The following is a 93,200-nucleotide window of genomic DNA, read 5'->3' as shown; positions in this document are numbered from 1 at the left end:
CACAAATGATGTAATCGAATTCTTTAGCAAGCTCTTCGAGAACCTCCTGAACCCCTTCAATCGTCAGTGCATCTTTGTCACGAGTCTGAGACGCTGGCAATATAAACAAATCTTTCGTGCGCTTGTCTTTAATTAACGCTTGAGACAACGTGGCTTCTTTATTAATAACGTTCACAAAATCATACACGACACGACGTTCGCAGCCCATAATCAAATCCAGATTACGCAAGCCCACGTCAAAATCAATAATAACGGTTTTATGTCCTTTTAACGCAATTCCAGTCCCAATAGCAGCACTGGATGTTGTCTTGCCAACACCACCCTTGCCTGAGGTGACTACTATGATCTTTGCCAATGCTATATCCCCCGATAAACTCACCTGAGTTTATCCAAATAATAAAATAAATAATGAACCTTAAAGCGGTACGATTTCTAAGCTATCGTCAACTAATAACACTTGCGCGCTGTCTTTCCAAACGATATTTTGCAGCGCATCACTCAACATAAAATTACCCGCAATGGAAACCAACTCGGCCTCCATGCTTTTACAAAAAATTCGTGCGTCCACATCGCCTTTCACACCCGCTAAAGCTCGGCCTCTTAACGCACCATAAACATGTATATTGCCGTCTGCCAATACTTCAGCGCCCGCACTGACTTGCGCCAGAATAATCAAATCGCCTTCGGCATAAACTTGCTGACCCGACCGAATAGGTTTTGTGATCACCTTAGTCGCTTGTGGGACTAAACGCTCTTCAACAACCGTTTTTACTACCACATCAGGGCTAGCTTCTTCTTTCACTGTCGGCGCCGCGTTGATAGACCTCGCTTTGCTCGCGGGCAAAAGCGGAATAGTCACGGACGATTTCCATGCAGGAAGATTATCGGGATCGCAACGCCAACCAATCACTCCTAACCCAAGAGCACTGACGGATTGAATCAACGTTTCGAACTCATCAAGGATAATGCCTCTTTTCATTTTCGAAATATCGATAATGATCGGCGCTTGATGAAAGAAATGCGGCACTTGCTCAATCTTTTCTTTGAGATGAAACACAATGTCATCCAATGAAAACACCTGAACTTCTAACAAAACCGTTGTAACGACACTTCCTTTAAGCCGGAAGCCTGAGTCTGTCATGCAAACTGTCCTTTTTTAATACCTTAAATGGCTCTAAATACAACCAAGCCGTGCCAAACTTTCATCAACAGCAACGAAAAACCATTCTATCAAGCTGAACGATTAATGAAAGTCAGCACAACACTCTCTTTACAGTAATGAAAAGCAGTCACCTGCTCCCTTATAGTGCTAAGGATAACGTAAAATGCGCAATAATGAACGAAAGATTAACCATTTGATTTAGTTAATATTTTACAACTTACTTACATACTTGTTCCCATTAATCTGGGGAAAACTTTTGCACCATAACTAACCAGCAAAACACGCTTCAAAACAACCTACTCCTCTGCAGAACGCACCGCAAATTCAGCGGCAAGACGGCTCACCCCCAATCCACTCTGCTTGGTCAGTTTAATCTGCACCGGAATGCGCTCTTTAAGCGCACTGATATGACTAATAATACCAATGGTTTTACCTGAAGAATGTAAATTATCCAAGGCATCAAGAGCGGATTCCAACGTTTCGCTATCCAAGGTGCCAAAACCCTCATCCAAAAACAAAGAGTCAATGCTGGTTTTGTGGGACACCAAATCAGACAGCGCCAACGCCAACGCCAAACTTACTAGGAAAGACTCCCCACCAGACAAGGTTTTTGTGTCACGTGAAGCATTGGCTTGCCACGTATCCACCACCAACAAAGACAAAGCCTCTTCGTTTCGAACCAATTGATAGCGACGATGCAAGATATCCAAATGTTGATTGGCCAAATAGACCAAATGATCCAAGGTCAAACTCTGTGCAAAGCGGCGAAATTTTGCGCCATCCGCCGAACCGATCAAATGGTTCAAACGCTCTAAATGTATGAAAGCGTCTCGACGTACCTCTAACGCTTCCTTAGATTTCGCCACTTGCTCCCTGCGTTGCGTCTCCTCTTGAACCTGCTGAGTAATCACCCCCCACTGACGATGCAATGCCTGACGTTCTGTATCAAGTTGGGCGTATTTCTCTTCTAGTTCTTCAAGCGAAAACTCACCAAAGGACAAACACTCCGCGCGTTTTTCAATATGCTTCGACAAAGAATCATCAGACTGAGTAAACAATGTCTGCAACCTAGAAACCGCTTCCTGAAGGTGTTTAAGCGTTGCTTGGTGCTGAGCGATTTTTTCTGTAGGCAAACTCGCCTGCTGCCAAGCCGAATCACTCTCGAACCCTTTCTCAGTCAGTAGTTTTTGCCAATGAACAAGCACAGCATCGTATTCTTCCGTCAACGCCAGACGGGTCTTATTCAATGCCTCTAGTGTTGCTTGGCTCGATGCCAACGCTTGAGCAAGCTGCAGTCGTTCCGCTTCGACTTTCTCTAACTTTTCCTGAGCATGATCCGCCAGATGCTGCGTTTCTTGACGAAGTTCGCTAACACTCTTATCGCCTAGCAAGTGATACAACTGCTGAGCAATATCCGCCAGGCTCGCATCCAGCTCAGTCACCTTACCTTGCGCATCATCGCGTAACTGCTGATTCTCTTTGAGCGTGCTTTTTAAATTATTTCTTTCATAGCCAAACTGCTCACGCTGCTGCAACAAAGCATCATAACCCGCCTTGCTGTCACGCCATTGCTGCATCGCTTCTTGCAATTGCACTAACGACTCAGCCAGCGGCAAATCAAAATAGCCATCTGGCACACCTGCCTTTTGCATGTCGTGACGTAAATGCCCAATGATTCGTTCTTGCTCACTTTTCCTAGCAACCAAATTTTGTTGATTCGCTTCTAAGGTTTGCCAGAGCAATTGACATTGATTCTGATCTTGCGAAACCTGCTGTTGTGTCATTTGCTGCTGAGCCACTAGCTCCTGTAACTCAGCTTCTAAAGCCACACGAGACTGGTGTAAGGCTTCGAGCTTAGGCGCAATGTCTTGCAGCGCCAGCCAATCTTGCTCAACCTTTTGCACCAGAGCAGAGATCTGTTCTCTGTCAGACAAATTAACACCCTGATCTTGATTTAATGACGCCAACCATTCTTTCAGATCTTTTTCGGTTGCCAATAAACCCTCTATTAATGGCTGTCGTCGCGCTTGACCAGACGCCAACTCGCGTTGCATGGATTCCAAGTCAGCCGCCAACTGCATACCTTGAGCCTTCAAATTATCCAGCTCTTTGCCCAATACAGCGAACTCTTCTTGGCTGCCAGAATCTGTCTGATACAAGGCATTGGCAAGATTGTGCTCTTCGGCACCGCACAACGGACAAGCATCATGCTCACCTAACTCGTTACGCAGCTGCGTTAGCGCGACAATATGACGCTCCGCCTCAGCGAGTTTTTCAATTGTTTTTTGATGACGAAGCTTGTCTTTGTATGTTTGTCTTTGTTGCTCTAACTGGCTTTGCTGTTGCTCAATACGACTTGCCATTGCAGTCAAATTCGCATCCAGCTCGGCCAGTTGTGACTGCTGATCTTGGTAGTGATGAAACTGCTTCCAAAGAGATTTCGCGTTATACTGAGCACGTTCAGTTTGGTGATAACCTTTCTGCCAATCGGCATACTCACGTTGCGATGACATTTGCATGAAAGCACCCACTGCGCTTTGCAATGCTTGCTGGCGCTCACCTATACTGGCTTGCTCCTGCTCTAACTTGGCCTGATTATTTCCATGGACAGAGCGAGCGGCCTCATAGTTTTTTGAGCCTTGATCAATGCTCACCTCAAGCTCGGCAATAGCGCGTGCATTCACCTCTGTGCTTTGCACCTGATGCTGCCAATTTGCTAATTGAGCTTCAATTTTTTCGGGCGATTCCCAACGATTCAAAATGGCTTTGGTTTCGTCACACGCCTTATCAATGTTCGCTTGCTTCTCAGTCACGGCTTTTAGCTGCGCCTGCTGATTATCGGCTTTTTCTGCCGCTTGCTGTAATCGAGCCACCCCATCCTGATGCTGAGCTTTCACACTTTCTTGGCGAGATAAGATAGGCTGAATGTCATCATTGATCTTATTATTCAAGGCCTCCAAATCCGCTCGCGCTCGCGACAATTTCTCTTTTGCTTGCTCAACGGACTCGGTCAATATCTGGCTTTGCTTCAGCTGTGCCTGTTGTGTTTCGGTGTATTGACTGACATCCGCCTGATTCTGATCCAAACGCGATTTTAAGCTCTGCTGCTTGTCATAATCTGGCTGCAAAACCTGCGCCGTGAGCGCTTGTTCAAGCTGCCATTGCAAAGGCGAAAAATCCGCCAACGCTTGCTTAGCCTCATCAACCTGTTGCTGATATTGAATCACTTGCTCTTGCAGTTTCTTTTCTGTACGCCGCCACTCTAATGCCGCTTGGTGTTGCTTTAACGCGTCAGCATTGGCTTTTTCATTCGATTCAAAACTCAGCTCGGCCTTTTTTAGCTCAGCAAAGGCATCTTCGGTTAATAGTTGGGTTTGCTCATTAAATTGCTCAAGTGACGCGATGGCTTGCTTCTCGAGCTTGTGCTTATCAAACACCCACTTGGATACATCACCATAAATTTCTGTGCCAGTGAGCTCTTCTAACAGTTCTGCCCTGTCATTGGCAGAGGCATTCAAAAAGGCCGAAAAGCCACCTTGAGCCAGCAACATAGACTTGGTAAAACGCGAAAAATCCAAACCTGTGAGGTCGGCTATCTTATCGATTTTCTCGTTGATTTTGGTGGTAATGATGGTGCCATCACGCTCGCACAATTCACACGTCATTGGCTGCAACTTACCATCGCTTTGGCCGCGAGCACGTCGCTGACTCCAAAAAGCACGATAGCCTTTGCCTTTTATTTCAAATTCCACTTCCGCCAAACATTCCGACGTGTGGCGCGTCATCACATCGTTCTGGCTTGGTGACACTTTTAAACGCGGTGTTTCATGGTACAAAGCCAAACAGATTGCATCCAACAAAGTCGACTTACCCGCGCCCGTCGGCCCGACAATGGCAAACACCCCAGCGTCGTCAAACGGCGCTTTGGTAAAATCAATTTCCCATTCGCCTTTTAGGGAGTTCAAATTCTTCAGGCGCAGTTTGCAAATTTTCATGGTTGCTTCTCCTCGCCGTTTTGCTGATGCTCTTTCAGCTCCACCAAGCACGTATTAAACAGCTCGGTCAGAGTTTTAGATTCGTCTTCGTCCAGCTCTAAGTTAGATTTAAGACTCTGCTCAAACACATCACCAACGGTCAATTCCGACAAGGTTTTACGCGCCTCAAAGCCTTCATTCTTTTTCTCGATCGCACTGCGGCGCATCACGCGCAGTAACTCAATAGGTTTGCCGTCAATGACCTCCAGCAAGCGCTTATGCACATCACTCAAATACTCATCGGCAATCACAGTGACTTCCAACCAAAGGGTTTTGTCTTCTGCCAATTCCAACGCTGAAATCTGCTTGATTACCTCTTTCAAATTCCCCTTCATACTCGCCATAGGCTGAAAATTCGGAATCGTTACCAACTGAACTGGGTCCACAGACTCAGCAAACAAATCTTCAACAAAAGTGTCTGCATCTAACAAAGCGGTATCGAATATCACCACGATTTTGTCACGCCCTAATTCGTCAAAACTCAATGGAATCGGCGAACCGCTGTAACGGAATCGACCACTTTTACTGATTGGCTGAGCACGATGAATGTGCCCCAGCGCCAGATAATCAAACGCCGGAAACACCGATGTCGGCAAGGCTTCCAAAGTGCCAACGTAAAGGTCACGAACCGACTCGCTCACTTGTCCGCCAACTGCGGTTAAATGCCCAGTACCAATAATCGGCACCGGTGCTTTCAGTGCGTTATTTTTCTCGCAGGCAGCGTCAAACACTCGCTGGTAAAAATCGCCTATCATCTGCAGCAAACCAAGTTTCTTATCTTGTTCGGATTGCCCTGCAACGCTTTGCATCACGTCTTTTGGTCGTAAATACGGCACAGCACAAACCCAAGCGGAAACCTCGCCCTTCTTGTCTTTTAACGGAATGACATGTGAGTCGATATCGTCAAGATTGGCTTGGCTAGACACTTGAGTATCGAGATAGGTCAGCAAGCTCTTGGATTCGTTTAGCATACTGACCGAATCGTGATTCCCCGCGACAATCACCAACTGGCATTGGCGCGCTTTCATATCCAATACCAGCTGATGGTACATTTCTCGCGCGTAGCTTGGTGGCGAACCGGTATCGAAAACATCCCCCGCGATAATCACCGCATCAATAGACTCTTTGTCCACCAGCGCCAATAACCAATCAATAAAGGCTTTGTGCTCATCACGTCGGGATTTCCCCATGAAATGCTGACCAAGATGCCAGTCTGAGGTATGTAGAATTTTCATTTATAGAATCCGTTGAATATAAAAATAGACATAAAAAAAACGGTCAAACTACCGAACAAAATGCAGCTGATTCGGATGAATCCGCAAAGGACGCAACACCCTATTCCAATCCTTAGCAGACACGTTTTGACCATGATAAATAAGCTGTAACGAAGCACCGCCAGAATTAGCCAGCGCCGTTTGGAGAAAAGCCGTCAACGCATCATCCGCCAAACTCTCGGCTAATGTCTCATTCGCCAGCAAGGTAAAATGCCCGAGAAACTTCGCCGTGTAATCCAACAAAGACTCGCGCCAATAAGATTCCAGCAAGGCATTGTCAGGAGAAGCGATCACCACCACGGGCGCATCGGCGATGTCCATTTCAAACAACAAACGCCCCTTTCTAATGCCCTTTGATAGCTGAACCGCCAACGGATCACCCGCAGACAACATCAAGGCTTGCAACCAATCCTCATCGGAAAGGCGTTCCTTCTGAAGCACAATTTTCAACGGCGCTCCCGCCGAGTTTAGAACCATGCACTCATAAACATTCGATGACTGGCGAAATAGATTTCGAGAGGATTCACAAAACGAAAAAGACACAACAACACGATCGCCAAACGATTCATCGCTAGGCCCTAAAAGAGTCAACTCGATAGAATCGCCATTAAGAGAAAGAGTGTTTAACACAGAAAAAGTAGAAGTCTCAGCCGGGATTTGCCGAGTTAATGACATAGACGAAGAAATCGCGGTTTGGCAAGGACAGGATCGACTCGCCATTGCTCGTATCATAAAGACAACACGCCCCACACACGCCAGCACAACAACCGTAACGAACATCCGCACCCTGAGAAAGCAACGACGACAACAAATTGTCACCCAAAACCGCCTCAAACGGCTCATCATCCAATTCTATTGTCAGCGACTGTGAATCCATCATTCCACCTCATCTTTGATCAGGCTATTATGACATATTCTAACGTTTCACCCTCGCCCTTTATTAAAATGCATCCCCAAAAAGAAAATCACTGTTTCACAGCATTTAAAACACGTTTGGCAGATCGTTCCATCTTGTTGTATAGGCTGGCGATAAATGCTCGCGCTTCATGACCCATTGCGGTGAAACGCCTTGCGAAGCAAAAAAACACTCCCAAGACCACTATGATTGATTTGATCCACCACATTCATGAACGCTTTTGATTTAATTTGGTGTGCCGCTGGCCGAAATAAATCTTCTTGGACAGCGCCATGTTCATAGAAGTCAGTGAGCATGACTCCTGCTTTCATATAGCGAAAACCATCACGCCAGAGTCGCGAAAACAGCACGCCAGCGACTTCTAATAAATCTCGCGTGTCATCGGTTGGACTAGGAAGTTCTGCAGAAAGCGTTTGCGAGTACTGCGGTTCGTTTGGGATAAACGGACTAGTACGAATAAACACACTCACTACTCGGCAAAGACGTTTTTCACCGCGCAATTTCTCGGCAGCGCGCGTTGTGTACTTGGCGATCGCTTCCCGTAGTTCTTGCTTATCCGTCACCTTATGACCAAAAGATCGACTGCAAATGATTTGTTGTTTGGTTGGCCTGACTAATTCCAAATCCAAGCACGACACGCCATTCAATTCTCGAATGGTTCGCTCCAACACCACAGAAAATTCGCTACGAATGAATTTCGGATCAGCATTAGCAAGATCCAATGCGGTATGGATTCCCCTCGCCTTTAACTTCACCGTTGTTCGACGGCCAACGCCCCACACATCCCCCACATCCAACAAAGCCAGCAAGCGTTTTTGTCGCTCAGGGTCCATTAAATCAACCACCGAGCCGGTTGCAGGGTATTTCTTCGCGGCGTGGTTGGCGAGCTTCGCCAATGTCTTAGTGGGTGCAATGCCCACACCAACGGTAATGCCCGTCCATTGATCCACCTTGGCCTTTACCCGCTTACCAAACGCCAATAAGTCCGTCACATGATCAACGCCGGTTAAATCCATAAAAGCCTCATCAATGGAATACACTTCCAGGCGTGGTGCCTCCTCCTCCAAGATCGTCATCACCCGATTCGACATATCCGCATACAAAGCATAGTTGGATGAAAAGCACACAATGCCGTGTTTTCTTATCTCATCCTGCACCTGAAACATCGGCACCCCCATCTTAATTCCCAGCGCTTTCACTTCCTTAGATCGCGCCACAATGCAGCCATCGTTATTCGACAACACAGCAACAGGCGTATGCTTTAAATCTGGACGAAACAACTTTTCACAACTGGCGTAAAAATTATTACAATCAACAAGCGCAAAAACCGAAGCCATCAGCCACGCTCATACTTTCTAATCACACTGGTAACAACACCAAAAATCTCAAACTCAGACTCTTCCGTAATCAAAATAGCCTTGTAGGCTTTGTTTTTTGGGCGCAATAGAACATTGGGCTTCAGCTCCAATGTTTTCACCGTCATCTCCCCATAAATACAAGCAATCACAATATCCCCATGACGAGCCGTCAACGACTTATCCACCAACAAAACATCACCAGATAAAATACCAGCGTCCATCATAGAATCGCCTTGGGCACGCACATAAAAGGTCGATGCCGGGTGAGAGACACAAAACTCATTAAGATCTAAAGTACGCTCAACAAAATCTTGAGCAGGCGATGGAAAACCAGCAGAAACGCCTTCAACATAAAGAGGAATGCGGACACTGTTTGCCGCAATAAACGAAGCCGACTCAGAAACACCAAGATAAGAAACACGCATAAGCCACCATAAATACTGTATATTTATACAGTATAGTTTTAAGCGACACGAATGACCAAGTGAATTTTTGTAAGAAGAGCATTCAACGCAAAACAGCTGCCTATTCGGCAAACATAAAAAAACCACCCGAAGGCGGTATTTAAAAGGTATATAAGATTTTTCAGTTATTTCACTTAAGTGTTTTTGTACATCCGAAAAAGGCAATAAAGGCGACCATAACACCTTTGACTCGCCCAATGATTTGGTCGACCCATGCGAGTTTGGTTGGGATTCTGGCGAGTTGTTGGTAATTCAGATGGTTTAAATCATTTATATGGTATCGATGACGGGTACAACGGTGATGCTTTCTGCTATGAAAAAGGGCTTGGCTGCATCGTTCACAATCAATTTTTCATCTGACCCCAAATTCACATAAAAGAAAGCTACGCTTTCACGGCAGATTACGCTTCGCTTATCCTGCCCTACAAGTGATGTTGTTTATGTTCAGCAGCGAGGGGCAAGGCAAGTTCGAGTCTGTGTAAAGGCACTAGAGACGTGACGGCACATCGTGAAAATATTTATAGAAAAACAAAAAGAATGAAATAAGTATTGGTGTAAAAAAAGAGATTTTAGAAATTTAGGGGAGATTAAGGTGGCATCTCTACCAGCCGCACCTCGGCACACAAGTCCACCGCTGTGGCTGCTTCCTTCCGGACCTGACCAGATTAACGGTTTATCGTTGCGAGGGGACCAGCAGAGACACCATAAAGGAGGCCTGTTGACCTTGGGGCGCAATTATACGCAGCCAATACGAAATATCAACCGCCTTTCTTATGTATTTTCAAATACTTAAATCTTTTTGCTTATCAAGCGCCCTTTCCTACACTTGCTCCTATGCTTCCGTTTTCCGTATCACCTATAACGATGTCTATATTTACGGTAAGATACGCGCCATTAAGAATCATAGGAGTAGCGAGTTGAAGCTATTTGTAAAAAACCTAACCCACGTGGATTTTTCCTACTTTGACGCCAAGCGTGGTTTGTTGGGTGAAAGCTGGCAAACCGACATTGTACTGACCGGCAAGTTAAACGATGAAAGCATGATTTGTGATTTCAGTATCGTGAAAAAACAAATCAAGAAATGGCTGGATGACAATATCGATCACATGCTGGCGATTCCTGCCGTGCACAACGGATCTACTCTTACGTCATTGGCTAGTGATCGTGTTTCTTTTCATTTTGATCACAGTAAAGAAGCCGCTGACGACAAGCGTGTGTTTCAATGCGACGCACCGACTCAAGCCATTTGCGTTTTGCCAATGACAGAAATTACACCAGAAGCGGCGGCTAAATGGGTTGAGTCACAAATTCTTAATCTGCTGCCAGCGGAATTAGAAGCCGTTAGCGTGCGTTTTACACCAGAGCACATCGCTGGCGCGCAGTATCAATACAGCCATGGTTTGAAGAAGCACGCAGGCAATTGCCAGCGTATTGCTCATGGCCATCGCTCTACGGTGGAGATTTACGCCGATGGCGTTCGTAACGCTGCCATGGAGTACGATTGGGCACAGCGTTGGGAAGACATTTATTTAGGTACACAAGAAGACTTGATAAGCCAAGCGACTGAAAACGGTGTGAATTATCACTGCTTTAGCTACATAAGCCAGCAAGGATTGTTTGAGCTTAAAATCGACAGCAATCAAGTCTACATGCTGGATTGCGATACCACGGTTGAGTCACTTTCCGCACACATTGCTGATGTCTTGGCAGAAGAAAACCCAGGCACACACATTGAAGCTCACGGTTTTGAGGGTATTGGTAAAGGCGCAATTTCAGAAAAAGTAAAGGCAAGAGTATGAGCTTAAAAGAGTACGAGAACCTCGCTCAAGGCGAAAAGTTATCGCTAGACACGGTATTAGCCAATTTAAAAACAGACGAACATGGTTTGATCGCCGCCATTGCGCAGCAGCACGATACTGGTGAAGTGTTAATGCTTGCCTACATGAATGAGAAATCCATTCGTGAAACATTAGAAACGGGGCAAGTGTGTTACTGGTCTCGTTCACGCCAAACTTACTGGCGCAAAGGCGAAAGTTCTGGGCACCGCCAAACATTAGTGTCTATGTCATTTGATTGCGATGGCGATGCCATCTTGATAAAAGTTGATCAAAAAGGCCCTGCCTGCCACACCAACCGTCGGGATTGCTTCTTTTTTACCGTTGATGGGAAAGATGTCGTTATCAGTACTGCCCCAGAAAAAAACAAATAGTTGCAAAAAAACGCACAAAAATAGAGCATCCCAACAAAATAGCACTAGGCTTTTGCTAACCTTTCACGCTATCTTAAGAGTAGACTTCTTTTCTTGCACATTAAAAGCAGGAAAAGCGGTCAATAAAATAACAAAATAGATGACTCTTTCTGGAGCACTCTGCACTATTGCCAACATGCTCCCCCAAAAGCTCACGCTTTCTAAGAGCTATAAATAAATGTTATTTCCGTAAAGTAATGTAACTTAATTGGCATAACTATTGCTGATCAATAGCCATTGACTTCCACTCTTATTCATTGGATTAGCTATGTTGAATCTGTCCGTAAGAACAAAAATACTTTCTCTCATTGCTCTGTTTTCGCTAGTGATCATCGGCGTGAGCGTTAGCTCTGCACTAACCAGTAAATCTGTTTCGTCCGAGCTACAAAGCCTTTCTTCGCAAAGCTTACAACTCGTCAAAAACCTAGAAAAAAGCCGTCAACTTCTTTTACAACAATCCGTAGAGTTTGAACGCGGTTTTTTCCAAGTATCCATTGCTAAATCCATTGGGGGATATGGCGTTGAGCAAATCACAGAATCCTCCTATAAATTTACCACTTATACCGCAGAGCTTCTTACCAGCATTGAAAATGTCAAAAACATTTTAGCCACTATGCCAGTGCATGATGGGCTGGATAATCTATTTACTCAGATCACGGCTCTAGAAGAGCAGCAAGCCATCTTCCTAGAGGCCAGCACCGAAACGTACAGCTGGTGGGTTAAATTAAATACATTAAAAGCCAACAAATCTCGCCGCGCGGCAGACGAAAGCCTGATAGCGGTTAATAAACAAATGGAAGACATTATTGCAGCCATTAATGATTACAGCACCGCCGTTGCTGACATTCAAAACCACAAATTAGACCAAACCATATACGCTAGCGGTGGACTTGCTGCGGCACTTATTATCATCGGCATTATTGTCAGCATTGTTATTGTTAACGGCATTTGTCGTCCGCTCATTCGCGCGGTTCGCAGAGCAGAAGAAATTGCGTCAGGCGACTTGGTCAAATCAAAAGTAGCAAGCAAGCGCAAAGATGAAATCGGCATGCTAGAAACAGCCATGGACAAATTAGTGATCCAGCTAAGCAGTATTTTGCATGATGTTGCCGAGTCCAGCACCATGCTGACCAAGGCAGCCAATGACCTAAACAAAATAACAGATGAATCATCTGAAATGGTCGAACGCCAACAAGAAGAGACCAATTTCATTTCGCAGGCAATACAAGAAATACAATCCACAGCGGTACACGTTTCAGAAGCGACCACGGACGCAAGTCAAGCGGCGCACAGTGCCGAAAGTGCTGCAAATGAAGGCACCGCCATTGTCACGAAGACGATCAACAGCATCCAAGAACTAGCATCTGAAATTGCCAGTTCAGCGTCCACTATTAACGAATTGCAATCTAACACCAAAGAAATCAGTAACATTTTGAATGTGATTTTGGGCATTGCAGAACAGACAAATTTACTCGCATTGAACGCTGCCATAGAAGCCGCTCGAGCAGGCGAACAAGGGCGTGGCTTTGCGGTAGTGGCAGACGAAGTCAGACACCTTGCACAAAACACACAAAATGCGACCCAAGAAATCGAAAAAATGATCACCCTATTGCAAAGCGGTACCAGCTCTGCGGTGAAGGCAATGACCTCCAGTCACCAGCGCTCAACCGATGCGGTAAGCCAAGTGAAACACGAAGAAGAGTCATTGCGAAACATCAATCAGTCTGTCACTAAAATTCGCGATATGAACGACCGAATCTCAGCCACAGCAGAAGAACAAGCGTCGGTTACGGCGGACGTCAGCCGCAATGTGGAAAATATTACCGAGATCGCGTCACGCACAACAAAATCCATCCATTCTATTAGCAACTCCGCTGGACAGCTGGCTTCGTTAGCCACACAATTGTCGGAGAAAATCAGTTACTTTAAAGTATAGTAACTGCATGGATTACCACCTTAAGGGGGAAGTCTTTACTTCCCCCTTTTTTATGACTGCTTTCATTTTTAGGAGAAAATCATGTGTCGTTGGATGGCGTATCAGGGTGATCCTGTTTACCTTGAATCGTTGCTTTTCAAACAAGAGCATTCTTTAATTCATCAAAGCCTGAGCGCAAGAAAATCCGAAGTCACGGTCAATGCCGATGGCTTTGGCTTGGGCTGGTACGATGAACGAGAAGAGCCCGGCTTATACCACGAGGTGTTACCCGCTTGGAGTGACAGCAACTTAAAAAGCCTAGCCAGACACATTAAAAGTGGCTTATTTTTCGCGCACGTTCGCTCTTCTACAGGAACAGAGACCAACCGCTCGAACTGCCACCCTTTCAGTTACAAAAACTGGCTATTCATGCATAACGGTCAAATTGGCGGTTACGAATCGTTGCGCTGGCAACTGGATCGTTTGATTCCAGAACACCTTTACAACCATCGGCATGGCGCAACCGATTCGGAAGTCATCTTCCTGCTCATGATCGCCAATGGATTAGAGCAAAAACCAGAACAAGCCATTGAAACAACCTTGGCACAAATTCTCGACATGATGAAACAAAAGAAAATACAAGACCCCTTGCGATTTACAGCGGTATTTTCAGACGGCGAAGAAATCACGGCCATTCGCTTCTCCAGCGACGAACACGCTCCTAGCCTGTACTGCAAACAGTTTGAAAAGCACATTGTGATTGGTTCAGAGCCTCTCGATCACTCGAGCGACAGCTGGACGCAAGTGCCAGCAGGACACATTGCGAAGATAAAAGGTCAAGAGTATCAAATTCAACCTTTGACTGAATTATTAAAAATGACCGCCTAGCGGTCATTTTATGCTTTAAATAATAAAATTATCTTTTATATCATTGAGCAACATCGTTACGCCCCTTGCCCGGTCGCTTTAATTAAACAGGCTCTTTCTCTCTGTAAGCATACGTGGCGTCAAAACGAGACTGAATCCAGTCACCGCTCAAGATGGCATTGTATTTTGCTGGTGCATCAGCAGTAGCACAACTCGGCACACATTCAACATTCGTTTCGTAATCCGGCTCCACAAAAAAGGGAAACGAGTAACGATGCACGGCAGGCAATGAGGCTCGCACTCTGTGTGCAGTGGAGACGTATTCATCATTCGTCCAGCGTTGCATCAAATCACCAATATTTACCACCAAAGCATTGTCGATTGGCGTCGCATCGACCCACTCGCCTTGGCGATTTTTGACTTGCAAGCCACCAATCTGATCTTGTAACAACAAGGTGACACAACCGTAATCGGTATGCGCCCCCGCACCATTATCATGGTCATTGGCTGGACGTGGTGGATAATGAATCATGCGCAAAACCGTAACGTGATCTTTAAAACAGCGAGTGAAGAAATCGTCTTCCAAAGACAAAGCCTGCGCCATAGCAGTCAACAATTTTTGAGCCACCTGAAAAGCTTCAACATAATAATCCTGCAACACTTCAACGGTTTTAGGGTCGCTTGGGTTCTGATTTGGCCCATACATGGTTGGGTATTTTGCAACCAAAGGATGGTCTTTTGGAAAATCCAAGGCCATATCAAAAGTTTCTTTCCAATCTGCATGGCCGATTTCATCCAGTTGCTCTTCACCGATATTGCCATACCCTCGATGATTCACACTGCTTTTAATATCAATGGCGTTTTTCGCGTCTTGTGGCTGATTAAAAAAGCGCTTGGCTTCTCGCATCAGTGCGGCCATCAATTCGCTCGAAATGCCAGTATTGGTCAAATAAAAGAAGCCAATTTCACGACACGCTTTGTCTAACGCGTTAATTTCACTTTGACGAATGGCACCGCTGTCATGGGTCAGTTTAGATAAGTCGATCAATGGAATAGACATTCATGCGTTCCTTAAGCTCTGGAAGATATTTTTATAAGTTGTGTGTGCTTAGGGTTGAAGCGTTTTAAACCCACCTCACCAAAATCCACAAAGATCATTTGTTTATCGTCACGCTCTTGTCGGACAACAATACCTTGCCCAAATTGATCGTGGCGCACCTTGTCTCCGGGCTGCAATGCACTTTTTCCTTCAACTCGATGACGAAAGGTCAAGGACGGCGAAGGATCAACGGCACGCAAATAACGCTGAAACACGGCGCCTTTTTCCGTAGCAATTGGTGTGCCAATGTCTTTAGCATACCACGCCTCACAGATACGACTGACGGCATACGGCTGAGCTTCAAAAACAAAACGCGACAAAGACAAACTCTTTAACGCAGCACGAGGAATATCGCCTTGCTTCATGCGTTTATGCTCGTCAGTGCTTGGGGATTCGAGCAAGACTAACTTCTGTTTGGCACGGGTAATCGCCACATAAAACAAACGCCGTTCAGAAGCCAAATCACTGGCGGCTTGCTTATCAATGGCGCTTAAATCCTCGTCATAATACGGAAAACGCCCTTCCTGTAAGCCAGACAACAACACCTGATCAAACTCCAAGCCTTTCGACTTGTGAATCGTCATCAAATGCACGCCATGACTGTCGTCTGTTTGCTTTTCATTTAAGGTCGCCAGTTGCTCCAAAATCGATTTCGCGTCACCGCCAACACCTCGTACATACGCCATAAACGCATCGCAGGTCGCGATTTTTTCTTGGGTCTGAATGTCTTTGCTGCTGGTGCTTTCGAAGTAGCGATAAATGCCCAACTTTTCCAACGTATGCGCCAAACCTTGCCCAGGATCAGTGCGATACTGCTTATTATAAGCGTCAGCTAAACTGCGTAACCAATCAGCACGTTCGTAGAGTTTTTTCGCTCGCCAACCTTCAGTAGCGTCCGCAACCGATTCAATAATTTGCGGCAATAAATGCGGAGATTGTTTGGCTTGTTGAATCAAGGTTTTACGCTGCGCCATGGAACCACCAAGACTCGGCACCGTCAGCAAATACTCAATGTCATCTGGATGAAAAAAAACACTTGGACTTTCCAAACCACCAGCAATCACGGCAAGGTACGCCATTAGCATGCGAATTTGGCGATTTTCCAACAACGGAGAATCGCCATGCAATTGATACGGTACGCCTTTGTGCATCAAGGCGAGTTGCACTGGCACCATGTCGCTGTACAAGCGCACTAACACCGCGGTGTCGCTCAATGCACGACCTTCATCAACCCAAGATTTCAGCTCGCCCAACAGAGCTTTGCCCGTCTTCGGAGCGCGAGCAAAAGACACTCGCGTACGCTCACCCGCCCCGATTACTAAGGCGTCAGGATCGTTTTCGCTAATGACACTCGACGCCATGAGACCAACCGCATGGCCAAAACGAAAGCTGGTGCTTAATGGATACGTCGCCACGTTGGCAAAGTCTTGGTCAAATTGCGTGGACATAATGTCTGGACTGGCGCCGCGCCATTCGTAAATACATTGCTGCACATCGCCGACAATCATCCATTGGCAAGGTGCAGGATAAAGCAATTTGAGCAATTCATATTGGCAAGGGTTAATGTCTTGAAATTCGTCAATCAACAGGTAACGAAAATCCGGCACCAAACCACGCACTCTCACGCGCTCCGCGTCATCTAATTCGCTGATTAATTCGTAAGGATCGCTGAGTAAATCGGCAAAGAAACGTATGTTATTGCGCTTGCGCAGCTTCTCTAATTCGTCATAAAGGGCAGGGAAAAACTTACGTTCTTTCGACCACCCCAAAGCCTCAAAAACGATTTGTGCTGGTTGATCGGAGGCTTTGACTTGATCAACAAATAACAGCACGTCTTCAAGCCACTCTTTCTCGTCCAAAATCGCAATTTTCTCGCCACTTCGCACCAAACGTTGCAAGGCTTCGCGCAACATCTTCACCAAGCTAAAATCGTCGGTAACCAACTTCGCAGAAGTCAGCCAACCTTGCTGTTCCAGACGTCGACAGAACTTCATACCAAAGGCATGAAAGGTCATCACGCTCGGAGAACGCAAATACCCCGCCGCCATGAGTCGCTTACTTAAACGCTCAGAAAACTCTTCTTGGGCGCTTTTGTTAAACATAAACACGCCAATGTGAGACGGGTCCACGCCTTGTGCTAACAAATGCTCAATACGAGAAATTAACGTCGTTGTTTTACCTGCCCCCGCGACCGCAATGACTTTTGCTGGCGAAATAAGGTCATGAGCTACCACACAGTGTTGTTCGTCTGTTAACGAGGTGGTTGACTCGATGTTAGGTTGTGCTTGTATCAAAATAGTCTTGCCTTATGAATCTTCGAAGCACTAGTCTTCAAATAAATGGCCAATTTCACGAAACGCAAGATGCTCTCTGCCAGCGATCTTGGCTATCGATTCTCCACATACGACTAAACGTCGTTGCACTCGCGCAAAAAAGACGCCATTGGTGCGCGCAATCAGAGGGTAACTGGAGGTTTCCACGTCATCGTCCATTAGGTTCACGACTTCGCCAATCACTTCGCCCGCCTCCACTTCGTCGCCAATGGCTTTGTGATAACAAACAATGCCAGCGCACGGCGCTTTCACTAAATCCATAGCGTCTAATGGGTAATATTCGACATCGCTGTCATCAATCACTGGCGCTTTCCCAGAAATCACATCACGCAACACCAAATAATCAAACAGCGCTTGCGCGTCTTGTTCTGCAAAGTCGTTGGAAATGTCGTTTTCACCGCGCAACTCAAGTGTCAATGAACGGCTGCCCCAAGGAATTAAATGGGCATAATGGGCTTTTAAATCGCGCCACACACTGACATTGGTTTCGTCAAAAGACGCTGCGCCGGTTTCCAGTTCAGACAAACCGACTTTCGCCCCTAATAACGCCAATAATGGCTTAAAGTGGCTTTCAAATTCTTGCGCCACATAAGCGTGCATACTGGCTTCCCCAGAACAATGCAGGTCGAGCACTTCATCGGCGTCCATAGACAAAGCCAGTAGCGTTTTCTTCATGCCTTGCAGCTCGGTGGTTTCTGGCAACAACACCAACTCGTCGTGAATCGCTTGGCGAACCAGGTCAATATTGCTTTCAATATCCCCCGTCACATCCCCTTTAATGCGCTTCTCAACTTTTGCGCCTAACTGTGGCCAGTTGCGGTTAAAATTGCCACCGCCATCAGAAAACGCAAAGCGACCAGGAATATAGCCATGAAAGTTTTGCGCCAAACCAATCGGGTTTGCGACAGGCACGATCACAATTTCACCTTGAATCAAGCCTGCGTCATCGGCTTTCTTCAGCTTTCTCAACAGGGTATTCAGTACCAAAAGCCCGGCCATTCGTCGGCGTGCAATCCCGCCTGAAAATACACCTTCGGCCGCGCACCAGTCTCGCCAAAATGGTGCGCCTTTAAAATTCGCTGGGTGCCCGGTGTCGCGCTTGGTAAAACATGAGAATAAATTTGATAAGACATAACACCTCGCATAATCCACTGAAACACTCGCCCAATTTTAGCCAGCACATGGTACGCTAAAACCCATTCTTAATAAAAAACAATTCCTTAAAGAAAAGGTTCTGTAATAAATTGCTATTAACTTACGTCTAATAACGACAACCCCACCCTAGCCCCTTGAAAGACATAAGGGGAGGGAAAACATACTAACTCCTCCCAAGCTAAATAAGGGAAGAGGTTAAATTGTACTTAGCTCCTCCCCCTGGCAAGGGGGAGGCTGGGAGGGGGTAGATTGAAAACAAAACATTAGGAGAAAGGAATGAAAAAATCGTTAATCGCGGCGACGGTTGCAGCCAGCTGTATGCTAGCTAGCGTTTCTACCCAAGCCAGCTCGCTTCAGACGTGGCAGGACACACTTAATAAAGCCAAGGGCCAAACTGTGTATTTCAATGCATGGGGTGGAGCCGACAACATTAACGATTACATTCAATGGGCCGCCGATCGTATTAAAGAAGAGTACGATGTGACGTTAAAACAAGTAAAATTGACCGACACATCAGACGCAGTCAATCGCGTATTGGCTGAAAAAGCCGCAGGGAAAAACACCCAAGGTTCGATTGACCTTATCTGGATCAATGGCGAAAACTTTCGCGCTATGAAAGACAACAATTTGCTGTTCGGCCCCTTCTCAGAAACACTGCCTAACTACAAAACCTACGTAGACGCCTACGCGCACAAAAGTCTCACTCGTGATTTCGGTACATCCGTCGACGGTATGGAATCGCCTTGGGGAATGGCGCAAGTTATCTTTATGCATGACACCGCCACGTTAGACACGCCACCTAAGTCCATTGCCGAATTACTAAGCTACGCGAAAGAACACCCGGGACGCATCACTTACCCTGAGCCTCCGCAATTTCTTGGATCGACTTTTCTAAAACAGGCACTGTACGAATTAACACCGCATAGAAAAGCGCTGGCTCAACCGGCCGACAGTGTCGACTTTGACAAGATCACCGCCCCTTTATGGGCGTACTTAGATCAGCTTCACCAAGTTGCATGGCGCAATGGCCAAACCTTCCCCTCCAGCTCAGAAGAAATGATGCGCTTGTTGGATGACCAAGAAATAGATGTTGCACTGAGCTTTGACGTGTCCGCTGCATCGGTTCAGATAGACAAAGGCAATTTACCCGACACAGTTCGCTCTTATGTGTTTACTGGCGGCACCATTGGTAATACGCATTTTTTAGCGATTCCCTATAACAGCGGGGCGAAAGCCGGCGCTCAAGTCGTTGCCAACTTTATGTTGTCACCAGAAGCACAAATCAAAAAACAAACGCCGACCATTTGGGGCGATTTAAGTGTTTTATCTTACACAACGCTGAGCGCGAAAGATCAAGCAGCGTTCGATGCCTTGCCTCGCGGCATTGCCACCTTAAGCATTGAGCAGCTGGGTAGAACATTACCGGAACCACACAGTAGTTGGGTGGATGCTCTAGAAAAAGAGTGGCGTAAGCGTTACGCACAATAATTAGCCAGATAAGAAGTAGTATGCCGTTAAAACACGCGAAATGGATCACTGGGATAATTAGTCTGTTATTGGTACTTCCCATTGCCATTGGTTTGATCGGCACATTACTTCCTGCGTTTGCGTATTTTCCGCCCCTTGGTGAATACGACCTTTCTCTCTCCCCTTGGCGTGACTTGTTTAGCCAAGGGAATTTTACGCCAGTGTAAAACTCACTCTCATAACGGGAATTGCCGCGCCTCTGCTCACCCTTTGGTTCGCTCTGTCGCTATTGGCTTGGGGTTATCAACGACCGTTTTTCCGCAAAATTGAAGCACTGCTGTCGCCAATTCTGGCGATTCCCCACGCCGCTATTGCCATTGGCTTGTTGTTTCTATTAAGTCCATCGGGCTGGTTGGTGCGTATATTTAGCCCTTGGCTGACAGGGTTTGATCGGCCGCCTAATTGGATTACTGTGCAAGACCCTTATGGGATGTCGTTGATTCTTGCCTTGGTCGTCAAAGAAATGCCTTATCTTTTATTCGTCATGCTCGCCACGATGAAAAGCATCAAGGCGCAAGAAAGCTTACAAGTCGGCCAAGCCCTCGGTTACAGCCGCTTTACCTTGTGGCGCAAGGTGTTAATTCCTCAGTTATATCCAATTATTCGTTTGCCTATTTTCATCGTCATTGCCTTTAGTTTGACTGTAGTGGATTTGGCTTTGGTGATCGGCCCCAACACACCGTCAACGCTGGCGGTGACATTATTACGATGGTTTAACGATCCTGATTTATCCATGCGATTAATGGCCAGCGCTGGCGCAGTTACTCTTATGCTAGTCATTGTTGTTGTATTGGCGGGCTGGGAACTCTCGCACTTGTTGTTTAGCCGCTTAACTCGTGCCGAACGCAGTAATGGCAAGCGCTTTGGTTTAACTGACAGCGTGCTCAGATTGGGAGTTGTTCTAGGTATATTCGCCTTGCTAAATGCCTTTGTGGCTCTGGCTTTGCTGCCGATTTGGTCGCTTACTCGTCGCTGGCGTTTTCCCGGTGCATTACCAAGCCAATGGACATGGGATAATATCGACCGCGCCACACCACTGCTGATGGAACTCACATCAAATACGCTAACCATTGCCTTAGTGGCAACTCTCATGGCGTGCGTGATTAGCCTTGTGATGCTGGAAACCAAACGCCATTCTCACTCCGCCGACCATGGCAAACAGCACGTATTCGATTGGCTGATTTATGTGCCTATTCTTTTGCCCCAAATTGGCTTTTTGTTTGGTTTGCATGTGCTGCTGATTTATCTGAACCTCAATGGCGACCTGTGCGCCATTATTGCCCTGCATTTAATGTACGTTTTGCCTTATGTGTATCTAACCCTAAAAGGCCCCTATTTGGCCTACAATGAAGAATACTTATGGCAAGCCAATCGGCTGAATAATCGACCTTGGCGAAACTATCTCTCGGTCAAAATCGCCATGCTAAAACCCGCTATATTCACCGCCTTTGCAATTGGTTTTTCCGTCAGTATCGCCCAGTATTTACCAACACTGATCGCTGGTGAAGGCCGTTACAGCACCCTAACCACAGAAGCCGTAGCACAAGCTGCATCGGGCGATAGAAAACAAGTCGGCAGCATGGCCATGCTGCAAGCGTTCTTTCCCATCATGGTATTTTGGCTCGCACAGTTCATTCCGCCACGCTGGACAAAATGGCGACTGGCATTAAAAAAGGTGTTTAGCAGAAGGAATACATCGTGCTCAGTGTAAACGCGTTCTCTCTGTCATTGGACGGCAAGACATTCATCAAAGACCTAAGCTTCGAGATTGCCAATGGCCAAGTCTTGTCCATCATGGGGCCAAGCGGCATTGGCAAATCCAGTCTATTGCACTTTCTCAGCGGCTCAATGTCACCAAATTTGACCATCACAGGTGAGGCCTTTTTAAACGACCACGCCTTACACACAAAAGCCACCCAAGATCGAAAAGTCGGTTTATTGCAACAGATGCCCTTGTTGTTTCCACACATGAGCATCATGGAAAATCTACTCTTTGCCATCCCTGCCGACATCAAAAAATCGGCACGAATAGACATGGCGCAACACGCCTTGGAAAAACTCGGCATTCCCGACAAAGCCAACGCTTTACCGAAAACGCTTTCCGGCGGACAACAAGCCCGCGTTGCCCTGCTCCGCACACTTCTCTCCAAACCCGACTATCTGCTTTTGGACGAGCCTTTCAGCAAGCTCGACCCAGCCCTACGACGTGACGTAAGAGCCTTCGTACTTAGTGAAATACAAAAAGCCAACATACCCGCGCTGCTGGTCACACACGATCCTGAAGATGCGAAAGCCATGGAAGGGGACTGTTTGGAATTAAAAAAAGAGGCTATTTAACCAAACCCAAAAAAACAATAGTGAAAAACGCATCACCAGATGCGTCCACATTGGAACAACATTCACAAACGATGTATAAGGAAAATCACCTACTGCCTTCATGGCCAATCTGAAAAATCAGGGGGATTTTCGCCGTTTTTAATGACGTCTTTTTCTGTGTGATTACGCTTGAACTGGCTAGGTGAAATGCCCGTTTCTTTCTTAAAAAAGTGACTAAACTGACTGCCGTCGCTGTAGCCCAAATCATTTGCAATGGCTTGTATCGACCCTGCTGATTTTTTTAGCCTCGACGTGGCTTCAATTAACACTCGGTTATTAATCAGTTGTAAAGGCGACTTTTTCAGGTTGCGCTGGCAAATGGCGTGCAGCCGATCGTAGGTCATGATCAATTCCTGACAATAGTAAGATACCGATCTTCTATTTCGATATTCCACTTCAACAAGTTGACGGAACTGTTGCAACACCAGCTCATCAGGAGAATGCGTCAATCGAATGGATTCGATATTACTCAGTCGATAAATGCCAATCAGCAACACACGGATAATCGAACAAATCACCGTACGTGAGCGCTTATTGGCTGAAGAGATCTCAGCCTTTAACAACCTCAGCAGCGGCAAAAACTCGTCATCTATATCGTGCTTTGAGCAAGATGTGATGGTGAACTGTCGCATCAAGGTTTCTAATTTAGCGCTGTCCAAGTCCGAACCTGTCACCAAAGAACCAAGCTCATCTCGATAGCCTAACAACCACACCTGACTGCCTGCAGGCACCAATACCTTGGCGTTTTTTTTATGCGGAATACAGAAAATTGAAGATTCTAATACCGGATGCCTTTCTTCCATCAATACGGTCGCCTCGCCTCTCTGAATGAGGCCGATCAAATTGAAGTCAGAAAAATTGTCATTGCCCGTACTGAATACTCTAGATTGTAAACCGGGCTGAATAGACTCAAACCGCACCATCGAGCCAATGATATTCGTCAACATCGTATTCCCTTATAAATCACCAAATAAACCAGAATTTAACAAGATTAAGCCATAATTTAACATGTTGATAGGAAAGATAGCTGTTAATCTCTTAAAGGTTACTCATCGACCGATAACAAATCTAATAACGGCAAGGTGAAATTTTGAGCATTATGTACAACAACACAGACCTATCGATAACCCCTGAGGTGAACTTATTCATTGGTGGCGAATTCACCCCAGCCATGGCTGGTGGCTATTTTGATAGGTTAGACCCAAGTACCGATTTGGTAGCCTCTCGCGCGGCATCCGGTCGTGCAGAAGACGCTGAGCACATGGCAGCCGTAGCGGCGGCTAACTTTTCAAAATGGTCAACTACCGACGTCACCGAGCGTGCTAACATTCTGCGTCGTGCTAAACAACTCATGCCAAAATACAGAGATCGCTTTGCTCAATTAATGCTCAAAGAAATTGGCGCGGTTAATGACTGGGTCGATTTCAATATCAAAGTAGCGGGCGAAGCGATTGAAGCCGCGGTGGCGCTCGCACTGAAATACCCGACCATTCGCCCTATCGATGAAGCATCCGATTCTTATACTGTCCGCCAACCCGTTGGCGTATGCCTTGCTATTGCGCCTTGGAATGCACCAATTGTGCTGGCCATGCGTGCGGTCGTCTTCCCATTGGCCTTTGGCAACAGCGTTATTCTTAAAGCCTCTGAATTGTCCCCTGCAACGCATTCGCTAATAGCGGAAGTACTGAACGAAGCTGGCGTTCCAAAAGGGGTTATTTCGGTGATGACCAATGCGCCAGAACATTCAGAAGAAGTGATTGCGAGTTTGATTGCCAACCCATCAATACGACGCGTTAATTTCACAGGCTCAACTCGCATTGGGAAAGTCATTGCGGGGCTGGCGGCACAACATCTCAAGCGTTGTCTCTTAGAGCTGGGTGGTAAATCGCCGCTGATCGTATTAAAAGACGCCGACTTACCATTAGCGGCCAAAGAAGCCGTTTACGGTGCGTTTTTAAATCAAGGTCAGATCTGCATGGCAACAGACCGAATTATTGTCGAACAAGCCATCGCTGAAGAATTTATCGGCATTTTAAAAGGTATGGTTGCAGAGCTGGTCTCAGGCGACCCTCGTCGAAAAGGCGTTAAACTTGGCCCGGTTGCCAGCCCTTCTATCGCATCGCGGTTGTCTGCACTGATTGAAGATGCGCTAGACAAAGGAGCCACTCTCATTTCAGGCACCCAGCGTAGAGGCCAGTTTATTGACGCAACGCTGCTAGACCACATTACTCCCATGATGCGAATTTACTCGGAAGAATGCTTTGGGCCCATTGCAGGAATATACCGAGTTGATTCACCAGAAGAAGCCATTACCGTAGCGAATAATTGTGAATACGGCCTTGCGGCTGCCATTTTTACTCGCGATCTGGCGCTTGCCAGAAGCATGGCAAATCAGCTGGAATCCGGCATGTGCCACATTAATTCCGCCACCGTCAAAGACGACCCCGCGATGCCGTTTGGCGGGCTTAAATCCAGTGGTTACGGCCGCTTTGGTGGTGACGCATGCGTGGACGAATTCACCGAAGTGCGCTGGATCACGGTCGCCCCACCCTAACACTCACTCCACTCCCTATCATTTAAAACCACAACAATAAAAAGAGGTTCTTATGAAAGCACGTCTACTAGCTCCGTTCGCGCCAAATTTGGCGAAGTTAGCCATTTGCACAGCCATCGCAGGCGGTGTCATCTTGTCTGGTCAGTTATACGCTGCCGTAGACGATGACACCATCCGCATTGGGTTTATTAGCCCAAGAACCGGCCCATTGGCCAGTTTTGGTAAAACCGATGGTTTTATTTTAAAGCAAGCTCGTCAAGCCTTAGCCAGTGGCATGACCGTCGGTGGTAAACATTATCAGGTTGAAATCATTGATCGTGATAGCCAATCGGATCCAGCTCGTGCCTCGCAATTGGCAAAGGAGTTAATTAACCAAGATGTCGACTTGATGTTGGCCATCTCGACTCCTGAAGTCATCAACCCCGTAGCGGATGCCAGTGAGGCTGCAGGCATTCCATTTATGTCCACAGTTATGCCTTGGGAAGCTTGGTACTACGGTCGAGGAGCAAAACCAGGTGAAGCAAGTCCATTCAAATGGACGTATCACTTTGGCTTCGGTGCGGGGGAGTTTTATCGCACTTACATTTCCCAGTGGTCTCTGATCGACACCAATAAAAAAGTGGGCGTTATGTATCCTAACGATGCCGACGGAAATGCGATTCGTGCGGTTCTTGCTCCGCGTCTTGCAAACGCCGGCTACACCATCATCGACCCAGGCGCGTATGAAACCGGCACGTCTGACTTTTCGAGCCAAATAGCCTTATTTAAACGAGAAGGCGTTGAGATTATTAACTCTTTCCCGATTCCACCGGACTTTGCTGCTTTTTGGCGACAAGCCGCGCAACAGGGCTTACACCGCCAAGTCAAAATCATTCAAATTGCAAAAACCGGTTTATTCCCTGCGGATATTGAGGTGCTAGGCTCACTGGGACCGAAAATTGCCTCTGCCGCTTATTGGCATAAAACCTTCCCATACACCTCTCCCTTAACTGGATTGAATGGCGAACAATTAGCCAACATGTGGGAGACAGAAACCGGCGAACAGTGGACACAACAGTTAGGTGCCACCTTGTCGCTGCTTGATGCAGGCACAGAAGCGTTGAAACAATCGACCAATCCACTATCGCGCACCTCAGTACGTGACGCCATTGCCAAACTGAATGTAACGACCATTGGCGGTCAAGTGGATTTCACTTCTGGCCCAGTTCCGAACGTCGCCTCCGGCCCAATTATTGGCGCCCAGTGGGTTAAAGGAACAGGGAAATTCAAGCTTGATTATGTGATTACAGAAAACGTCACTGACCCTAACGTTCCCGTCACGCACAAGTTGCTTCAGTACAATGCTAAATAGGAGCAACAACGTGATACAAACACCATATTCACAACTACAAGCAACCGGGATCCACAAATCCTTCGCGAGCGTGCAAGTACTGAATGGGATTGATTTTTCTATGGACACCAACGATGCCATTGGCATCGTTGGACCCAATGGCGCAGGAAAATCAACACTCCTCAGTGTTTTGTCTGGCGCTCAAGCTCCCACAAGCGGCCAGATCATTCTCAACAACCACGACATTACCTCATTGCCTGCTCGTGAAAGAGCCAAGCAAGGGTTGGTCAGAACACATCAAATTCCAAAACCCTTTTCGGGCATTAGTGTCTTCGAGAATGTCTTCGTAGCGGCGATTCATTCGGCGACAAACAATCGTGAAGCGGCCTATGACATTGCCCTTGAATCCATCACCTTATGCGGCATGTTGCCCTTAGCAAACCGTGAAGCCGACAGTATCGGACTGCTTGATCGCAAACGATTAGAACTCGCCCGCGCGTTAGCTACGCAGCCAACACTGCTGTTTCTGGATGAAATTGGTGGAGGTCTTACTGATGCTGAAGCCTTGCAGCTCGTTGATACCATTCTCACCCTACGCGAACGTGGCATTGGCATTGTCTGGATCGAGCACATTGTCCATATCCTGCTCCGTGTTGCAAAAACACTCATTTGCATGGACAGCGGTCGCATTATTGCTCAGGGCGACCCTCACGACGTGATGTCAAATCAACAAGTAATGAAAGCCTATATGGGAGGTACAGACCATGCTGTCGGTGAGTAATTTAGACGTGCGCTACGGCCAGTTTCGTGCTGTACAAGGCGTGTCAATGAACATTGACCAAGGTGATATTGTGTCACTTATCGGTGCCAATGGTGCGGGGAAATCCACTTTACTAAGAGCCATAGCAGGCGCACTGCCGATCCATTCAGGAAGGGTGTCATTCAAACAACACGATGTGACCACGACCTCGTCCAGTGCGCTCGTAAAACAGGGGCTGTCATTGGTGCCAGAAGGCCGCCGTTTGTTTGCAGACATGACGGTGGAAGAGAATCTCTTACTAGGCACCACGGTTAAGCGTTCAGGTGATTGGAGCATAGAACGGATTTTTGCCACCTTTCCCAATCTGGTCAAACGTCGCCATGCCAAAACAGGCAACCTCTCTGGCGGCGAACAACAAGCCACTGCCATTGGCCGTGCGCTTATGTCGAACCCTGACTGTTTGATTTTAGACGAAGTCAGTCTAGGTCTTTCGCCTCTGGTCGTTGATCAGGTCTATGCCTCCATCGACAGTCTGAAAGACGCAGGTACGACTATTTTGCTGGTAGAACAAGATTTAGAACGTGCTATTCGTTTTTCTCACCGAGCGATTTGCATGTTAGAAGGCAAAATTGTCCTCGACAAACTGACAAACGATACCAACAAAGAAGAAATTACCCACGCGTATTTCGGTCTACAGCAATCGAAACACCAGGAGGCATCACAATGATGAACAGTCTGGTACAAGCCATATTGCTCGGCGGTTATTACGCTTTAATCGCCTGTGGACTGGCCTTTATGTTCCAAGTTATGCGCATCATTAATTTAGCGCATGGGTCATTGGCAATTTTGAGCGCTTACCTAGTATGGGAAATCACCGATGCCTTAGCGCTGTCGCCTTTTATCAGTGTGTTGATGATTCTTCCTATCATGGCCATCATCGGATTACTGCTACAACGGGTAATCTTAGAAAGAGCCACCAAAGGCGGAGAGTTACTTCCCGTATTAACCACCTTTGGCCTCGCCATCGTCATTGATAATTTATTGTTCCAACAATTTGGGGCGAATACTCGTTCTTTGTCGCCTTATCTTGGCGATTTAAGCTGGGAATCGTATGAAGTATTCGGCTTATGGATTGGCAAACTGCCCGTTATTGTCTTGATAACGGCTATCGTGATCATTGGTGGATTGGATCTTATTCTGCGCTTTACACCGCTTGGCCGCCAAATAAGAGCCACCGCATTTGATCCTGACACAGCGGGATTGGTTGGCATTGATGCTCGGAAAATAGCCGGTATTTCCGCCGCCATCGCCATGATGACAGTGGCCATTTCTGGCACAGCACTGGGGTTAAGAGGCACCTTTGATGCTTACGCTGGCGGACCCCAACTCTTGTTCGCTTTCGAAGCCACCATCATTGGCGGCGCAAGCTCCCTATGGGGCGTATTTATGGGCGGAATCATTCTTGCCATTGCACAAAGCATCGGGGCGCTTATTCATCCTCAGGGTTTTTTACTGGGTGGCCATTTCATGTTTTTGATCTTTTTGTTTGCTCGAATTTACTTCAATCGTGATGTTTTTTCGTTAAAACATTGGCTCTCTAAACGCAATGAAAAGGAAAACGCCGCATGAAAATACAACGCTCTAATGCTTATTCAAAAATGACGTTATCTGTTGTGGTCATCGTTTTCATTGTGCTGATCCTAGCTCCTTTTATTGCTTCCGATAATGCAATAGAAAGGCTTACGGTACTGTTCATTTACATCATCATGGCCGCCATGTGGAACACACTGGCTGGCTTTGGCGGTCTGATATCGATTGGCCAACAGTTGTTTTTTGGTTTGGGCGCGTACGCCACAATTCGCATCACTAATATGGGCGTATCCCCTTTTATCGCGCTGTTGATGGCAGCCTGCTTAGTTGGGTTGCTCAGTTGGCCGATTTCGAGCTTTATGCTGCGGCTGAAAGCTGGTGAATTTGCGATCGGCATGTGGGTACTTGCTTCCATTGGGCATTTGTTGGTTAACCTAGACCCCTTGATTCAAGGCGAAACAGGCATCTCACTGATCGCACTCAACCAGTATTCCATAGAAAATCGCCGCCAGTTTATTTACTTGGCCGCGTTAATCGGCATGTCAGGACTATTACTGGGATTATTTTACGTACTGCGCTCTAAGGCTGGTATCGCCATGCAAGCCATACGAGACAATGAAGAAGCTGCTGATTCGATCGGCGTAGACGCTGAAAAAGTAAAAAAATGGTTCTTCATTTTCGCCGCATTTGGCACCGCATTGGCGGGTGCTTTTATGGCTAGCACAAGCTTCATCCTTTCAACCTAAAACCTACTTTTCAGTGCAATGGACAGCCTACATGATTTTCATGGTGCTGGTTGGTGGGTTAGGTCGCTTTGAAGGTGCCATTTTAGGCGCTCTGCTGTTTTTCGCCGTGGAAACTTGGTTTGCGGCCACAGGGGTTTGGTACCTCGTTGGTTTAGGTGCGGTTGCTATGTTGTGCTCTCTATTCCTGCCAAAAGGTATTTGGGGAGCGATTGAAACTCGTTTAGGTATCACCTTAATTCCTGTGGGTTACCAGGTCACAGGGTTGATATCTGACACTCACTCAAAACACAAATAAGGAGATCATTATGCTATTTGGTAAAACCATCGTTGTTACGGGTGTCGCCAGTGGAATTGGCCAACGCACCGCAGAACTGGCCGCTCAAATGGGCGCTGATGTTATCGGTATTGATGTGGTAAAGCCTGCTCACCATATCGGCACGTTTTTACAAGGCGATATTTCAAACCAAAGCGGTGTTGATCAAATTATCAACGCCCTGCCTAATGGTATTGACGCGCTATGCAATGTCGCGGGTGTATCAGGAACGGCTGGCGCAGCGGTTACGCTTGCTATTAACTTTTTTGGGCTGAAAGCACTCTCTGAAGGCTTAGCAACCAAGATTCGTACTGGTGGAAGCATCATTAACGTAGCGTCCATGGCCGGATTTGGATGGCGACAAAACGCCCAACGCGCCGCTGCAATCGCCAAGTTAAATGGCTTTCCAGATTCCACACAACTATTAAAAGACTTTTCTATACCAAACGAGCTTGGCTACCCTATTTCCAAAGAAATACTCTTGGTTTGGACCATGCTCGCGGCTCATCAACCCATGTTTAAATCACGCAACATTCGCGTCAATGCCGTGTCACCGGGCCCTGTCGAAACGCCTATTTTGACCCAGTTCCGTCAGGTTCTTGGTGATAAACGGGTCAATTCAGACGTAGAGCGAGTGGGTCGCGCGGGTACCGCCGCCGATATTGCGCCGGTTATTTTGTTCCTCTGCTCAGATGCTGCACGCTGGATTAACGGAAACAACATCGCAACAGATGGAGGATTAGAAGCCTCCGTAACCATTGAAGAATTGAATCTATAAAAACAAGGAGAAATACCATGACTGTTTTATTAAGCCTTGGTGGAAATGACCTAACAGCCAGTAACCAAAAAGAATATCATCGACTTGACCCTGTCACAGGACAAGTCGCCTCGACCTCAGCGGCCGCCACGCTGGAAGATGTCAAGACAGCGACCAAAGCCGCGCACAACGCTTTCCCTGCTTGGGCGCAATCGGGTCCGGCTGAACGTCGCCACTTACTCAACAAAGCGGCAGAAATTATGGAAGCTAAACAAGAGGAGTTTATTGCGGCCATGATCACCGAAACCGGAGCAACTGGACCTTGGGCTGGTTTTAACGTGATGCTGGCCGCTGGGCATATCCGTGAAGCCGCCGCTTTAACCACACAAATGGGAGGCGAGGTGATCCCATCGAACAAACCGGGAACATTGGCCATGTCAGTGAATAAACCCAAAGGCGTGTGTTTGGCTATGGCACCATGGAATGCACCCATTATATTAGGCGCCAGAGCCATTGCGACACCTTTAGCCTGCGGCAATACTGTGATTCTAAAAAGCTCGGAGTTTTGCCCCCTTACCCACCGCTTAATCATCGATTGTTTTTTAGAAGCGGGCTTCCCCGCTGGCGTTGTAAATCTTATTTCGAACGACCCAAGCGATGCGGCTAGCATCGTCAAAGCGTTAATAGAAGCGCCTGAAGTGCGTCATGTGAACTTTACTGGTTCTAGCCCTGTTGGCCGCATTATCGGCCGCCTTGCGGGTGAAAACCTGAAACCCGCTTTGCTGGAACTTGGAGGCAAAGCACCGCTTGTCGTACTGGCGGATGCCGATATAGACGGGGCGGTCAATGCCGCTATTTTTGGTGCGTTCATGAACCAAGGTCAAATTTGTATGTCCACCGAACGCGTCATTGTTGATGAAGCGATAGCGGACGAGTTCGTGGCAAAATTAGTCGCTCGCGCATCAACACTACCATGGGGAAACCCGAGAGACACCGTGGTTTTAGGCTCTCTCGTCAACCCAGAAGTGGCCGATAAAATGCACGCTCTGATCGATGACGCTGTCTCTAAAGGCGCCAAACTGGTGTGCGGCGGTGAAAACGACGGCGCGATATTCTCAGCAACACTGTTAGACGGTGTAAACCAAACCATGCGAATTTACACAGAAGAAAGCTTTGGCCCCGTCAAGTCAATCATTCGCGTCAATGGCGATCAAGAAGCGATCAAGGTGGCTAATGACAGTGAATATGGCCTATCCGCGGCGGTCTTTTCACAAGACATTAATCGAGCGCTGGCCTGCGCCAATGCTATTAAAAGCGGTATTTGCCATATCAACGGCCCAACCGTCGGCGATGAACCACAAATGCCATTTGGCGGTGTCGGTGATTCTGGCTATGGTCGTTTTGGAGGGAAAGCGGGCATCGCCGAATTTACCGATTCACGCTGGATAACAATAGAAGACCCAAAGCAGCATTATCCAATATAAAAACACCGTTTTTTAATTAACTCTAAGCCAGTCTATTACTTAATGGACTGGCATTTTTATGCTCAATTAAAAAAACAGCTCTATATAAAACCTTAGATATATAATCTTTATCTCATCCAATCCTTGCGTTACTAATCATTAGACATAACAAGGGTTTCATAAAATAAATTTGACGGCGAAACGCTTATTTTTAGGACGTTTACGCGCTTTTTTAGCGCGCAAAAAAATTCACATTATATTGATTAAATTAATGTTTTTTAATGGCCATACCGCGACTCTGTTGGCAACAGCGCGGTGGCTAAAACAATTTGAAGCAGAGTTACCTCAGCCCGTGGTACTTATCTTTCAGCCAGCCGAAGAAGGTTTTCACGGTGCGCGTGAATGAAACAAGGTAATTCGGCGATGCTAAAAGCCGTTGCGGTTTCGCTACGGGAAAACAAACAGGAACTGGCCGATTTAATGGCGCTGGAACTAGCAAACGACACCGAATACGGACTTGGCGCGAGTATTTGGACCAGCAGCCAAGTGACCATAGATAGAGCCATTGAAACCCTAGAATCCGGACAAATCGCCGTAAACGGCATAGTGAAAAGCGATCCAAGGCTGCCATCTGGCGGAATTGGTAAGTCTGGTTATGGTCGTGAACTTGGCCCGCAAGGCATACGGGAATTTGTCAACGTTCAATAGATTTGGATTGCGTAGCCATTCGTGCCTTTCACAGATACCAAAAGAGCCTCATGTGAGGCTCTTTCTTCATATCAAAACCTAAAAAAACCGGCTGTATTTTATTCGCTAGGCTTTTAAAGTGTGGCGGTAAATACTTTAGAGAAACTGGTTTTTTCTTGAATATCGATATTGAGACGCAGTCTGCGCGAAATATCACTGGCAGAGAAAATACCGCGAATCTTGTGATTCTCACGATCCATAACAAGACAGTGACGTTCACCATCATTTTTAAGGGCGGTGATGACATCAGAAATACTGGCTTTGGAAATGTCCTGCCAATCCAATGCTTTTAGATTCTTTTTAGCTGTCATTAGGTCAGCAACGACGATTTCAGATCGCTCTAAGCCTTCCGATACTTTTTGAACAATTTTTCGTTCGATCAGGTCATCAGCACTAACAACACCAATAAAATGCTTATTCTCGTCAATGACAAATTTTAAGCGCACATGCTCTTTTTGCATCAGCTCTTTTACGTTTAATACAGACCAAGTGGACTCAACAATCAAAGGTTTGTTGTTTTGAAAATCAGTAAAAAAACTCAGTGCTGGGGAATCAATAGTAAGGTCGTAATTTTCTTCAGGCCAAGCCAATTCGTCGATGTCAGTTGTTGGGTAAAAATCTAATGTTTTCATATAAAGGCACTCCGTAGCGCGGTCTTGTCGTAAATCTAAAAGGCAATGAGACTGCTAATAAGCATATCTAATCATTTTACATAGAGTAATAGATTGGTACTAAAAATAACAATTACAAGGCTAGGAAGTACACCAATTCCATATTCCGTGCTGTTTTCCTCGGATACCAATTCGTTCTTTCTCAACAGGCACACTGCCAAAATTGCCATAGGAAATTGCTAGTGGAAAACAGTCGAGCTCAAGCACCGGCTAATGCTAAAGTGACCCACAATAAACAGGGCGACACCAAGATAACGGAGAGAAAATGAACGCTGCAAAAAAGCAATACAAGATGAAAGGCATGCTCATTACTGAATTCGAATTAGAGGTTCCTTTGGATTGGCATTCCTCTGACAGGAACCATAACGCCCCCATTAAACACCGTCCAACGATCTCTGTTTTTGCGCGTGAAGTGGTAGACGTGAACCACGCGAGTGATGAGCTGCCTTTATTGCTGTTTTTACAAGGTGGCCCCGGTGGTAAATCCCCTCGCCCAATGCCGGGCTCTCCTTCTTGGATGGCGGAAGCGTTAAAAACCCATCGCATCATTTTGATCGACCAGCGTGGCACTGGCCGCAGCAGCCGGATCGATACGAACCTCATCAGAAAAATGTCTGCCGAAGAAGGCCGAGATTATCTACTTAACTTTCGTGCCGACAGCATTGTCGCCGACTGCGAACATTTAAGAAAAACCGTTTATGGCGGCCGTTTGTTCGAAACCTTAGGACAAAGCTACGGTGGCTTTATCACCTTAACGTATCTATCCCAAGCACCAGAAGGCCTAGCGGCGTGCTATGTAACAGGCGGTTTAGCGGGATTGGAAGAACCCGCACAAGAGGTGTATCAGCTAACCTATCAGCGCGTGATCGAAAAAAACCAAGACTATTATGCGCGCTATCCAGAAGATACCAGCGTCATGGCAAAAATTGCTGACTGTTTAACCAACAACAAAGTGCTGCTGCCTGATGGCGATCAACTGACTCTAGAACGATTCCAAAGTATTGGCATTCTCTTGGGCATGGGGCCTGGAATTGACCAAGTACATTGGTTAATTGATGAGGCCTTTGCGGGCAGTGATAAGACACAACTCAGTGATGTGTTTTTGGAGCAAGTGATGAACCTCACAACTTACCACGAAGGCCCACTTTTTGCGGTAATTCATGAGAGCATTTACGGCCAACCAAACAAAAGCACCGCGTGGTCGGCTCAACAATTGCGTGCGCAATTTGGTGAGTTTGACGCAACACACTCGCCTTTGATGCTTACTGGCGAAATGATCTATCCATGGATGTTTGAGCAAATCGCTTCATTGCGTCCTTATGCTGGGGCGGCAAACGCCCTAGCGGAATACCAAGACTACGCGCCACTTTATGATCTTGAAAAACTTGCTAAAAACAAGGTGCCCGTCGTAGCCGCGGTATATCACAACGACATGTACGTGCCGCGCGAGCTGTCATTAAAAACAGTGAAGCAAGTTGCCAACACACAAATTTGGCTAACCAACAGCTACGAACACGACGGCGTTCGTCAATCGCCAGAAGTCTTCTGTAAATTACGTGAACTATTGCTAGACCAAGGCGGCCCATTAAAAGTCTCGAAATAATACAATCACAATGTTATGCATTTTTTCCGCATTGTTTAGACGACAAACCGCTAAGATCGTCGAATCGAACCTACATTGATAAGGAATTTTTATGAGCCATCCATTGAACCTAACCGTTAATAACATCCAAGGCAAAAGCGTTGATCTATCAGCCTACCAAGGCAAAACCGTTTTGGTGGTTAACGTTGCGTCAAAATGTGGTTTAACACCACAGTACGAAGGCCTTGAAGCCTTGTACAAAAAATACCACGAGCAAGGCTTGGAGATTTTAGGATTCCCTGCCAACGACTTTGCAGGTCAAGAACCAGGTAGCGATGAAGACATTCAACAGTTTTGCAGCCTTACCTACGATGTAACCTTCCCCATGTTCAGCAAAATTGTTGTGACGGGTGAAGACAAGCATCCCCTGTACAAAAACTTAATTGAAGCAGCGCCAGTGACACCCAATCGAGATGCTATGGTTAACATGTTGGCAGGTCATAAAATCGAAGCCACAAAAGCACCAGAAGTGGTTTGGAACTTTGAAAAATTTTTGATCACCAAAGATGGCAAGGTTGAGCGCTTCTCTCCTGATGTGACACCAAAAGACGATGCACTGGTTGCATCGATTGAAGCCGATCTATAAGCGTTAAAGCAAAGCCTAGACAAAAAAGAGTCACGCCAATAACGTGACTCTTTTTTTTGGTTATGAAGACCGGATTTGTCTAAATATCTTCATGCGGTTCCATTTCTGTCGATTCAGTTTTTTATACATCCACAAACAGCCAATATCAAACCCAAAGTAAAACACACTAATACCACTCGGCGGATTGCTACTCGCAATGAAAGGCACCTTACCGAACCAAGTGTCGGGCCAAAACCAGCACTGGTAATAGGTTCCCAACAGTTCCAAATACACCACCATGAAAAACATAATCAGAAAAAACAGCTCGTTACCGGTTTGCTTTCTTAATAGCAATACAATCACCAGCGTACAAAGAAAGCCAAAAACATCCTGATCGAACAGCAGCCAAAGGCTTGAATAGCCAATCATTGCCCAATATAAAATCGAAATGACACGCGCCTTGTTACGCTGAATGATGTTTTCCTTTTGAATATAAAACACAGCAGCGTAGATCAGACTGTGACCAAGCGGCACATAAATAGGGACATTCTCAAGCCGATATTCGTACATGCCCAAAAAAATGGAAAAGATCACCTCCCCAATCAGCGCCAGCGCAACACCATAAAGCATCAGCTTTTTTATTTTTGCGGTAACACGCAAATAGACCCAAACAAAGCAGATCAATACCAAGAAATTAGTAGTCCACTGATTAAACAGAATGTGCTCGGCCACCATGCTGCTATCGAGAAACAAACCAAGCCAGAGAACCATAAAGACAGGAAAATAAATCGATGAATAACGAAGTGTCGGCATTGTCACAAAAAGCAGTCATTGGATGAGGAGAGAGTATTAAAACGGAAAAAACGAAATAAAACACGCTTAGCGCGCTTTATTTCGTTTTGAAAAGGGCAATCTTTATCAATCAGCGAACAAACTGTTCAGCCCAAAACGCCACGGGCGAAGCGATGAGAATCGTTAAGGCCACACGCTGATACCAAACGATCAGCATTTGTTTAATACTCAGTGGGATCTCGGTCGACAAGATACACGGGATTGAAGCAGAGAAAAAAAGTATGGATGAAATAGACACCACACCAACCACGAACTTCACAACGAAGACGCTTTTCGCGGCGATTAAGGCTGGCAAGAACATTTCAGCCAAACCCGTTGCCGAGGCCGTCGCCACCATCATTGGGTCTGGCAATTGTGCGAGCCATGCGAACGGGTAAAACAGGTAACCAATCCATTCAAACACTGGCGTGTACTTCGCCAATAACAAACCACATAAACCCACCGACATAATAGAAGGCAAAATACTCATTGCCATTAACATGCCTTCTTTGATGTTTTGCAGGATATTCCGACCAATGGGCGCGGCGTTGCTTGCAACTTCAAGCCCTTCCAACGCAGCATGTTTGAAGCGCGAATGCTCGAATTTTTCGACTTCACGGCTTTCTGCCGTGTCGTCCATTTTGCTAAGCGGAAAAATGCGTACTGTGATTGCCGTCACCACAAAAGTGATCAATAAAGTGGCCCAGAAAAAAACATTCCAAACATCCATCAAACCCAGTGTTTTCGCCACGATAACCATAAAAGTAGCCGAGACAGTAGAAAAGCCAGTCGCAATAATCGCCGCTTCTTTTGCGGAATACTGACCCGACTTATACACTCGGTTGGTGATCAACAAACCAATAGAATAACTGCCAACAAAAGACGCAACCGCATCAATTGCTGATTTACCTGGCGTTTTAAACAGAGGCTTCATAATCGGCTGTAAAAGCACGCCAGCAAATTCAAGCAATCCGTAACCAATCAAAAAGGCAAGAAACACCGCGCCAATCGGCACGATCAGACCAACCGGCACCACCAATTTACTAAACAAGAACGGCAACATGTCTTTTTCGAATAAAAAAGCCGGCCCCACTGAGAAAAATGCCATGACAGCGGTTACCACGCCCAATACTTTAAAAATAGACAAGACGGTTTGGGTTTTACTGGCACGCCAGTTACCCGAAACGAAAGGGTAAGCGCCACCCGCCAGAACAACTAAAATCGCGTACACCTCAGCCATTCCGGCAAAGTCTTTACGTAACCAAGAAACAATATGATCCAGCGGGATTGTCGTTTTTCCGCCAATATCGATCGGAATGAAAAAGACAAAAATACCAATGCAGCTATAAGCAATAAGTTTGAGAAGAGACAGCGGCGTGACAACGCCAGTCTTTGAGTCTGTAACGTTCATATTAGGCTTCCTATAAGAAGGTGAGTAGTCAAAAAGAGAAAAAGCAAAATACATACCAACATGTATATACATATAAAAATGGGGCAATAAGCTCTTTTATCTGATGACTTCTCGTATGTTGTTTTTATTTTAAAGCACCTGAATCGCCAATATCGCACAGAATAAGCGCAATATAAAGCCCTCAGCACGCATTTAGGTCATTCTGATAGTGGGGAATTAAAAGACGGTTAAGAAAAAACGTTTAGGAAGAAGTTCCACTCAATCGAACAGCTTGTATATACATAGATTTTGATTTATTCATAATGAACTCAACAGCGTATCGTACTGGTCAAGTAAGTTTTCGGCATAAAATGCTCTGACTGAGGGCGCTTCGGTGTTTTCTGTCGCATGTCGCTGAATCAAATTCACCGCGTATTTGGCTTCATTTTCAATGTTCTTTAAGTCACTCTGATACAGATAAGACTTTGCGCTCAACGACTCACCAAACAATTCAGGATACACCTGTCGATTAGGAAGCACAGGCACGCAACCCAAGGCCACGGCTTCGAGAACGGCAAGACCTTGAAACTCATGCAGCGCAGTCGACAACACCATATCTGACGAAGCCAGAAAAGCCAAATAATCCGCTCGGCTTGGGGCAAAGCCAAATTGCGTGATTCGATGAGAAAACTTGGCTTGGATCTGATCAAACTCTTTTGGAACAGAGCGAAACTGCTCACCAAGGATGGCAATTTCGTAGTCTACATCGCGGCGCTCTAGTTCTTCTAAAATAGCCAACAGTCGATCAGGCCCTTTGTCGAATTCCCAACGCGCAGACCAGACCAATTTGATTCGTTTCGACGCTTTTGTATTCACGCCCTCTTCTGGCATGAAAACCTCAATTGAAGTGGACATTTCTAATGGCACAGTAAGCACTTGAGCGTTGGATTCTGTGCCATGCAACCAATCTGGTGAGACATAATCAGGCAGCTTTTTTAGTAAAGCACGCGCGCCACCAAAGAAAGTGTCCTTATTAAATTGGCTATTAAATACACAGACATCTGCAGCCAATGCGCTGTACATAGTCACCATCTGCATCTCGATCAAGCCTTGCTGCTTGTCGCTGGCCGGATAGGCAAATTGATTTTCGTGGAAATACAGCAGCCAAGGAATGTTCTGTAAGTTTGGGCAAAAGGCTTTCAGCCCAACAACGTCTGTCATAGACGTCGCAATCACGACATCGTATGACCGCTCTATCACGGACTTAAATTGCGGATCAAACGCAAAACTCATGGCGTTACCGCGAATCCGCCACGCAAAGTGTCGAGCAGGCAAAGACACATACTCCCAATCATGCTGACTCATTCCGCTCATTAAAGTCTTCGCCCACGCTTTATGGCTGCTGGCTTCGTAAGCACTGATCAATAAAATTCGCACGATTGAGGTCTCATTTGTTGGTTTAATTTGGTCTTTGTCGCTGGCTCAACGGCCATGGGTCGAATATCATGTAGGAAAATAACGAATCCTTTAAGGAATAACATGATCATTCAACGTCACGATCAAGATATTAACACGCCAACAGGCCTGATGCGCTGCACCGTTTACCGCCCTCAAGCAGAAGGTCGCTTTCCGTGTGTCTTCTTTTATTCTGAAATTTTCCAACAAACTGCTCCGATTGCTCGCTCCGCTGCCATCATGGCAGGACACGGTTTTGTGGTTATTGTGCCTGAAGTGTTTCATGAGCTTAACCCGATCGGTACCGTATTAGGTTATGACGACGAAGGCAAAGACAAAGGCAACGCAGACAAATTCACCAAAACACTGGAAGCCCACGACAGCGACACGGTTGCGATGCTCGAATACTTTGAACAACAAGAGTATTGCACAGGACAATTTGGCAGTATGGGCGTTTGTTTAGGTGGTCATTTGGCGTATCGTGCGGCGTTAAACCCTCGCATCCAAGCGTCCTTTTGTTTGTACGCAACAGACATTCATTCGAATACCATTCCATGTAACGAAGGCAATGACTCTTTCACTCGCACCAAAGAGATTCAAGGGGAATTGACCATGGTGTGGGGCAAACAAGATCCGCACGTATCAACAGAAGGTCGTCAGAAAATTTACCAGCAATTAATCGACACTGACCGTTTATTCACTTGGCATGAATTCAACGGCCAGCATGCGTTTATGCGCGACGAAGGCGATCGTTACGACCCTGCCCTAGCCTTAGAGTGTTACAACAAAGCGGTTGCGCTGTTCCAACGCACCTTGCATAAAGCCTAATACGCTAATTTTTCGTTTCGTGGTCGTCGGGGTGAGCTTATTGCTCGCCTCGCCACATTGGCGTCATAGCACACTCGCCTAGCTCACCAGAGATCCACATTTCGCTGTCTTGAATAGTCACGTTCAATTGCATAGAACGAGTGCAGATTTTTGCCAAGGCTTCGACTTGAGACTCAGGGAATTGCAATACTCTTAGGTTATCGAAACGACTATTCTTGCCTTTGTTCTGTTCCCACCAGATGTCGGATTTGTCGTTGTAATTCACAACGATCACTTGTTGAGCTCGACCGCAGGCTTTGCGTAAACGCTTTTCATCGGGCTGACCTAACTCCACCCAAAGCAAAATTTCATCGGAATAATTCTTTTGCCAAAGATCCGGTTCATCTTCTGTGCTGATGCCTTTGGTAAAACTTAATTGTTCGCCGCCTTCTTTTTCATCAGCTAATAGCGCAAACGCTGCCAAACGCACCATCATGCGCTCTTCGGTTTCAGAGGGATGTAACGCCAAAGTTAACTCATAACTTTGATAATGATTTCGATCCATATCAGACACTTGAACCGATGCTTTATAAACTGTTGCTTTCGTCGCCATGAGCTCACTTACTACGTTATTGCCTACAAAAAATTAACCACAAGAGTTAACTGCAAAAAATTGACTACAAAGCTCTCTAAAAATAAGCCAAGAAAATCGCGACGAATTGTACAGCAAAAAACACTCACCATACCCTTATATGCAGACTGTTTTTCGTCATTATGCAAACGGCGTAATGTGTGCAAAAAAAGAATGATTATTTCGATATAAGCAATTGACATAAGACACGAAAAAAGGCTCAATCAAGAAGCTCATTCGAGCAAATATTACACAATTGACACCAAACAACGTTAAGGAGAAGCACCATGATCACATTTATTCGCAATCATTCTACTTACTCCATGACGACTCGCTGTAATAACCGAGTTCGTGCAACGTTGCCTGCGCGTTCAATGCCTGTGTAATTCACCATTGACCGCGGAATTTACGCGGTCACCTCTATTAGACACAACCCCGTAAGTTCCGCCAAAAAAGCACCATTAAAACGACTATTTTGGAGAAAACTTATGAGTATCATCGCCCTATTCAACGCCGCTAAAGAATATTTTGAAGCACGCCGCACCAATCAACTCTTTCGTCAATTGGACGACCATTACCTAAAAGACATTGGCTTCTATCGCGACAACGGACACATTCGTCCATTGGCAGGGAAAAAAGACCTCGAGAGCCAACCTTTAGAACACGCTTACATACCGCCGGGAGAACAACCGAGCGACGGGTGACCCGATTGTCACCTTAGATGGCTCTAAGGTGACGGTAAACAATGGGTAGGATAACCACAACGCCTTTCATTACTCAGTAGTGAAAGGCGTTTTTGTAGGAATGTTCACGTTGGAGTAAATGGCTTGGACTAAGCCAATGGAAAATTAAGGCAATGAACATTGGTTAAATTCACAACCTATTTTCATCCAACCTATTTTCATCTGACCCCAAATTCGCCAAATTCGAACTTTAATGTTCGATCAGACGCTTAGAAATCTTGTAATTTTATGACATAATGTTGCGCATCTGTCGCAGAGCGTTTTAGCTCTTTATCGCGGCGCTTTTTTGAACTTATTCGATAGCATAACAATGTCACTAGATAATGGGGCTGCCCCAGTAAATTCAAGCGCTGAGCTTGATCGTCGATTCTCCATCGCACCCATGATGGATTGGACCACCAGCGATTACCGTGTTTTTGCGAGAACGTTAACTAGGAATACGCTGCTTTATACCGAGATGGTGACAACGGGTGCTTTGCTGCAAGGCAATCATCCTGAAAGATTCTTACGATATGATGGTTGTGAACACCCTATTGCGTTGCAGTTAGGTGGATCTGACGCGGTTGCGTTGGGTAAATGCGCAAAAATGGCGCAGCAAGCGGGCTTCGATGAGGTTAACCTTAATGTGGGTTGCCCAAGTGACCGAGTACAAAACAGTTTAATCGGTGCGTGTTTGATGGCTTACCCAGATAAGGTAAAAGACGCCATGCGAGCAATGCAAGATAACTGCGATATTCCAGTAACAATCAAACACCGCATTGGTTTAGATGACCAAGAAGATTACAGCGTGGTGCGCGATTTTGTTGGTGATGTGGCGACCACGGGCGTGAGTACTTTTATCGTCCATGCTCGCAATGCGATTTTGGAAGGCTTAAGTCCAAAAGAAAACCGTGAAGTACCGCCACTGAAATACCACTATGTCCACCAACTAAAGAAAGATTTCCCAGACCTTGAAATCATTGTGAACGGTGGCATTAAAACCCTAACAGAATGCAAAGACCAATTAGCTCACGTGGATGGCGTTATGGTTGGCCGCGAGGCTTATCACAACCCTTGGTTATTAAGCCAAGTGGACGAGCAACTTTTTGGTAACCCAGCGTTAGTGACGAGTCGCTACGAAGCACTAGAGGCTTTCGTTCCGTATGTGGAGCGCAAGCTAGAAGAAGGCGAACGATTATTGCACCTCACCCGACATATTTTGGGTATTTTTCAGGGGAAGCCGGCGGCAAACAGTTCCGTCGTTATCTTTCTGAAAATGGTCATAAAGCCGACGCAAAGATAAATGTATTATTAGAGGCCATCGATTTGGTCAAACATCATCAACACAAAGGATAAGAGCAATGAGCAATAAGTTATCTCAGTTAAAAGAGTTCACGACCATTGTGGCCGACACCGGTGATATCACAGCCATCAAAGACTTTTTACCAGAAGATGCAACGACCAACCCATCTTTGATGCTAAAAGCGGCACAAATTCCTGAATACGCGCCTTTCCTTGACCAAGCGGTTGCTTGGGCAAAAACACAGAGCGATGACAAAGAGCAGCAAATTCTAGACGCTGGCGACAAGCTTGCGGTTATTGTTGGTACGGAAATTCTAAAATACGTTCCAGGTCGCATTTCCACTGAAGTCGATGCGCGTTTGTCTTTTGACAAAGAAGCGACTCTGGCGAAAGCCCGTAAATTGATCGCACTTTATGAAGAAGCTGGCGTGTCTCGTGACCGCGTTCTAATTAAAGCCGCGTCTACTTGGGAAGGCATTAAAGCCGCAGAAGAGCTAGAAAAAGAAGGCATCAACTGTAACCTGACTTTGCTGTTCTCTTTCGCTCAAGCACAGGCTTGTGCGGAAGCGGGCGTTTACCTGATTTCTCCATTCGTTGGTCGTATTCTTGATTGGTACAAAAAATCGACTGGCCAAGAGTACACGGCAGAAACCGATCCTGGTGTGGTTTCTGTGACTGAAATCTACAACTACTACAAGCAACACGGTTACAAGACTGTTGTGATGGGCGCGAGCTTCCGTAACATCGGCGAAATCGAGCAGCTTGCTGGTTGTGACCGTTTGACGATCAGCCCTAACCTGCTTGAAGAATTGAAGAAAGATGAAGGCAAACTAGAGCGTAAATTGACGCCAACAACGGATGTGAAACCTGCGCCGGCGGCGATCACTGAAGCGGCGTTCCGCTGGGCGATGAACGAGGACGCTATGGCAACTGAAAAGTTGTCTGAAGGCATTCGTAACTTCGCAGCGGATCAACGCAAACTAGAAGTCACTTTGGCGTCTATGCTTTAATCGTACCACCATAACGATTTAACGCTTCGGCGTACTAAAAAACGCGGCCTTGGTCGCGTTTTTTTTAGTTTCCACAAAAAAGAACGCATTATGACCGAAAGAACAGAGTTAGAAAAAATGATCCAAGGCGAGCCGTTTAACGCGATCGACCTCGATCTTCGCCTACGCAGAGAAGCGGCTCGTCTTGCCTGTGCTAAATTCAATGCGCACCCAAGCAAGGGCAACCTTCGCCATGTGACTCGTTTGTTTGCGGAGTTTGGCAGCGTGGTGATTGAACCCGGCTTTCAATGCGACTATGGGTCACAGATTCACCTTGGTGAACGTGTCTTTATTAATTTCCAATGTATTTTCTTAGACAGTGCCAATATCTATGTTGGTGATGATGTATTAATTGGCCCCGGCGTTCATCTCTATACGGTAGATCACCCAAGGGATGCAGACCAACGCGCGTCTGGCGAATGTTTTGCACGCCCTATTACCATAGGCAATAAAGTCTGGATTGGCGGTGGTGCCAAAGTTCTCCCCGGCATTGAGATTGGCAATAACGCCATTATCGCCGCTAATGCGGTAGTAACGCGAAATGTCGCGGAAAACGAACGCTTCTTCGGCTAATCTATTGTCACTTTCTGTCGGTAATATTTGTGCATAATTCCATCAATATACACGCGTTGAGACCTTAATTAAGGCCTATCTGAATACTTCATCCAACTAGGCAAGCATTCCGCAATTGTTGTGGAAATAGCCTCGCACATCCTCTTCTTTCGACTATTTTGTATATACTGCACGCAAATTCGCGAGAATGAGGTAGCCTTATGAAAACACTAATTTTATTTCTAGCTAGCCTGTTGGCGCTCAATGCTAGCGCCTCTGATACGGTCGTGGATGAAGCATTAAGCATCAAAAACATCACACAGTTTGACGGTATCCCTTGGGGGATCGCCATGATCAATGATAACGAAGCGATTATTACGATCAAAAAAGGCACAGCGTTTAAAGTCAATCTTAATAATGGACAGAAACAACCGCTTTTGGGCTTACCAAAGGTTGATAATCGAGGCCAAGGTGGCTTGTTGGATGTGGCTAAATCGCCACAGTTCAAAGAACACAATTGGCTGTATTTTACCTACGCTAAGCCAACTGACGACGGTTCAAAAACCACACTAGCCAGAGCCAAATTGCTCGGAAATACACTCGCTGACTGGCAAGATCTGCTGGTCACTGACTCTGCCACAAAAGAGTCCAAGCATTATGGTGGACGCATTGCCTTTGACGATAATGGCCATGTTTTTTTCTCCGTGGGTGATCGTGGCGTTCGAGAAAATGCACAGGATTTAACCAATCACGCAGGGAGCGTCATCCGCCTGAATGTAGATGGAAGCATCCCTACAGATAACCCATTTGTGACCCACGCTAATATCCGAAATGAAATCTGGAGCTACGGACATCGTAACCCTCAAGGATTATTTTACGATACAAATAGCCACACACTGTGGTCCAATGAACATGGCCCACGAGGCGGTGATGAGATCAATTTGATCCGCCCAGGCGCGAATTATGGTTGGCCTATTGTGTCCTATGGTAAAGAGTATTGGGGGCCGATTAGTGTGGGAGAAGGCACAGAAAAAGACGGCATAGATAACCCGGCCAAGGTGTTCATTCCATCAATCGCACCCAGCAGCTTAATTCGCTATAAAGGAATGCTATTTTCGAACTGGAACGGTGATTTTTTGTCTACTGCGCTGGCGTTAAGGCATCTAAACAGAATTAAAATCGAGAAAGATGGCGAAACAACAGAAACACGTTACTTGCAGCATTTGAATGAACGCCTTCGATCGATTGCTCAAGACTCTGAAGGCGCTCTTTACATCGGGACAGATTCTGGAAAACTTTTAAAGATAACGCTGGATATCTTGCCTGAAGAACACTAAAACCGTCGCGTCAAAGATTGCCTTTATTGCTGTAAACATAATACCAATTTTCCAGCTCATCCAAGGTCATTGGTTTCGATAACCAATAGCCTTGGAAGAAATCACAACCTGCCTCTCTTAGATTCTTATACTGAGAGGTGTTCTCTATGCCTTCCGCGGTCACAACAATATCTTGCAAGTGACACAGCTCGATGAGTGCAGGCAACAACTTTGCGTATTCGGGGTTGGTTACTCTTTCGGTGAGAACCTTGTCTAGCTTAACCTTATCGACTGGATAATCGATCATATGAAGAAGCGGCGTATAGCCTACCCCAAAGTCATCTATCGCAATACTGAAGCCCGCCTTTTGCAATCCATTCAATACATCAAATACGGAACTGGTTTGCACATAACTGAATGTTTCGGTCAACTCAAGTTCAATACTTTTGTCTTCAATGCCATATTGTTCCTTCAGCTCAATAAGGCGGTCTAGTACAACATGATGACCCAGTTCAGCCGCTGAGATGTTAATCGATAAAACACACTCTTCACCGAAAATATCACGAATTTTGGGAAGGCTTTTAAACGCGGTTTCAAACACCCAATGGTCTATTTTAGCGTAGGTTCCGGTTTGCTCTGCAATGGGAATAAATTCATCCGGATGAATCTCACCTAGCTCCGCAGAATGCCAGCGAATCAGCACTTCAAAGCCTTTAATTTGCATGTTCGCCGACGTGTAAGGCATGTACACAAGTGAGAACTCTTTATCGCAATCGATCATTTTCAGCTGTGTTTCGATGCTTTTGGTACGGCGCGCAGCGGAAGCGATGTTTTCGGAATAATGTTTGTAGCGATTTTTTCCTGAACGTTTTGCGTTGTACATCGCCATGTCTGCATTAGCGATCAACTCTTTTAAGTTATGGCCATCTGCAGGGTAAGTGGCAATACCCATGCTCGCAGAAACAGGAAAATAGTAATGGTCTGACTGGTAGCCCCTCTCGAAAAGAGCGACCACAGACTGAGCCAAGTCATCCGCCTCATCCACGGCAACTTTATGAGTCAGCACAATGGCAAACTCATCGCCAGACAAGCGAGACACCATGCAACCACCTTGGCTTTGTAAAATTGGTTTAATCAACCGCTGCAAATCGTTTGCTAAAAAACACAAGAGGTCATCGCCCGCTTCGTGACCTAACTTATCGTTTACAAATTTAAAGTTGTCTAAATCAATGTATATCAAGGAGACAAATCGTTTGTCTTGCTCTGCTTTAATCAATGCACTTTTTGCATACTCATAAAAACGAAAACGATTTGGTAAGGACGTCAAGGTATCCGTAATGGCCATCTCGTGGGTTTTTTTCAAGTTATTTTGCAACTGCTCAAATAACACGTAAAACTTCTTACTTAACTGGCCAATTTCACTTCTACTTTCGGTGGGGGAAATGTTTTCTTTTTGGTACTCCATCACCTGCGTGAGTTCGTTATCAAGAGCGCTAATCGGCGCGGTGATGAATCGAGAAATCAAATATATTAATAATCCGTAAGTTATCACGCCAAGAAAAAATGCGACAAATATAAGCTGTATCCGTAAATTCAATAACGGCCTTGCCAATACCGAAGCATTTGGCTTAATAGTAAGAAACTGGTTAGGCGAAAGCTGTATCGAGTGAGCGAATACATTCTCAACGGGTAAAATCTGATTGGACCAAACAAGCGTTGCGTTGTACGACTGTTCCAGCGTCGCCAAATACTCGGAAAACTGATCCATACGAACTGCAAAAGACAGCTGAACACTGTCATTAATATCACGACCTTTAAATGGCAGAAGCGCCACCCTGTCCAATAAGCGCCCCTTCACTACGCTTATATCTGAGCTGTTATGAAACAGCTCCCAGCTAGACGTTATGTGATGAGCAATCATTTTTTGGGTTACCCCAAACTGCTCATTACTTATAGTGGCAAAAGGGTCAGCGCTTCGCTCATAATAAAATAATTCGTCGCCACTTCCGTTGTATAAAGCAAACGAAAGTCGGCTATTGGGTTTATTAGACAAAATCTGGGAGGTCAGTACATTCAACCCCTGACTGAGTGCAATATCACGATAACTAGAAGAAGCCGAGGTTAAAAAGTCCGATAAATACCCGCCCTCCAAAAAGAGGGCCATTGCATTGTCTACAGCAGAAGATTCTTCTTTAAAGACACTTTGCAGCTGAAACATGCGTTGCTCTAGTTTCGCTTGTTCTAACTCAATTACGCTGCTTTTTTGGTATTGATACACAAAAAAAGTAGCGATCCCGTACCCAAATAGAATGATTGGGAAGAGTAAAAGAACCAGTCGCTTATTTAGATTCATGAATAACCTTGATCGCTTCTTGTATTCGAATGCGTTTTCTTATGTTCGCGTCTGATAACATTTGAAAAGAATACAAGCCATCTAAAACCTCTTGTGATGGATAAATTAATTCATCTTCTCGCATTTCTGAGCTTTGTAATTGGTAAGCTCTTAGGTCTACTGTGGCAACGCCGATGCTTTCAGAGTTCGCAGCGGCAACATCAGCTCGGCCAATATAATCAATAAATGATTGAGCTAACACCTTTTTTTCGGAGTTAGCGGGAATCACCCAGCAATCCAACCAGAGAAAAGAGCTTTCTTTGGGTAGCACATACTTCCAAACGTCTTTTCCAATGCTGTCGTTCATGGTGTATTGATCACCACTGTAAACAACTGCTGCGTACATATCGTCTTTGTTTTCCGCGTCCAGTAGATAGGAAGGAGCGTAATCATAGGTGAGAACATCATCACTTTGCTGCTTTAAAAGTTCATACATTTTTTTTAAATCTTGTTCTTTGTCTGTATAAGGCGACAAGTTCAAATGTATTAAAGCGGGTGCGCTCAGTCCGTAATAATCGCCCAACATTGCGATATGACCTTTTAGGTCTTGTCTAGAAGAAAACAAGTCCGCCCACGAATCGACAGGAGAAGTGACTTTATCGGTTCGGTATGCAATGCCTAACGTTCCCCATAAATACGGGACAGCATGATCACCACATGTTTCGAGCCATTTCGGTTCGATATTGCCTTTAAACTGCGCAACATTCAGATCAAACAAGTAGCCCAAGTTCGCTAATTTATTGGCGGATTGAACATCCACAATCGCAAGGTCAATTTGATGCTGTTTGGTGTCCGTGAGAAGCAAATCTCTCATGTCTTCATTGTCATACGTTATTAGTCGTATTTTTGAATCATTGAGTTTTTCCCATTCGTTGATGGTTTGCTCTGAAAGATAGTCATCCCAATTCAAAATATTCAGCGTTGGCTGCTGACTGTGGGCGTCAAACGATAAAACCAATGAGGTATACAGAAAGAAAGAACCAAGATGTGATGTCGCGATCATACGTAATTTCTTCATGGGTTCTCTCAAAAATATAAAGTAAAAAAGTATCGTATCTAGATCAGATTAAATACACAAAAAGGGTAAACCTTTGTTAAAAATCATACAATCTTTCAATAACAATACATAAACCTCACCCATTCATGGTTTTTCGATCACAACACAGCGATCAATAATCGGCTTCCTCACCCCAGCTAGAACCACTGTCCGCTTCCTCACCCCAACTGTCTTCCGCCCAGCTGTCATCGCCCTGATTCGCATCCTGAGCCACGGGTTTGCTTGGGACATTACCATCATAGACTTCGTAAGCGCGATTTTGCAGATAGATATCACGAATAAAGCTATAGCGGTCCCCGACTATCATGCCTTCAGCATTAAGATAGCGAGCCCGCGTATCAATCACTTTCAGCCCTAATAAGCCCAACTCTTCATCACTATTCAAATCCAAAAAGCCCCGTTTCATCCACGTAAGTGTATTCCACAACAAAAGCAGAACCATCCCGTACTGTGGACGGGCCAAAGAACGGCATGACCAGGTAAGGGCCAGACGATACCCCCAATAACCTAAGGTTTGTCCAAAGTCTTCATCGTACTTTTTCAGACCCATTTCACTGGCCACATCAAAAATGCCAAACCAACCCGCGGTACTGTTTATCAAAAAACGAAAAGTCGATGACGCCGTACCATCCCACTTCCCTTGCAATAAGTTATTGGCAATATTGCTTATTTCCCCCAAGTTAGAGAAAAAATTACTCACGCCTTTTTGCACCGGCGTGGGCGTGATCGCCTTGTACCCTTGCGCCACGGGTTTAAGCACAGCGCCATCGATGGTGTCATTAAACGCGAACATGGATCGGTTAAACCCTTCCCAAGGGTCTTCTTCTGTCGCTGCAAAGACCGACTGAGAAAACAAAAAACTCATACTTAGCAACCATGTAGCCATTACTTTCAGCATTCTTCACTCTTCCTTATTATCTATCATCGAATACCAGACAGCCGCCCGATCCAATCACTAAACCAGTTTTTTCACTTCGCTCCATTGTTTCGCCAAGCGCTTTTCAGAAATGGGTTCCAAAGTGCCCACGGACTGCGCAAACAAGGAGATGCGATACTCTTCTAACATCCAACGGTACTTCACCAATTCTGGATCATACAATGCTTTGTCTTCGTGTGCCTTTCTCTGTTGGGTATATTTCAACCAAAGTGCTTCCAATTCAGACACAGCGGCATTTTCTTTGTTCAAATGATTTTGAAAACGCTCCAACCGCACTTCGATGCCTTTAAAGTATCGTGGCAATTGCCCCAACCAAAAAAGCGGCGTATTGCCAATAAAACCGGGGTAAATAAGCTGCTCTAATTGCACCTTTATGTCCCCATACACTCGCGTCCAAGGCAGTGGAATAGTGCCCTTCATTTTTTTCGCAACCCCTTGATAAGAGGATAAGACACGATACAGCTGCTCTGCCATTTCGTTGGCAACACTGATTAATCGAGGTTTATGAGTGCTAACGCACGATTCAAACTCCGTTCTGGTACGCGGCAGCGCACGACCTTCCAGAAATACTTTTTCTAGTACTGCATTAAGCAAATCCTCTAGCAAGGTTTCTTTCTGCCCCAACGGGGAAAAGATCAGCATAGATTCTTTTAGGTGAGGTAAGTTTTTCTGCATGTAACGCATGTCTTTGCTGAGCGTCAATTTCAGTAACGTCACCACGCCTTTACGATGCGTGTCCAGCGCGGTGTTCAGATCGTCAAACATTTTAAGAGACACACTGTCACCTTGGGAAACCAAGGCAGGAAACGCGGTCACTTTGATGCCCGCTTGCTTGATCTCCTGACGCTCTGGAATGTCTTGATCCGGCCAAGCGCTTAGCCCTTCTTGCTCATGCTGCTTCGTGCCAAATTTGGCAAAGCTCTCTTCCACCAGATCGCTAAACTGCGCCTGTAGCTGCGCTAGATTCTTCCCAACACCTAAGATTTTTCCGCGCTCGTCCACCACTTCTAAATTGAGTGTCAAATGCGAATCCAGTTTTTCAGCATTCCATTCGTTTAATGGAATATCGATTAAGGTTTCGCGCTTAATCTGCAAACTCAGCTGTTCGAGCAAATCGCCTTTGTCTTTCGACAAATTGGGGTACACACGCTCAACAAACTGCGGAATTGGCACAAACCGACGACGCAACGCTTTTGGGAGACCACGCAATAACGCCTCACAACGCTCTTTAATAAAACCGGGAACCGCCCATCCCAAATCGTCTAAGCTCAACTGGCGCAACAAACCAACAGGCACTTTTAAGGTAGCACCATCACTGGCTTGGCCGGGGTCGAACTTATAATCAATCGGCAAAGCAACGCCATTCAAACCAAAAGAATCTGGAAACGCAGCCGCGTCGACATTTACGTCTTGCTGAACCAGATCCTCACGAGTCATGAGCAGCGCTTCAGGCGAGGTTTTTACAAAGTGCTCTAAACTTTTTAGATTGCGCACATGATCAGGCAGCCTAGCGTGATAAAACGCAAAAACTGTCTCGTCATCCACCAAAATATCGCGAGTCCGCAGCTTGGCCTCTTGCGTCTCTAGCGATTCAATCAAGGCTTTATTCTTACGAAAAAACGCTTGCTTCGTTCTAAGCTCGCCTTCCACCAGCCCAGAGCGGATAAATATCTCACGCGCGTCCTCTGGGTTGACGTGGCCATAATCCATACGACGTTTCGCAACAATCACCAAGCCATACAAAGACACTTGTTCATTGGCCATGACACGACCTTGATTCCGCTCAAAATGCGGATCGAAGTATTGTCGTTTTACAAAGGGCGCGGCGTATTCTTCAATCCAAGCAGGATCAATACGAGCGGCAACGCGCGCGTACAGCTTGCTGGTTTCCACTCAGCTCTGCGGCCATGATCCATTGTGGTGGTTTTTTAAATAACATGGAGCCTGGAAAGATAGACAGCTTACGAGATCGACAACCCAGCATGTCTTTACTGTCTTCCATTTTATTCGCCACGTGCGTAAACAACCCCGCCAGCAATGAACGATGAATGGCTTCGTAATGACGTTCTTCGTGCTGAACTTCTTTAAAACCAAGCTGCTTACAAGCGATCATGATTTGTCGATGAATATCTCGCCACTCACGCATGCGCATGAAATTCAAAAACTGTTTTCGACAATACTGACGCAGCTGATTCTGCGACAAGGCTTGGCGCTGCTCTTCAAAACGTTCCCACAAGTTTAAAAACACGGCGAAGTCTGAATCTTCGTCTTTGTCGACGGCATGCGCTTGATCAGACTGGGTTTTCTTATCTTGTGGGCGCTCACGAGGATCAGGAATAGACAAGGCACTGACAATAATCGCCACTTCTTTGAGCACACTGTGTTGTTCAGCTGCGATCAAAATCCGCCCTAATTTTGGGTCAATTGGTAATTTGGCGAGCTGACGACCAATCGGAGTCAATCGGTCTTTGTGCAACGCGCCCAACTCGGTTAATGCGCGATAACCGTCATTGATCATGCGTTTTTCGGGCATTTCAACAAATGGAAATTTTTCAACTGCGCCCAGTTTCAAGTTGGCCATTTGCAAAATAACCGACGCTAAGTTGGTGCGGAAAATTTCCGGATCGGTAAATTCTGGTCGATTGTTAAAATCGTTTTCATCATACAAACGAATGCAAATACCGTCGGCCACACGACCACATCGCCCCGCTCGCTGATTGGCACTGGCTTGGCTGATTTTCTCTATTGGTAGCTGCTGAACTTTGGAGCGCACACTGTAGCGGCTAATTCGCGCTAAGCCAGGGTCAATGACATAGCGAATGCCCGGCACCGTTAACGAGGTTTCCGCGACGTTCGTCGATAACACAATCCGACGACCTGAATGGGATTTGAAAATGCGTTGTTGCTCGCTGGCGCTCAAACGCGCATACAGCGGCAGCACTTCAGTGCCACGTAGCTCAGCTCGTCGTAGAATCTCCGCTGTCTCACGAATCTCTCGCTCACCCGGTAAAAACACCAAAATATCGCCCGCTCCGCGATATCCTGACTGCCGTTCTTCGGCAATAAGCAGCTCAACCGCATCTAAAACGCCTTGCTCCATGCTTTGGTCTTCGTCTAACTCCTCTGAGTCGGACTTGCTTAACAAGGGCTGGTAACGGATTTCAACCGGATACGTTCGACCCGATACTTCAATGATCGGCGCGTTTTCAAAATGCTGGGAGAAACGTTCAACATCAATGGTTGCCGAGGTCACAATCACTTTTAGATCTGGGCGTGCGGCCAAGACTTGCTTTAAATACCCAAGCAGGAAGTCAATGTTCAAACTGCGCTCATGGGCTTCGTCTATGATGATGGTGTCGTATTTATACAGGCGTTTATCTTGTTGAATTTCAGCCAACAAAATACCGTCGGTCATCAACTTGATCAGTGTTTCTTCGTTACTTTCATCACTAAAACGAACCTGAAAACCCACTTGTTCGCCAAGGTTAACCTGCAACTCATCACTGATACGTTCCGCTACGCTGCGCGCCGCAATACGTCTTGGTTGCGTATGGCCGATCAGACCCGCGATGCCTCGTCCGGCTTGCAAACACATTTTCGGCAACTGCGTGGTTTTACCTGACCCCGTTTCACCCGCAATAATAACGACTTGGTTTTCTTGGATCGCTTTGATGATTTCATCCGCGCGTGCGGCAACAGGCAAACTTTCGTCGTAGGTGATCTTTGGCAGACGAGACAAACGAGCTTGGTGTAGTGTCTCCGATTTTTCGATAAGTTCGTTCAATTCAGATTGCATGCGATCAAATGGCAAACCGTCTTTTTGACGTTGTCTCAGTTGACCTTGTTTTTGATGGATAAGATGACGATCGCGCGTCATTACAGCATGTGTCGGCATGATAGCTAAACTAGTATCCTTTTGCTTGTCGCAGAGAAAGTATGGGCAAGCACAATTGTTGTGCAAAGGTCTCTATCTATATAGTTGTAAATTCTAACATCAATCCCAACCTAAGGGTTATAGTGAACGACATTCGCAAAGTGTCTTATACGGCGCTATCACTCAAACAGACCAAAAAAAAGGAAATGGTATGTCTCATCAAGTCTTTGAAGATAACTCTCTTACCATTGGCAACACGCCACTTGTACGTTTAAACCGCATTGGAAATGGGAATATTTGGGCGAAACTTGAGTCTCGCAATCCCGCTTTTTCCGTTAAATGCCGTATTGGCGCCAACATGGTGTGGGACGCTGAAAAACGCGGCGTTCTTAGCAAAGGAAAATCGTTGGTTGAACCATCCAGTGGCAACACTGGTATTGCCTTGTGTTTTGTTGCGGCTTCTCGTGGTTATCCGATCACCATTACTATGCCATCAAGTATGAGCGTCGAGCGTCGTCAAGTGATGAAAGCCCTGGGTGCAAACATCGTCTTGACGGAGCCTGCCAAAGGCATGAAAGGCGCAATCGAAAAAGCACAAGAAATCGCCCAAGATGACAATTTCGTTTTATTGCAGCAGTTTGATAACCCAGCCAACCCAGAAATTCACGAAAAAACCACGGGACCAGAAATCTGGCAAGACACCAATGGTGAAATCGATGTATTCGTAGCAGGCGTTGGCACTGGTGGTACCATTACTGGCGTAAGTCGTTATATTAAAAACACTCAGGGCAAAGCGATTGTCAGTGTGGCGGTAGAGCCAACCAGCTCTCCGGTTATCACGCAAACACTTAACGGTGAAACACCCGCCCCTGCCCCACATAAAATCCAAGGCATTGGTGCGGGATTCGTACCAAAAAACCTTGATCTTTCTATCATAGATCGCGTTGAGCAAGTGTCCAATGAAGACGCGATAGCTATGGCGAAACGTTTAATGCGTGAAGAAGGCATTTTGTGTGGTATTTCATGTGGCGCTGCAGTCGTTGCGGCTGAGCGTTTAAGCCAACTTGACGAATTTAAAGATAAGAAAATCGTTGTTGTATTACCCGATTCTGGTGAACGCTACTTATCTACTGCGTTGTTTGAAGGTGAATTCACCGACAACGAATTGGTACAATAAAAACACGCGACACCCATAGAAAACAAAATCCCCGCTTAGGCCACAACCTAGCGGGGATTTTTTATGCCTTTACTCTCGCTTTTCTGAATGAGAACGGAGAGGCACCTCATTAGTTAGATGATTAATGCGGTTTTTTCGCGCCATAGCGCACGATGTCTTTGCCATTTTCAAACACATCGGCCGTTACCCAACGCCCCAGTACTAACTGCTGGTTGTCGTCCAAAACCGCGACAAAAGGGCGACCATTCGCATTGTTGGTTGCCAGTGCCACACCCGACACGTTATCCAGACCTAAACCGCCCATTTCAACCAAACGCAAAAAGGTTTCTAGTTCATCTAAGGTTTCGATCACATCATTATCATTAATCATTCATTTTACTCTGTTACACCAATAATGGCCTTAGAATAACAGGTCTCGAAGCCAGTGAAAAATACCGTGACCGCCAAACCTAAACTGTACAGATACGCTAAAGCCGAAAACGAGCATAACCTACACGAGCGTAGCCTACAAAGCGGTGGCTAAATGCGCCGCTTTGATCTGACAAACCACTTCGCCGCCTTCAAACACACAAAGTTCACCCTCTTCCATTTGCTGCCACTGTTCATCATGCGTCAGTGGCTGGGTTGCAATGACGGTCACAACGTCTTTGTCTGTGGTGACTTCTTTAAAGTCGACGATCACATCTTCATCGGACAGGGTGGCCTTTTTAAACGGCGCCCGTCGGGTAATCCAGTGCAATTTTGTGGTACAAAAGCAGTATAAACGCACGCCATCAGACAACATCATATTGAAGACACCACGCGATTTCAGCTGTAATGCTAAATCTGATAACGCTTCTGACACCGCGACGACGCTTGGCTCTTGATCACCAAAACGAATTTGCAATTGCTCTACAATCCAACAAAAAGCACGCTCTGAATCTGTACTACCTAATGGATGGTAATGTTCGATTGGCAACGACTCCGATGACTCAAGTTGCCCATTATGGGCGTAAGTCCAAGTCTTGCCCCACAACAAACGATTAAACGGGTGGGTGTTTAATAGACTTACCGCGCCGACGTTTGCTTGACGAATATGACTGATCACAATGTCACATTTTAGTGATGTGTTACTGATGACTTCTGCCATGTCCGAATCGGCACTTGGCCTTGGATCGTGGATCGCCCAGACATAGCCATCACGGTACATGGCCATTCCCCAGCCATCTTTATGGGGACCTGTGCGACCACCGCGGGCTCGCAGCCCCGAAAAACTAAAACAAATATCCGTTGGCACATTGGCGCTCATGCCTAATAACTCACACATCGTTTATATCGTCTCTGTCTGTGGATTTATGTTTTAAGCGACGATATAAGAAAATACCGCCCGCTATTGCGATAATGCCGCCAACGTTTAACAAGGCGTACAAGATCCATTCTTGCTCTGATAAATTGCCCGTATTCTCTGTCACTGGCGAGCTTTCTTGATCGGGTTTTAATCCCTCTGATTGTGTTTCTATCTGTTCTTGGGCATCCGTCACAATGGAAATAGCCGGTGGAACCATGACCGGCATCGCGTCTTTTTCTAAAATGGGAGCCGACAATAAAACAGCACCCACACTAGAAACTTGCCCTAATCCAACTTCTAACGAGTTATCCGCTTGTTTATTAAAATGCCAAAAAGGCGTCCAGTATTCGAACTCAGATCCGGTTTGTGTAACGCCAGATAACTGTGCACGAACCTTGACGGTATCGCTTGTTTCAACGGGTATTATTTTTTCCCAATAACCTTGCCCCACTAAGGGCATCTCTTCCATTTTGGTGGTGCCATTATTGTAGGTAAACTCAAGCATGATGTGCGAACTCAGGACATCCAATCGCAAATTCACAGGCTTAGCTGAAAAAGCAATCAAGTTCCCACTCGGGTTCGTTCCGCTAAATTCGATCGCAGGATTCACGGTAAAAAACTGACTCATCTGTCGAGAAAACGTTTTACCGTCCACCAAACTAATCAATTCATAATTGCCTGGCTCAGAAATGGCACCAATGGTCTGAACAAACGTATCGTCTTTAAGCGCCATGTTATGAATAAACACTGTCTCCTTTTGCTCCCCACTTAGACGAACCAAGGTCTGTTCTACGTTAAGCAAGCCAAGCACGTCTAAATCTTGAATAAGAGCATTTTCTTGAAACACGCCAACCGAGGACGCTGTTGCCTCGCCTTGAAATACAATCGGCGGAATAGTCGAAGCCTGTATGCCTAAATCCGTCATTACTCTGACACTGCTTCGCTCTAAATCCACGTTACTGACCGTCCAATTCCCAGAGGCTGGACGACGCACCGTGAGCAATGTGTAATGCTCAGCCGCCGATACAGACACACTATTACTGTTCACCAATGCCAACGCACTACCGTCTGGTTTGGTGATACGAGGTTGACGCCCTCCGTCATGAAACACGACCAAAGTCAGCTCATCGATTGCGTCATCAACTAAAAAGTGGTCACCATCAAACGGCAGCTCATCAGAAGGCGATGCTTGTGAAAAAATACGATCAAAGGTATCGAGTAAATCTTCTGGAATGGCCACTTCCGTATGGGTCGCGTTGGTTCTAAGTGACAAGGATTCCAGCAGCGCTTTGTCTGTGTAACCCGTCATAGAAACGGTATGAAGATGAATCCCTCTGTCTTCCAGTTCAGAAGTAAGTTGATTTAAAATTCGATCTCGCGAGGCTTTATTAACGCTGTCTTCTAAGCTGATGTCCACCATGCCATCGGTTACCAATATCCAGTGACGGCTGAAACCAGACGCCAAATTACCACTATCGGGTGTTTTCAAAAGCAGCTTAATAATGGCTTCCAAGTCGGTTTTCACGTCTTGTGTAACGTAACTGTTCACGTAGCTTGCTAACTTGGCTTTCGTGGCTTTATTGACAGTGGATTCGGGCAATAAGACTCTCGGCTCCTCACCAAATAGCCAAATGCCGAGCGTAGCTTGCTCTTCTGGGGCGAGATTTGAAATAAGACGTAATGCCTCAGACGTCAGCTTATCAGGGTCGCTGATCAGCATACTACCAGAGGCATCAACAATGACACGGAATTGTGTATCCGCTTGGCTTACCGGCATCCAAAAGGATAAAACAGCCACCAACAACACAGTATTTATTTTCAACCACTTCACGTTTGCGAACTCCTTGAACTACTTTACTTTGCTGAGATTAGCGACCGTTCGCTGTATCACGTTATATCATACGGCTCCGGCATACCATGTACCCATTTTATAATATGAGTTTCCCAATCTTCTTCATCCACCGACTGCTCATTGATCGCATAATGTCGAACCGTTAAGCCCTGACGTAGCATCTCTTTGTCATTACCCACCACTAATGGGTGCCAGTTAGGCAGCTCTTTCGTTTCATATAAAACACGATAACTGCATGTGTCTGGCAACCATTGAAACTGATCAATTTGATCCGCTGTCAAGGTAATGCAACTTGCGACTTTTGCTTGGCGAGTGTCGTAGACTTTGCATTGGCACGAGGTAATATTCAACTGATGACACGCAAGATTGGTGTAAAAGACCTCTTCAGTGTCATCGTCTTGTAATTTCTGTAGACAACATTTGCCACAGCCATCACAAATCGACTCCCACTCGGCTGGCGACATTTTTTCCAGCGGCGTGGTTTTCCAAAACGGTTCGTAACGCTTTGCAATCATTCTTTCAATCCAACTCGTTAATAGACAGCTTCTGTTGGCGTCTTATAAAGATCCAATAAATAGTCGTCTTTCGCTGGTGGTAATTGCAAATAAAAGCCTTTTTCACGAATCCCTTCAATCACTTTCTCTGGGGTAGCGCGAGCCAATTTACTTTCGTTAGTCAATAACATTGTCATTGCACTGATACCTTTGCCAAAACGGGCCATTAGCTCTTCTGGTATGTCTTTCAGGCCTTTACTTTTTTCCACATACAAGTACATGCCATCATGTTTACTAGAGCGAAATACTTCTACGATTAAATGCTGTTTCATAATGTTCTCTTGGCGTGTCACGCCATGTTTTGCCTTTTAAAATTAAGACTTCTTAAATTTTTCTAACACTGGATCTACAATGACGTCACGTCGCCATCCCGTAATGGCTGGGTTTTGCCAATCCACATCAGTACCATCAAACAAATGACGCACCAATGGATCCAGTAATTTTCGCTTCATCATGGCTTCTGGAGCGATATTTAATGCTTCCGCCTTTTCACGAACGAACGCTTTAATGGATTTCGTTAATTCCCCAGCTTGTGATGGCAGGGGCACTTCCAAAGGCAATTGATATTCATCCGGAGACAGTTCATTTACCAAAGCCACTTGCTCTAAAATCACTTCTCCGTACAAACGATGTTGACGGCCAGTTAACTCTTCTGCTTCTGACACCGCTTTATGATGCGTGGGCAATGTTTTCGCCAACGACCACAACGTGCGATCCTTTAAAATTTGGCCTTTAGGGACATTTTCTTTGCGTGCTTGGCCATCTCGCCAAATAAACAACAAGCGCAATAACGTCAGACCCGCAGGAGACAAACGCCAAGCGGTTTTTATGCCATCCCAGTTTTGCTCAGGATCCGAGTTCATTTGATATTGCCACTTAAGCGATTCGCAGTCTTCCAACACCCATTCAAGCATGTCTTTTTCTTGCAAACGGGCCACTTGCATTGGGTACACTTTCGCAAGATAAACCACATCTAAAGCCGCATAACGCTTTTGCGCATCCGTTAATGGGCGTTGTGTCCAATCGGAGCGCGTCTCATCTTTGGCGACTTCAATTTGCAAATACTCATGAATCAACTTCACGTAACTTAACGACCATTGTGCGCTCGCGTACGCCTCACCAATTTGTGTGTCGTAAAACGGCGTCGGTAGTACCCCTAACAATCGGTCAAACACATCTAAGTCTTCTGAACAAGCATGGAAAACCTTCATCACAGAAGGGTTTACCATCAAGCTACGCAGCGGCTCCCATTCATCAATACTCAAAGGATCAATCAATACCGCTTTATCGCCTTCGCTAATTTGAATCAGCCCCGTAATTGGAAAATACGTTGTACGACGAATAAACTCAGTATCGACAGCGATTACAGGCAGCTCTGCCCAGTAATGACACCAGCTCGATAGCGATTCATTGTCAGCAACCCACACAATATTCAGGGCATCGTCATTTAGAGCATCATCTTGATCATTCATACTAGAGTTTTTTCCGTCCCTCTAGCGCCAAGGCCAGAGTGTTACCATCAACGTATTCCAATTCGCCGCCCATTGGCACACCATGAGCAATACGGCTCACGTTGATGTTTAATGTTTTTAATTTTTCGGCGATATAATGACAAGTCGCCTCGCCTTCCACCGTTGAGTTAGTGGCAATAATAGCTTCTTCCACTTCGTTATGCTGAACCAGTGCCTCTAAACGATCCAAACCAAGCTCTTCTGGACCAATACCGTCAATCGGTGACAAATGCCCCAACAATACAAAATAACGCCCAGTAAACGTACCCGCAGATTCTATTGCGACCACGTCGGCAGGCGTTTCGACAATACACAAACGCGTTGCGTCCCGTTCTGGGTCTTGGCAAAGCTCGCACTCTGACTCTTCCGTCAAAGTGCGACAACTTGAACATCGACCTACCTTATCTAGTGCTTCACGTAAGCCGTTCGCCAGTCTATCCGCCCCTTGATGATCTCGTTCTAATAGATACAACGCCATCTTTTGCGCCGACCTTGGTCCAACGCCAGGTAAACAACGCAGTGATTCAATCAATTCTTTTATTAAGGGACTAAACAAAGCTCGCTCCTAGAAAGGCATTTTAAAGCCAGGTGGCAACGACATTCCCGCCGTTGCTGACGCCATTTTTTCTTTTTGTGTTACTTCAATGTTACGAACAGCATCGTTTACTGCTGCGGCAATCAAGTCTTCCAACATTTCTTTATCGTCAGCAAACAATGAGTCATCAATAGACACTCGTTTCACATCATGACGGCCTGTCATTAGAATTTTGACCAGACCAGCACCCGCTTGTCCTTCGACTTCCATGTTGGCGATTTCTTCTTGCGCTTTTTGCATGTTTTCTTGCATCTGCTGCGCTTGGCGCATCATGTTACCCATACCACCTTTGAACATAACTTTTTCTCCAATTTAAGCTTTAACTTTAACCGTATCATAAACCAATTGTGCGCCCATCGTTGCCGATAACGCTTGCACAACTGGGTGTGAATTTAAATGTTCTATAGCCACTTGCAGAGCCTCTGCTCGCTTGCTGGCAGCAAACTCTTCTGCAGTGACGCCATTCGTGTCTTCCACCGTATCAATAATTAGGGGTACCGTCATCGCGAAAAAATCGCTCAGTGCGCCTTGTATTTGCTCGTAACGCATTTGATTAAGCATGTGGCCGTATTCTAACGGTACCTCGAGACGAATGCCCTGATCACTGGCGTCCACTAAGCTGGAATTCATTAGTATATTTTGCACCAAGCCCTTCAAGGGCAATCGAGGCGCCACCAGCCACCAAAGCTTCATGGTCAATTCATTATAATGACTCATTTCTGGCAACGGCATGCCCAGTGCAGGCTGGGCAATCGTGTCTGGTACTTTTGCTAAACGCGTGTCTGCTTCTGAATTGTCGTCACTGTCAGGAGCACCCACCGGATCTGCCGCTAAGGCATCCACCAAATCTGCCGCAGGGTTGAATGGGTCAACGATGTCGGCAATCGCACGCTCTTCTGCTTCGTCCTCGTCTTCATCATCGTCATCACTCTCATCCAGAACACCGTTTACAAACGGAGTGTCTGTGACAGCGGACGGTTTAGACTGGCCTTGATCGACGGGCTCAGCGGTTTCGACAACGTCACCGAAGTCTGTAGCTGGCGAATCGACAGCTTCTTGAGCCTCGTCATTTGGATTTGATGTGTGTTCAACTACAGCTGGCTCAGCTGCTTCACCACCAAAAGAGCCATTATCTAAAGTGCTCTTTTCTAAAATGCTCTTGTCTAAAGCGCTCTCTTCTAAACTGGTTTCTTTTAAAGAAATATCGTCTACATAGCTGTTTTCTATAGAGTCATGTTGAACATCGCTTTCTGCATCAACAACATGCTCAACCGCTCTTTCAACCTTTTCTTCAATAACGTCAGCATCAGGTGCGTCTTCCCATGGTGGGCGCTCCTCCTGAGACATCACTTGTATCGGTTCGTCAACGATGGGCGTTTTTTTTCTGTGCTTTCTTCCGGCACCTGAGTGGCTTTCGGTTCAGCAGGTACAATTGGTTGTGCTATGACTACAGGAGGCGCATCATGATTCACCATCATAGGCGGTGCAGGACGGAAGGCAATCAGTCTTAGCATTAACATTTCAAAGCCTGCTCTCGCAGAATGCGCAAGATACAAATCTCGACGCCCTATTAACAAGCTTTGATACATCATTTGAATTTCTTCCGCGCTCACATTGGCCGCCATTGCCTGAATGCGCGCCAAATCCCCTAGCTGATCAACTAAGGCTCCAGGCACTTGCTGCTCTATTGCAATGCGATGCAAAACATCCAATAAACTGCCACAAATCGCCGTAAAATCCGGCTGATAATCTGCCAATTGTTCAATACGGCTCAAGACTTGCGCCGCATTTTTAGAGGCAACACTTTCTAGTAAATCCAATACTTGCGCTTGATTCACCAAGCCCAGCATCGCCGTTACACCCGACTCTGAAATGGTACCATTACCAAAGGCAATGGCCTGATCCGTTAAACTCAAGGCGTCACGCATACTGCCATTCGCCGCTTGACCAATCTGCCACAATGCTGGCTGATCAAAGTTAACCTGCTCAGTGTTCAATACCGTTTGTAAATAATCGACCACACGTTGCGGTGACATATTTTTGAGATTGAATTGCAAACAACGGGACAAAATCGTGACAGGTAGTTTCTGCGGATCTGTGGTGGCCAACAGAAATTTAACGTGAGCGGGTGGCTCTTCTAATGTTTTTAATAAGGCGTTAAAGGAGTGAGTCGACAACATGTGTACTTCGTCTATTAGATAGACTTTGAAGCGACCACGAGTTGGCGCATATTGTACGTTTTCTAATAATTCGCGAGTGTCTTCTACTTTGGTACGAGAAGCCGCATCTACCTCAATTAGGTCAACAAAGCGGCCTTCAGCAATTTCGCGGCAACTATCACAGGTACCACAAGGCTCTGGTGAAATCCCATTGGTTTCACAGTTTAAGCATTTAGCGAAAATACGCGCAATGGTGGTTTTACCAACACCGCGTGTTCCGGTAAATAAATAGGCGTGATGCAAACGCTGCTGGCGCAACGCATTGACCAACGCTTGAAGTACATGGTCTTGCCCAGCCATTTCAAGGAACGTCTGTGGGCGCCATTTACGTGCTAAAACTTGATAACTCATGATAGATACTGGCTGATAAAAAGCGATTTTTTATTGTACGGCAGTACGAACAATTTCGAAACCACTCTTAGTGCGCTGTGAGGTCGGTTATGAGATGAAATACCAAAAAACTTCGCGATAAAGATCAATAGGTTAAATTTACAACACCGAACCGTGTATATCGCCCATGAATTTTTCAGCGACATACACAGAGCTCGGCTTAGTGTTAGTTGACTTTGGCTTCTCGCACTTTGCGTTGACGTTCTTTTTCTAACGCTTTCTCTAAACGGTGTTTTTCCACCGCATCCAAAACTTCTGCGCCAATGTGCTCTTCACCACGAGAACGAGCAAGCTGAACCTGACGTTCGCGTTCAATAAAACGCTGACGCTGCTCATCAGTGAATTTGTCAACACAATGCACACAGCTTACGCCCTGAATATAGTGCTCACTCTGTTTTTCTTCTTCGGTAATTGGCATACGACAAGCGTGGCACTGATCGTACTCACCCTTTTGTAGGTCATGATTAACAGACACACGATTATCAAAAACAAAGCACTCACCTTCCCATAAGGTTTCTTCTTTTGGCACTTCTTCTAAGTACTTCAAGATACCGCCTTCAAGGTGATAAACCTCTTCAAAGCCTTGCTCTAGCATGTAGGCCGTCGATTTTTCACAACGGATTCCACCAGTGCAAAACATGGCAACTTTTTTGTGTTTCGCAGGATCCATGTTTTCTTTCACGTAAGCAGGAAACTCACGAAAAGTATCCGTTTTTGGGTTGACCGCATTTTTGAATGTACCTATCTGCACTTCGTAATCGTTACGAGTGTCCACCAAAACCACATCAGGATCGGAGATCAAAGCATTCCATTCCGTCGGCTTTACATAGGTGCCAACAACACGTTTAGGGTCAATTCCCTCAACGCCCATGGTCACGATTTCTTTCTTCAATTTTACTTTGGTGCGGTAGAAAGGCATGTCTTCGTCATAAGACTCTTTGCTAACGATTTTATCCAAACCAGGCTGCTGATCTAACCATGACAACATGGCGTCAATGCCTTCGCGCGTTCCCGCTACAGTGCCGTTGATTCCTTCACTGGCAAGCAACAAAGTACCACGAATACCATTGTCTTCTAAGGTTTTCTGAAGAGGCTCTCGAAGAGATTCGAAATGAGGCAGTTCAACAAATTTATAAAGGGCGCACACTACGACTTTTGACATATCTTTCTCCTATGCGATCTGGAACGTAAAACCAGAGCAATTAAACAAGGCGCGCATTATAAAGACTCTAGCCATAAAAATGAAGAGAACACCCACAGGAGAATTTACTGGTCTGGATCAAGTGTCGCCCCAGTTGTATTATTGACACGAAACCAGCCAGCAATACTGTGGCGCGTGCGTTTTGCGACAACGACTTCGTGATAAAAGCATTCGCTCAAGAACACCGCCAGCCGCCCTTTCTTTGGAAAAAAGCGACCGACCTCAACAGAAGGGTCATGCTCGTCATAAATCACCAACTCACCACCATCGCCGTCTTGCCAATCTTCATTCAAATACAACACGGTAGACAAAATGCGGTTACTTTCCCCTTTAAAAGCATCAATATGCTTTTCATAAAAAGCGCCTTCTTCGTAACGGGCAAAGTGCGCCTCATAATCAAATAAGCCAAGAAACAGACGACGATTTAATGCAACACGCAATTCCGCCATCATTTTCAAAAAATCGGTTCGAATTGGTTTATCTGGATCAATCCATTGAATGTAATCACGGCGCGCATCCAATACAATTTGATGATCTTGTTTTCGACCAATACCAGCCTGCAACATAAACGCATTTTGTATGCTTTGTGCTTCATCCACCAAGGCTTGGGTGAAATCCGTTGAAAAAAAGTCATCCTGAACACTCCAGCCTTTTGTCTGCAGATCCATTAGCAGATTAGAAAACGGCTCCTCTCGACTAAAAGCAGGAATCGAATTTTCAACATACAGACGTTTAGCAGGCAGGACTTCGGTAGACATAGATAGGGTCGTCACTTATAAAAAATCACACAAAAAGGCAAAATCACTTAGAGCGCTATGATACTGTAGCCCCCGGCACAACACATCATGAATTCACCAGATAGATTTAAATAAAATGACGCCAGCTTTCCAATTACGAGATTACCAAGTTCACGCCGTCGAGGCGTCTTTGACACATTTTCGTAATAGCAACGACCCTGCCGTTATCGTCCTTCCTACTGGAGCAGGAAAAAGCCTAGTCATTGCCGAATTAAGCCGACTGGCCAAAGGCCGTGTGATCTGTCTCGCCCACGTAAAAGAACTGGTTGAACAAAACCACGCGAAGTTTCTCGCAACTGGCGCTTCCGCAGGTATTTATTCGGCAGGGCTCAAGCAAAAGTCCAGCACAGAGAAAACCACGTTTGCCAGCATTCAATCTCTGTCAGCCAATCTTGAAGACTTTAGTGAACCTGCCAGCCTCATAATCATAGACGAATGCCACCGTGTCGGCATGGAAGACGGTGGCCAATACAACAAAACCATCGAACATTTTCGGGCGCTAAACCCCACCGTAAAAATTCTTGGTTTAACCGCGACACCTTATCGATTAGGCAGTGGCTGGATCTATCAAACCCATTACCATGGCTACGCCAGACATTGCACCCACTCACTTTTCAAAAAGTGCATCTTTGAATTACCACTGCAACACATGGTGAAAAAAGGTTTTCTAACTCCCCCAATCCACTACGATGCGGCCATTGCGCATTATGATTTCAGCTTACTGACCGAAAGTTTGGATGGTGAGCAAAACACCGACGACATTGCATTAAACGAACTCATTCACAAACATCCTCGCGTCACAAAGGCGGTCACCGAACAAATATTACAGCTCAGTGAGAATCGCCAAGGTGTGATGATTTTTGCGGCGACGATAGATCACGCCAAAGAAATCGTCAGCTACTTACCAAAAGAACAAACGGCTTTAATCACCGGAAAAACAAAACTGCAGCAAAGAGACAGGTTAATTGCCGCGTTTAAATCCAAACAAATTAAATACCTCGTCAATGTTTCGGTATTGACCACAGGATTCGACGCGCCACACGTGGACGTGATTGCGATATTACGCCCAACACAATCCATCAGCCTATTCCAACAAATTGTCGGGCGCGGGTTGAGACTCAGCCCAGGAAAAAAAGACTGCCTAGTATTAGACTACACCAACAATGGCTACAATATTTTTCAGCCAGAAATAGGCGAAAAACGACCGACCCAAGACTCCGTTGCCGTACAAATACACTGCCCAGCTTGTGACTTTGCCAATACTTTTTGGGGGCGAAAAGACGCCGAAGGGAACATTTTGGAACATTTTGGACGTCGATGCCACGGACTAGTAGAAAACGAAGAAGGTGAAGAACAACAATGCACGTATCGCTTTCGCTTTAAACGCTGCCCTCACTGCAATGAAGAAAATGACATCGCCGCTCGACAATGCCAACATTGTGCCGAAAAGCTCATCGACCCAGATGACCTATTAAGAAGCGCACTCAACCTAAAAAACAACAAAGTCCTTCGTTGCTCTGCCATCACCCCTACGCTTAATGTCAAAGACAAAAGCATACAAATCACTTACCACGATGAAGATGGCCTAACACTATCCGAAACCTTTCGTTTTAATTTCAAGAAGTCTCGGCAAGCATTTAATGACCTATTTGCCCGTAGAATCGCCAACGGTATCCAATCTGTTGAGTTTGATCACATTGAAGAAGTCGAACGGTTTCTTCCGTATCTGCCAGCCCCAGACTTTGTGATCGCAAAAAAACAAAAACAACATTGGCAAGTAACAGAACGACTGTTTGACTATCAAGGCCCTTACCGAAAAGCCAACGAGCTCCGCTAAGAGTACTAACGAGCTCCACTAAGAATACTATGCGGAGTTTTTTAAGGCGTTTCTGTATGACACCTCAAATGGCAAATTCATTCGCTTAAGGTGGTCAATGGCCGCCTGTCCTAAAACACCTTTTGGTACGCCCGTTAATAAAACAAACCAATAATTAGAAATCATATTTTCCGCAAAGACATTGGCCGTTTTTTCATCGACCTTTACTTGTCTAAAACGCTTAACAATTCCATCTGTGATCACAGACATTTGATTAGTATGGAAGCCACCTTTAGCCAAGCTATCCAAAAGCACCAAACGTGAAAACTCAGCATACTCGTCATAAAAATCGAACAAGACCTGAGCCGTCTGCAAAAGATAATCAATAGGAGACGCACTGGCTTTTTGCGCCGCCGCTGCCGCGCGCAATGCAGCATCCATTTCATCAAAGAAAATATCTTTTACTAAAGAGAGTTTATCCGGGAAATGAACGAACAAAGTACCAACCGCAATGCCGGCTTTATCACTCAAATAGCGCGTACTGGTTGACTCTATTCCTTGTGTAAGAAAGGCGTGTTTTGCAATCGTTTTAATTTTGGCGCGCGTATTGGCTTTTTGCTGTTGTCGAAGACTCACCCTACATTCCCTCTGAGAAAGATATCTGAGGAGTCTAGCGTGTCTGAATTTCGATGACGAGTGGTAATTTAGCGGAGCGTACTGACACTTGGCATGGAAGAACGATGTAAGGCTTCAGACAAATCCGCCATGAAAGACTCGATACGTTCAGCGTTCACGCCATAATCCCCTCGACCAACTCGAGAGCAAGAGCGCATATCAATACGAACTTTATTTGGAGCCAACTGAGTCACTCGGATAATAACGTCATCTCTAAAGCCAAATATTGGCGTGCGCGCCGTCGCCTCAACAATGCCAGCCCCTGAGTAGGTAGCAACCACATCCCAGCCACGCTCACTGACTAATTCAGACACGGTGGCAAATACGACAGATTTGCTTTTGGTAGAAAAAAGAGGTCGAACATCTGGATAGAACTTATGCTGAATAGAGGCCCATTCGTCATTATAAGCAAGATCATTTTCTTTGGACTTTCGAATAAAATTCACATTGAGGAACGCAGGAGGAATATCAGTATCGGTCGTTATGTCGTTAATATCGGGCAGCCCGGCTCGTTGAAAATAAAAGCCAATCCACATAACACTGTATAAAAATGACACCATTAGGACGAGAATAAAAAATCGCTGCACCCCAATGTTTTTTTCCTTACGACAAGCGCCCAATGAAATCGCAGCTAGCAGAGACAAAACCAAAGACGCAAACACACTTTTGCGCAACATGGAGAAACCTGTCAACGGCTCAAAAATCCCCACTCTTACTCCGGCAATCGATATAAACGCAACACACCCGACCAGCATGAGGAGAATGTATAAAACCGGGGAGATATAACGACTCATAAACAACTCATAGTGAAAAAATAATATCTCACACCTTATCGTGACTTGATGACAACGAACAGCAGCAACAAGCCCGTTTCAACTCATTCCTTTGTATTTGCATATTTTCTGTAAGGTTTTTGATAAGAAGGATAAAAGATGTGTCTGATTTACCTTTAAAAACAAGCCGAAGGAGTCGTCAACATGATAATCCCACACCTTCAAAAAACACCCTCGAACTAGATATATTTCACGAATCATCGATAATAGCGCGACCAATCCAAGAGCCATATTTTCCATGAAGCACGAAAGCCAAAAACACTGCGTCGATCAACTGCGCGAGGCGTGTAAAGCCACATCCAAGCGCCCTTTTATCGCCAGAGGCGCCAACGCCGTACGATGCGACCACTGCTTAATGGCTGAGTTCGCCTGCTTTTGTCATCATAGAAAGGCAACGTCATCGCCTGTTGATTTTATTCTGCTCTATCACCGAGATGAGATACACAAGCCGACCAACAGCGGTAGATTAATCGCGGATCTGTTTCCCAATAACACCCAGGCTTTCCTTTGGAGCAGAACCGAGCCAAACGAGGCGCTGTTACAAACGCTCTCACAGAAACGAAACCGCTGCACTGTGCTGTTTCCAAATACAGAAACGGCGCAACGGCAAAGCCGGCCACTCAGGGCACACACTGAACTTGTCGACGCCATACAAGAGCACACTTTTATCATTCTGGACGGCACTTGGAAGCAAGCCAGCAAAATGTTTCACCAGAGCGAATGGCTAAAAAACATCCCTCACTTTGAAATCAGCAGCGAGGCTCAACGCTCTTTTTTGGTACGTCATTCAAGTCACGACATGCAATTTGCCACCGCAGAGGTCACAGCCATGTTGTTGGATGCATTAGGCTACCATTCAGAAAGCCAGCGTTTGATTAGCTATTACCAAACATTTAACCAACACTGTTTGCTCAGCCGTCATCGCGCTAACAACGAGCAAACATGAAATTAAATTACATAAAAACCAGAATACAATGCAAAAACAAGCGACACTAAGACTCTCGAAATAACAAATTAGCCCACCCATTTGAATGAAATTGTGCGGCTTGTTTCTTTTTCTTACCCACCAATACAGGACCATTATCTAAGAACAAAAACGCCTTCCAAGTACGCTGAAACACGCCCCAATTCATTTCAAATACCAGCTCATTATGGCAACAAAAAAACACGGTCGTATCCGCACCCCACGCAGAAAAATGTGCCCGCATTTCATCAGGCAAAGATGCATCGTCGCGATCCCATGCTTTTTCCCATTGAAACTTGCCGTCCGGCGCTTGAGCGCTATTCTTCTTTAACCAATCTCGGTCAGAAAAATGATCCGGATGCACCTGCTCATCACTAATATAATCACGCCACACTTGCGAGGCACGAGACTCATCTAACAAGCGAATACCTTGCAAATCTTCATCTGCCACTTTTGGGTCATTACGCTTAAAAATCCAATACTTTGAAAACTGTTCTAACGGTTGGTACAAGTGGCGCTTCCTATAGAAATATAAAGGGTGAAATAAACTAATCTAACAAGTGAAAAAGGATCGTTTGTTCAATTCCCTAAGCTTAACTAATATTTGCATTGTTGTAATAAAACAACATTTTAAAACATCAGTCAGTTAGGAGTACATTATGGATTCTCAAGAACAATACGAAGCATTACTAGCAAAATGGGGCTATGCGGACAATTCTGTCGAAAACCACGCTCGCCGTCAAAGACGTGCTCGCCGCGTAAAAGCCGTTGTATCATTCATGAAAGCAACACTGAAAAACATCAAAAAAATGAGTGCTCGACCACAACAAATCAGCCAAGCAAGCCACTAAGTCGATACAAAACATCCCATCATAATAGCGGATAAGGCTATCGTAAACAGCGTTTTTAAAGGGGAGAAAAATAATAAAACCCCTCCCTTCCTTAACCCCATTAAAATTCGTTATGATCAAACCTCACTCACAACGAAATTCTATCTATGATTTTTCCCTATAAAGCCATTATTTTCGATTGCGATGGTGTCATTGTCGACACAGAAAACATATCCAATACCATTCTGAAAACCATGTTAAGCGAATGCGGTTTAGAGCTGGATGACGACACTTTGCATGCGAAGTTTACCGGATTCACCAACCAAGAAAACTTGATCAACGCGGAAAAGCTGCTTGGGCGACCACTGCCTACCCATTTCGACGAAGAACATAGACAGCGCTTTCACGCTATTATTGACGCCGAATTGGAGCCAATAGACGGCGTTAGAGAGCTGCTAAGTAAAATTAGCGCCCCGATAGCAATGGCAACCAATGCACGCCGCAAAGAAATGAATTTCAAGCTCGACAAAATACAGCTATCTGAACGTTTCGCTACTCGGTTTTGCGTTGACGACGTGCAGCATGGCAAGCCTGCCCCTGACCTGTATTTAACCGCTGCAAATGCGTTAAATATTGATCCTAAAGATTGTTTGGTAATTGAAGACTCTATTGCGGGTATTACAGCAGGAAAAGCAGCCGGAATGCGCGTGCTTGCATTCAGCGAAACCCTTGATGAAAACATGCAAATGGCCGCGGGCGCGACCCGTTGCTTTAAAACCATGAAAGAACTAGAGGGTTTGTTAGGTCTTTAACAACCCCTCTCGCATTTGTTCAGGCAAACCAAGTGTAGTGCGCTGGTTTAATTAGACATAGCTTGTAATTGTTTTAGCAGACTCTTTGGTAAATCTTTAATCGTCAACGTACCAGTGTCAGCATCAAAGGCAATGGACTCATTCAGCAGCTCACTGTCAAAGCTGATGGTTAACGCGCGCGAACTGCCAGATAAACGCGTCAGTTTTTTCAAAGCTGCTTTTTCAACGAAGATTTCTTTTTCCATCTTGAAACTGTCAGAGTCAGCTATTTCAAGAAACTTATTTGCTTGTTCAACTGAGAATCGAGACTCAACCTGAGAGGCAATTTCTTTAATGGCTAACGGTTCACGATCCTGGGCTTTGGCCTGACAATGTTCAGAAACTACTTTTTTAAATTCATTCGCTTGCTTGGAAGGCAACCCTTCTGACTGACAAAACGCAGCAGTAAGATCCACCAATTTCCGAGTTTCTTTTGCAGCCACTTTCGGCTCATCGCAACCAATAAACTGAGTAAAATATTCACTTTCAAATTTTGGCGCACGCCCAAAACGGAAAGAAATATAGCGCCCTTCATCACCAGATTGCCATGCACTCAAATTAATGCGCAATGACATGTGTAGCTTTTCCATCTCAATCTGCTCTATTTGAGACAAACTAAGATCCGCGCCAAGGCCAATGCCTTTTTTACGCTTTAACATAACGATGTACAAAAAATGCGTATCGTGCAGTTCGTAATGATTAAACCATAACAGACCACCCTCTGCCTCTTCCACTGGCTCTAGGTATTTAAGGTATTCCGCCGCACAATCTTTAGTGAACCCGGCAAAATCGACAAAGGTATCGTTCTTAAAATGCTTAAACAACAGAGCGGGCAATTGCGCGCCCTCTTCGCTTCCTTGAGGGTTAACAAAACGCCCAGTGTTCATACCAGAACGGTTAAATAAGTTCGTTACCTGAGCGGATAATGCCTCGGCTTGCCCATCCACTGGGTTTTCATTTGGACGTGCGATCAGTATCGCCTTACGCTCGCCTTCATGTTTTTGAATTTCATGGACAATTAAGTTGCTAATAGACACCAGCTACCTCTTACGTTTAATATGGAAAATTACGGTCAAATTTTAACCCATCGACTTACAGGATAATCCCCGACTAAAACACTATGATCAAACCCAAAACCACAAAAAGAGACACACGAGAAGAACTCGAATCTCTGGTAGATCAATTTATCAAGAAAAACGGAACGATCCAGCAAATCAATATGGGCGAATCCGGCTTGATTGATGGCAAGTATAACACGAGCCACATAGGCTTTAACGAGCCAAAACAAGACCGCACACCATTAAATCATGTTGTTGCTGCGATACAACAACGAAAGCAAAACAAAACCACCACTACGCCCACTATAAAAAAGCGCCCGAAAAAGAAAGTCATATACGATGATTTCGGCGACCCTATTCGATGGGTTTGGGAAGAATAAGAAGATAAAAAGGCAGTTTCGCCTACCACTTTGAATTGCCTCAGTAATACTGCAATAATGCCTCCCTATAATTTAATCTTATTCGGGAGTTGCTATGTCCATTAAATATCTACACGCCATGATAAGAACAGACAAACCAGAAGAAAGTCACACATTTTACACTGACGGTTTAGGACTGATTCAAACAAGACGCATGGACAGCGAAAAAGGCCAATTCTCACTTATTTACTATGCAACAGAACAAGGCGCTCCAGAAGTAGAGCTAACCCACAACTGGAGTGACAGAAGCTACACTGGTGGAGACCAATTTGGTCATTTAGCGTTTGAAGTAGAAAACATTTACCAAGTCTGTGAAACATTACAATCGCTTGGAGTGACTATTTTACGTCCACCTCGCGATGGCCACATGGCATTTATAAAGGACCCTAATGGCGTCTCCATTGAGCTTCTTCAAAAAGGAGACTCTCTCGAAATCCAAGAACCTTGGGCTTCAATGGAAAACACAGGAAGCTGGTAATTACAAAAGATTACAAAAAAACCGTTTTTTTAAACAACGCTACAAAAATACGGTAGTTATCTTGATGGCTTTTTCTTAAGCTGAATAAATAACCTACTTTTATAAGGGGAAGTTCGAAGGTCATGAAGACATTCATCAAAACCATCGGTCTGATTACAGCATTATTTGCTTACGATCAGTCGCTAGCCGCAGAAAGCTTGTACGCTTCTAATGTACAGTCGCGCCTTGCTGATAGTGATAAAGATGGTGTCATTGATGCTCGCGATCTTTGCCCTGATACAACAGAAGGATCAGCTGTAGACAACTACGGCTGCCCAAATGAAAGCACCAAGCTACTCTCTATTGAACTGAATGTGCTTTTCGATTCAGGTAAATCCGACATAAAACCCCGCTTTTATACGGAATTAAAACAGTTAGCTAAATTCTTACAAGATCACCCAACAAGCAATGTGGTCATTGAAGGACACACTGACAGCAAAGGCTCGGCAGAACTTAACCGCGAATTATCACAAAGACGGGCTACCGCAATAGCGGATGTTTTGGTTGATAGTTTTAGGATCAAAGCAGACAGAGTAAAAGGCATAGGTTACGGTGAAACACGCCCTATCGCCGATAACGACACAGAAACAGGTCGAAAGCTGAACCGACGAGTGGTTGCTGAAGTCTTTGCAAAACAACAATTTGCAAATGAACGCTGGACAATCTATAGCGTAGATAAAAACAGCAGCACGGCTTTGAATAACAGAAATTAAAAACGCAAAATCGCTCACAATCTAAAAAGCCAGTCATTTTCATGATTGGCTTTTTTGCTTTCACCATGGCACACCTTCTTCACCCTCATATGTAAACGCACCATAGGGCTGTCAGTTAAACTTTCAAGCAACTCTGTTCTTTCTATTTGATACACTGTCTGAAATAACATCAACAAGAGAGAACAAGATGAAAAGCATAGGTTTTTTAGGTTTAGGCATCATGGGCAACGCCATGGCAGCCAATTTAATAAAAGCGGGATTTGATGTCACTGTGTGGAACCGCAATTCTGCAAAATGTGCTGAGCTGGTGGCATTAGGCGCACAACAAGGCGACTCCCCTAAATCCGTTGCCGCAAGTTGCGATATGACCTTCGCCATGGTGTCCGATCCAGAAGCCGCCCTAGCACTTTGCCAAGGCCCAGATGGGGTTATGGCAGGCATTGGTGATAATCGTGGTTATGTTGACATGTCTACCGTAGACGATAAAACCTCAAAAACTATTGCCGCGTCAATCACCCAAGCAGGCGGACGTTATTTAGAAGCACCTGTTTCAGGAACCAAAAGCCAGCCGAAGATGGCACACTGATTATTCTCGCCGCTGGGGATCAATCTCTTTATGACGACGCTAAGCCCGCGTTTGAGGTAATGGGTAAAATGTCACCCTACCTTGGTGACGTCGGTCAAGGTGCGAACATGAAGCTCGTCGTTAACATGATGATGGGCGGCATGCTGAGCATATTTAGCGAGGGAATGTCTTTAGGACAAAAAGCCGGTTTAGACGGTCAGCAGATTTTAGACATCGTCGATGCTGGCGCCATGGCAAATCCGATGTTTAAAGGCAAAGGAGCCATGCTGCTAAAGGAAGACTACACAACCAGTTTTCCACTAAAACACATGCAAAAAGACCTGCGCCTTGCCATTGCCCTAGGCGATCAACTGGATCAGCCTTTGCCAACCGCTGCGATTGCCAATGAAGCATTCAAACAAGCAATAAAGACAGGCTTTGCAGACGAAGACATTGCTGCGGTTTATAAAGCGATCAAATAAAAAATAAGAAATAGAGGTAGCCGAATTATACAGCTACCTTTATTGAATAAAATGCCTTACACATACTGTCCAGCACAAAACCCACTCGCCCACGCCCATTGGAAATTATAACCACCAAGCCAACCCGTCACATCGAGCACTTCACCTATAAAGTAGAGCCCTTTTTGTTTTTGCGATTCAAAGGTCTTCGAGGAGACTTCGTTAGTGTTTACGCCACCAAGAGTCACTTCGGCAGTGCGATAACCTTCTGTGCCATTAGGCGCAATGTCAAAATTGACCAGATACTGAAACAAGCTGTCGATCTGCTCGTTAGAGATTTGCGCACTGCGTTCAGTCAACCATGGGAATTCCGTTTTGATCAGTTCCACTAGCCGCTTTGGTAATAGGTTTGACAAGAAGCTTTCGTAGCTTTTTTCGGAGTGCTTTGCCGAACCTCAAGTAGCTCGTCTAACGATAAGGTTGGGGCGATATTAATCGTAAGCGCTTCGCCCGGTTGCCAAAAATTGGTTATTTGTAAAATAGATGGACCGCTAACGCCGCGGTGAGTAAATAGCATTGGCTCCTGGAAGGTAACCCCACTTGCTGTGGCGGCTATTTCGCAGGCAATACCTGACAACTCAGCCAATTGCATTTTTCGATTTGGCTGTATTGTAATTGGTACCAAACTAGCACGAGTAGGTAAAATTTCGTGTCCAACTTGTTTGGCAATGTCGTAACCAAAACCAGTTGCCCCCATGGTTGGAATCGACAACCCACCCGTGGCAACCACTAGGGATTTGCATGTAAAACTCCCTTGGTTAGTTTTGACAACGGTTTGTCCGTCTTGAAAATCAATATTATAAATTTTGGTGTTTAATTTTAATTCGGCACCAGACCATTCAAGCTCTGTCAGCAATATTTCCAGTAAATCTTTGGCAGAATGTTCGCAAAATAATTGACCGGGAGCTTTTTCAACATAATCCAGTCTGTGACGATCCACCAGATCCACAAAGTCTTGCGAAGAAAATCGTCGGAGTGCAGAAATGCAAAAATGAGGGTTGTCCGATAAGAAATGTTTCGGAGCAGCGTCCATGTTAGTAAAGTTACAACGACCTCCACCCGACATGAGAATTTTCTTACCTGCTTTATTTGCGTGATCCAACACCACCACTTTTTTACCTCGGTAGCCTGCTGTCGCTGCGCACATCAAACCCGAAGCACCCGCACCAATCACTACCACATCCACGTTATCCACAACCGACCTCACCTCTTTCTGATGGCTGCATTATAGTGGCTAGCTGATTTATTACCATCGAATAAGGCGAGTTTTGTATCAATTTCAAGCAAAATAACAATGACAGAATCTTGTCCACAGAAACCGTTAAGAAGGTTGTGGGAATCACGTTTTTTTCCTTTAAATACAACGAACTAAATAAAATCAAACATTATTTATCAAATTTCCAAAAAAACTTTTCATAGCCCATATCCAAAAATTTTTTAATAAATTGCAAACAATTTTTGAAAAAAGCACTATACAAATAAGCTGTTCGGATATACAGTACTGTATAAATAAACAGTAAATATTTTTTAAAGGATGTGAATATGATTAAGCTATTAAGCCCTTCTCGCAATATTCATAAAATTGCATTATTGGTTATTATCGCTCTGGCCATTTACGCTCCTGCTAAAGACCTTATTAAGTTTGCAGAAGCACAACTTGCAAAAGAAAGCATTCAGATTGTTGATGCTTCTTTTGGTACCAACATGCCTTGGCAAGAAGCCACTTCCTCTTATGTCAAAGTGAACCAAAATGCACAAACAAGCTTAGCTCGGTCACAAATTATTTATACAAAGCTGCGCTTTACCAATCCAACAGCGGAAACACAGACCTATCGAAAAATTTGGTTAAACTTCTCACACGCCAATGGTGATCAGGAGTACACCACCGATTACACGTTATACAACACTGAAACGCGTCAGAGACTGATCGGTCAATCAATACAATTAGGACCAAATAGCATGATAGATGTTGTGGCTGCTTATCGCTTTATTCCAAGTTACAAAAATGCATCACCAGTTAGTATGAGCGTTTCTTGGGAGGGGCAAAACCTTCTAAGAGACAAAGCATGCGAGTACAGCTTACATAATGCAGCTGGCAGTACCTTTCAATATCAATGTGGACTATGACACTGATTCTTTGTGAAGATTAAATAAATGCGCGACCCAAGTCATTGATAATCGTTTTCATTTCTAATACTATGTTTACACAAAACAATATTGGAGCCATAGAAAATGAAACGATTGTTAACCCCTGTCGCCATTTGCATCACTGGTGCGATGCTTGCAGCTTGTAGTTCATCAACTGTTAAAAATGAATCCAGCGAAGTGACCGCTGATTCAGTCGTTGTTCATTATGCCGATATTGCAGAAGCGGTATACAGTGACTCACTTACAACAGCACAAACACTTCGATCTTCAATCGACGCCTTGTTAAACAATCCTACTGAACAAACTTTAAAAGCAGCTCGTACTGCTTGGATTGCTGCTCGTGTTCCTTATCAGCAAAGCGAAGTATATCGTTTTGGTAATGCGATCGTTGACGATTGGGAAGGTAAAGTAAATGCGTGGCCATTAGATGAAGGTTTAATTGATTACGTTTCAAAAGATTCATATGGTTCAGAGTCTGACCTTAACCCACTGTATGCAGCCAATGTTATTTCCTCAAAAAGCTTGATGATCGGCGGACAAAAGGTCGACACTTCCGAGATCACTCCGGAACTGATTGCTGAAAGCCTTCAAGAAGCCGATGGCGTAGAAGCGAATGTGGCAAGTGGTTACCACGCCATTGAATTTTATTATGGGGCCAAGATCTACATGGAACCAACCCAGGAGCGGGTGAACGACCAGCCACGGATTTTGACCTAAATAACTGCACAAACGGCAACTGTGACCGTCGTCGCGACTATTTGGTTGCCGCTACAGATTTGTTAATTTCTGACTTGGAAGAAATGGCAAATAACTGGAAAGTGGGCGGTGATGCTCGTGTCGCTCTTCTTGAGCAATCACCAGAAGAAGGGCTATCGACCATTCTTACCGGTATGGGCAGCTTAGCCTACGGCGAATTAGGTGGAGAAAGAACAAAACTTGGTCTCATGCTTCATGATCCAGAAGAAGAACATGACTGTTTTTCTGACAATACTCACTGGTCTCATTATTATGACGCCAAAGGCATTAAAAACGTATATTTAGGTGAATACCATCGCGTTGATGGCAGCTGGTTAAAAGGCGCATCTTTGTCAAAATTGGTTGCAACACAAAACCCTGAGCTTGATTCAGAAATGCAGCAAAAGCTAAACAACACAGAAGCCGCCGCTCAGGCAATGGTTGATGCTGCTAGCCAAGGCCAAACGTTTGATGTTCTTATTGCTATGAACAACACGAAAGGCAACCAGCTTATCCAAACATTTGTTGATTCCTTGGTTGATGAAACACGCACTACAGAATCTATTATTCATCAGCTAGACCTGCAAGGTATCGCACTTGAAGGCTCTGATAGTTTAGATAACCCAAGTGCCGTATTTGAATAAGCTCAATCGTTAAATAATAATTACATAAATGAGCAGCAAGGAAGTCAGTGTCATTTAGTCAGTTAATGGTATTTGTCTACTTATGACAGAAAATTTGAGAAATGGTTTTTTTTTCGTAGCTGGCGTTTTCGCCAGCTTTTTTTGTTTTCAGAATACAGTCTTCGCCAGTGATTTTTCGACACCACTTAGCAATCTATCTAACAACGAAAAATTTGAGTTTTATATTGGTGAAAATGTTTTCAAAAAATTTTGGGTTCCATCTCCTCTTCAACTACTGCCAGTGATGGATTAGGCCCGCTATTTAATACCCGCTCTTGTAATAACTGCCACATCAACAACGGGCGAGGCCATGCGCCAGAAGCCAATATAAATGGCATTAGCGTTCCCTCTTTTCTGATTCGTTTAGGAAAGTCGTACCCAAATCAAAATACGCCTTCCAACCATGTTTATCCCCATATTGGCGATAAAACATATGGCCATCAGTTTCAAAGCCAAAGCACAACGGGAATTTCACCAGAAGGCGATTACTATCTGACCTATCAAACACATACTGAAGTGTTAAGCGACGGAACCAAGATAGAATTGCGCAAACCCCAACTTCACTGGCGCACTTTGCATTATGGTAACTTTGAAGAAAGCACTGGATTTACCATGCTTGCTTCGCCAGCTCTCGTTGGTATGGGGCTATTAGACAGCATTCCGGATAAATCAATTCTGGCGAATGCCGACCCCAATGACAGCAACAATGATGGCATTAGTGGACGTGTAAATTGGTTAGACGAAGAACAAACCGTTATTGGACGCTTCGGCTATAAAGCGTCTGTTGAAACGGTGGATCAACAGAACCAGTCCGCATTTCATACAGATCTTGGCTTGTCCACTCCTCTTAACCCAACCGCTTCGGGGGACTGCACTTCCCGCCAACGTGATTGTTTAAATAGCCCGAATGGTAATAGTTCGCACTTAGATAATTTAGAAGTGGATGAACAACAAATGAGATTGGTCGATCTATTTGTGTCATTATCATCGCCACCAGCCATGCGGAATCTTAAGACGACAGCATTTCTGGAAGGCAAACGCGTGTTCGATGCGGCTGGCTGCGCTGGATGTCATACACCAAAAATGAAGACGGGAAATGACTCCCCTTTGAAGGCATTAAATAACCGTACATTTTATCCCTTTACCGATCTACTTTTGCACGATATGGGGCCTGAACTCGCCAGTGGCTTCCCCAGTTTTTCGGCTTCACCCAGTGAGTGGAGAACCGCCTCATTGTGGGGATTAGGGTTATCGGAACAGATCTCTGGTCGCTCAGGCTTTTTGCACGATGGCCGAGCAAGAAACATAGAAGAAGCCATTTTATGGCATGGCGGCGAGGCAACCTCAAGTCAACGACATTTCAAAGCATTAACACGCGAGAACAGACAAAAACTCATCTTTTTTTTGGAGTCACTTTAAATGAAATATGCACCTAAACTGATGGCTTTGGCAATTAGCGCCACGGCCCCTTTATTTGCTTCTGCCGGCCAATGGGCTGGCCCTCTTGATGGTATGGTGAATAATGTTGTTAAGCAGGGTTACGAATCATACTCTGAGTCCTCTAAAACATTACAGCAAAGCACGCATGCGCTTTGCTCTGCCCCTTCCGAAAAAACACTAAAATCGGCACAAGATGCTTTCCAAGCAAACGCCTTAGACTGGCAACAAGTGCAATGGTTAAACTTTGGTCCTGTCACCTATTTCATGCGCTATTACGCATTTGAATACTGGCCTGATAAAAAAGGCGTGACTCAACGACAGTTAAGAGCATTAGTTCAAGGTGATCATGCCGTCATGGAAGCCAAAAAGTTTTGGACTTCTGCCAGTATTGCAGTTCGAGGACTAACCGCCATCGAAAGCCTACTTTACCACCCAGACTTTGAGCCAGTGCATTCTGCAGACCATTGTCACCTTTTAGAAAAAGTCACCGCGCACCACCTTGAAAGCGCTAATGCTGTATCAGAGCAATGGAAACAAGGAACCGCCCAAGATTGGGTCTTTGATGAAGAAGGAACTGGCTTTGATCCAGAGAAAGTCGCATTAGAGCTATTTTTGCAGCAGTGGATAGAACACATGTCCGCGGTAAAAGACTCCAAATTAGAAACACCGATTGGTTACAATAGTCGAGAAAACTTAAAGCTTGCTGAATTTTATCGAAGCGATTTATCACTTCGATCCATTCAAAAGAACCTTCAAACTTACCGACGAATGTATCATGCAGGTTCGCCATCCCTGTATGACATAGCAAAACAAAACAATCCAGAATTGGCTACGCAGTTTGATGAGCAATTGTCACAGAATATAAAGTTGGCATTGCAATTACCAAGCGATTTTTTCCACACAAACTACACACAAGAAAATAGGATTACCCTAGCAAAGCCTTTGGTTAAATCCATTTCGAACAGCCAATCCTACTTGGCCAGCATGGTCACCCAACTTGGCTTCCAAATTGGATTCAACAGCAGAGATGGGGACTAATCATGCTATCAAGACGGTCTTTTCTCACGCTAACCGGCGCAGCACTCACTGTGCCATCGTGGGCATCGATAACACTGCAAAAAAACGGCACTCAACTCTATGCTTCTGCGTATTCGACTAACAAACAAGAACACTACTTTGGTTTATTTGATGAAACTGGCAGCGTGATCTGGAATACCCAACTTCCAGCACGTGCGCATGCCCCCGTTGTGCACCCTAGTCAAAGTATTGTAGGAATAGTCGCAAGACGACCTGGTTTCTTTATGGACTTTTTTGACGTTTCAACACATCAAACAGTCTTGCGTATAGAACCCGCGAAGGACCATCATTTTTATGGGCACGCTGTGTTTACCGACACAGGTGATCGGCTTATCACTCAAGAAAACCACTACCCTTCAGGGCAGGGTAAAATCTTCATTCGCGAATGGCCTAGCGGAAAAATACTGCATTCTTTTAGCAGCAATGGTATTGGCCCTCACGAATCGGTTTTGTTTAATAAAAATACATTGATTATTGCTAACGGTGGCCTAAAGACTCACCCCAACGAAGATCGAAAAATTTTAAACTTGGACACAATGAAACCTAACGTGACGTACTTAGATATAAATGACGGGAGGGTCTTACATCAAGCGGCTAACAGCGAAGACTTACATCAATTAAGTATTCGTCACCTTGATGTTAATCAACAGGGCATCGTAGCTCTTGGTTTTCAATATCAAGGTGAAATATGGGATCAAGTACCCCTTGTTGCGTTATCTCGTTATGGACAAAATGAGTTGGAATATCTTCCAATTCCTGAACAAGTGAGAGTGCGTTTTAAACAATATTGCGGCAGCGTTTGCTTTGATAAATCAGGAGAAATCCTTGCTATCAGCACACCAAAAGGAGGCTTGGTTGCATACTGGCATGTCAATTCAAAGACCTTTATAGGCGTTGAAAACTGTCGTGATGTGTGTGGAGTAGTTGCAACGACTGAGTCGCATGAGTTTTTACTTACCAGTGGCACAGGTACTCAACTTAGAAGCAACCCTGTGCAAAACACAACCACCACGATCAAAAATCAAACAAATCTACACTGGGATAACCATTTGCGACAAATAACCACGTGAATTTTTCAACTAAATGAAAATCTAACGTAGTCAACCTAAAGCTTTTTAGGTAATGTTTATTACGAGCCGCAAATAACTGCGGCTTCTTTTTTCTTATAATGAAGTTAATTGATGTTTATTGATTTCCTTAAAAAATATTTTTTTGTAGATTCTCATTCTTCGTTTGGAGAAGACGAAAAGACATTTCAACAAAGCGCCTTACGAATCTTACTCGCGCTTACCATCAGTATTTTTGCCATATCAGAGCTACATTCTCTGCTTACACAGAGTGATCTTGTTCTGCTTGGCGCCAATAGCGTTTACCTTGTCTTGTTAGTGGGCTTGTTAGCATTAAGTCACCGCCATACAAAAGTTTCTGCCGTCTTGTTTCTTACCGCTCTTGTTACAACCAGTTTTCTGCTACTCACCCTGAGCAATGAACCGTACGCAGAAAAGTACGCACTGGTTTCTTTGTATTCATTGCCACTGATTACTCGTCTGCTATTCAGCTTTAAAGCATCACTAGCGGCCATGGCCATTAACATCTTTCCATTTTGTCTGATGGCAATAAATAGCTCCGACTTTGGTCAAATAGACACGTCCTCTTTTTACTTTCAGCTACTGACCTTTGTGACGTTAAACATAGGGCTGCCGCTGGCGGTCTCCAAAATCATTCAGACACTCGAAAACAACGCCTCTCACATGAAGCTACTGTATAAGAAGCTCAACAATAACTACGCCATGTATGAAGAGTTTTTTGAAAACACAGGCACACCAACGTTATTGTGTGATCAGCGTGGCAAAATTTTAAAGGCCAACCAATTGGCACGTGACTTATTGACCGATTCTGGGCAGCACAATTTTACAGACAGCAGAATCGTAGATTGGCTTACTCCCGCCAACGATACGAAAGGCTTATTTTGGCAATCTAACTTAGCGGAATGCACATTAAAACAGCGAGCAGAGGTACACATACAAATTCGTAGAGTCGCTCTTAATCAACATGGTCATTATGCGCTTCACCTACAAAACAACACGCAGTTACACGCCATCCAGCAAGAGCTCGAAAGCACACAAGAAACCAATAATCGACTCGCACGCTTAGATCTTTTGACCCTTTTGCCAAATCATAGGCACTTTTGTTGTCAGATAAATCAACGTATAGCAGAGCAAGATCAGCACTTAACGGGCGCAATGTTTATTATTCGCATCAGTCAGTTCAAATTGCTTAATAAGCAATACGGAAAAGACAGCGCCAACAAAGTGATTCTAAATTTTTCGAAAACACTCCAGAAGAAACTTTCTGAACAAGCCATTATTGGCCGTTTACGCGGGGTTAAATTTGCCTGTTTCGTACCATTGGGTCAGACTTACCTAATCCAGAAAAATTTATCGACGCTTATTCGCTCTGTACTTCCTAGCCAAGTAACCGTAGATGGCAGTCGATTAAACATGGATTATCAGGTCGGCATCGCCTACTACCATACCGATGGGAAATCGGCCGAAGAACTGCTTGAACACTGTGAAATGGCATTAGAGTATTCAACCAGCACTGACCGTTTTTCATACTACAATCATAGCCTTGAAAATAAACTTATCGAAGAACATAAGTTAGGGCTAAAACTCAGCTCAGCCATTAAAAATAAAGAGATCAAGATTTGGCTTCAGCCTCAGGTGTCACCCAATGGCCAAATTTGCTCTTTCGAAGCGTTAGCAAGATGGCAAAATAATGGCACATTTGTTCCTCCTACCAGTTTTATTAAAATCGCAGAAAAACTCGGCTTACTGCCTCTATTGGCTGAAAACTTAGTAAGAGAGCTTGTGGCAACGCTCACAGTCTGGCACGAAGAGCATATCTACACCCCAATTGCCTTTAATTTAGCCGGCCAAGAATTAATGAATGACGCGTTCTTTGCATTGTTAATGTCATTAATTGCTGACAACCCATGGCTAGCAAGCATGCTTGAGTTAGAAATAACAGAAACAAGCCCTGTAATGACTCACCCACTGATACACAAACGCTTAAGAAGCTTGTCTCAATATGGTTACTCTATTGCTATTGACGATTTTGGTACCGGTCAAGCCTCCCTCGGACAGTTAATCGACATTCCAGCTAACATCCTAAAAATTGATCGTCGCTTTGTGTCCCCCCTACCAGAAGACCAACGACATATAGACATAGTAAAATCCACCATACAGTTAGCCGACTCTCTTGGCATGAAAGTCATCGCAGAAGGCATCGAAACTAAAGAACAAGCCAACCTTCTTACTGCTTTAGGCTGCCAAACACTGCAAGGCTATTATTTTGGTAAACCTTCCCCACTTACCGACTGGACTGCAAAAGACAACGCGAAAGCCAAAGAGCTGCGCATGGTGTATTAAGACACAAAAAAGCCAGAGTTCATTATGAACTCTGGCTTTTTATCAGGATTGGTCAGACCATTAACAGTGATGAAGCTTAAAACGCCATATTCATTGCAAGAGAAACAACATTGGCTGATGATTCGTAATCGGCATCTAGCTTACCACGAGAAGCATCCTCTCCAGTCCCATCACGACTGACTGATACATCTTCGATCATCACATGAGTAAACGCGAATGTCGCTGAAGTCATGTCATTAAAGTCATAGGTTGCACCAACCGAAATCCATTTACGGTCACCGTCTGGTGTGCGTGCTGAACGATATTCATCGGTAACAGGGGAATTATCCATTGCCACACCCGTGCGTAACGTTAACTTGTCTGAATAAGCGTAGGTTAAGCCCGCAGAATACATCCACTGATCTTCAAAGCCGAAAGTAAGTACCGAATCTGGCTGATCACTATCAAAATCAATTCGAAGCTCATCCATAGCCCCCCAACCTGTTCTTATAGCAGTAAAACCTATAACCAACTTAGACGTTAAGTCTTGCTCAACACTTAAAGTTAACACTGAAGGAAACGTTATAGAATCACTCACACTTGTATTTATTAAATCATACCCGGGAGTTAAGGTTGAACTTCCATTAATAACCGCTACATTGGTATATTTAACGTCGCCTTTAAAGTCAAAGTCCACTTCACTTCGATAGCCTAAGCCAATACGAGTTCCTTCTCTTGGTTCTAGTGCGATACCAAAACTATAACCATAACCAGTAGCATCAGCTTCAATATAGCCATTACCTTCAGTTGATGATGCACTTGCTACACCCACCTGAGAACCAAGAACTACGTCCGCCTGATGAAGCTGCACACTGGCACCTATAGAAACCCAATTATTTAATCGATGAGCCAATGCGAAACTTAATGCTATATCTTGGATGCCAGTTTCGGTCGCATGAAAGCGTCCAGACCATTCATCACCATAATCACCGGACAAACCAAATGGTACATTTAGTGACATACCCACTACTGTCTTATCTGATATAGGCTTAGCAAAATATATAGAGGGAACCAAAGTGCTATCAACCGAATCATTGTTTGTATCTGAACCTAATGAATTAGTCGCAGCATCAGATGCAGAATTTACTGTTACATCCATGCTCGGCATGACATAAGCACCCGATACATAGACGGTCGTTTCTTTCGCATTCACAAATAAAGCAGGGTTCCAAAAGCTCGCTGAGATGTCTTCGTTTGATGCGGCTACGCCCGCTAACGCTTTACCAGACGCGGTCGCACTGTGGTCATTTAAAGCAAAACCAGCCGAATAAGCTGACGACGCCGCCGCCACGGAAACCGCGACAAGGCTTACTTTAAATAAGGATTTTGAAGGTGTGGTCATAATAGGCTCCATTGTTATTTTTATTGGGACTTATGTTTTTTATACGTTATATCAATTATACGCCTCAAGTATAGAAGCACATAACCTGATATTACCAGTAAGTATGTCTTACGCAATACCATATTTGTAAATCATTGCATCAAAATAAAAAAGGATGAACACCTCCACAACGAGATGTTCATCCTAAAATGATGGCAACGCAAACCACCGGTTTACTCACCCATCAAAACGCCATTTAATGACTGCCCTACTGTATGTAGCCAAATAACCTTGGTAAATACAGCGCTAAAGGCGACCAATAGGTTGTTACCAACATCACAGGTAAAGCTGCAAAAAACATAAAGAACAAAGCCGGTTTCATAACCTGACTCATCCCCACCTTACCAATTCGACAAGTCATGAATAAAATCGGCGCCATCGGAGGGCTGTTGCAGCCAATCACAACACTCGTGCCAACAATGGCTGCGAACTGTATCGGGTCAACACCAATACTAACCATCACAGGAAGTAGTAAGGGGCTAATTATCGCCACCACACTGACGTCATCCATAATCATACCGAGCAATATCAAAAAAACATTCACGATCAACAAGATCACTAATTTGTTCTGGAACATGTCCATTAAGAACTCTGTCAGCTCTTGTGGAACACGCTCAAACGTCAAGATGCGGCTCGAAACAAAGGAAAACAGTAAAATAACCATAATCACACCGGTTGTTGCAGCAGCACCAACCAAACACTGCACCAATGCTTTGAAGCTTAGTTCGCGATACACAAACAAGCCGACAGGAATGGCATACACAACGGCAATAGCCGCCGCTTCCGTCGGGGTGAAAACCCCGCCATAAATCCCCCCTAAAATGATAACTGGTAGCATTAAGGCGGGTATGGCCTTCCAAAAACTCTTATTAATGAGATCCGTGCGTTGTTTAAAGGTTAGTTTTATCGTCTCACCTGGCGCATTGCGCATTTTTATCCAGTTCAAAAAGCACAGCATGATAATCAGCAAAATACCGGGGCCAATCGTCGCCAAAAAGCACGCAGCAACCGATTGACGTGTGACAACTGCATAAAGAATCATCGTTAGACTTGGAGGAATCAATAACCCCAGCAAAGACGAAATCCCTAATAACGCACTGGTGTATTCTCGTTTGTAGCCATGTTTTTCCATTGGATCAATCATGATGGTCCCAATGGAAGCGACAGCAGCAGAAGCCGTTCCAGAAATCGCACCGAATACACCGCACGCCACCACCATGGAAGACCCCATTCCGGTTCTGGACTTACCGACCAACGACTCAACAAAATGCACCAAACGAGAAGCCATGCCTCCCGCCTGCATCAAGTAACCCGTCATAACAAATAACGGTAACGCTAACAAAATAATAGAGTTAACAGACCAAAAACCGGTTGTCATCAAAGATGAAACATCAACGTCATAAACAATAGATAAAACTAGTGTCATGGCAGCAAACGAATAAACAACCGGAACGCCGATCATCATTAATACAATTACCGCGGCGATGGCTAATAGAGCGCCCATAATTTTCCCCAATCGTCATTAAACGTTAATAAATTTCTGAAAATCTTTGATAAAGTCACGAACAAGATAAAACACCAGCGCAACGCTACCAACAAACAAACTACTTTGTGAAAGATACCAAGGAAGCTTAAACACCGGCGTAATTTGAGACTTTTTAACAGACCAGGCTAACAGCTCGTAACTCCATGACACAAAATACAACGCCATAACAAACGATATAACGGTTGCTAAGATACTCATTCCTGCAATCATCTTTTTGTTCTTAAACAAGACGGATACAAAATCAGCAGTAAGATGAGAGCGATCTTTGGCTGCCAATACAGCCCCCATTAAATACAACCACATAGCCGAAATCAGCACGAGCTCTTCCAGCCCAAATACAGGGGTATCTAATATTGATCGGCTAAAGACACCCCAAGCCAGCATGAAAGCAACAGCAAAACTTAAACTCACAACGATAGGTGTGACTACCAGAGTGATTAACTTATCAATCACCTCAATAAGGCGGTTTAGAGAAAGCATAAAAACCTCGGATACAGCAGGTAGGAGGCAACTAAGCAGGGTTTACTGCTTAGTTGCCTTAACGCGAGAACAGGATTCGTTACACTAAATTACTGAGGGACAGAGGCATTAGCGCGAATTTTGTTCATGATGTCCTTACCGAGAGACTCTTCTGCGATAGGCCAAACTTCCGCACGCACCTTTTTCACCCATACACGCATCTCATCAGTGCTCGGCTCTATATACTGCATGCCAGCTTCTTTTGCCTTTTTGATCCACTTCTCGTCTTCCAGTTTAGCGTCAACAAATTGCTTGTTAATCACTTCATCTGCCGCGTTTTCGATAATGGCTTTATCAAATGCATCCAGCTCTTCCCATGTTTCATCGTTCATTAACATGGCATAAGATGAAAAGTTATGCTTGGTGTGTACGTAGTAATCTAATTGATCACGGAAGTACTCATAATCCCAGTAAATAACATTACTAGAATCACCATCCACGACCCCAGTTTGAATGGATGTGTATACTTCACTCCAGTCAATAGGAACGGCTTGAAAGCCCATCGCTTGAATGGTTTGAGGAAGAGGAAAAACGGGAGCAGAACGGACTTTTAGCCCTTGCTCTACCGCCTGATCATAATTGGTTGCGTATTTACCTTTTGTAGCAACCCCACCAAACCCCTCTGGATAAGGCCCAAAATACTTAAGGCCAATGTCTTTATATAACGGACCAAAAATGGCTTTTAACCAACCACCTTCACCGTAGGCTTTCAATGCGTCATCCCAACCTAATGTGAGGTATGGAATATAATTAACGCCTAATCGTTCGTCGTAAGATGTTTGAGGCCAAGTTAACATCATATCGATGTTGCCTTTTACTAGCTGATCAAACAATTCTTGCTGACCACCCAACTCGCCTTGATAGAAAATATTTACTTTCATTCGGCCGTCAGATTTTTCACTAATCAAATCGGCCCACATTTGCATAGATTTACCAGAAGCTGAGTCTCTATCACCAGACTCTAAGGCCAAATTAAATTTATGAGTATCATTACTCGCATAAGCCGACCCCATCGCGCTTACAGCCAATGTGGAGGTTATGGCAATCAGTTTTGCATATTTCAAACCTACATTTAGTGCATTATTCATAGTGTCCAGTTCCTTTATTTTAAGCGTTGAAATATTACCTTCACGCTTTCTTGTTAAACTTATTCTGGATTTACAGAATATGGTTTGCGCTCCTGATGCGTCCAATAATATATTCGGCCATCAAACCATAACTTGACGTCATCGATAACGTCACACTCCTCCTATTTAGACAAAAAAAAGCCGTCACAATATGTAACGGCTAAAAGCCCATTCAAAATGAGTACAAGCACCAGAAGGTGCATCGACCTAGCCTCACATCATGTCATTACAACTCAATGCCAGAAAGCCACTCTTTCCACTTGAGCGTAGCGTTCGCTCCCACCGACAGAAAAGGCTCAGGAGGCAGACGCTTAGGCGCTTGATAAATTAGAAACTCATTCAGTAATTCGGTGTCTCCGAGTACCGCTTTGTCAACCGCCATCATGCCAGACAACATGCCTTTCACTGTACCCAGTCCATTCTGACAACAGGCCGACCAGACCCTATTTTCTATCTCGCCAAAAGCCGGAACAGAGTTGTAAGTCAAACACAAGCGTCCTCCCCAGCGGTATTCCATATCTACCCCTTTCAGCATCGGGAAACGCCGTGCAAATGACCGGTCTTGTAACCTTGCTGCGTCTTTTAAATTCCCTTCTGATGCTTCCATTGATTGATTCAACGTCGCGTGGTTCCGCACCACAATACGATGCCCAGATCCAGCATGATCTGATATTTTACGAATTGTGCTCCCCATAGGATCAGCAGGTAACACGCCCCAGTTTTCGATTCCACCTAACGCTTTTAATTCGTGATTTTTGAGTGCTCTCGTCATCGATGAATAGGTAAAAATATGCAATAAAGACTGCTTGAAAAAACCGAAAGATTGGATGTGACCATTTACGGCCATAATCACATTTTTAGCCCTCACAACCCCATTCGCACAGATCAATGTATGCACATCGTCATTAAGCGTCATTTCAACAACCGGCGAACATTCGTAAACCTGAACTCCCTCAGAAACCAAACCTTTATACGCCGAATGAATATAACCAGCAGGCTGAATCATTGCCGTTCTGGCCGTCCTCAAACCTTTACGATAAAACTCTGTACCCAACAAGGAATGCAGATCATCTGCCCCTAATAATTCATAGGGTTCCCCTAACGCCGTTAAATGTCTCGCATAGGTTTCAATACTGCGATAGCCTCGGTCAGTGGCGGAAGCCGTAATCTTGCCCGAACGACTGAATAACGCTTTGTCCATACCATATTGCTGAGCGATGCTCTCTGCCATTGTAATCGCCTCTCGATTCAAACGAATCTGGCGAAGATCTTGTTCTTTAGAACCCGCATAGGTATCAGAATTCAGCTCATGCGGAAGGTCCAACATAAAACCGCTATTGCGTCCGGCTGGGCCTTGAGCGATGCCCCGCGCTTCAATCACCGCTATACGCTCTTTACTTCCCAATAACTGCAATAATCGTTTTGCCGCACCTAGCCCCGCAAAACCACCACCCACAATCACCCAATCGACTTCGATATCCGTATCCAAAGCAGGGAATGAAGATTTATCCTTGTAGATTTCATTCCACCCTGCAGGACCAGGATCTTTAGGTAGACGCTTTGTCTTTATTGTTTTGACCATAATGAGTACCACATCACAAAAGCCATAAGCCGCACCAAGGCACGGCCGACATAAACCAGGCGTCACTGAATTGGACGCCCGTGGGCAATGCTCTAATTGGAGTGATCGTTCAAATCAATCCAAATAGTTTTCAGTTCGGTGTATTGATCATGTGCATGAATCGAATTATCTCGACCACCAAATCCAGAAAGTTTGTACCCACCAAATGGCGTCGAAATATCACCTTCGCCAAAACAGTTCACCGTAACCGTTCCAGCCTTAATCATACGAGCCGCTTTGATAGCACGCTTGGAATTGGCCGTGAAAACTGACGCTGCCAGACCATATTCAGTATCATTTGCCACCGCCATTGCTTCTTCAAAGCTAGCCACGGTAATCACAGAAAGAATGGGGCCAAAAATTTCTTCTTGCGCCATACGATCACTGTTCTTAACGCCCGCAAAAATAGTAGGCTCTATATATCGACCATCGATGGCATTGCCACCAATAACAGTGTCATAACCTTCTTCTTTACCCAGCGCCAAATATTCACTTACTTTATTAAAATGGCCTTGATCAATCATAGGGCCAAGGTTGTTTTCAGGGTTAAGAGGATCCCCTAAACGCCAATCAGCAGAATACGTTTTGATGCGTTCAAGTAATGCATCTTTGATTCCTTCTTGAACAATTAAACGAGACCCAGCAGAACAGTTTTCACCCATATTCCAAAAGGCAGCAGCACAAACTTGCTCCGCAACGTAATCAAGATCTTCTGCGTCATCGAGTACGACACATGGATTTTTACCACCCAACTCCAAAACCATTTTTTTCAAATTGGATTCAGCGGAATACTGTAAAAAGCGACGTCCTGTTATGGTAGAGCCTGTAAAGGTCACCATATCCACATCCATATGTCGTCCAATGGACTCCCCGACTGCGACACCGCCACCCGTGATCACGTTTAAAACCCCCGCAGGAAAGCCTGCTTCGGAGGCTAGTTCAGCAATTCTGATCGCAGTCAATGACGTTTGTTTCGCGGGTTTCACCACCATAGAACATCCGGCGGCCAAAGCAGGGGCAATTTTCCACGCCAACATCAGCAATGGAAAGTTCCATGGAAGAACGGCGCCCACAACACCAACGGCTTCACGAACAACCATCGACATTGCGCCGGAACCAACAGGAGCGGTTTGATCATAAATCTTATCAATCAACTCAGCATGCCAACGCACTGTATGCACAAACTCAGGTATATCAATGGATTCACAATCACAGATAGGCTTACCTGAATCTAAACTCTCCATTACCGCAAGTTCGTGTTTATTTTTCTCAACCAAGTCGCAAAAAGCTAATAAAATTCCTTTGCGCTCATTTGGATGAATTTCACTCCAAACCCCTGAAGCAAAAGCATTTTTAGCTGAAGCGACAGCATAATCTACATCAACCGATTGGCAGGCGGTGATATTAGCCAACGCATCGCCTGTGGCTGGATTAGTGGATGTAAATGTTTCCCCACTCAGCGCTTGATAAGATTTACCGTTAATAAAGCTACTAGTGGGCAGTACCAAATTTTGGGCAATGTTTTGATATTCTGATGTTGTTAAAAAATCTGACATGTTCCTTTCCTACTTTTTTATGTTTTGTATGCCAAAAAACGCGGTGAAAGCGCTAGGCGATGATTTCAGAGATCTCTTTTTTCAAATGAACAATAACGTGCTCAAGAGCCTCTTTCTCATCTTGCTCAAGTCCCATCAATGGCGAACGAACCACACCAGCATTGCGACCATCAAAAGTCACGCCATGCTTAACACTTTGAATAAACTTACCGCCTTGTTCCAAAACACTCATAAGCGGCATCATTGCAGTCATGATTTTACGGCCTTTATTAAAATCATTTTCAATGACACATGCGTTGTAAAGCGCGATATGCTCTTTCGGTAAAAAGTT

The 93,200-nt window shown here is 45.1% G+C and carries 85 protein-coding genes, 1 other RNA gene and 5 pseudogenes; 43 read left to right on the top strand and 48 right to left on the bottom strand.

All coding sequences use genetic code 11. The features are described 5' to 3' along the window. The 10 genes from N5P32_RS15035 to ffs all read right to left on the bottom strand — a co-directional run. On the bottom strand, positions 1–355 hold a 355-nt coding region (locus N5P32_RS15035; protein WP_265729839.1), incomplete at its 3' end, for an AAA family ATPase. 60 nt (positions 356–415) lie between these two features. Continuing rightward, positions 416–1,141 (bottom strand): septum site-determining protein MinC, encoded by a 726-nt coding sequence (gene minC / locus N5P32_RS15030; protein WP_265729838.1) that lies wholly within the window; start codon positions 1,139–1,141, stop codon positions 416–418. A gap of 317 nt (positions 1,142–1,458) precedes the next feature. Then, positions 1,459–5,157 (bottom strand): AAA family ATPase, encoded by a 3,699-nt coding sequence (locus N5P32_RS15025; protein WP_265729837.1) that lies wholly within the window; start codon positions 5,155–5,157, stop codon positions 1,459–1,461. Further along, positions 5,154–6,431, bottom strand: a complete 1,278-nt coding sequence (gene sbcD, locus N5P32_RS15020; RefSeq protein ID WP_265729836.1) for an exonuclease subunit SbcD — start codon at positions 6,429–6,431, stop codon at positions 5,154–5,156. Before sbcD ends, N5P32_RS15025 begins: the two co-directional genes overlap by 4 nt. Positions 6,432–6,479: 48 nt before the next feature. Beyond that, positions 6,480–7,145, bottom strand: a complete 666-nt coding sequence (locus tag N5P32_RS15015) for a hypothetical protein (RefSeq protein ID WP_265729835.1) — start codon at positions 7,143–7,145, stop codon at positions 6,480–6,482. Next, positions 7,117–7,350, bottom strand: coding sequence for a 2Fe-2S iron-sulfur cluster-binding protein (locus tag N5P32_RS15010; RefSeq protein ID WP_265729834.1), 234 nt, complete (start codon positions 7,348–7,350; stop codon positions 7,117–7,119). Before N5P32_RS15010 ends, N5P32_RS15015 begins: the two co-directional genes overlap by 29 nt. A 102-nt stretch (positions 7,351–7,452) precedes the next feature. After that, a complete protein-coding gene (locus N5P32_RS18370) occupies positions 7,453–7,518 on the bottom strand; it encodes a DUF4113 domain-containing protein (protein WP_457920489.1) in 66 nt (21 codons plus the stop codon). Beyond that, positions 7,515–8,723, bottom strand: coding sequence for a translesion error-prone DNA polymerase V subunit UmuC (gene umuC, locus N5P32_RS15005; RefSeq protein WP_457920488.1), 1,209 nt, complete (start codon positions 8,721–8,723; stop codon positions 7,515–7,517). Before umuC ends, N5P32_RS18370 begins: the two co-directional genes overlap by 4 nt. Beyond that, positions 8,723–9,169, bottom strand: a complete 447-nt coding sequence (gene umuD / locus N5P32_RS15000; RefSeq protein ID WP_265729833.1) for a translesion error-prone DNA polymerase V autoproteolytic subunit — start codon at positions 9,167–9,169, stop codon at positions 8,723–8,725. Before umuD ends, umuC begins: the two co-directional genes overlap by 1 nt. A 638-nt stretch (positions 9,170–9,807) precedes the next feature. Next, positions 9,808–9,904, bottom strand: an RNA gene (gene ffs / locus N5P32_RS14995) — signal recognition particle sRNA small type. 221 nt (positions 9,905–10,125) lie between these two features. Between ffs and N5P32_RS14990 the strand changes: the two genes are divergently transcribed. The 4 genes from N5P32_RS14990 (at position 10,126) to N5P32_RS14975 (ending at position 14,259) form a co-directional block, all read left to right on the top strand. Continuing rightward, positions 10,126–11,007 (top strand): 6-carboxytetrahydropterin synthase, encoded by an 882-nt coding sequence (locus tag N5P32_RS14990; RefSeq protein ID WP_265729832.1) that lies wholly within the window; start codon positions 10,126–10,128, stop codon positions 11,005–11,007. Continuing rightward, positions 11,004–11,417, top strand: coding sequence for a phosphoribosyl-AMP cyclohydrolase (gene hisI / locus N5P32_RS14985; RefSeq protein ID WP_265729831.1), 414 nt, complete (start codon positions 11,004–11,006; stop codon positions 11,415–11,417). Before N5P32_RS14990 ends, hisI begins: the two co-directional genes overlap by 4 nt. Positions 11,418–11,724: 307 nt before the next feature. Continuing rightward, complete coding sequence (locus tag N5P32_RS14980) at positions 11,725–13,392, top strand: methyl-accepting chemotaxis protein (protein ID WP_265729830.1); 1,668 nt, start codon at positions 11,725–11,727, stop codon at positions 13,390–13,392. A gap of 81 nt (positions 13,393–13,473) precedes the next feature. Then, a complete protein-coding gene (locus N5P32_RS14975; RefSeq protein WP_265729829.1) occupies positions 13,474–14,259 on the top strand; it encodes a class II glutamine amidotransferase in 786 nt (261 codons plus the stop codon). Between the two features lie 82 nt (positions 14,260–14,341). On the opposite strand, the gene N5P32_RS14970 is transcribed toward N5P32_RS14975, so the two are convergent. The 4 genes from N5P32_RS14970 to N5P32_RS14955 are packed head-to-tail and all read right to left on the bottom strand — an operon-like array spanning position 14,342 to position 18,851. Next, a complete protein-coding gene (locus tag N5P32_RS14970) occupies positions 14,342–15,298 on the bottom strand; it encodes an isopenicillin N synthase family dioxygenase (RefSeq protein ID WP_265729828.1) in 957 nt (318 codons plus the stop codon). A gap of 11 nt (positions 15,299–15,309) precedes the next feature. After that, positions 15,310–17,631, bottom strand: a complete 2,322-nt coding sequence (locus N5P32_RS14965; protein ID WP_265729827.1) for an ATP-dependent helicase — start codon at positions 17,629–17,631, stop codon at positions 15,310–15,312. Positions 17,632–17,661: 30 nt separating this feature from the next. After that, positions 17,662–18,657, bottom strand: coding sequence for a M14 family metallopeptidase (locus N5P32_RS14960; RefSeq protein WP_265729826.1), 996 nt, complete (start codon positions 18,655–18,657; stop codon positions 17,662–17,664). Further along, the gene (locus N5P32_RS14955) at positions 18,648–18,851 is read right to left on the bottom strand and encodes a hypothetical protein (RefSeq protein WP_265729825.1); all 204 of its coding nucleotides are present in this window, start codon (positions 18,849–18,851) and stop codon (positions 18,648–18,650) included. Before N5P32_RS14955 ends, N5P32_RS14960 begins: the two co-directional genes overlap by 10 nt. A gap of 250 nt (positions 18,852–19,101) precedes the next feature. Here N5P32_RS14955 and N5P32_RS14950 point away from each other — a divergent pair, with 250 nt between their 5' ends. From N5P32_RS14950 to N5P32_RS14935, 4 genes are all read left to right on the top strand, one after another. Then, entirely contained in the window at positions 19,102–20,313 is a 1,212-nt protein-coding gene (locus tag N5P32_RS14950; RefSeq protein WP_265729824.1) for an ABC transporter substrate-binding protein, read from the top strand. 20 nt (positions 20,314–20,333) lie between these two features. Beyond that, positions 20,334–20,519: a hypothetical protein gene (locus N5P32_RS14945; RefSeq protein WP_265729823.1), complete on the top strand. Its 186-nt coding sequence runs from the start codon at positions 20,334–20,336 to the stop codon at positions 20,517–20,519. A 62-nt stretch (positions 20,520–20,581) separates the two neighbouring features. Continuing rightward, entirely contained in the window at positions 20,582–22,063 is a 1,482-nt protein-coding gene (locus N5P32_RS14940; RefSeq protein ID WP_265729822.1) for an ABC transporter permease, read from the top strand. Beyond that, the gene (locus N5P32_RS14935; protein WP_265729821.1) at positions 22,051–22,689 is read left to right on the top strand and encodes an ATP-binding cassette domain-containing protein; all 639 of its coding nucleotides are present in this window, start codon (positions 22,051–22,053) and stop codon (positions 22,687–22,689) included. The genes N5P32_RS14940 and N5P32_RS14935 overlap by 13 nt, the downstream gene beginning before the upstream one ends. A gap of 98 nt (positions 22,690–22,787) precedes the next feature. Here N5P32_RS14935 and N5P32_RS14930 read toward each other — a convergent pair whose 3' ends face one another. Further along, on the bottom strand, positions 22,788–23,675 hold the full coding sequence (locus tag N5P32_RS14930; RefSeq protein WP_265729820.1) for an AraC family transcriptional regulator: 888 nt from the start codon (positions 23,673–23,675) through the stop codon (positions 22,788–22,790). A gap of 152 nt (positions 23,676–23,827) precedes the next feature. Between N5P32_RS14930 and N5P32_RS14925 the strand changes: the two genes are divergently transcribed. The 11 genes from N5P32_RS14925 (at position 23,828) to N5P32_RS14875 (ending at position 32,949) form a co-directional block, all read left to right on the top strand. Beyond that, positions 23,828–25,282: an aldehyde dehydrogenase gene (locus N5P32_RS14925; protein WP_265729843.1), complete on the top strand. Its 1,455-nt coding sequence runs from the start codon at positions 23,828–23,830 to the stop codon at positions 25,280–25,282. A gap of 52 nt (positions 25,283–25,334) precedes the next feature. Then, positions 25,335–26,633 carry an ABC transporter substrate-binding protein gene (locus tag N5P32_RS14920; RefSeq protein WP_265729819.1) on the top strand — a complete coding sequence of 433 codons (1,299 nt, stop codon included), beginning with the start codon at positions 25,335–25,337 and terminating at the stop codon, positions 26,631–26,633. Between the two features lie 10 nt (positions 26,634–26,643). Continuing rightward, positions 26,644–27,393, top strand: coding sequence for an ABC transporter ATP-binding protein (locus N5P32_RS14915; protein ID WP_265729818.1), 750 nt, complete (start codon positions 26,644–26,646; stop codon positions 27,391–27,393). Continuing rightward, positions 27,377–28,099 (top strand): ABC transporter ATP-binding protein, encoded by a 723-nt coding sequence (locus N5P32_RS14910; protein WP_265729817.1) that lies wholly within the window; start codon positions 27,377–27,379, stop codon positions 28,097–28,099. Before N5P32_RS14915 ends, N5P32_RS14910 begins: the two co-directional genes overlap by 17 nt. Next, positions 28,096–29,001: a branched-chain amino acid ABC transporter permease gene (locus tag N5P32_RS14905; RefSeq protein ID WP_265729816.1), complete on the top strand. Its 906-nt coding sequence runs from the start codon at positions 28,096–28,098 to the stop codon at positions 28,999–29,001. The genes N5P32_RS14910 and N5P32_RS14905 overlap by 4 nt, the downstream gene beginning before the upstream one ends. Then, positions 28,998–29,708: a branched-chain amino acid ABC transporter permease gene (locus N5P32_RS14900; RefSeq protein WP_265729815.1), complete on the top strand. Its 711-nt coding sequence runs from the start codon at positions 28,998–29,000 to the stop codon at positions 29,706–29,708. Before N5P32_RS14905 ends, N5P32_RS14900 begins: the two co-directional genes overlap by 4 nt. Before the next feature lie 31 nt (positions 29,709–29,739). After that, positions 29,740–30,003, top strand: coding sequence for an ABC transporter permease (locus N5P32_RS14895; protein ID WP_265729814.1), 264 nt, complete (start codon positions 29,740–29,742; stop codon positions 30,001–30,003). A gap of 10 nt (positions 30,004–30,013) precedes the next feature. Next, on the top strand, positions 30,014–30,799 hold the full coding sequence (locus N5P32_RS14890) for a coniferyl-alcohol dehydrogenase (RefSeq protein WP_265729813.1): 786 nt from the start codon (positions 30,014–30,016) through the stop codon (positions 30,797–30,799). A 17-nt stretch (positions 30,800–30,816) separates the two neighbouring features. Continuing rightward, positions 30,817–32,262 carry an aldehyde dehydrogenase gene (locus tag N5P32_RS14885; RefSeq protein ID WP_265729812.1) on the top strand — a complete coding sequence of 482 codons (1,446 nt, stop codon included), beginning with the start codon at positions 30,817–30,819 and terminating at the stop codon, positions 32,260–32,262. A gap of 250 nt (positions 32,263–32,512) precedes the next feature. After that, positions 32,513–32,647 (top strand): M20/M25/M40 family metallo-hydrolase, encoded by a 135-nt coding sequence (locus N5P32_RS18310; RefSeq protein ID WP_338267151.1) that lies wholly within the window; start codon positions 32,513–32,515, stop codon positions 32,645–32,647. Next, a complete protein-coding gene (locus tag N5P32_RS14875; protein WP_265729811.1) occupies positions 32,644–32,949 on the top strand; it encodes an aldehyde dehydrogenase family protein in 306 nt (101 codons plus the stop codon). The genes N5P32_RS18310 and N5P32_RS14875 overlap by 4 nt, the downstream gene beginning before the upstream one ends. Before the next feature lie 113 nt (positions 32,950–33,062). Here N5P32_RS14875 and N5P32_RS14870 read toward each other — a convergent pair whose 3' ends face one another. Then, entirely contained in the window at positions 33,063–33,620 is a 558-nt protein-coding gene (locus tag N5P32_RS14870; protein WP_265729810.1) for a CBS domain-containing protein, read from the bottom strand. A 304-nt stretch (positions 33,621–33,924) separates the two neighbouring features. Between N5P32_RS14870 and N5P32_RS14865 the strand changes: the two genes are divergently transcribed. Together N5P32_RS14865 and N5P32_RS14860 are read left to right on the top strand one after the other, a co-directional pair. Then, positions 33,925–35,262, top strand: a complete 1,338-nt coding sequence (locus tag N5P32_RS14865; protein WP_265729809.1) for an alpha/beta fold hydrolase — start codon at positions 33,925–33,927, stop codon at positions 35,260–35,262. 91 nt (positions 35,263–35,353) lie between these two features. Next, positions 35,354–35,887: a glutathione peroxidase gene (locus N5P32_RS14860; protein WP_265729808.1), complete on the top strand. Its 534-nt coding sequence runs from the start codon at positions 35,354–35,356 to the stop codon at positions 35,885–35,887. Positions 35,888–35,947: 60 nt separating this feature from the next. On the opposite strand, the gene N5P32_RS14855 is transcribed toward N5P32_RS14860, so the two are convergent. The 3 genes from N5P32_RS14855 to N5P32_RS14845 form a co-directional block, all read right to left on the bottom strand. Further along, positions 35,948–36,679: a hypothetical protein gene (locus N5P32_RS14855; RefSeq protein ID WP_265729842.1), complete on the bottom strand. Its 732-nt coding sequence runs from the start codon at positions 36,677–36,679 to the stop codon at positions 35,948–35,950. 109 nt (positions 36,680–36,788) lie between these two features. After that, positions 36,789–38,108, bottom strand: a complete 1,320-nt coding sequence (locus N5P32_RS14850) for a YjiH family protein (RefSeq protein WP_265729807.1) — start codon at positions 38,106–38,108, stop codon at positions 36,789–36,791. Positions 38,109–38,405: 297 nt separating this feature from the next. Beyond that, positions 38,406–39,524 (bottom strand): tRNA-queuosine alpha-mannosyltransferase domain-containing protein, encoded by a 1,119-nt coding sequence (locus N5P32_RS14845; RefSeq protein ID WP_265729806.1) that lies wholly within the window; start codon positions 39,522–39,524, stop codon positions 38,406–38,408. 102 nt (positions 39,525–39,626) lie between these two features. Here N5P32_RS14845 and N5P32_RS14840 point away from each other — a divergent pair, with 102 nt between their 5' ends. Further along, a complete protein-coding gene (locus N5P32_RS14840) occupies positions 39,627–40,370 on the top strand; it encodes a dienelactone hydrolase family protein (protein ID WP_265729805.1) in 744 nt (247 codons plus the stop codon). Positions 40,371–40,407: 37 nt separating this feature from the next. Here the strand turns inward: N5P32_RS14840 and N5P32_RS14835 are convergent, their stop codons facing one another. Next, positions 40,408–40,962 (bottom strand): YaeQ family protein, encoded by a 555-nt coding sequence (locus N5P32_RS14835; protein WP_265729804.1) that lies wholly within the window; start codon positions 40,960–40,962, stop codon positions 40,408–40,410. Between the two features lie 506 nt (positions 40,963–41,468). On the opposite strand from N5P32_RS14835, the gene N5P32_RS14830 reads away from it, so the two are divergent. The 5 genes and pseudogenes from N5P32_RS14830 (at position 41,469) to N5P32_RS14810 (ending at position 45,942) form a co-directional block, all read left to right on the top strand. Continuing rightward, positions 41,469–41,684: a DUF1127 domain-containing protein gene (locus N5P32_RS14830; RefSeq protein WP_265729803.1), complete on the top strand. Its 216-nt coding sequence runs from the start codon at positions 41,469–41,471 to the stop codon at positions 41,682–41,684. Positions 41,685–42,033: 349 nt separating this feature from the next. Then, positions 42,034–43,058 (top strand): annotated as a pseudogene (dusA, locus tag N5P32_RS14825) (tRNA dihydrouridine(20/20a) synthase DusA). A gap of 5 nt (positions 43,059–43,063) precedes the next feature. Continuing rightward, entirely contained in the window at positions 43,064–44,014 is a 951-nt protein-coding gene (gene tal / locus N5P32_RS14820) for a transaldolase (RefSeq protein ID WP_265729802.1), read from the top strand. A 90-nt stretch (positions 44,015–44,104) separates the two neighbouring features. Beyond that, positions 44,105–44,626, top strand: coding sequence for a sugar O-acetyltransferase (locus N5P32_RS14815; RefSeq protein ID WP_265729801.1), 522 nt, complete (start codon positions 44,105–44,107; stop codon positions 44,624–44,626). 200 nt (positions 44,627–44,826) lie between these two features. After that, entirely contained in the window at positions 44,827–45,942 is a 1,116-nt protein-coding gene (locus N5P32_RS14810) for a PQQ-dependent sugar dehydrogenase (protein WP_265729800.1), read from the top strand. A 10-nt stretch (positions 45,943–45,952) separates the two neighbouring features. On the opposite strand, the gene N5P32_RS14805 is transcribed toward N5P32_RS14810, so the two are convergent. The 4 genes and pseudogenes from N5P32_RS14805 to hrpA form a co-directional block, all read right to left on the bottom strand. Next, the gene (locus tag N5P32_RS14805; protein WP_265729799.1) at positions 45,953–48,274 is read right to left on the bottom strand and encodes an EAL domain-containing protein; all 2,322 of its coding nucleotides are present in this window, start codon (positions 48,272–48,274) and stop codon (positions 45,953–45,955) included. Further along, a complete protein-coding gene (locus N5P32_RS14800) occupies positions 48,261–49,331 on the bottom strand; it encodes an ABC transporter substrate-binding protein (RefSeq protein ID WP_265729798.1) in 1,071 nt (356 codons plus the stop codon). The genes N5P32_RS14805 and N5P32_RS14800 overlap by 14 nt, the downstream gene beginning before the upstream one ends. A gap of 151 nt (positions 49,332–49,482) precedes the next feature. Next, positions 49,483–50,268 (bottom strand): MlaA family lipoprotein, encoded by a 786-nt coding sequence (locus tag N5P32_RS14795; protein WP_265729797.1) that lies wholly within the window; start codon positions 50,266–50,268, stop codon positions 49,483–49,485. Between the two features lie 57 nt (positions 50,269–50,325). Continuing rightward, positions 50,326–54,202: pseudogene (gene hrpA / locus N5P32_RS18305) on the bottom strand (ATP-dependent RNA helicase HrpA). A gap of 190 nt (positions 54,203–54,392) precedes the next feature. Between hrpA and cysK the strand changes: the two are divergent. Continuing rightward, positions 54,393–55,358, top strand: coding sequence for a cysteine synthase A (cysK, locus tag N5P32_RS14780; RefSeq protein WP_265729794.1), 966 nt, complete (start codon positions 54,393–54,395; stop codon positions 55,356–55,358). A 121-nt stretch (positions 55,359–55,479) separates the two neighbouring features. On the opposite strand, the gene N5P32_RS14775 is transcribed toward cysK, so the two are convergent. From N5P32_RS14775 to N5P32_RS14720, 12 genes and pseudogenes are all read right to left on the bottom strand, one after another. Continuing rightward, positions 55,480–55,728, bottom strand: coding sequence for a hypothetical protein (locus N5P32_RS14775; protein WP_265729793.1), 249 nt, complete (start codon positions 55,726–55,728; stop codon positions 55,480–55,482). A 135-nt stretch (positions 55,729–55,863) separates the two neighbouring features. After that, positions 55,864–56,664 (bottom strand): class II glutamine amidotransferase, encoded by an 801-nt coding sequence (locus N5P32_RS14770; RefSeq protein ID WP_265729792.1) that lies wholly within the window; start codon positions 56,662–56,664, stop codon positions 55,864–55,866. Then, on the bottom strand, positions 56,657–58,516 hold the full coding sequence (locus N5P32_RS14765; protein ID WP_265729791.1) for a VWA domain-containing protein: 1,860 nt from the start codon (positions 58,514–58,516) through the stop codon (positions 56,657–56,659). The genes N5P32_RS14770 and N5P32_RS14765 overlap by 8 nt, the downstream gene beginning before the upstream one ends. Before the next feature lie 56 nt (positions 58,517–58,572). Continuing rightward, positions 58,573–59,052 (bottom strand): YcgN family cysteine cluster protein, encoded by a 480-nt coding sequence (locus tag N5P32_RS14760; RefSeq protein WP_265729790.1) that lies wholly within the window; start codon positions 59,050–59,052, stop codon positions 58,573–58,575. 17 nt (positions 59,053–59,069) lie between these two features. Next, entirely contained in the window at positions 59,070–59,363 is a 294-nt protein-coding gene (locus N5P32_RS14755; RefSeq protein WP_265729789.1) for a YcgL domain-containing protein, read from the bottom strand. Positions 59,364–59,405: 42 nt separating this feature from the next. After that, entirely contained in the window at positions 59,406–60,563 is a 1,158-nt protein-coding gene (gene rnd / locus N5P32_RS14750) for a ribonuclease D (RefSeq protein WP_265729788.1), read from the bottom strand. Position 60,564: 1 nt separating this feature from the next. Next, positions 60,565–61,158: a recombination mediator RecR gene (recR, locus tag N5P32_RS14745; RefSeq protein WP_265729787.1), complete on the bottom strand. Its 594-nt coding sequence runs from the start codon at positions 61,156–61,158 to the stop codon at positions 60,565–60,567. 9 nt (positions 61,159–61,167) lie between these two features. After that, entirely contained in the window at positions 61,168–61,494 is a 327-nt protein-coding gene (locus N5P32_RS14740) for a YbaB/EbfC family nucleoid-associated protein (protein WP_265729786.1), read from the bottom strand. Between the two features lie 15 nt (positions 61,495–61,509). Continuing rightward, positions 61,510–62,544, bottom strand: coding sequence for a DNA polymerase III subunit gamma/tau C-terminal domain-containing protein (locus N5P32_RS18300; protein ID WP_265729841.1), 1,035 nt, complete (start codon positions 62,542–62,544; stop codon positions 61,510–61,512). A 98-nt stretch (positions 62,545–62,642) separates the two neighbouring features. Continuing rightward, positions 62,643–63,767: pseudogene (gene dnaX / locus N5P32_RS18295) on the bottom strand (DNA polymerase III subunit gamma/tau); the annotation flags it as partial. Positions 63,768–63,972: 205 nt separating this feature from the next. Further along, positions 63,973–64,968 carry an oxygen-dependent tRNA uridine(34) hydroxylase TrhO gene (gene trhO, locus N5P32_RS14725; RefSeq protein ID WP_265729784.1) on the bottom strand — a complete coding sequence of 332 codons (996 nt, stop codon included), beginning with the start codon at positions 64,966–64,968 and terminating at the stop codon, positions 63,973–63,975. 104 nt (positions 64,969–65,072) lie between these two features. Further along, positions 65,073–65,765 carry a 2OG-Fe(II) oxygenase gene (locus N5P32_RS14720; RefSeq protein ID WP_265729783.1) on the bottom strand — a complete coding sequence of 231 codons (693 nt, stop codon included), beginning with the start codon at positions 65,763–65,765 and terminating at the stop codon, positions 65,073–65,075. A 115-nt stretch (positions 65,766–65,880) separates the two neighbouring features. Here N5P32_RS14720 and N5P32_RS14715 point away from each other — a divergent pair, with 115 nt between their 5' ends. Beyond that, positions 65,881–67,641, top strand: a complete 1,761-nt coding sequence (locus N5P32_RS14715; RefSeq protein ID WP_265729782.1) for a DEAD/DEAH box helicase — start codon at positions 65,881–65,883, stop codon at positions 67,639–67,641. Positions 67,642–67,668: 27 nt separating this feature from the next. Here the strand turns inward: N5P32_RS14715 and N5P32_RS14710 are convergent, their stop codons facing one another. Both N5P32_RS14710 and N5P32_RS14705 read right to left on the bottom strand, forming a co-directional pair. Then, positions 67,669–68,256 (bottom strand): TetR/AcrR family transcriptional regulator, encoded by a 588-nt coding sequence (locus N5P32_RS14710; protein ID WP_265729781.1) that lies wholly within the window; start codon positions 68,254–68,256, stop codon positions 67,669–67,671. 68 nt (positions 68,257–68,324) lie between these two features. After that, positions 68,325–69,089: a DUF1499 domain-containing protein gene (locus tag N5P32_RS14705; RefSeq protein ID WP_265729780.1), complete on the bottom strand. Its 765-nt coding sequence runs from the start codon at positions 69,087–69,089 to the stop codon at positions 68,325–68,327. A gap of 277 nt (positions 69,090–69,366) precedes the next feature. On the opposite strand from N5P32_RS14705, the gene N5P32_RS14700 reads away from it, so the two are divergent. After that, a complete protein-coding gene (locus tag N5P32_RS14700) occupies positions 69,367–70,074 on the top strand; it encodes a tRNA-uridine aminocarboxypropyltransferase (protein ID WP_265729779.1) in 708 nt (235 codons plus the stop codon). Between the two features lie 46 nt (positions 70,075–70,120). Here the strand turns inward: N5P32_RS14700 and N5P32_RS14695 are convergent, their stop codons facing one another. Further along, entirely contained in the window at positions 70,121–70,603 is a 483-nt protein-coding gene (locus N5P32_RS14695) for a DUF2947 family protein (protein WP_265729778.1), read from the bottom strand. A gap of 148 nt (positions 70,604–70,751) precedes the next feature. Between N5P32_RS14695 and N5P32_RS14690 the strand changes: the two genes are divergently transcribed. Both N5P32_RS14690 and N5P32_RS14685 read left to right on the top strand, forming a co-directional pair. After that, positions 70,752–70,943 carry a hypothetical protein gene (locus N5P32_RS14690; RefSeq protein WP_265729777.1) on the top strand — a complete coding sequence of 64 codons (192 nt, stop codon included), beginning with the start codon at positions 70,752–70,754 and terminating at the stop codon, positions 70,941–70,943. A gap of 146 nt (positions 70,944–71,089) precedes the next feature. Next, positions 71,090–71,734 carry an HAD family hydrolase gene (locus tag N5P32_RS14685; protein WP_265729776.1) on the top strand — a complete coding sequence of 215 codons (645 nt, stop codon included), beginning with the start codon at positions 71,090–71,092 and terminating at the stop codon, positions 71,732–71,734. A gap of 47 nt (positions 71,735–71,781) precedes the next feature. Here N5P32_RS14685 and N5P32_RS14680 read toward each other — a convergent pair whose 3' ends face one another. Next, entirely contained in the window at positions 71,782–72,810 is a 1,029-nt protein-coding gene (locus tag N5P32_RS14680; protein WP_265729775.1) for a nucleoid-associated protein, read from the bottom strand. 83 nt (positions 72,811–72,893) lie between these two features. Here N5P32_RS14680 and N5P32_RS14675 point away from each other — a divergent pair, with 83 nt between their 5' ends. From N5P32_RS14675 to N5P32_RS14655, 5 genes are all read left to right on the top strand, one after another. Further along, positions 72,894–73,211, top strand: a complete 318-nt coding sequence (locus tag N5P32_RS14675) for a hypothetical protein (protein WP_265729774.1) — start codon at positions 72,894–72,896, stop codon at positions 73,209–73,211. A 94-nt stretch (positions 73,212–73,305) separates the two neighbouring features. Then, positions 73,306–73,728 carry a VOC family protein gene (locus N5P32_RS14670; protein ID WP_265729773.1) on the top strand — a complete coding sequence of 141 codons (423 nt, stop codon included), beginning with the start codon at positions 73,306–73,308 and terminating at the stop codon, positions 73,726–73,728. A gap of 122 nt (positions 73,729–73,850) precedes the next feature. After that, on the top strand, positions 73,851–74,480 hold the full coding sequence (locus tag N5P32_RS14665) for an OmpA family protein (protein WP_265729772.1): 630 nt from the start codon (positions 73,851–73,853) through the stop codon (positions 74,478–74,480). Between the two features lie 187 nt (positions 74,481–74,667). Further along, positions 74,668–75,066: an NAD(P)-dependent oxidoreductase gene (locus tag N5P32_RS14660; RefSeq protein WP_265729771.1), complete on the top strand. Its 399-nt coding sequence runs from the start codon at positions 74,668–74,670 to the stop codon at positions 75,064–75,066. 107 nt (positions 75,067–75,173) lie between these two features. Beyond that, positions 75,174–75,527 (top strand): NAD-binding protein, encoded by a 354-nt coding sequence (locus tag N5P32_RS14655; RefSeq protein WP_265729770.1) that lies wholly within the window; start codon positions 75,174–75,176, stop codon positions 75,525–75,527. Positions 75,528–75,583: 56 nt separating this feature from the next. Here N5P32_RS14655 and N5P32_RS14650 read toward each other — a convergent pair. Further along, positions 75,584–76,713 (bottom strand): annotated as a pseudogene (locus N5P32_RS14650) (NAD(P)/FAD-dependent oxidoreductase). A 395-nt stretch (positions 76,714–77,108) separates the two neighbouring features. Between N5P32_RS14650 and N5P32_RS14645 the strand changes: the two are divergent. The 6 genes and pseudogenes from N5P32_RS14645 (at position 77,109) to N5P32_RS14620 (ending at position 85,080) form a co-directional block, all read left to right on the top strand. Beyond that, positions 77,109–77,693, top strand: a complete 585-nt coding sequence (locus N5P32_RS14645; RefSeq protein WP_265729769.1) for a hypothetical protein — start codon at positions 77,109–77,111, stop codon at positions 77,691–77,693. Positions 77,694–77,798: 105 nt separating this feature from the next. Next, a pseudogene (locus tag N5P32_RS14640) lies at positions 77,799–79,093 on the top strand (imelysin family protein). Between the two features lie 249 nt (positions 79,094–79,342). Continuing rightward, positions 79,343–80,551: a di-heme oxidoreductase family protein gene (locus N5P32_RS14635; protein ID WP_265729768.1), complete on the top strand. Its 1,209-nt coding sequence runs from the start codon at positions 79,343–79,345 to the stop codon at positions 80,549–80,551. Continuing rightward, on the top strand, positions 80,552–81,610 hold the full coding sequence (locus N5P32_RS14630; protein WP_265729767.1) for an imelysin family protein: 1,059 nt from the start codon (positions 80,552–80,554) through the stop codon (positions 81,608–81,610). A 2-nt stretch (positions 81,611–81,612) separates the two neighbouring features. Then, positions 81,613–82,719 (top strand): DUF1513 domain-containing protein, encoded by a 1,107-nt coding sequence (locus N5P32_RS14625; protein WP_265729766.1) that lies wholly within the window; start codon positions 81,613–81,615, stop codon positions 82,717–82,719. A gap of 111 nt (positions 82,720–82,830) precedes the next feature. Beyond that, positions 82,831–85,080 carry a GGDEF domain-containing phosphodiesterase gene (locus N5P32_RS14620; RefSeq protein ID WP_265729840.1) on the top strand — a complete coding sequence of 750 codons (2,250 nt, stop codon included), beginning with the start codon at positions 82,831–82,833 and terminating at the stop codon, positions 85,078–85,080. 76 nt (positions 85,081–85,156) lie between these two features. Here the strand turns inward: N5P32_RS14620 and N5P32_RS14615 are convergent, their stop codons facing one another. From N5P32_RS14615 to N5P32_RS14585, 7 genes are all read right to left on the bottom strand, one after another. Next, a complete protein-coding gene (locus N5P32_RS14615) occupies positions 85,157–86,461 on the bottom strand; it encodes an OmpP1/FadL family transporter (RefSeq protein WP_265729765.1) in 1,305 nt (434 codons plus the stop codon). Between the two features lie 247 nt (positions 86,462–86,708). Beyond that, a complete protein-coding gene (locus N5P32_RS14610; RefSeq protein ID WP_265729764.1) occupies positions 86,709–88,004 on the bottom strand; it encodes a TRAP transporter large permease in 1,296 nt (431 codons plus the stop codon). An 18-nt stretch (positions 88,005–88,022) separates the two neighbouring features. Then, positions 88,023–88,526, bottom strand: a complete 504-nt coding sequence (locus N5P32_RS14605; protein WP_265729763.1) for a TRAP transporter small permease — start codon at positions 88,524–88,526, stop codon at positions 88,023–88,025. 89 nt (positions 88,527–88,615) lie between these two features. Next, a complete protein-coding gene (gene dctP, locus N5P32_RS14600) occupies positions 88,616–89,653 on the bottom strand; it encodes a TRAP transporter substrate-binding protein DctP (protein ID WP_265729762.1) in 1,038 nt (345 codons plus the stop codon). Positions 89,654–89,918: 265 nt separating this feature from the next. Beyond that, positions 89,919–91,274, bottom strand: a complete 1,356-nt coding sequence (locus N5P32_RS14595) for an NAD(P)/FAD-dependent oxidoreductase (protein WP_265729761.1) — start codon at positions 91,272–91,274, stop codon at positions 89,919–89,921. 92 nt (positions 91,275–91,366) lie between these two features. Continuing rightward, the gene (locus N5P32_RS14590) at positions 91,367–92,869 is read right to left on the bottom strand and encodes an aldehyde dehydrogenase (protein WP_265729760.1); all 1,503 of its coding nucleotides are present in this window, start codon (positions 92,867–92,869) and stop codon (positions 91,367–91,369) included. 52 nt (positions 92,870–92,921) lie between these two features. After that, the coding region (locus N5P32_RS14585) for a dihydrodipicolinate synthase family protein (RefSeq protein ID WP_409371112.1) at positions 92,922–93,200 on the bottom strand (279 nt) is incomplete at its 5' end.

Origin of the sequence: Marinomonas pontica, from assembly GCF_026191375.1 — a bacterium.
Taxonomy (GTDB): Bacteria; Pseudomonadota; Gammaproteobacteria; order Pseudomonadales; family Marinomonadaceae; genus Marinomonas; species Marinomonas pontica.
The sequence above is the reverse complement of the archived record's forward strand: the minus strand, read 5'-3'. Positions and strand labels throughout refer to the sequence as shown.

What these genes read in the sequence shown, in the direction of transcription:
- N5P32_RS14770 (WP_265729792.1), bottom strand. Translation starts at nt 56,664, where the DNA reads ATGTGTGAGTTATTAGGCATGAGCGCCAATGTGCCAACGGATATTTGT.
- N5P32_RS14775 (WP_265729793.1), bottom strand. Translation starts at nt 55,728, where the DNA reads ATGATTAATGATAATGATGTGATCGAAACCTTAGATGAACTAGAAACC.
- N5P32_RS14660 (WP_265729771.1), top strand. Translation starts at nt 74,668, where the DNA reads ATGAAAAGCATAGGTTTTTTAGGTTTAGGCATCATGGGCAACGCCATG.
- umuC (WP_457920488.1), bottom strand. Translation starts at nt 8,723, where the DNA reads ATGGCTTCGGTTTTTGCGCTTGTTGATTGTAATAATTTTTACGCCAGT.
- N5P32_RS14705 (WP_265729780.1), bottom strand. Translation starts at nt 69,089, where the DNA reads ATGAGTCGTTATATCTCCCCGGTTTTATACATTCTCCTCATGCTGGTC.
- N5P32_RS14875 (WP_265729811.1), top strand. Translation starts at nt 32,644, where the DNA reads ATGAAACAAGGTAATTCGGCGATGCTAAAAGCCGTTGCGGTTTCGCTA.
- N5P32_RS14615 (WP_265729765.1), bottom strand. Translation starts at nt 86,461, where the DNA reads ATGACCACACCTTCAAAATCCTTATTTAAAGTAAGCCTTGTCGCGGTT.
- N5P32_RS14675 (WP_265729774.1), top strand. Translation starts at nt 72,894, where the DNA reads ATGATCAAACCCAAAACCACAAAAAGAGACACACGAGAAGAACTCGAA.
- N5P32_RS14895 (WP_265729814.1), top strand. Translation starts at nt 29,740, where the DNA reads ATGATTTTCATGGTGCTGGTTGGTGGGTTAGGTCGCTTTGAAGGTGCC.
- N5P32_RS14625 (WP_265729766.1), top strand. Translation starts at nt 81,613, where the DNA reads ATGCTATCAAGACGGTCTTTTCTCACGCTAACCGGCGCAGCACTCACT.
- N5P32_RS14980 (WP_265729830.1), top strand. Translation starts at nt 11,725, where the DNA reads ATGTTGAATCTGTCCGTAAGAACAAAAATACTTTCTCTCATTGCTCTG.
- N5P32_RS14590 (WP_265729760.1), bottom strand. Translation starts at nt 92,869, where the DNA reads ATGTCAGATTTTTTAACAACATCAGAATATCAAAACATTGCCCAAAAT.
- N5P32_RS14840 (WP_265729805.1), top strand. Translation starts at nt 39,627, where the DNA reads ATGATCATTCAACGTCACGATCAAGATATTAACACGCCAACAGGCCTG.
- N5P32_RS15010 (WP_265729834.1), bottom strand. Translation starts at nt 7,350, where the DNA reads ATGATGGATTCACAGTCGCTGACAATAGAATTGGATGATGAGCCGTTT.
- N5P32_RS14925 (WP_265729843.1), top strand. Translation starts at nt 23,828, where the DNA reads ATGTACAACAACACAGACCTATCGATAACCCCTGAGGTGAACTTATTC.
- dctP (WP_265729762.1), bottom strand. Translation starts at nt 89,653, where the DNA reads ATGAATAATGCACTAAATGTAGGTTTGAAATATGCAAAACTGATTGCC.
- N5P32_RS14760 (WP_265729790.1), bottom strand. Translation starts at nt 59,052, where the DNA reads ATGATTGCAAAGCGTTACGAACCGTTTTGGAAAACCACGCCGCTGGAA.
- N5P32_RS14655 (WP_265729770.1), top strand. Translation starts at nt 75,174, where the DNA reads ATGAAGCTCGTCGTTAACATGATGATGGGCGGCATGCTGAGCATATTT.
- N5P32_RS14850 (WP_265729807.1), bottom strand. Translation starts at nt 38,108, where the DNA reads ATGAACGTTACAGACTCAAAGACTGGCGTTGTCACGCCGCTGTCTCTT.
- N5P32_RS14900 (WP_265729815.1), top strand. Translation starts at nt 28,998, where the DNA reads ATGAAAATACAACGCTCTAATGCTTATTCAAAAATGACGTTATCTGTT.
- sbcD (WP_265729836.1), bottom strand. Translation starts at nt 6,431, where the DNA reads ATGAAAATTCTACATACCTCAGACTGGCATCTTGGTCAGCATTTCATG.
- N5P32_RS14860 (WP_265729808.1), top strand. Translation starts at nt 35,354, where the DNA reads ATGAGCCATCCATTGAACCTAACCGTTAATAACATCCAAGGCAAAAGC.
- N5P32_RS14905 (WP_265729816.1), top strand. Translation starts at nt 28,096, where the DNA reads ATGATGAACAGTCTGGTACAAGCCATATTGCTCGGCGGTTATTACGCT.
- N5P32_RS15025 (WP_265729837.1), bottom strand. Translation starts at nt 5,157, where the DNA reads ATGAAAATTTGCAAACTGCGCCTGAAGAATTTGAACTCCCTAAAAGGC.
- N5P32_RS14685 (WP_265729776.1), top strand. Translation starts at nt 71,090, where the DNA reads ATGATTTTTCCCTATAAAGCCATTATTTTCGATTGCGATGGTGTCATT.
- N5P32_RS14855 (WP_265729842.1), bottom strand. Translation starts at nt 36,679, where the DNA reads ATGCCGACACTTCGTTATTCATCGATTTATTTTCCTGTCTTTATGGTT.
- rnd (WP_265729788.1), bottom strand. Translation starts at nt 60,563, where the DNA reads ATGAATGATCAAGATGATGCTCTAAATGACGATGCCCTGAATATTGTG.
- N5P32_RS14870 (WP_265729810.1), bottom strand. Translation starts at nt 33,620, where the DNA reads ATGAAAACATTAGATTTTTACCCAACAACTGACATCGACGAATTGGCT.
- N5P32_RS14670 (WP_265729773.1), top strand. Translation starts at nt 73,306, where the DNA reads ATGTCCATTAAATATCTACACGCCATGATAAGAACAGACAAACCAGAA.
- N5P32_RS14945 (WP_265729823.1), top strand. Translation starts at nt 20,334, where the DNA reads ATGCCGTTAAAACACGCGAAATGGATCACTGGGATAATTAGTCTGTTA.
- N5P32_RS14930 (WP_265729820.1), bottom strand. Translation starts at nt 23,675, where the DNA reads ATGTTGACGAATATCATTGGCTCGATGGTGCGGTTTGAGTCTATTCAG.
- cysK (WP_265729794.1), top strand. Translation starts at nt 54,393, where the DNA reads ATGTCTCATCAAGTCTTTGAAGATAACTCTCTTACCATTGGCAACACG.
- N5P32_RS14795 (WP_265729797.1), bottom strand. Translation starts at nt 50,268, where the DNA reads ATGCTGAAAGTAATGGCTACATGGTTGCTAAGTATGAGTTTTTTGTTT.
- N5P32_RS14885 (WP_265729812.1), top strand. Translation starts at nt 30,817, where the DNA reads ATGACTGTTTTATTAAGCCTTGGTGGAAATGACCTAACAGCCAGTAAC.
- tal (WP_265729802.1), top strand. Translation starts at nt 43,064, where the DNA reads ATGAGCAATAAGTTATCTCAGTTAAAAGAGTTCACGACCATTGTGGCC.
- hisI (WP_265729831.1), top strand. Translation starts at nt 11,004, where the DNA reads ATGAGCTTAAAAGAGTACGAGAACCTCGCTCAAGGCGAAAAGTTATCG.
- trhO (WP_265729784.1), bottom strand. Translation starts at nt 64,968, where the DNA reads ATGTCAAAAGTCGTAGTGTGCGCCCTTTATAAATTTGTTGAACTGCCT.
- N5P32_RS14970 (WP_265729828.1), bottom strand. Translation starts at nt 15,298, where the DNA reads ATGTCTATTCCATTGATCGACTTATCTAAACTGACCCATGACAGCGGT.
- N5P32_RS14740 (WP_265729786.1), bottom strand. Translation starts at nt 61,494, where the DNA reads ATGTTCAAAGGTGGTATGGGTAACATGATGCGCCAAGCGCAGCAGATG.
- N5P32_RS14595 (WP_265729761.1), bottom strand. Translation starts at nt 91,274, where the DNA reads ATGGTCAAAACAATAAAGACAAAGCGTCTACCTAAAGATCCTGGTCCT.
- N5P32_RS14605 (WP_265729763.1), bottom strand. Translation starts at nt 88,526, where the DNA reads ATGCTTTCTCTAAACCGCCTTATTGAGGTGATTGATAAGTTAATCACT.
- N5P32_RS14665 (WP_265729772.1), top strand. Translation starts at nt 73,851, where the DNA reads ATGAAGACATTCATCAAAACCATCGGTCTGATTACAGCATTATTTGCT.
- N5P32_RS14715 (WP_265729782.1), top strand. Translation starts at nt 65,881, where the DNA reads ATGACGCCAGCTTTCCAATTACGAGATTACCAAGTTCACGCCGTCGAG.
- umuD (WP_265729833.1), bottom strand. Translation starts at nt 9,169, where the DNA reads ATGCGTGTTTCTTATCTTGGTGTTTCTGAGTCGGCTTCGTTTATTGCG.
- N5P32_RS14975 (WP_265729829.1), top strand. Translation starts at nt 13,474, where the DNA reads ATGTGTCGTTGGATGGCGTATCAGGGTGATCCTGTTTACCTTGAATCG.
- N5P32_RS14950 (WP_265729824.1), top strand. Translation starts at nt 19,102, where the DNA reads ATGAAAAAATCGTTAATCGCGGCGACGGTTGCAGCCAGCTGTATGCTA.
- N5P32_RS14630 (WP_265729767.1), top strand. Translation starts at nt 80,552, where the DNA reads ATGAAATATGCACCTAAACTGATGGCTTTGGCAATTAGCGCCACGGCC.
- N5P32_RS14890 (WP_265729813.1), top strand. Translation starts at nt 30,014, where the DNA reads ATGCTATTTGGTAAAACCATCGTTGTTACGGGTGTCGCCAGTGGAATT.
- N5P32_RS14720 (WP_265729783.1), bottom strand. Translation starts at nt 65,765, where the DNA reads ATGTCTACCGAAGTCCTGCCTGCTAAACGTCTGTATGTTGAAAATTCG.
- N5P32_RS14645 (WP_265729769.1), top strand. Translation starts at nt 77,109, where the DNA reads ATGATTAAGCTATTAAGCCCTTCTCGCAATATTCATAAAATTGCATTA.
- N5P32_RS14835 (WP_265729804.1), bottom strand. Translation starts at nt 40,962, where the DNA reads ATGGCGACGAAAGCAACAGTTTATAAAGCATCGGTTCAAGTGTCTGAT.
- minC (WP_265729838.1), bottom strand. Translation starts at nt 1,141, where the DNA reads ATGACAGACTCAGGCTTCCGGCTTAAAGGAAGTGTCGTTACAACGGTT.
- N5P32_RS14920 (WP_265729819.1), top strand. Translation starts at nt 25,335, where the DNA reads ATGAAAGCACGTCTACTAGCTCCGTTCGCGCCAAATTTGGCGAAGTTA.
- N5P32_RS14830 (WP_265729803.1), top strand. Translation starts at nt 41,469, where the DNA reads ATGAGTATCATCGCCCTATTCAACGCCGCTAAAGAATATTTTGAAGCA.
- N5P32_RS15015 (WP_265729835.1), bottom strand. Translation starts at nt 7,145, where the DNA reads ATGTCATTAACTCGGCAAATCCCGGCTGAGACTTCTACTTTTTCTGTG.
- N5P32_RS14810 (WP_265729800.1), top strand. Translation starts at nt 44,827, where the DNA reads ATGAAAACACTAATTTTATTTCTAGCTAGCCTGTTGGCGCTCAATGCT.
- N5P32_RS14755 (WP_265729789.1), bottom strand. Translation starts at nt 59,363, where the DNA reads ATGAAACAGCATTTAATCGTAGAAGTATTTCGCTCTAGTAAACATGAT.
- N5P32_RS18310 (WP_338267151.1), top strand. Translation starts at nt 32,513, where the DNA reads ATGTTTTTTAATGGCCATACCGCGACTCTGTTGGCAACAGCGCGGTGG.
- N5P32_RS14815 (WP_265729801.1), top strand. Translation starts at nt 44,105, where the DNA reads ATGACCGAAAGAACAGAGTTAGAAAAAATGATCCAAGGCGAGCCGTTT.
- N5P32_RS14610 (WP_265729764.1), bottom strand. Translation starts at nt 88,004, where the DNA reads ATGGGCGCTCTATTAGCCATCGCCGCGGTAATTGTATTAATGATGATC.
- N5P32_RS14700 (WP_265729779.1), top strand. Translation starts at nt 69,367, where the DNA reads ATGAAGCACGAAAGCCAAAAACACTGCGTCGATCAACTGCGCGAGGCG.
- N5P32_RS18300 (WP_265729841.1), bottom strand. Translation starts at nt 62,544, where the DNA reads ATGTCTCAGGAGGAGCGCCCACCATGGGAAGACGCACCTGATGCTGAC.
- N5P32_RS14865 (WP_265729809.1), top strand. Translation starts at nt 33,925, where the DNA reads ATGAACGCTGCAAAAAAGCAATACAAGATGAAAGGCATGCTCATTACT.
- N5P32_RS14800 (WP_265729798.1), bottom strand. Translation starts at nt 49,331, where the DNA reads ATGAAGAAATTACGTATGATCGCGACATCACATCTTGGTTCTTTCTTT.
- N5P32_RS14910 (WP_265729817.1), top strand. Translation starts at nt 27,377, where the DNA reads ATGCTGTCGGTGAGTAATTTAGACGTGCGCTACGGCCAGTTTCGTGCT.
- N5P32_RS14805 (WP_265729799.1), bottom strand. Translation starts at nt 48,274, where the DNA reads ATGAATCTAAATAAGCGACTGGTTCTTTTACTCTTCCCAATCATTCTA.
- N5P32_RS14690 (WP_265729777.1), top strand. Translation starts at nt 70,752, where the DNA reads ATGGATTCTCAAGAACAATACGAAGCATTACTAGCAAAATGGGGCTAT.
- N5P32_RS14620 (WP_265729840.1), top strand. Translation starts at nt 82,831, where the DNA reads ATGTTTATTGATTTCCTTAAAAAATATTTTTTTGTAGATTCTCATTCT.